Origin of the sequence: Devosia sp. Leaf420, from assembly GCF_001425445.1 — a bacterium.
In the GTDB taxonomy this organism is placed as follows: Bacteria; Pseudomonadota; Alphaproteobacteria; order Rhizobiales; family Devosiaceae; genus Devosia.
Window position 1 is genome coordinate 113,544 of sequence record NZ_LMQU01000001.1, and the last position, 111,492, is coordinate 225,035.

Annotated in this window: 114 protein-coding genes, 5 tRNA genes and 2 pseudogenes (1 of these 121 cut by a window edge); 40 read left to right on the forward strand and 81 right to left on the reverse strand. The window is 59.8% G+C overall.

Annotated elements, in window-relative coordinates; genetic code table 11:
- The 5 genes in view from ASG47_RS00590 to ASG47_RS00610 are tightly spaced (at most 49 nt apart) and all read right to left on the reverse strand, a layout consistent with a single transcriptional unit that may run on beyond the window.
- A protein-coding gene (locus ASG47_RS00590; protein WP_061906808.1) for an ATP12 family chaperone protein crosses the window boundary here: on the reverse strand, positions 1-394 show its 5' portion. It extends 386 nt beyond the left edge of the window; the window shows 394 of its 780 coding nt (coding positions 1-394); it begins with the start codon at positions 392-394; the stop codon falls past the left edge of the window.
- 2 nt (positions 395-396) lie between these two features.
- Positions 397-1,059: an HAD-IA family hydrolase gene (locus ASG47_RS00595; protein WP_061906809.1), complete on the reverse strand. Its 663-nt coding sequence runs from the start codon at positions 1,057-1,059 to the stop codon at positions 397-399.
- Complete coding sequence (locus tag ASG47_RS00600) at positions 1,056-2,045, reverse strand: RluA family pseudouridine synthase (RefSeq protein WP_061906810.1); 990 nt, start codon at positions 2,043-2,045, stop codon at positions 1,056-1,058. The genes ASG47_RS00595 and ASG47_RS00600 overlap by 4 nt, the downstream gene beginning before the upstream one ends.
- Complete coding sequence (gene crcB, locus ASG47_RS00605; protein WP_061906811.1) at positions 2,042-2,425, reverse strand: fluoride efflux transporter CrcB; 384 nt, start codon at positions 2,423-2,425, stop codon at positions 2,042-2,044. The genes ASG47_RS00600 and crcB overlap by 4 nt, the downstream gene beginning before the upstream one ends.
- Before the next feature lie 49 nt (positions 2,426-2,474).
- Positions 2,475-3,803, reverse strand: coding sequence for a replication-associated recombination protein A (locus ASG47_RS00610; RefSeq protein ID WP_061906812.1), 1,329 nt, complete (start codon positions 3,801-3,803; stop codon positions 2,475-2,477).
- A 184-nt stretch (positions 3,804-3,987) separates the two neighbouring features.
- On the opposite strand from ASG47_RS00610, the gene ASG47_RS00615 reads away from it, so the two are divergent.
- Positions 3,988-4,560 (forward strand): hypothetical protein, encoded by a 573-nt coding sequence (locus tag ASG47_RS00615; RefSeq protein ID WP_061906813.1) that lies wholly within the window; start codon positions 3,988-3,990, stop codon positions 4,558-4,560.
- 233 nt (positions 4,561-4,793) lie between these two features.
- On the opposite strand, the gene ASG47_RS00620 is transcribed toward ASG47_RS00615, so the two are convergent.
- Positions 4,794-6,293, reverse strand: coding sequence for a Do family serine endopeptidase (locus ASG47_RS00620; RefSeq protein ID WP_082511495.1), 1,500 nt, complete (start codon positions 6,291-6,293; stop codon positions 4,794-4,796).
- Between the two features lie 243 nt (positions 6,294-6,536).
- Between ASG47_RS00620 and ASG47_RS00625 the strand changes: the two genes are divergently transcribed.
- Positions 6,537-7,721 carry a hypothetical protein gene (locus tag ASG47_RS00625; RefSeq protein ID WP_061906814.1) on the forward strand — a complete coding sequence of 395 codons (1,185 nt, stop codon included), beginning with the start codon at positions 6,537-6,539 and terminating at the stop codon, positions 7,719-7,721.
- A 201-nt stretch (positions 7,722-7,922) separates the two neighbouring features.
- Here the strand turns inward: ASG47_RS00625 and ASG47_RS00630 are convergent, their stop codons facing one another.
- Complete coding sequence (locus ASG47_RS00630; protein ID WP_061906815.1) at positions 7,923-8,981, reverse strand: NAD-dependent epimerase/dehydratase family protein; 1,059 nt, start codon at positions 8,979-8,981, stop codon at positions 7,923-7,925.
- A 231-nt stretch (positions 8,982-9,212) separates the two neighbouring features.
- Here ASG47_RS00630 and ASG47_RS00635 point away from each other — a divergent pair, with 231 nt between their 5' ends.
- Both ASG47_RS00635 and ASG47_RS00640 read left to right on the forward strand, forming a co-directional pair.
- Positions 9,213-9,611, forward strand: a complete 399-nt coding sequence (locus ASG47_RS00635; RefSeq protein ID WP_061906816.1) for a YciI family protein — start codon at positions 9,213-9,215, stop codon at positions 9,609-9,611.
- A pseudogene (locus ASG47_RS00640) lies at positions 9,608-9,998 on the forward strand (GFA family protein). Before ASG47_RS00635 ends, ASG47_RS00640 begins: the two are co-directional and overlap by 4 nt.
- 55 nt (positions 9,999-10,053) lie before the next feature.
- Here the strand turns inward: ASG47_RS00640 and rplQ are convergent.
- The 31 genes from rplQ to rpsL form a co-directional block, all read right to left on the reverse strand.
- The gene (gene rplQ / locus ASG47_RS00645) at positions 10,054-10,476 is read right to left on the reverse strand and encodes a 50S ribosomal protein L17 (RefSeq protein ID WP_061906817.1); all 423 of its coding nucleotides are present in this window, start codon (positions 10,474-10,476) and stop codon (positions 10,054-10,056) included.
- A gap of 31 nt (positions 10,477-10,507) precedes the next feature.
- Positions 10,508-11,527 (reverse strand): DNA-directed RNA polymerase subunit alpha, encoded by a 1,020-nt coding sequence (locus ASG47_RS00650; protein WP_061906818.1) that lies wholly within the window; start codon positions 11,525-11,527, stop codon positions 10,508-10,510.
- A 99-nt stretch (positions 11,528-11,626) separates the two neighbouring features.
- Positions 11,627-12,019 (reverse strand): 30S ribosomal protein S11, encoded by a 393-nt coding sequence (gene rpsK / locus ASG47_RS00655; protein WP_061906819.1) that lies wholly within the window; start codon positions 12,017-12,019, stop codon positions 11,627-11,629.
- Positions 12,020-12,173: 154 nt separating this feature from the next.
- Positions 12,174-12,542, reverse strand: a complete 369-nt coding sequence (gene rpsM / locus ASG47_RS00660) for a 30S ribosomal protein S13 (protein WP_061906820.1) — start codon at positions 12,540-12,542, stop codon at positions 12,174-12,176.
- Between the two features lie 175 nt (positions 12,543-12,717).
- Positions 12,718-13,281, reverse strand: coding sequence for an adenylate kinase (locus ASG47_RS00665; protein WP_061906821.1), 564 nt, complete (start codon positions 13,279-13,281; stop codon positions 12,718-12,720).
- Complete coding sequence (secY, locus tag ASG47_RS00670; RefSeq protein ID WP_061906822.1) at positions 13,278-14,615, reverse strand: preprotein translocase subunit SecY; 1,338 nt, start codon at positions 14,613-14,615, stop codon at positions 13,278-13,280. Before secY ends, ASG47_RS00665 begins: the two co-directional genes overlap by 4 nt.
- A 228-nt stretch (positions 14,616-14,843) precedes the next feature.
- Positions 14,844-15,347, reverse strand: coding sequence for a 50S ribosomal protein L15 (gene rplO, locus ASG47_RS00675; RefSeq protein WP_061906823.1), 504 nt, complete (start codon positions 15,345-15,347; stop codon positions 14,844-14,846).
- A 17-nt stretch (positions 15,348-15,364) separates the two neighbouring features.
- The gene (rpmD, locus tag ASG47_RS00680) at positions 15,365-15,553 is read right to left on the reverse strand and encodes a 50S ribosomal protein L30 (RefSeq protein ID WP_061906824.1); all 189 of its coding nucleotides are present in this window, start codon (positions 15,551-15,553) and stop codon (positions 15,365-15,367) included.
- 24 nt (positions 15,554-15,577) lie between these two features.
- Positions 15,578-16,111 (reverse strand): 30S ribosomal protein S5, encoded by a 534-nt coding sequence (gene rpsE / locus ASG47_RS00685; protein ID WP_035080856.1) that lies wholly within the window; start codon positions 16,109-16,111, stop codon positions 15,578-15,580.
- A gap of 20 nt (positions 16,112-16,131) precedes the next feature.
- Complete coding sequence (gene rplR / locus ASG47_RS00690) at positions 16,132-16,494, reverse strand: 50S ribosomal protein L18 (RefSeq protein ID WP_061906825.1); 363 nt, start codon at positions 16,492-16,494, stop codon at positions 16,132-16,134.
- A gap of 12 nt (positions 16,495-16,506) precedes the next feature.
- Positions 16,507-17,040 (reverse strand): 50S ribosomal protein L6, encoded by a 534-nt coding sequence (gene rplF, locus ASG47_RS00695; RefSeq protein WP_061906826.1) that lies wholly within the window; start codon positions 17,038-17,040, stop codon positions 16,507-16,509.
- A gap of 184 nt (positions 17,041-17,224) precedes the next feature.
- Positions 17,225-17,623 (reverse strand): 30S ribosomal protein S8, encoded by a 399-nt coding sequence (rpsH, locus tag ASG47_RS00700; RefSeq protein ID WP_061906827.1) that lies wholly within the window; start codon positions 17,621-17,623, stop codon positions 17,225-17,227.
- 12 nt (positions 17,624-17,635) lie between these two features.
- On the reverse strand, positions 17,636-17,941 hold the full coding sequence (gene rpsN, locus ASG47_RS00705; RefSeq protein WP_061906828.1) for a 30S ribosomal protein S14: 306 nt from the start codon (positions 17,939-17,941) through the stop codon (positions 17,636-17,638).
- Positions 17,942-17,971: 30 nt separating this feature from the next.
- The gene (gene rplE, locus ASG47_RS00710; protein WP_061906829.1) at positions 17,972-18,529 is read right to left on the reverse strand and encodes a 50S ribosomal protein L5; all 558 of its coding nucleotides are present in this window, start codon (positions 18,527-18,529) and stop codon (positions 17,972-17,974) included.
- The gene (rplX, locus tag ASG47_RS00715) at positions 18,522-18,833 is read right to left on the reverse strand and encodes a 50S ribosomal protein L24 (protein WP_061906830.1); all 312 of its coding nucleotides are present in this window, start codon (positions 18,831-18,833) and stop codon (positions 18,522-18,524) included. Before rplX ends, rplE begins: the two co-directional genes overlap by 8 nt.
- Positions 18,833-19,201, reverse strand: coding sequence for a 50S ribosomal protein L14 (rplN, locus tag ASG47_RS00720; RefSeq protein WP_035080843.1), 369 nt, complete (start codon positions 19,199-19,201; stop codon positions 18,833-18,835). Before rplN ends, rplX begins: the two co-directional genes overlap by 1 nt.
- Before the next feature lie 66 nt (positions 19,202-19,267).
- Positions 19,268-19,501, reverse strand: a complete 234-nt coding sequence (gene rpsQ / locus ASG47_RS00725) for a 30S ribosomal protein S17 (protein WP_061906831.1) — start codon at positions 19,499-19,501, stop codon at positions 19,268-19,270.
- Between the two features lie 12 nt (positions 19,502-19,513).
- On the reverse strand, positions 19,514-19,708 hold the full coding sequence (gene rpmC, locus ASG47_RS00730) for a 50S ribosomal protein L29 (RefSeq protein ID WP_061906832.1): 195 nt from the start codon (positions 19,706-19,708) through the stop codon (positions 19,514-19,516).
- A gap of 10 nt (positions 19,709-19,718) precedes the next feature.
- Positions 19,719-20,132, reverse strand: a complete 414-nt coding sequence (rplP, locus tag ASG47_RS00735; protein WP_061906833.1) for a 50S ribosomal protein L16 — start codon at positions 20,130-20,132, stop codon at positions 19,719-19,721.
- Positions 20,133-20,147: 15 nt separating this feature from the next.
- The gene (gene rpsC / locus ASG47_RS00740; RefSeq protein ID WP_061906834.1) at positions 20,148-20,885 is read right to left on the reverse strand and encodes a 30S ribosomal protein S3; all 738 of its coding nucleotides are present in this window, start codon (positions 20,883-20,885) and stop codon (positions 20,148-20,150) included.
- Entirely contained in the window at positions 20,885-21,265 is a 381-nt protein-coding gene (gene rplV, locus ASG47_RS00745) for a 50S ribosomal protein L22 (protein ID WP_056308259.1), read from the reverse strand. The genes rpsC and rplV overlap by 1 nt, the downstream gene beginning before the upstream one ends.
- 1 nt (position 21,266) lies before the next feature.
- Positions 21,267-21,545: a 30S ribosomal protein S19 gene (gene rpsS, locus ASG47_RS00750; protein ID WP_061906835.1), complete on the reverse strand. Its 279-nt coding sequence runs from the start codon at positions 21,543-21,545 to the stop codon at positions 21,267-21,269.
- Between the two features lie 3 nt (positions 21,546-21,548).
- A complete protein-coding gene (rplB, locus tag ASG47_RS00755) occupies positions 21,549-22,388 on the reverse strand; it encodes a 50S ribosomal protein L2 (protein WP_061906836.1) in 840 nt (279 codons plus the stop codon).
- 18 nt (positions 22,389-22,406) lie between these two features.
- Positions 22,407-22,700 (reverse strand): 50S ribosomal protein L23, encoded by a 294-nt coding sequence (locus ASG47_RS00760; RefSeq protein ID WP_061906837.1) that lies wholly within the window; start codon positions 22,698-22,700, stop codon positions 22,407-22,409.
- Positions 22,697-23,317 (reverse strand): 50S ribosomal protein L4, encoded by a 621-nt coding sequence (gene rplD / locus ASG47_RS00765; RefSeq protein ID WP_061906838.1) that lies wholly within the window; start codon positions 23,315-23,317, stop codon positions 22,697-22,699. The genes ASG47_RS00760 and rplD overlap by 4 nt, the downstream gene beginning before the upstream one ends.
- Positions 23,318-24,013, reverse strand: coding sequence for a 50S ribosomal protein L3 (gene rplC, locus ASG47_RS00770; RefSeq protein ID WP_061906839.1), 696 nt, complete (start codon positions 24,011-24,013; stop codon positions 23,318-23,320). It abuts the gene before it with no gap.
- A gap of 87 nt (positions 24,014-24,100) precedes the next feature.
- The gene (gene rpsJ, locus ASG47_RS00775; RefSeq protein WP_035080820.1) at positions 24,101-24,409 is read right to left on the reverse strand and encodes a 30S ribosomal protein S10; all 309 of its coding nucleotides are present in this window, start codon (positions 24,407-24,409) and stop codon (positions 24,101-24,103) included.
- Between the two features lie 68 nt (positions 24,410-24,477).
- Positions 24,478-25,668 (reverse strand): elongation factor Tu, encoded by a 1,191-nt coding sequence (gene tuf, locus ASG47_RS00780; protein ID WP_061906840.1) that lies wholly within the window; start codon positions 25,666-25,668, stop codon positions 24,478-24,480.
- 70 nt (positions 25,669-25,738) lie between these two features.
- Positions 25,739-27,829, reverse strand: coding sequence for an elongation factor G (gene fusA, locus ASG47_RS00785; protein WP_061906841.1), 2,091 nt, complete (start codon positions 27,827-27,829; stop codon positions 25,739-25,741).
- A 12-nt stretch (positions 27,830-27,841) separates the two neighbouring features.
- Complete coding sequence (rpsG, locus tag ASG47_RS00790) at positions 27,842-28,312, reverse strand: 30S ribosomal protein S7 (RefSeq protein ID WP_061906842.1); 471 nt, start codon at positions 28,310-28,312, stop codon at positions 27,842-27,844.
- A 12-nt stretch (positions 28,313-28,324) separates the two neighbouring features.
- A complete protein-coding gene (gene rpsL / locus ASG47_RS00795; protein WP_035080811.1) occupies positions 28,325-28,696 on the reverse strand; it encodes a 30S ribosomal protein S12 in 372 nt (123 codons plus the stop codon).
- A gap of 473 nt (positions 28,697-29,169) precedes the next feature.
- Between rpsL and ASG47_RS00800 the strand changes: the two genes are divergently transcribed.
- A complete protein-coding gene (locus ASG47_RS00800) occupies positions 29,170-30,264 on the forward strand; it encodes an NAD(P)-binding domain-containing protein (RefSeq protein WP_061906843.1) in 1,095 nt (364 codons plus the stop codon).
- A gap of 65 nt (positions 30,265-30,329) precedes the next feature.
- The gene (locus ASG47_RS00805) at positions 30,330-31,172 is read left to right on the forward strand and encodes an aldo/keto reductase (RefSeq protein WP_061906844.1); all 843 of its coding nucleotides are present in this window, start codon (positions 30,330-30,332) and stop codon (positions 31,170-31,172) included.
- Positions 31,173-31,180: 8 nt separating this feature from the next.
- On the opposite strand, the gene ASG47_RS00810 is transcribed toward ASG47_RS00805, so the two are convergent.
- The 9 genes from ASG47_RS00810 to secE form a co-directional block, all read right to left on the reverse strand.
- A complete protein-coding gene (locus tag ASG47_RS00810) occupies positions 31,181-31,987 on the reverse strand; it encodes a GGDEF domain-containing protein (protein WP_061906845.1) in 807 nt (268 codons plus the stop codon).
- Positions 31,988-32,113: 126 nt separating this feature from the next.
- Entirely contained in the window at positions 32,114-36,298 is a 4,185-nt protein-coding gene (gene rpoC / locus ASG47_RS00815) for a DNA-directed RNA polymerase subunit beta' (protein ID WP_061906846.1), read from the reverse strand.
- Positions 36,299-36,377: 79 nt separating this feature from the next.
- A complete protein-coding gene (gene rpoB, locus ASG47_RS00820; protein ID WP_061906847.1) occupies positions 36,378-40,511 on the reverse strand; it encodes a DNA-directed RNA polymerase subunit beta in 4,134 nt (1,377 codons plus the stop codon).
- A gap of 455 nt (positions 40,512-40,966) precedes the next feature.
- Positions 40,967-41,341, reverse strand: coding sequence for a 50S ribosomal protein L7/L12 (rplL, locus tag ASG47_RS00825; protein WP_061906848.1), 375 nt, complete (start codon positions 41,339-41,341; stop codon positions 40,967-40,969).
- Between the two features lie 57 nt (positions 41,342-41,398).
- On the reverse strand, positions 41,399-41,917 hold the full coding sequence (rplJ, locus tag ASG47_RS00830; protein ID WP_061906849.1) for a 50S ribosomal protein L10: 519 nt from the start codon (positions 41,915-41,917) through the stop codon (positions 41,399-41,401).
- A 308-nt stretch (positions 41,918-42,225) separates the two neighbouring features.
- Entirely contained in the window at positions 42,226-42,918 is a 693-nt protein-coding gene (gene rplA, locus ASG47_RS00835) for a 50S ribosomal protein L1 (RefSeq protein WP_061906850.1), read from the reverse strand.
- A 5-nt stretch (positions 42,919-42,923) separates the two neighbouring features.
- The gene (gene rplK / locus ASG47_RS00840) at positions 42,924-43,352 is read right to left on the reverse strand and encodes a 50S ribosomal protein L11 (protein WP_061906851.1); all 429 of its coding nucleotides are present in this window, start codon (positions 43,350-43,352) and stop codon (positions 42,924-42,926) included.
- A 176-nt stretch (positions 43,353-43,528) separates the two neighbouring features.
- Positions 43,529-44,059 carry a transcription termination/antitermination protein NusG gene (gene nusG, locus ASG47_RS00845; protein ID WP_035080778.1) on the reverse strand — a complete coding sequence of 177 codons (531 nt, stop codon included), beginning with the start codon at positions 44,057-44,059 and terminating at the stop codon, positions 43,529-43,531.
- Positions 44,060-44,095: 36 nt separating this feature from the next.
- A complete protein-coding gene (gene secE / locus ASG47_RS00850; protein WP_061906852.1) occupies positions 44,096-44,290 on the reverse strand; it encodes a preprotein translocase subunit SecE in 195 nt (64 codons plus the stop codon).
- Between the two features lie 259 nt (positions 44,291-44,549).
- Here secE and ASG47_RS00855 point away from each other — a divergent pair, with 259 nt between their 5' ends.
- The 4 genes from ASG47_RS00855 (at position 44,550) to ASG47_RS00870 (ending at position 46,054) form a co-directional block, all read left to right on the forward strand.
- Positions 44,550-44,816, forward strand: a complete 267-nt coding sequence (locus tag ASG47_RS00855; RefSeq protein WP_061906853.1) for a hypothetical protein — start codon at positions 44,550-44,552, stop codon at positions 44,814-44,816.
- An 80-nt stretch (positions 44,817-44,896) separates the two neighbouring features.
- Positions 44,897-44,972: transfer RNA gene (locus ASG47_RS00860), tRNA-Trp, on the forward strand.
- 122 nt (positions 44,973-45,094) lie between these two features.
- Positions 45,095-45,730 (forward strand): hypothetical protein, encoded by a 636-nt coding sequence (locus ASG47_RS00865; protein WP_061906854.1) that lies wholly within the window; start codon positions 45,095-45,097, stop codon positions 45,728-45,730.
- A 120-nt stretch (positions 45,731-45,850) separates the two neighbouring features.
- Positions 45,851-46,054, forward strand: coding sequence for a hypothetical protein (locus ASG47_RS00870; protein ID WP_061906855.1), 204 nt, complete (start codon positions 45,851-45,853; stop codon positions 46,052-46,054).
- A 68-nt stretch (positions 46,055-46,122) separates the two neighbouring features.
- Here ASG47_RS00870 and ASG47_RS00875 read toward each other — a convergent pair.
- Positions 46,123-46,207: transfer RNA gene (locus ASG47_RS00875), tRNA-Tyr, on the reverse strand.
- Between the two features lie 198 nt (positions 46,208-46,405).
- Here ASG47_RS00875 and ASG47_RS00880 point away from each other — a divergent pair.
- The 3 genes from ASG47_RS00880 (at position 46,406) to ASG47_RS00890 (ending at position 47,759) form a co-directional block, all read left to right on the forward strand.
- A tRNA-Gly gene (locus ASG47_RS00880) sits at positions 46,406-46,479 on the forward strand.
- A gap of 138 nt (positions 46,480-46,617) precedes the next feature.
- Positions 46,618-47,373, forward strand: a complete 756-nt coding sequence (rlmB, locus tag ASG47_RS00885) for a 23S rRNA (guanosine(2251)-2'-O)-methyltransferase RlmB (RefSeq protein ID WP_061906856.1) — start codon at positions 46,618-46,620, stop codon at positions 47,371-47,373.
- The gene (locus ASG47_RS00890; protein ID WP_061906857.1) at positions 47,370-47,759 is read left to right on the forward strand and encodes a hypothetical protein; all 390 of its coding nucleotides are present in this window, start codon (positions 47,370-47,372) and stop codon (positions 47,757-47,759) included. Before rlmB ends, ASG47_RS00890 begins: the two co-directional genes overlap by 4 nt.
- A 182-nt stretch (positions 47,760-47,941) precedes the next feature.
- On the opposite strand, the gene ASG47_RS00895 is transcribed toward ASG47_RS00890, so the two are convergent.
- The 3 genes from ASG47_RS00895 to ASG47_RS00905 form a co-directional block, all read right to left on the reverse strand.
- Positions 47,942-48,838 (reverse strand): hypothetical protein, encoded by an 897-nt coding sequence (locus tag ASG47_RS00895; protein WP_156463936.1) that lies wholly within the window; start codon positions 48,836-48,838, stop codon positions 47,942-47,944.
- A gap of 194 nt (positions 48,839-49,032) precedes the next feature.
- Positions 49,033-50,001, reverse strand: coding sequence for a TerC family protein (locus ASG47_RS00900; protein ID WP_061906859.1), 969 nt, complete (start codon positions 49,999-50,001; stop codon positions 49,033-49,035).
- Positions 50,002-50,003: 2 nt separating this feature from the next.
- A complete protein-coding gene (locus ASG47_RS00905) occupies positions 50,004-50,507 on the reverse strand; it encodes a TerB family tellurite resistance protein (protein ID WP_061906860.1) in 504 nt (167 codons plus the stop codon).
- A gap of 357 nt (positions 50,508-50,864) precedes the next feature.
- Here ASG47_RS00905 and ASG47_RS00910 point away from each other — a divergent pair, with 357 nt between their 5' ends.
- From ASG47_RS00910 to ASG47_RS00920, 3 genes are all read left to right on the forward strand, one after another.
- Complete coding sequence (locus ASG47_RS00910) at positions 50,865-51,560, forward strand: superoxide dismutase (protein ID WP_061906861.1); 696 nt, start codon at positions 50,865-50,867, stop codon at positions 51,558-51,560.
- A 191-nt stretch (positions 51,561-51,751) separates the two neighbouring features.
- A complete protein-coding gene (locus tag ASG47_RS00915) occupies positions 51,752-52,981 on the forward strand; it encodes a PQQ-dependent sugar dehydrogenase (protein ID WP_061906862.1) in 1,230 nt (409 codons plus the stop codon).
- Between the two features lie 174 nt (positions 52,982-53,155).
- Positions 53,156-54,556 (forward strand): FAD-containing oxidoreductase, encoded by a 1,401-nt coding sequence (locus ASG47_RS00920; protein ID WP_244487014.1) that lies wholly within the window; start codon positions 53,156-53,158, stop codon positions 54,554-54,556.
- A 30-nt stretch (positions 54,557-54,586) separates the two neighbouring features.
- Here the strand turns inward: ASG47_RS00920 and ASG47_RS00925 are convergent, their stop codons facing one another.
- From ASG47_RS00925 to murQ, 9 genes are all read right to left on the reverse strand, one after another.
- Positions 54,587-55,705, reverse strand: a complete 1,119-nt coding sequence (locus tag ASG47_RS00925; RefSeq protein ID WP_061906863.1) for an anhydro-N-acetylmuramic acid kinase — start codon at positions 55,703-55,705, stop codon at positions 54,587-54,589.
- A gap of 10 nt (positions 55,706-55,715) precedes the next feature.
- Positions 55,716-56,708 (reverse strand): serine hydrolase domain-containing protein, encoded by a 993-nt coding sequence (locus tag ASG47_RS00930; RefSeq protein ID WP_061906864.1) that lies wholly within the window; start codon positions 56,706-56,708, stop codon positions 55,716-55,718.
- A 9-nt stretch (positions 56,709-56,717) separates the two neighbouring features.
- Entirely contained in the window at positions 56,718-57,626 is a 909-nt protein-coding gene (locus ASG47_RS00935; protein WP_061906865.1) for an ABC transporter ATP-binding protein, read from the reverse strand.
- Positions 57,623-58,441: an ABC transporter ATP-binding protein gene (locus tag ASG47_RS00940; protein ID WP_061906866.1), complete on the reverse strand. Its 819-nt coding sequence runs from the start codon at positions 58,439-58,441 to the stop codon at positions 57,623-57,625. Before ASG47_RS00940 ends, ASG47_RS00935 begins: the two co-directional genes overlap by 4 nt.
- Positions 58,438-59,316 carry an ABC transporter permease gene (locus tag ASG47_RS00945; protein ID WP_061907255.1) on the reverse strand — a complete coding sequence of 293 codons (879 nt, stop codon included), beginning with the start codon at positions 59,314-59,316 and terminating at the stop codon, positions 58,438-58,440. Before ASG47_RS00945 ends, ASG47_RS00940 begins: the two co-directional genes overlap by 4 nt.
- A 13-nt stretch (positions 59,317-59,329) precedes the next feature.
- On the reverse strand, positions 59,330-60,307 hold the full coding sequence (locus ASG47_RS00950; protein WP_061906867.1) for an ABC transporter permease: 978 nt from the start codon (positions 60,305-60,307) through the stop codon (positions 59,330-59,332).
- 135 nt (positions 60,308-60,442) lie between these two features.
- On the reverse strand, positions 60,443-62,110 hold the full coding sequence (locus tag ASG47_RS00955) for an ABC transporter substrate-binding protein (RefSeq protein WP_061906868.1): 1,668 nt from the start codon (positions 62,108-62,110) through the stop codon (positions 60,443-60,445).
- Between the two features lie 30 nt (positions 62,111-62,140).
- Positions 62,141-63,160 carry a glycoside hydrolase family 3 N-terminal domain-containing protein gene (locus ASG47_RS00960; RefSeq protein WP_061906869.1) on the reverse strand — a complete coding sequence of 340 codons (1,020 nt, stop codon included), beginning with the start codon at positions 63,158-63,160 and terminating at the stop codon, positions 62,141-62,143.
- Positions 63,161-63,171: 11 nt separating this feature from the next.
- A complete protein-coding gene (gene murQ, locus ASG47_RS00965; protein WP_061906870.1) occupies positions 63,172-64,107 on the reverse strand; it encodes an N-acetylmuramic acid 6-phosphate etherase in 936 nt (311 codons plus the stop codon).
- Positions 64,108-64,311: 204 nt separating this feature from the next.
- On the opposite strand from murQ, the gene ASG47_RS00970 reads away from it, so the two are divergent.
- The 7 genes from ASG47_RS00970 to ASG47_RS01000 all read left to right on the forward strand — a co-directional run bounded on the left by ASG47_RS00970 (position 64,312) and on the right by ASG47_RS01000 (position 71,085).
- The gene (locus ASG47_RS00970) at positions 64,312-65,163 is read left to right on the forward strand and encodes a MurR/RpiR family transcriptional regulator (protein WP_061906871.1); all 852 of its coding nucleotides are present in this window, start codon (positions 64,312-64,314) and stop codon (positions 65,161-65,163) included.
- A gap of 125 nt (positions 65,164-65,288) precedes the next feature.
- Positions 65,289-66,353 (forward strand): ABC transporter ATP-binding protein, encoded by a 1,065-nt coding sequence (locus ASG47_RS00975; protein WP_061906872.1) that lies wholly within the window; start codon positions 65,289-65,291, stop codon positions 66,351-66,353.
- A 51-nt stretch (positions 66,354-66,404) separates the two neighbouring features.
- Entirely contained in the window at positions 66,405-67,643 is a 1,239-nt protein-coding gene (locus ASG47_RS00980) for an extracellular solute-binding protein (protein WP_061906873.1), read from the forward strand.
- Positions 67,644-67,710: 67 nt separating this feature from the next.
- Entirely contained in the window at positions 67,711-68,631 is a 921-nt protein-coding gene (locus ASG47_RS00985) for a carbohydrate ABC transporter permease (protein WP_061906874.1), read from the forward strand.
- The gene (locus ASG47_RS00990) at positions 68,628-69,491 is read left to right on the forward strand and encodes a carbohydrate ABC transporter permease (protein ID WP_061906875.1); all 864 of its coding nucleotides are present in this window, start codon (positions 68,628-68,630) and stop codon (positions 69,489-69,491) included. Before ASG47_RS00985 ends, ASG47_RS00990 begins: the two co-directional genes overlap by 4 nt.
- Positions 69,488-70,153 carry an N-acetylmannosamine-6-phosphate 2-epimerase gene (locus ASG47_RS00995; protein WP_061906876.1) on the forward strand — a complete coding sequence of 222 codons (666 nt, stop codon included), beginning with the start codon at positions 69,488-69,490 and terminating at the stop codon, positions 70,151-70,153. The genes ASG47_RS00990 and ASG47_RS00995 overlap by 4 nt, the downstream gene beginning before the upstream one ends.
- On the forward strand, positions 70,150-71,085 hold the full coding sequence (locus ASG47_RS01000; RefSeq protein WP_061906877.1) for an N-acetylglucosamine kinase: 936 nt from the start codon (positions 70,150-70,152) through the stop codon (positions 71,083-71,085). Before ASG47_RS00995 ends, ASG47_RS01000 begins: the two co-directional genes overlap by 4 nt.
- A 78-nt stretch (positions 71,086-71,163) precedes the next feature.
- On the opposite strand, the gene ASG47_RS01005 is transcribed toward ASG47_RS01000, so the two are convergent.
- The 3 genes from ASG47_RS01005 to ASG47_RS01015 are packed head-to-tail and all read right to left on the reverse strand — an operon-like array spanning position 71,164 to position 73,663.
- On the reverse strand, positions 71,164-71,991 hold the full coding sequence (locus tag ASG47_RS01005) for an inositol monophosphatase family protein (protein ID WP_061906878.1): 828 nt from the start codon (positions 71,989-71,991) through the stop codon (positions 71,164-71,166).
- Positions 71,988-72,812: a glycerophosphodiester phosphodiesterase family protein gene (locus ASG47_RS01010; RefSeq protein ID WP_061906879.1), complete on the reverse strand. Its 825-nt coding sequence runs from the start codon at positions 72,810-72,812 to the stop codon at positions 71,988-71,990. The genes ASG47_RS01005 and ASG47_RS01010 overlap by 4 nt, the downstream gene beginning before the upstream one ends.
- A 23-nt stretch (positions 72,813-72,835) precedes the next feature.
- Complete coding sequence (locus ASG47_RS01015; protein ID WP_061906880.1) at positions 72,836-73,663, reverse strand: glycerophosphodiester phosphodiesterase family protein; 828 nt, start codon at positions 73,661-73,663, stop codon at positions 72,836-72,838.
- Positions 73,664-73,815: 152 nt separating this feature from the next.
- Here ASG47_RS01015 and ASG47_RS01020 point away from each other — a divergent pair, with 152 nt between their 5' ends.
- On the forward strand, positions 73,816-74,871 hold the full coding sequence (locus tag ASG47_RS01020) for a family 43 glycosylhydrolase (protein ID WP_082511496.1): 1,056 nt from the start codon (positions 73,816-73,818) through the stop codon (positions 74,869-74,871).
- Positions 74,872-74,878: 7 nt separating this feature from the next.
- Complete coding sequence (locus tag ASG47_RS01025; RefSeq protein WP_061906881.1) at positions 74,879-75,214, forward strand: hypothetical protein; 336 nt, start codon at positions 74,879-74,881, stop codon at positions 75,212-75,214.
- Positions 75,215-75,216: 2 nt separating this feature from the next.
- On the opposite strand, the gene ASG47_RS01030 is transcribed toward ASG47_RS01025, so the two are convergent.
- A complete protein-coding gene (locus ASG47_RS01030) occupies positions 75,217-77,280 on the reverse strand; it encodes an ATP-dependent helicase (RefSeq protein WP_061906882.1) in 2,064 nt (687 codons plus the stop codon).
- Positions 77,281-77,442: 162 nt separating this feature from the next.
- Between ASG47_RS01030 and ASG47_RS01035 the strand changes: the two genes are divergently transcribed.
- Positions 77,443-78,192: an exonuclease domain-containing protein gene (locus tag ASG47_RS01035; protein WP_061907257.1), complete on the forward strand. Its 750-nt coding sequence runs from the start codon at positions 77,443-77,445 to the stop codon at positions 78,190-78,192.
- A 30-nt stretch (positions 78,193-78,222) separates the two neighbouring features.
- Here the strand turns inward: ASG47_RS01035 and ASG47_RS01040 are convergent, their stop codons facing one another.
- From ASG47_RS01040 to ASG47_RS01060, 5 genes are all read right to left on the reverse strand, one after another.
- Positions 78,223-79,035: a carbohydrate ABC transporter permease gene (locus ASG47_RS01040; RefSeq protein ID WP_061907258.1), complete on the reverse strand. Its 813-nt coding sequence runs from the start codon at positions 79,033-79,035 to the stop codon at positions 78,223-78,225.
- Positions 79,036-79,103: 68 nt separating this feature from the next.
- On the reverse strand, positions 79,104-79,985 hold the full coding sequence (locus ASG47_RS01045; protein ID WP_061906883.1) for a carbohydrate ABC transporter permease: 882 nt from the start codon (positions 79,983-79,985) through the stop codon (positions 79,104-79,106).
- 151 nt (positions 79,986-80,136) lie between these two features.
- A complete protein-coding gene (locus ASG47_RS01050) occupies positions 80,137-81,411 on the reverse strand; it encodes an extracellular solute-binding protein (RefSeq protein ID WP_061906884.1) in 1,275 nt (424 codons plus the stop codon).
- 75 nt (positions 81,412-81,486) lie between these two features.
- The gene (locus tag ASG47_RS01055; protein WP_061906885.1) at positions 81,487-82,569 is read right to left on the reverse strand and encodes an ABC transporter ATP-binding protein; all 1,083 of its coding nucleotides are present in this window, start codon (positions 82,567-82,569) and stop codon (positions 81,487-81,489) included.
- 329 nt (positions 82,570-82,898) lie between these two features.
- Positions 82,899-85,679: a glycoside hydrolase family 2 protein gene (locus ASG47_RS01060; RefSeq protein WP_061906886.1), complete on the reverse strand. Its 2,781-nt coding sequence runs from the start codon at positions 85,677-85,679 to the stop codon at positions 82,899-82,901.
- Positions 85,680-85,887: 208 nt separating this feature from the next.
- On the opposite strand from ASG47_RS01060, the gene ASG47_RS01065 reads away from it, so the two are divergent.
- Entirely contained in the window at positions 85,888-86,913 is a 1,026-nt protein-coding gene (locus tag ASG47_RS01065; protein ID WP_061906887.1) for a LacI family DNA-binding transcriptional regulator, read from the forward strand.
- Here ASG47_RS01065 and ASG47_RS01070 read toward each other — a convergent pair.
- The 3 genes from ASG47_RS01070 to ASG47_RS01080 all read right to left on the reverse strand — a co-directional run bounded on the left by ASG47_RS01070 (position 86,910) and on the right by ASG47_RS01080 (position 90,181).
- The gene (locus ASG47_RS01070) at positions 86,910-87,998 is read right to left on the reverse strand and encodes a LacI family DNA-binding transcriptional regulator (RefSeq protein ID WP_061906888.1); all 1,089 of its coding nucleotides are present in this window, start codon (positions 87,996-87,998) and stop codon (positions 86,910-86,912) included. The two genes, ASG47_RS01065 and ASG47_RS01070, sit on opposite strands and share 4 nt — an antisense overlap.
- Before the next feature lie 138 nt (positions 87,999-88,136).
- Positions 88,137-89,138, reverse strand: a complete 1,002-nt coding sequence (locus ASG47_RS01075; RefSeq protein ID WP_061906889.1) for a Gfo/Idh/MocA family protein — start codon at positions 89,136-89,138, stop codon at positions 88,137-88,139.
- A 140-nt stretch (positions 89,139-89,278) separates the two neighbouring features.
- The gene (locus ASG47_RS01080; protein ID WP_200913667.1) at positions 89,279-90,181 is read right to left on the reverse strand and encodes a polysaccharide deacetylase family protein; all 903 of its coding nucleotides are present in this window, start codon (positions 90,179-90,181) and stop codon (positions 89,279-89,281) included.
- A 203-nt stretch (positions 90,182-90,384) separates the two neighbouring features.
- On the opposite strand from ASG47_RS01080, the gene ASG47_RS01085 reads away from it, so the two are divergent.
- From ASG47_RS01085 to ASG47_RS01115, 7 genes are all read left to right on the forward strand, one after another.
- Positions 90,385-91,575, forward strand: coding sequence for a benzoate/H(+) symporter BenE family transporter (locus ASG47_RS01085; RefSeq protein ID WP_200913665.1), 1,191 nt, complete (start codon positions 90,385-90,387; stop codon positions 91,573-91,575).
- Positions 91,572-92,201 carry a molybdenum cofactor guanylyltransferase gene (locus tag ASG47_RS01090; protein ID WP_061906891.1) on the forward strand — a complete coding sequence of 210 codons (630 nt, stop codon included), beginning with the start codon at positions 91,572-91,574 and terminating at the stop codon, positions 92,199-92,201. Before ASG47_RS01085 ends, ASG47_RS01090 begins: the two co-directional genes overlap by 4 nt.
- 96 nt (positions 92,202-92,297) lie before the next feature.
- Positions 92,298-92,373 (forward strand) — tRNA-Asn (locus ASG47_RS01095).
- Positions 92,374-92,514: 141 nt separating this feature from the next.
- Positions 92,515-93,744 carry an MFS transporter gene (locus tag ASG47_RS01100; RefSeq protein ID WP_200940847.1) on the forward strand — a complete coding sequence of 410 codons (1,230 nt, stop codon included), beginning with the start codon at positions 92,515-92,517 and terminating at the stop codon, positions 93,742-93,744.
- Entirely contained in the window at positions 93,741-94,202 is a 462-nt protein-coding gene (locus tag ASG47_RS01105) for an SRPBCC family protein (protein WP_061906892.1), read from the forward strand. Before ASG47_RS01100 ends, ASG47_RS01105 begins: the two co-directional genes overlap by 4 nt.
- Before the next feature lie 47 nt (positions 94,203-94,249).
- Positions 94,250-95,662: a cryptochrome/photolyase family protein gene (locus ASG47_RS01110; protein WP_061906893.1), complete on the forward strand. Its 1,413-nt coding sequence runs from the start codon at positions 94,250-94,252 to the stop codon at positions 95,660-95,662.
- A gap of 152 nt (positions 95,663-95,814) precedes the next feature.
- Positions 95,815-96,864, forward strand: coding sequence for a cysteine synthase A (locus ASG47_RS01115; protein ID WP_061906894.1), 1,050 nt, complete (start codon positions 95,815-95,817; stop codon positions 96,862-96,864).
- A gap of 570 nt (positions 96,865-97,434) precedes the next feature.
- Here ASG47_RS01115 and ASG47_RS21240 read toward each other — a convergent pair.
- Positions 97,435-97,602 (reverse strand): annotated as a pseudogene (locus ASG47_RS21240) (glyoxalase superfamily protein); the annotation flags it as partial.
- Positions 97,603-97,837: 235 nt separating this feature from the next.
- Between ASG47_RS21240 and cls the strand changes: the two are divergent.
- Positions 97,838-99,289: a cardiolipin synthase gene (gene cls / locus ASG47_RS01125; RefSeq protein WP_244487015.1), complete on the forward strand. Its 1,452-nt coding sequence runs from the start codon at positions 97,838-97,840 to the stop codon at positions 99,287-99,289.
- Between the two features lie 8 nt (positions 99,290-99,297).
- Entirely contained in the window at positions 99,298-100,011 is a 714-nt protein-coding gene (locus tag ASG47_RS01130; RefSeq protein WP_061906896.1) for an alanyl-tRNA editing protein, read from the forward strand.
- Positions 100,012-100,023: 12 nt separating this feature from the next.
- Here ASG47_RS01130 and ASG47_RS01135 read toward each other — a convergent pair whose 3' ends face one another.
- The 5 genes from ASG47_RS01135 to ASG47_RS01155 form a co-directional block, all read right to left on the reverse strand.
- Positions 100,024-101,076, reverse strand: coding sequence for an amino acid ABC transporter substrate-binding protein (locus ASG47_RS01135; RefSeq protein ID WP_061906897.1), 1,053 nt, complete (start codon positions 101,074-101,076; stop codon positions 100,024-100,026).
- A gap of 108 nt (positions 101,077-101,184) precedes the next feature.
- Entirely contained in the window at positions 101,185-101,985 is an 801-nt protein-coding gene (locus ASG47_RS01140; protein ID WP_061906898.1) for an amino acid ABC transporter ATP-binding protein, read from the reverse strand.
- Between the two features lie 4 nt (positions 101,986-101,989).
- Positions 101,990-103,117, reverse strand: coding sequence for an amino acid ABC transporter permease (locus ASG47_RS01145; RefSeq protein WP_061906899.1), 1,128 nt, complete (start codon positions 103,115-103,117; stop codon positions 101,990-101,992).
- Positions 103,118-103,126: 9 nt separating this feature from the next.
- Complete coding sequence (locus tag ASG47_RS01150) at positions 103,127-104,317, reverse strand: amino acid ABC transporter permease (RefSeq protein ID WP_061906900.1); 1,191 nt, start codon at positions 104,315-104,317, stop codon at positions 103,127-103,129.
- Between the two features lie 110 nt (positions 104,318-104,427).
- Positions 104,428-105,444 (reverse strand): amino acid ABC transporter substrate-binding protein, encoded by a 1,017-nt coding sequence (locus tag ASG47_RS01155; protein ID WP_061906901.1) that lies wholly within the window; start codon positions 105,442-105,444, stop codon positions 104,428-104,430.
- A 226-nt stretch (positions 105,445-105,670) separates the two neighbouring features.
- Here ASG47_RS01155 and metC point away from each other — a divergent pair, with 226 nt between their 5' ends.
- A complete protein-coding gene (metC, locus tag ASG47_RS01160; RefSeq protein ID WP_061906902.1) occupies positions 105,671-106,849 on the forward strand; it encodes a cystathionine beta-lyase in 1,179 nt (392 codons plus the stop codon).
- On the opposite strand, the gene ASG47_RS01165 is transcribed toward metC, so the two are convergent.
- Positions 106,831-107,574, reverse strand: a complete 744-nt coding sequence (locus ASG47_RS01165) for a phosphatase PAP2 family protein (protein WP_061906903.1) — start codon at positions 107,572-107,574, stop codon at positions 106,831-106,833. The genes metC and ASG47_RS01165 overlap by 19 nt on opposite strands.
- A gap of 102 nt (positions 107,575-107,676) precedes the next feature.
- Between ASG47_RS01165 and ASG47_RS01170 the strand changes: the two genes are divergently transcribed.
- The 3 genes from ASG47_RS01170 (at position 107,677) to ASG47_RS01180 (ending at position 109,065) form a co-directional block, all read left to right on the forward strand.
- A tRNA-Pro gene (locus ASG47_RS01170) sits at positions 107,677-107,753 on the forward strand.
- Positions 107,754-107,779: 26 nt separating this feature from the next.
- Positions 107,780-108,085 carry an ETC complex I subunit gene (locus ASG47_RS01175; protein WP_061906904.1) on the forward strand — a complete coding sequence of 102 codons (306 nt, stop codon included), beginning with the start codon at positions 107,780-107,782 and terminating at the stop codon, positions 108,083-108,085.
- A 113-nt stretch (positions 108,086-108,198) separates the two neighbouring features.
- Positions 108,199-109,065 (forward strand): TraB/GumN family protein, encoded by an 867-nt coding sequence (locus ASG47_RS01180; RefSeq protein ID WP_061906905.1) that lies wholly within the window; start codon positions 108,199-108,201, stop codon positions 109,063-109,065.
- Positions 109,066-109,098: 33 nt separating this feature from the next.
- Here ASG47_RS01180 and ASG47_RS01185 read toward each other — a convergent pair whose 3' ends face one another.
- A complete protein-coding gene (locus ASG47_RS01185; RefSeq protein WP_061906906.1) occupies positions 109,099-110,250 on the reverse strand; it encodes a Gfo/Idh/MocA family protein in 1,152 nt (383 codons plus the stop codon).
- A 79-nt stretch (positions 110,251-110,329) separates the two neighbouring features.
- The gene (locus tag ASG47_RS01190) at positions 110,330-111,388 is read right to left on the reverse strand and encodes a sugar phosphate isomerase/epimerase family protein (protein WP_061906907.1); all 1,059 of its coding nucleotides are present in this window, start codon (positions 111,386-111,388) and stop codon (positions 110,330-110,332) included.
- Between the last annotated feature and the right edge of the window lie 104 nt (positions 111,389-111,492).

Below are 111,492 nucleotides of genomic sequence, written 5' to 3' on the forward strand. Positions count from 1 at the left end.
GCTCTTCCGGCGCATCGGCGCGGTAGAGCAGCAGGTCATTGCCGGCGAACTTGCCGATCTCAGCGCGGAAGGCCGGCGCCTGTTCCTCGCCACTTTCGACGGCGGAATTGACGAGCCGCACCATGGGCATTGTGGTGGGGTCGACATATTTGGCCTGCGCCGCCCATTCGACCGCCATGGCTTGGGCAATGGATTGGGCGGGCACGACAACCAGCAGCTTGCGACCAGGCGTACGGGTCGGCTTGCAATCAAGCGTGACGACGAAGCCGGCGTCGGTGCGGGCAACATCGACGTCCTTATAGAAGCGCTTGGGCAACTCGATCTGGTTCATGTGCTGCGCCTGGCCATAGCCAAACTCCTGATTTTTCAGGGCATCTTCGAGCTGGTCGCGCATGTTCAGTCCAATACGTGTTTGATCGCCGCGGGCAGATCGGCGTAGCTATCGACGAGAATATCGGCGCCGGCGGCCAGCAACTCGTCGTTGTCGTGATGGCCCCAGGTGACGCCGATGGCCTTGGTGCCGGCGGCCTTGCCCATTTCGATATCGTAGGTCGTGTCGCCGATGATGACCGTGTCGGCTTTGTCGGCGCCGGTTTCGGCCATGGCGCGCAGCATCATGCCGGGATGTGGCTTGGATGGGTTGTGATCGGGCGTCTGCAAGGTCACGAAATGATCGGCGATGCCGTGTAGTTGGGTCAGCCGGTGAACGCCATTGAGGCCCTTGCCGGTGGCGATACCGAGGAGAGCCTCGGGCCAATCCTTAAGGAGATCAAGCGCTTCGCGGGCGCCGGGGAAGAGACCCTCACGGCCTTCGGCTTGGACGAGCGAGGCGCGATAGTGCTTGCGATAATCCTCGGCCATCTGCTCGGCCTGGGGAGTCACATCGGTGCCGAGGAGACGCGCGATGGCGACCGGCAGCGATAGGCCGATGACGCGGCGCGACTGGGCCGGGCTTGGTGGGGGAAGCCCGGCAGTCTCGAAGGTGGTCGTCATATGTTCGACGATCAGGGCTTCGGTGTCGATCAGCGTCCCGTCCATGTCGAACATAATCAGCTTCATGCATTGTCCTCAGGATCGGTATCCTGCACGTCGAAGCGTTCGGCATCAAAGCCAAGGGCATCCCAGCTTTCACGCATATGCCGCGGCAAAGGCGCTGAAATATCTAGCCTTTTGCCATTGCGGAGCGGGAGAGCGATGCGGCGGGCGTGAAGATGCAGCCCCTCGCCGAGGCCGGGCGCCGGCATCCAGTTTTCGATGTTGAAGTAGCGCGGATCGCCGATGATCGGCGTGCCAAGCTGGGCCATGTGAACGCGGAGCTGGTGGGTGCGGCCGGTGACGGGCTTGAGTGTAACCCAGGCAAAGCGGCGGCTGGCGGTGTCGGTGGTCGAATAGTAGCTCGAGGAGTGGACGGCGCCGGGCGCGCCATTCTTGACTACGACCATCTGCTCACCGTCTTCGGTGACGCGCTTGGCGATGAAGCAGGAGATTTCGCCTTGGCGCGGCGTCGGGTTGCCGGCGACCAGGGCCCAATAAATCTTGCGGGCCGAACGCGACATGAAGACCTTGCCGAAATGCGTGGCTGCAGCGGCGGTCTTGGCGACGACGAGGCAGCCGGAGGTGTCGCGGTCGAGGCGATGAACGAGGCGCGGTGGTTCGCCGAGCTTGTTGGGCAGGCTTTTCAGGAGGCCATCGAGGTGGCGCGTGGTGCCGCTGCCGCCCTGCACGGCCAGGCCATGGGGCTTGTTGAAGACGTAGAGGTCATCATCCTCATAGAGGATTATGTCTTTGACATATCTCGCATCTTCCTGGTTGACCTTAACCGGACGGACCGTACCGGGATCATCAACCGGTGGAATGCGGACGACCTGGCCCTCGGCGAGGCGCGTGCTGGTTTCGGCCTTGGCCTTATCGACCTTGACCTCGCCGTTGCGGATCAGCTTTTGCAGGCGGCCAAAACCAACCTGGGGGAAATGCCGGGCAAACCAGCGGTCGAGACGCATGCCGTCTTCGTCTGCCGTGACTTCCCGATGTTGAACGCCACTCATGCGGGGCCGCCTCTCGTTATCAGAAGGCCGAGATATAGGCCTATGAGGCAAACTACAACCGACAAGGCGACATAGAGCCCAGCTTGCAGCCATGCGCCGCGCTCGAAGAGGGTTATGGTATCGAGAGAGAAGGAGGAAAAGGTGGTGAAACCACCGAGAATGCCGACGGCGACGAAGAGCCGGGCTTCCTCCTGATTGGGCGGCAGAAAACGGGCCATAAGGCCAACAAAGACGCCCATGGCGATCGAGCCGATGATGTTGATCAAGAGCGTCGCCAGCGGAAAGCCCATTGGCCAAAGGCGGCCGATCAACCCGGCTAGACCGTATCGGGCCATGGCGCCGAGGGCGCCGCCAGCGCCGACGAGGAGGAAGCCGTTCATGGCTGGTCCGATCTGGCGCAAGAATAGCACTGGAACTGTCGCACGGGGATTACTCGTCTAGCGCGTTGCGATTGCGGGACTTTTCGGCACGGAGGCGCGAGAAATAGTCCATGCGTTTTTTAAGATCACGCTCGAAGCCGCGCTCGACCGGCTGATAAAACTGTTGTCGGCCAAGGGCTTCGGGGAAATATTCCTGGCCCGAGAAGGCGTCGGGGACATCGTGATCGTATTGGTAGCCCTCGCCATAGCCTTCGCCCTTCATCAGCTTGGTTGGGGCATTGAGAATGACCATGGGCGGCATGGGCGAACCGCTTGATTTCGCGAGAGAAATTGCCGCCTTGAAGGCAGTGTAGACCGCGTTGGATTTGGGCGCGAGGGCGAGATAGACGACAACTTGCGCCAGCGCGAGTTCGCCTTCGGGGGAGCCGAGCATCTGGTAGGAATCGCGGGCGGCAATGGCCAGTGGCAGCGCCTGGGGATCGGCATTGCCGATGTCCTCAGAAGCCATACGAATCAAGCGTCTAGCCAAGAAAAGCGGATCCTCGCCCGCAACAACCATGCGGGCGAAATAATAGAGCGCGGCATCGGGATCGGAGCCGCGAATGGTCTTGTGGAGCGCGGAAATGAGGTTGTAGTGGCCGTCCTGCGCTTTGTCGTAAATGGGTGCGCGACGCTGCACTACTGTTAGCATTCCGTTAACATCGAGCGTCTCATTGGCGCGAGATGACGCCAAGATCTCTTCGACGAGACCCAGAAGCGCACGACCATCGCCATCGGCGAGACCGAGGAGGGTGTGACGCGCTTCGTCGGTCAGCGGCAGGGTGGAGCCGAGGAGCGTTTCGGCGCGCTGGAGGAGCAGCTCGAGATCGGACGCAGCCAGCGACTCGAAACGGAGGACCTGGCTGCGGGACAAAAGCGCGGCGTTAAGCTCGAAGGATGGGTTCTCGGTCGTCGCGCCGACAAGCACGACGGTGCCGTCTTCCATGACCGGCAGGAAGCTATCCTGCTGGGCGCGATTGAAGCGATGAATCTCGTCGACGAACAGCAGCGTGCGATGGCCTGAGAGGCGCTCGAAGCGGGCCTTCTCGAAAACCTTCTTGAGATCGGCGACGCCGGAGAAGATGGCGGAGATTTGCTCGAAGCGGAAACCGATCTGATCGGCGAGGAGACGCGCAACCGTCGTCTTGCCCGTGCCGGGCGGGCCCCAGAGGATCAGGGAGACGAGGCGGCCGGAAGCGAGCATGCGCGTCAGCGTGCCGTCGGGCCCGAGTAGGTGTGTTTGGCCGATAACTTCATCAAGCGCGCGCGGGCGCAACTGGTCGGCGAGCGGACGGGCCTTATCGGTTTCGGTGGGGTCGGCGGCGAAGAGGTCGGACATGGAATTTATCTAGCAGATTGTCTCGTGCTGCGCACCAGTCCGAGGGGCGGCGCAGACTGACAAAATGATTCACAAATGCTGGCCAGCTCCTTGTGCGGCATGACTTTCTGGCGCTGGGAGCGAGGGAGATGCGGTGTTGTGCCGGTGTTTGATTTCAGCGACAGTTCAGGCTCATGAGGAGGAAATGAGCATGGTTCGCGGATTGCTGGCTCTGATGGTGATTGTGGGTGCAGGCTGCATGCCGACGTGGGCGCAGGAGGATGCGGTCGGGGTGCCGGGGCCGGTGGTCTATGATGGCACGAGCTTTGAACTGGCGTGGACGAGCCACCCGACCGAGACATTCTACAAGCAGGAATATGTGCCCGCGGGCCAGACGGTCGAGCGCTATGATAAAATGTTCATGGTGGATGTGCTGACCGAGGGGCCGACGCCGGATGCTGCGGCGCAGTCGATCGTGGAATCGCTCGGTGAGCGGAAGGGCACCGATCCGGTGGTCAATTTCCAGGTCATGAAGAATGAAGCGACGGGCGAGGTTTTGCTCGACTTCCTGCTGAGCAGCGACGAGGGCGGGACGCTGATCGTCGAATGGAATGCCTATCGCTATGTGCCGGTGGGTGATGGCGTCGCGATGTTTGGGATTAGCCGTCGGGGATATGATGACGGGGCGGCGGATTTGCTGATGGCGCTGAAGGATTGGCGCATGGGGGCGATTGAGGAATTGGCGGGGATGGAGTTGCCGGAGATCGTGGTGGAGTGAAAGTGGGCTCGTGGGTGTGGCTCCACCCCCTCCCGGCCTCCCCCATCTAGGGGGAGGTGAGGATCGAGTTTGGGACAGTGGCGGTGCATGCCCGAGGGCGGTTGAATAGCTTTCAATGTCGTCACCACCCGGCTTGTCCGGGTGGTCCATGCGGAGGAGAGATGGATTGCCCGGACGAGCCGGGCAATGACGATAGGCGTGGCTGAGGGGGGCTAGCTCAGCCTAATATTGACCTATCCACTGACAATAGCCCTGCTCACTCTTCCGTCGCGTTGGAGGATAATCTGCCAGGTCCTCACGCGCTGCGAGGCTAGGGTGCTGAAGGACTGGGCGTCGGTGATGACGGTGTCGTTGAGCTGGAGGATGATGTCGTCGACCTTGAGGCCCATGGCTTCGGCGGGTGAGCCGGAGGCGACGGCGGTGACGATGACGCCTTTGACGTCATAGGGGAGATTTTTGGACTCGGCCAAGGCTGGGTCGAGCTGGCGGACCGTGACGCCCGAGAAGCGCGAGGTGGCCGAGATGGTGGCGGTTGCGTTGTCTGCGGGCGCTGGGGCGGCTTCGACGGGGAAATCGACGGTGTCGGTGGCCGTGCCGCGGAGGCGTTCGAGCTTGGTGGTCTGGCCGATCGGCTTGGTGGCCAGGCGGAAGTTGAAGGCGCTGGGGTCATCGACCTTTTGGCCATCGACGGAGAGGATCACGTCGCCAGACTTGAAGCCGGCGCGGGCGGCGGGGCCATCGGGGGCAACTTCGGTGATGAGGGCGCCGTGGGGGGCATCCATGCCGAGACTTGTGGCGATGTCGGAATCGACGGCCTGCATCTTGGCGCCGAACCAGGGGCGGACGATGGCGCCACCGGTGACGCCGGCATCGGCGACGAGCTTGGCCATATTGGCGGGAATGGCAAAGCCAATGCCAACCGAACCGCCGGACTGGGAATAGATGGCGGTGTTGATGCCGACCAAGTGCCCCTGCATGTCGACGAGGGCGCCGCCGGAATTGCCGGGATTGATGGCGGCGTCGGTCTGGATGAAGAACTCGTAGTTTGAGCTTTCAACGCCCGTGCGCGCGAGCGCCGAGACGATGCCCGAGGTCACGGTCTGGCCGACGCCGAAGGGATTGCCGATGGCAAGAACCAGATCGCCGACGAGAAGCTTGTCGCTATCGGCAAAGGTGATGGCCGGGAAGGTGACGCCTCGTGGATCGCGGACGCGGAGGACGGCGAGATCGGTCTGCTGATCTTCGACGACCACATCGACTGCGAATTCGCGGCCATCGCTGAGGGAGATGCGGACATCTGTGGCGCCGTTGATGACATGGGAATTAGTGAGGATCACCCCGCCGCCATCGACGATGACGCCGGACCCTAAGGCGCGGGATTCACGCGGGCGGGACTGGAACTGATCGCCGAAGAAGCGGGAAAAGAACGGGTCATTGGCGAAGGGCGACGCGGATTGGGCTTCGATGCGCGTCGCGTAAACATTGACGACCGAGGGGGAAACAGCCTGAACGATGGGCGCGAAGCTGAGCTGCACCTGGGGCTGGCTTGTGGGCACGGCGCGCGGCGCGGTGTCTGGGATGGCGTCAGTTGAGGGGGGCGGCGTGGCAGCTTGTGCCTGAACCTGTTGAACCTGCGCCTGCCCCGGAGCGTTCCAGGGGGAGAAGGCCAGTGTGCCGCCGATGGCGATGACCGCCACGGCGAGACCCGAAAAGACGAGCGATCGCAAAGACATGGGTAAACCTTCAGCTGCGGATTTCTGGCCCGCTGGCCTTCCGCTTGCACAGCGACGAAAGCGCCCGGATTCTGTCATCAAAATGACGCGGCAACATTGTTGTTTCGCAAGGCAAATAAACGTTTGCGCGAGGGGTCACACGGCCCTATATGCAGCGCTCGATTTCGCGATGTTTACGAAACGGAAACACTTAAGCACCGCGAATTTCCCTGACCTCTCCAGCCCCGAAAGGCCTGTTGTCCAATGACTGACGAGCCGAAGACCGTTTACGCCAATACGTCCGCCCTGATCGCGGCCGAGGCGCCGGACTTTCCTTCTTTCCTTTTCTCAGAAAAGGAATTCCACCGGGCTGTTAAGGTCTTCAGGAAGGGTTTTGACGGGCTTCTTACATATGCCGTGAAGTGCAACCCCTCGCCGCACATCATTGCCCAGCTGCACCGCGAAGGCCTCAAGGCGTTTGACGTCGCATCGAACACCGAAATGGAACTGGTGCGCGACCATGCGCCGGGCGCGGTGATGCACTACAACAACCCGATCAAGAACAAGCGCGAAATCGAGCGCGCTTATGAAGAGTTCGGCGTTCGCTCCTTCACCATCGACCACCCCCAGCAGCTCGACCAGCTTGCCGCTGTCGTTTCCCCATCGCGCGACGTGGAAGTCACTACGCGCTTCAAGGCCGGCAAGGCACTGAAGAGCTACGACTTCGGAATCAAGTTCGGCGTCATGGAACAGGGTGCGGCCGAAATCGTGCAGGCCGTCGAGAAGATGGGCTACACCCCCAGCCTTTGCTTCCACGTCGGTTCGCAGTGCGAAGACGCCTATGCCTATGAGCGGCATATCGCGGCTGCAGCGCGTATCGTCGAAGAGGCCGGCATCGATCTCAAGCGCCTCAATATCGGTGGTGGCTATCCCGCCCCCTACCCGACCAGCGAAGCGCCGCCGATGGACTATTATTTCGAGACCATCTCGCAGGCCGTTTCCGACCATTTTGGCGACAAGAACAAGCCCGAACTGATCATCGAGCCGGGCCGTGCGCTCGTGACCTCCTCGACGTCACTGCTGTTGCGCGTAAAGCATCAGCGCGGCGGACAATCGGTCTATGTGAACGATGGCGCCTACGGTTCGCTGATGGAAGTGAAGTTCATGCACTTCACCCCGCCGCTCCGCGTCTGGCGCGGGCCGCGTGTGCACGACAACGATCAGGAATTCTCGGAATTCACCATCTGGGGCCCGACTTGCGACAGCTATGACGTGCTGCCGCAGGTGTTCACCCTGCCGGCCGATATCGATGAAGACGACTGGATCGAATTCGGCCTGATGGGTGCTTATACCCAGGCTTCGCTGACCCCGTTCAACGGCTTTGACCATCGCGACCAGTATTGGGTCGAGGACGTGTATACGGGCAAGGATATGGCGCCGGCTGAGTAAGAATTTTGCGCGTTTGATTGTGGACCCGCTCGAGCTGATGGCTCGGGCGGTTTTTGTTTTGTTGGAACGTTGACCACTCACCGACTGTCATCCCCGCGGAAGCGGGGATCCATCTTGAGATCTCGGGATGGGCCCCGGCCTTCGCTGGGGTGACAATCGAGCTGGGGTTGGAATCAGGAAACACTGAGTCTCCGCAGTGGGTTAGCCAGCAGCCTTCACGGACTGATTCAGCGTCTTTTTGGGCTGGATCAGCCCGAGGCGGAGGAGGCTTTCGGCGGCGGAGAGGATGGCGTCTTCGGGTGCGTGGTAGGGGCGGCCGAGGAGGCGTTCGCCTTTTCGGCCATCGAAGTGTTTTTCGTTGCCGATGTCGTTGATGATCTGGCGGACGGGGCCGCCGAAATTGGCTAGGAGCCGCATGATCCAGTCGGGGACGGTTCTGAGCGTCACCGGATAATCGGGATAGGCGGCGCGGAGGATGGCGGCGACTTGCTCAAAACTTTGATAGGGGCCGGTGCAGAGATAGCGCTGGCCGATGGATTCGCGGCTGCGGAGCGCGGCGAGGTGCAAGGCGGCAACGTCGCGGACGTCGCTGATGGCAAAGCCGATGCGCGGCATGGCGGGGGTCGAGCCATCGAGGAGGCCACTGACGAGGCCAAGGGAGATGCTGGTTTCCTTGTCCGTCGCGGGGCCGAGGATGGCGCCGGGGTGGATGGTGGTCAATTCCAGTCCCTTGCCGCTGGCGAAGGCCCAAGCGGCCTGCTCGGCGCGCGTCTTGCCGATGCAATAGGCCCAGGGGTGACGGAGTTTGGTTAGGTCGGTGAAATCGGCCTCGGTATAGGTGCGCTGGCCGGAATGATGATCGTGGCCATAGCCGACGGTGACGATCGAAGAGGTCATGATGACGCGGCGCACGTGTTCCTGGGCCGCGAAGCGGAGGACGCGCTCGGTGCCTTCGACGGCGGGGCGAATGACCGTCGACGGGTCCTTGGGCTCGGCGGCGGTGATAACAGTCGCCACGTGCATAACGGCCTGAACGTCCTCCATAGCTCGGGCCCAACCAGCATCATCGAGGAGATCGGCCTCGACGATTTCGAGGCGATCGGAGAGGCCGGGCGCAAGGGTGTCGAGGGCGGCATTGATGCTGAGGAGCTTGGTGCGGCTGCGGACGGTCCCGCGCACGCGATATCCAGCGCGCAGAAGCTCGCCGATGAGGTGCTTGGCTACAAAACCGGAGGCGCCGGTGACGAGGATGCGGTCCATGATTTGCCCCCAAATTTCTCTCCCCTGCCCTACACTCAACGGCTTAGAGCCGGAAGCGGCAAAATCAGTTGGCGGGCATGAAATTTTTGCGTGGCAATGGGTTAGCCGTCATACGCGTGTCGCTTTGTGGTCATGGCGGAGAAATCTGCGGGAGATTAGTCTGAAAGCATTTCGGCCAATCGTCTAGCATGCATGGCGGGAGACACCTGCCGCTGCCACAAGGAGGCAAGAATGCAGTTTCTCGTCGCGATCCATCTGCCTGACGACTACGACCCGACCAGTGAAGACGCGTCGCTGCGGCAGGAAATTTCCGACCTCAATGAAGAGATGATCGCTCAAGGCGTGCGCGTCTTTGTCGGCGGGCTTGAGCCGGCGACCCGGGCGCGGACCATTCGCGCGGCCAGCAATGGCGGGATCATGGTCACCGATGGGCCATTCGTCGAAACCAAGGAGCATGTCGGCGGCTTTTGGGTGCTGGACTGTGCCAGCGTCGAGGAAGCTGTCGAATGGGGGCGTAAGGCCACGGTGGCCTGCCGGGCACCGGTCGAGGTGCGGCAGTTTCTGGGTGCGCCGCCGGAGAGGTTGAAGGCAAGGGCGGAAGCCGAGACGAAGGGGTCATCCACACCATGAAAATGGATGGCGCGTGCCACTGCGGCAATATCGCTTTTGAAGCAGATATCGATCCGGACCGCGTGCGGATATGTCATTGCACCGATTGCCAGCAGCTGTCGGGTACCGCTTTCCGTGTTGTGGCGCCCTGCCCCGAAGTGCACTTTCATCTTCTCCGCGGCCAGCCAAAAATCTACGTCAAAACCGGGGACAGTGGCAGCAGGCGGCAACAAGCATTCTGCGGGGACTGTGGATCAGCGCTCTATGCCACGTCTGACGAGCCCGCTGGGCACCGGCAGTATGGGCTGCGAATTGGGGCTTTGACCCAAAGGCGGCAATTAATTCTGGGTAAGATCAGCGTTGCCGTGGCTACCCATGCTGCCTAGGGAGCCGCACGATGACCAATGAACAAACAAAAAGGGCGGCCACTGGGGCCGCCCTTTGAATTTGGAAGAAGCGAGGCTTATGCGGCTTCGGCTTCGTTTTCGTCGTACTGGACCGGACCGGAATCCTGGCCCTTGGCATCGACGTCGCGATCGACGAATTCGATGACGGCCATCGGGGCGTTGTCGCCATAGCGGAAGCCGGCCTTCAGGATGCGGATATAGCCGCCCTGACGTTCAGCATAACGGGGCCCAAGAACGGCGAAGAGCTTTGCAACCATGGCTTCGTCGCGGATCTGCGCGATGGCCTGGCGGCGAGCGTGCAGGTCGCCGCGCTTGCCGAGGGTGATGAGCTTCTCGACGATCGGACGGAGGTCCTTGGCCTTGGGAAGGGTCGTGACGATCTGTTCGTGCTTGATCAGGGCAGCGGACATGTTGGCAAACATGGCCTTGCGGTGAGAAGCGGTACGGCTGAGTTTGCGGCCGCGATTACCGTGTCGCATGGGTATCTCCTAAAATCTTGGCAGCGCCGGATCAATAATGATCTTCGTAGCGCTTGGCGAGGTCATCGATATTCTCAGGGGGCCAATTGGCCACGTCCATCCCGAGATGAAGCCCCATCTGTGCCAGGACTTCCTTGATTTCATTAAGCGACTTGCGGCCGAAGTTCGGGGTCCGCAGCATCTCGGCTTCCGTCTTCTGGATGAGGTCGCCGATGTAGACGATGTTGTCGTTCTTGAGGCAGTTGGCCGAACGGACAGACAGTTCGAGCTCGTCGACCTTCTTGAGCAGCGCCGGGTTGAAGGCGAGTTCCGGGACAGAGTCCTGGGCCTTTTCCTTGGTGGGCTCTTCGAAGTTGACGAAAACCGACAGCTGGTCCTGGAGAATGCGCGCAGCGTAAGCCACGGCATCTTCAGGCGACACGCCGCCATTGGTTTCGACTGACAGCGTCAGCTTGTCCTTGTCGAGGCTTTCACCGGCACGGGTCGCATCAACCTTGTAGCTGACACGGCGCACAGGCGAGAACAACGCATCGACGGGAATGTACCCGATCGGGGCATCTTCCGGACGGTTCTTGTCGGCCGGGACATAGCCCTTGCCGGAATTGACGGTGAACTCGATGTTGATCTCGGCGCCATCGTCGAGGTGGCAGATCACGAGTTCGGGGTTCAGGACTTCGATATCGCCGGAGACCTTGATGTCACCAGCGGTCACGGCACCCGGACCCTGCTTGGAGAGAGTAAGACGCTTCGGGCCCTCGCCACCCATCTTGATGGCGATTTCCTTGACGTTGAGCACAAGGTCAGTGATGTCCTCACGCACGCCGGGAAGCGACGAAAATTCGTGCAGAATGCCATCGATCTGGATAGCGGTTACTGCTGCGCCCTGAAGCGAAGACAGCAAGACGCGACGCAGGGCGTTGCCCAGGGTAAGGCCGTAGCCGCGCTCAAGCGGTTCGGCAATAACCGAAGCCTGACGCGCATCGGCACTATCCGAAACAATCTCCAGCTTGGTCGGCTTGATGAGTTCCTGCCAGTTCCTCTGGATCGTCACGGTATTGTCCTTTCAAAATCGCGGCCCGGAAGGCCGCACCGCCGCAAACACAATAGGACTCCCGGCCAAAAGCCGGGAGTTTACCAAGTGGTCTATTCGTTAGACGCGGCGCCGCTTGCGCGGACGGCAACCATTGTGCGGGATGGTGGTGACATCGCGGATCGAGGTGACGTTGAAGCCGGCTGCCTGCAGCGCGCGGAGCGCCGATTCACGGCCTGAACCTGGACCACGAACTTCGACCTCAAGGGTCTTCATGCCGTGTTCCTGAGCCTTCTTTGCAGCATCTTCAGCGGCAACCTGGGCAGCATATGGGGTCGACTTGCGCGAGCCCTTGAAACCCATAACGCCCGAGGAGGACCACGAAATCGTGTTGCCCTGCATGTCGGCGATGGTGATCATGGTGTTGTTGAAGGAGGCGTTTACGTGTGCAACGCCCGAAGTGATATTCTTGCGCTCCTTGCGGCGGACGCGCGTCGTGTCAGTCTTTGCCATTCAATTCCTCTGGGGTATCGGCGCTGCCGTAGTACCAGCAGCTCCACCACGGAAGAAGCGGATCAGGATTTCAGCGATCTCCTTGCCGGAGACCAACCTACCCTGCATCCGCCCTTCCAATTCACATTACCAACCCGCTTGTGCGGGCCAGCTCTTACTTCTTCTTGCCGGCGATCGGCTTGGCCGGACCCTTGCGGGTACGAGCATTGGTATGCGTACGCTGACCGCGGACCGGCAGGCCACGGCGGTGACGCAGACCGCGATAGTTGCCGAGGTCCATCAAACGCTTGATGTTCATTGCAACGTTACGGCGAAGATCGCCTTCCACGACGTAGTCGCGGTCGATCGCTTCACGGATCTGGATAACTTCGGCGTCGGTCAGTTCATTGACGCGGCGCTCGGCCGGTATACCGACCTTGGTCGTGATATCATTGGCGAACTTTTCGCCGATCCCGTGAATATACTGCAGCGCGATAACCACGCGCTTGTTCGTCGGGATATTGACGCCAGCAATACGAGCCACGTCTGCTCTCCTTCATTCAACACGCGCCATCGCGGCGGGTGTCTTTAAACAACAAGGGACCGGATTTCGACCCCCAACCAATGTGAGGAACCGAACCCAGCCCAAAAATCCATGAGACTGGTGCGGTTCTTTAAGGATTCGAAAAGGCGAAGTCAACAGTCCCCGCCCTACGAACTTACTTGTCTAGAGCCTTCTTGATGGCTCCAGTGACATTCTCGACCGGCTCCATGCCGTCCACCGTCTTCACCAGACCCTGTTGACCGTAGTAATCGACCAATGGGGCGGTGCTGGTGGTGTAGACATCCAGGCGCTTGCGGATGACGTCCGGATTGTCATCCGGACGATTGCTATCCTTGGAGCGCTGAATCACCCGGCGCACGAGCTCGTCGGCATCTGCCGTGAGCTCGATGACGGCGTCAAGCTTGAGACCTTTGTTCGCGAGCATGGAATCGAGGGCCTGAGCCTGCGCAATGGTGCGCGGGAAACCATCGAGGATGAAACCAGGCTTGCAGTCTTCAGCATCGATTCGTTCGGAGACGATGCCGTTGACAATAGTATCCGAGACGAGATCGCCCCGATCCATGATCGCCTTGGCTTCGAGCCCAAGCGGCGTTTGATCGGCAATAGCGGCCCGCAGGATGTCACCAGTGGACAATTGCGGGATGCCGTAGGCTTCAACCAGAATCTTGGCCTGCGTGCCCTTGCCCGCCCCTGGCGGTCCCAACAGGATCAGTCTCATCGACGCTTGCCTCCTCCAAGGCGGGATTTCTTCAGCAGCCCCTCATATTGCTGGGCCACGAGATGGCTCTGGATCTGGCTGACCGTATCGAGGGTCACCGTCACCATGATCAGCAGCGATGTGCCGCCGATGAACTGAGCAACCGCAAGCTGGCTGAACATCAGCTCCGGAATCAGCGCGATCACCGTGAGGTAAAGGGCACCGACAACGGTGATGCGCGTCAACACATAATCGATGTGCTGCGCGGTGCGCTCACCCGGACGAATGCCCGGAATGAAGCCGCCAGAACGCTTGAGGTTGTCTGCCGTCTCGGTCGGATTGAAGACAATGGCCGTGTAGAAGAAGGCAAAAAAGATGATGAAGAAGGCAAAGAGCGCCAGGTGCAGCGGCTGACCGCGGCCGAGGAGCGCCGTGACCGTCGTCAGCCAGCTCGGGGCATTGCCCTGGGCTGCGAAGGACGCGATCGTTGCCGGCAAAAGCAGCAGCGAGGAGCCGAAGATCACCGGGATAACACCCGAAGTGTTCAGCTTGAGCGGCAGATGCGAGGTATCGCCCTGGAAGAGCTTATTGCCCACCTGACGCTTCGGATACTGGATCAGAAGCCGGCGCTGCGCACGCTCGAAGAAGACGATGATGGCGATGACGATCAGCGCCAACACAATCATGCCGACCGCAGCAAAAGCAGGAATTGCGCCAGTGCGGCTCAATTCGAGCGTCTGGGCGACGGTCGAGGGAAGATTGGCGACGATACCGGCGAAAATGATCAGCGAGATGCCGTTGCCGACGCCACGCGAGGTGATCTGCTCGCCGAGCCACATCAGGAACATGGTGCCGCCCACAAGGGTGACCACGGTCGAGAGGCGGAAGAACCAGCCTGGATTGAGCACAACGCCCTGGCTGCCCTCGAGACCGACCGCAATGCCATAGGCCTGCACGGCGCAGAACACGACCGCCAGATAGCGGGTGTACTGGTTCATCTTGCGGCGCCCGGCTTCACCCTCTTTCTTGAGAGCTTCGAGCTTTGGCGAAGCGGTCGCGATCACCTGCACGACGATCGAGGCCGTGATGTAGGGAATCAGGTTGAGCGCAAAGATGGCCATACGCTCAACGGCACCGCCGGAGAACATATTGAACATGCCGATGATGCCCTGCTGGCTCTGCTCGAAAGTCGCGCGGAACGCATCGGGATCAATGCCCGGAACAGGAATGAAGGTGCCCAAACGATAGACAAGCAGCGCGCCCAGTGTGAACCAGATGCGCTGCTGAAGGGCTTTCGCCTTGGAAAAGGTCGAGAAACTGAGATTGCGAGCAAGTTGCTCGGCTGCGGACGCCATACTTCGCTCCCTAGAGCCGTGTGCGATTCGACGGGATCAAATCGGATGCCCTAAAACTTTGTTGTCGCAAGGCTCGTACGGAAAACCGCTGCGCATATTTCCCGCGCCCTGCCCTATGGCCGAAAGCCAGAGGCGCTTGGAGCGCCCAAGGAGCATATAGGACAGCAACCCCGGCGCAACAAACCAAAAAACGCACCCGACCGCGAGGCCGGGTGCGCAATCACCAAATTACTTGGCGGCGTATGGGGTCTTCTTCCAGGTTTCCTTGACCGGGATCAAGTCAACCTTGCCGCCGGCGCCTTCGATGGCAGCGGTAGCACCCTTGGTCGCATAGTCCACCTTGAAGGTGACCTTGGAGGCGGTGAAGCCTTCCGAACCAATGAGACGGACACCGTCCTTGGCGCGACGGATCACGCCGGCAGCCAAGAGCGCAGCCGCGTCGATGACGCCCTTTGCATCGAGCTTGCCCGAGTCGATATAGGCCTGGATGCGGTCAACGCGAACCTGGTTCCAATCCTTGGGATTCCAAGCATTGAAGCCACGCTTCGGCATACGCATGTGAAGGGGCATCTGGCCGCCTTCGAAGCCGTTGATCGCGACACCGGCGCGGGCCGTCTGGCCCTTGCCACCACGACCACCGGTCTTGCCAACGCCGGAGCCGATACCACGGCCGACGCGAACGCGGACCTTGTTAGCGCCGTCGTTGTCGCGAAGTTCGTTCAAACGAGTCATTTGTCGAGCCTTCCCTTTTACTCGCCGATTACACGGACGAGGTGCGGGACCTTGTTGATCATGCCACGGACTTCGGGCGTATCAATCAGCTCGCGCTCTTTGTTCATCTTGTTCAGCCCGAGACCGATCAGGGTCGCGCGCTGGCTCTTTTCGCGGCGGATCGGCGAACCGACCTGCTTCACGGTGATCATCTTCTTGTCAGCCATTGTGCTTCTCCGTTCCTACGGGGCTCAGGCTTCGACAGCAGTCTCGCCGCGGCGAGCTTGCAGTTCGGAGACCTTGAGGCCGCGGCGGGCAGCCACGGCGCGGGGGCTATCAACGCGCTTGAGAGCGTCGAAAGTCGCGCGGACCATGTTGTAAGGGTTCGAGGTACCCGTGGACTTGGCGACGATGTCGTTGATCCCGAGGGTTTCGAAGACGGCGCGCATCGGACCACCGGCGATGATGCCGGTACCCGGAACGGCTGCACGCAGCACGACCTTGCCGGCGCCATGGCGGCCGGTGATGTCGTGGTGAAGCGTACGGGCATCACGCAGCGGCACGCGGATCATCTGGCGCTTGGCCTGTTCCGTCGCCTTGCGGATTGCTTCGGGAACTTCACGGGCCTTACCGTGACCGAAACCGACGCGACCCTTCTGGTCACCAACAACGACGAGGGCTGCAAAACCGAAGCGCTTGCCGCCCTTCACAACCTTGGCCACACGGTTGATGTGGACCAGGCGATCGACGAACTCGCTTTCGCGCTCTTGAACGTCTCTGCTCATAATGTTTTTCCTCGCCGCTGTTAGAACTGCAGACCGCCCTCACGGGCAGCATCTGCAAGGGCCTTAACGCGGCCGTGATAAATGTAAGCGCCGCGATCAAAGATCACTTCGGCAACGCCAGCCTTCACACCGCGCTCGGCGATCAGCTTGCCAACGACGGCAGCTGCCTCGGAGGTGCCGCCGCTCTTGAGCGAGCCGCGCAGATCCTTTTCGAGGGTGGAAGCCGCTGCCAGCGTACGACCATTCGCGTCGTCGATGATCTGGGCGTAGATGTTCTTGTCCGAGCGGAAAACGCTGAGACGGGCGCGACCAAAGGCACGAGCCTTGAGCGCCTTGCGGACACGAGCCTTGCGACGTGCCGCACCTTTTGCAGAAATTGCCATAGGTGGCGCTCCTTACTTCTTCTTGCCTTCTTTGCGGAAGACCTGCTCGCCGGCGTAGCGCACGCCCTTGCCCTTGTAGGGCTCGGGGGGACGCCAGCCGCGGATCTCTGCCGCAACCTGACCAACCTGCTGCTTGTCGATGCCAGTGATGACGATCTCGGTCGGCGCAGGAACCGCCAGGGTAATACCCTGCGGGGCCTTGTAGATCACTTCGTGGCTGAAACCGAGCGAGAGCTTGACGTCCTTGCCCTGCATGGCGGCGCGGTAACCAACGCCCTGGATTGCCAGCTTCTTTTCGAAACCGGCGCTCACACCAGTGACCATGTTCTGGATCAGCGCGCGCGTAGTGCCCCAGGCAGCACGTGCTTCGCGGGTGTCGTTAGCCGGGGTGATGACGACGCCATCGGAACCCTGCTCGACATTGACGATATCCATGAGCGGGAGGCTCAGCTCGCCCTTCGGGCCCTTGGCGGAGACGGTGCGATCATTGACCGTAACCGTAACGCCATTAACCGGGGCCACCGGTTTCTTGCCAGTACGTGACATTCTATATCCTTGAGTAATCGTCTTGTCGCGCATCCAATGCGCGTGAAGGTGCCCGAAAACAGAGCCGATCAGCGTTTCCGAGAAACGTTGATCGCGCTCGTATCAGTTTTTGCCGCACTTACAACAGGAAAAGTGGAATCCACTTCTCCTCAAAGTGCATCAATGGACTTCGGGCCCACACGCATTAGAAGACGCGGCAGAGTACCTCGCCACCAACGTTGGCAGCCTTGGCTTCGTGGTCGGCCATCACACCCTTGGGGGTGGAGAGGATCGACACGCCGAGGCCGTTCGCCACCTGCGGAATATTCTTGACCGACGCGTACACGCGGCGGCCGGGACGGGAAACGCGCTCGATGGTGCGGATCACGCCTTCATTGTCCGAATACTTGAGTTCGATTTCGTATTCGGCAGCGCCGTTTTCGAACTTGGTCTCGGAGTAGCCGCGGATGAAACCCTCGGACTGGAGAACGTCCAGCACGCGACCACGAAGGGTCGAGGCTGGGGTCGAAACGGTGTTCCGGCGACGCTCTTGAGCGTTGCGGATACGGGTCAGCATGTCGCCGATTGGGTCAGAAAAGCTCATTTATGTCTCTCCTTACCAGCTCGACTTCACGAGACCCGGGATCTGACCCAGGTTGCCCAGCTGACGCAGGGCGATACGGCTCATCTTGAGCTTACGGTAATAAGCGCGTGGACGGCCCGAAACTTCGCAACGGTTGCGAACGCGAACCTTTGCCGAGTTGCGCGGCAATTCAGCCAGCTTGAGGGTGGCCTTGAAACGCTCTTCGATCGACAAGGTCTGATCCTTGACGGTCGCCTTAAGGGCAGAACGCTTCTCAGCATACTGCTTGGCGAGCTTGGCGCGCTTGTTGTTCTTTTCGATGGAACTGGTCTTTGCCATGTTCTGATCCTTTATCCCTTCCCTGCCCGCTTACTGGCGGAACGGGAAGTTGAAAGCGCGCAGCAGAGCCCGAGCTTCATCATCCGTCTTGGCCGTCGTGGCAATCACGATATCCATACCCCAGACCTGGTCGATCTGATCATAGTTGATCTCGGGGAAAATGATGTGTTCCTTGATGCCCATGGCATAGTTGCCACGGCCGTCGAAGGAGTTCGGATTGAGACCGCGGAAGTCGCGGACGCGCGGGAGTGCGATGTTCACCAGACGATCCAGGAACTCGTACATGCGGGTCTTGCGCAGCGTCACCTTGACACCGAGCGGCATCTCTTCGCGGACCTTGAAGCCTGCGATCGACTTGCGGGCATGGGTGATGACCGGCTTCTGACCAGCAATCTTTTCCAGTTCCGCAGCAGCCGACTTCACCTTCTTGGTGTCGTTGACAGCTTCACCGACGCCCATGTTCAGAACGATCTTGTCGAGCTTTGGCAGCTCCATGACGTTCTTGTACTCGAACTGCTTGGTCAGCTCGGCCTTGATGGTTTCGTCGTAGTAGGTCCGCAGGCGCGGAACGTAAACGGTCTCAGCCATCGATCTGGCCTCCGGTCGTCTTGGCGACGCGAGTCTTCACGCCGTCCTTGATCTGGAACCCGACGCGGGTGGGCTTGCCATTGGCGTCGGCGACGGCCAGGTTCGACAGGTGGATCGGCGCTTCCTTGGTGAAGATACCGGCGTCCTGCGAGGCAGTCTGCTTCTGGTGCTTGCGAACAAGGTTGATACCCTGGACAAGCGCTTTGGTTTCGGTGGGAATGACCGACAAGACCTGACCGGTCTTGCCCTTGTCCTTGCCAGCCAGGACGACGACTTTATCGCCCTTTTTGATCTTGGAGGCCATTACAGCACCTCTGGAGCGAGCGAGATGATCTTCATGTGGTTCCGGGCGCGGAGTTCGCGCGGAACAGGTCCGAAGATACGGGTGCCGATCGGCTCTTTCTGATTGTTGATCAGAACCGCGGCGTTCTTGTCAAAACGGATGACGGTGCCATCGGGGCGACGGATGTCGGTTGCGGTGCGAACGACCACAGCCTTCATAACCTGGCCCTTCTTTACACGGCCGCGCGGAATAGCGTCCTTGACCGAAACGACAATAATGTCGCCGACCGAGGCGTATTTACGATGCGAACCGCCCAGCACCTTGATGCACATGACACGACGAGCGCCGGAATTGTCCGCGACGTCGAGATTTGATTGCATCTGGATCATAACTGGATGCCTTCTAGTTGAATCGGCAGCACCGTCACCCGGCGCGCCGACCTAATTGAAATTCTCTTACGCCGCAGGGACAAGCGTCCAGCGCTTGTTCTTGCTGATCGGTGCGGTTTCTTCGATCCACACGATATCACCGACTTTTGCCACATTAGCTTCATCGTGAGCGTGATACTTCTTGGAACGACGCACTGTCTTCTTCAGAAGGGGGTGCGTAAAACGGCGCTCGACCCGGACCACAATGGTCTTCTCGTTAGCGTCGGAGACAACAGTCCCCTGCAAAACGCGCTTTGGCATGGGTTTTATTCCTTACTTAGCTGCGTTCTTTTCGCCGAGGATCGTCTTGATCCGCGCGATATCGCGACGGACCAACTTGACCTGGGCGGGCTTTTCCAGCTGCTGGGTAGCGCGCTGGAAACGCAGGTTGAACTGTTCTTTCTTAAGGTCGACGAGCTGATCTTTCAGTTCGTCTGCGGTTTTGCTCCGCACATCACTGGCTTTCATGCTCGTGTCCTTAGTCGACAATGCGCGTAACAATGCGCGTGGTGATCGGCAACTTCATTGCTCCGAGGCGAAGCGCCTCCTTTGCAACGTCTTCGGGTACGCCGTCAATCTCAAAAACGATGCGGCCCGGCTTTACGCGTGCTGCCCAGTATTCAACGGAGCCCTTACCCTTACCCATACGGACTTCGGTAGGCTTCTTGGAAACCGGCAGATCCGGGAAAATACGGATCCACACGCGGCCCTGGCGCTTCATCTCACGAGTGATAGCGCGACGGGCTGCTTCGATCTGACGCGCGGTAACGCGTTCGGGTTCGGTCGCCTTGAGGGCATAGGAGCCGAAAGCCAGCTCGGTGCCACCCTTGGCAAGACCATGGATGCGGCCCTTGTGGGCCTTGCGGAACTTAGTACGCTTCGGTTGCAGCATAATTGTTCAACCTTCTTATGCGCGTTCGCGGTCGCGATCGCCACGCTCACGGCGCGGTTCGCGCTCAGAACGTTGGCCACCTTCGCTACCTTCGGTAGCGCGACGCTCGTGGGCGGAAGGATCGTGCTCAAGGACTTCGCCCTTGAAGATCCAAACCTTGATGCCGATGATGCCGTACGTGGTTTCGGCTTCAGCCGTACCGTAGTCGATATCGGCGCGCAGGGTGTGCAGCGGCACGCGGCCTTCGCGGTACCATTCGGTACGAGCGATGTCGGCGCCACCAAGACGACCACCAACGTTGACGCGGATACCACCGGCGCCCATGCGGATTGCAGTCTGCACTGCACGCTTCATGGCACGACGGAAGGCAACGCGGCGTTCGAGCTGCTGGGCAATGCCCTGAGCAACAAGGGTCGCATCGGTTTCCGGCTTGCGCACTTCAACGATGTTGATGTGCACTTCGCTGTCGGTGAACTTCTTCACCTTGGCGCGGATCTTGTCGATGTCAGCGCCCTTCTTGCCGATCACGATGCCCGGACGAGCAGTGTGGATCGACACGCGGCACTTGCGGTGCGGACGCTCGATGACGATCTTGGAGACCGCAGCGGCCTTGAGATCCTTCATCAGGGTGGTGCGGATCTTCAGGTCTTCCTGAAGAAGCGTGCCATATTCGCCCTTGTTGGCGTACCAGCGGCTATCCCAGGTGCGATTGATGCCCAGACGGAAGCCGATTGGATTGATTTTCTGACCCATTATGCGGCCTCCTCAACTTGCCGGACGATGATCGTCAGATGCGAGAAAGGCTTCTGGATCTGCGACGACTTGCCGCGGCCACGAGCCATGAAACGCTTCATGACGAGCGAGTTGCCCACAAAGGCTTCGGCAACGACGAGCGCGTCGGTATCGAGGCCATGGTTGTTTTCGGCATTGGCGATGGCGCTCTCGAGCACCTTCTTCACCTGGCCGGAGATGCGCTTGTGGCTGAATTCGAGATCGGCCAGGGCCTTCTCAACCTTCTTGCCACGGATCAACTGCGCGACGAGGTTCAGCTTCTGAGGGCTGATGCGCAGCATGCGCAGGACAGCCTTAGCCTCGTTGTCTTTGAGAGCGCGCTCAGTCTTTGGCTTGCTCATCTTACTTCCTCTTGGCCTTCTTGTCGGCCGCGTGACCGTAATAGGTACGGGTCGGGGCGAACTCGCCAAACTTGTGACCGATCATGTCTTCGGTGACATTCACCGGAACATGCTTCTGGCCGTTGTGCACACCGAACGTGATGCCGACGAACTGCGGCAGGATGGTCGAGCGACGCGACCAGATCTTGACCACATCGTTGCGGCCAGAGCTCTGGGCCTTCTCGGCCTTCTTGAGCATATAGCCGTCGACGAACGGCCCCTTCCAAACTGAACGGGTCATGACTTACCTGCCCTTCTTCACGTGGCGGCTGCGGACGATAAACTGATCCGTGGCCTTATTTGAACGTGTGCGCTTGCCCTTGGTCGGCTTGCCCCACGGAGAAACCGGGTGACGGCCACCAGACGTACGGCCTTCACCACCACCATGGGGGTGGTCGACCGGGTTCATGGTCACGCCGCGGTTGACCGGCTTCTTGCCGAGCCAGCGGTTACGACCAGCCTTGCCGAGCGAGGTGTTGGCGTGATCCTGGTTGGACACGGCACCGACGGTGGCGAGGCACGTACCGTGTACGCGGCGCTGTTCGCCCGAGTTGAGGCGAAGGATCGCCCAACCGGAGTCACGGCCGACATACTGAGCATAGGCACCGGCGGAACGAGCGACCTGGCCGCCCTTGCGGGGCTTGAGTTCGACGTTGTGCACGATGGTGCCGACCGGCATGCGCTCGAGCGGCATTGCATTGCCTGGCTTCACGTCGACAGTGTTCATCGAGGAGATGACCTTGTCGCCGGCAGTCAGGCGCTGGGGAGCAACGATGTAGGCCTGTTCGCCATCTTCGTACTTCACCAGAGCGATCCAGGCGGTGCGGTTCGGATCGTATTCGAGACGTTCGATCGTCCCGACTGCGTCGAACTTCACGCGCTTGAAGTCGATCATGCGGTAAGAGCGCTTGTGACCGCCACCACGATGGTAGGCAGTGATGCGGCCGGTATTGTTACGGCCGCCGCTCTTGGAGAGGCCTTCGGTCAGAGCCTTGACCGGCTTGCCCTTCCACAGTTCCGAACGGTCGGTCGTAACGAGAGTACGACGGCCTTCGGAGGTCGGATTATAAGTCTTTAGAGCCATTTTGCTGTCTCTTGTCCCTTAGAGGCCGGTCGAAATATCGATCGACTGGCCGTCGACGAGGGTCACGATGGCCTTCTTGACGTCATTGCGAACGCCAGTCTTGCCGCGGAAGCGCTTTACCTTGCCCTTGCGGACCAGGGTGTTCACTGCCTTGACCTTGACCGAAAAAAGCTGCTCGACGGCGGCCTTGATCTCGGTCTTGCTGGCATCAATCGCCACGTCGAAAACGACCTGGTTGTATTCCGAAGCCATCGTCGACTTTTCAGTCACGACGGGGTTACGGACGATGTCGTAAGCGGCAAGCTTGTTCATGCGAACCTCGCTTCGAGCGCTTCGAGCGCTGCCTTGGTCAGGACGAGCTTGTCGCGCTTGAGGATCGAAACAACGTTGATCCCCTGGATCGGCAGCACGTCGATGTTCGGGATATTGCGGGCGGCCAGAGCAAAGTTCTGGTCGACGCTTGCGCCGTCGATGATCAGCGCGCTTGCCCATTCGAGCTTGCCGAAGGTGGTGCGCAGCGCTGCCGTCTTGGCTTCCTGCTGAGCGACGCTGTCGATGACGATCAGCGAGCCAGCCTTGGCCTTGGACGAAAGAGCATGCTTGAGCGCGAGAACGCGGACCTTCTTGGGAAGATCGATCGCGTGGCTACGCGGGGTCGGACCGAATGCACGGCCACCACCACGGAACTGGGGAGCCTTGCGATCGCCGTGACGGGCGCCGCCCGAACCCTTCTGCTTCACGAACTTCTTGCCCGTGCGCACGCCTTCAGAGCGGTTCTTCACGTCATGCGTGCCGGACATCGCCTTGAGCTGCTGGTAGCGAACCATGCGGTGCAGGATGTCGGCGCGCACTTCAAGACCAAAGACATCGTCCTTGAGCTCGATCGTACCGGCGGACTTACCGTCGAGTGTGGTTACCTTGAGTTCCATTTACTTCGCTTCTCCCGCAGCAGCGGCCTCGAAAGAGCCCGGCAGGACTACATTCGCGGGAGCCGGCTTCTTGACGGCATCCTTGACCATGATCCAAGCGCCCTTGGCGCCCGGAACCGAACCCTGGATCAGGAGCAGGCCACGTTCCACGTCGGTCTTGACGACCTTGACGTTCTGCGTGGTGATGCGACGATCGCCCATGTGGCCCGGCATCTTCTTGTTCTTGAAGGTCTTACCCGGGTCCTGACGGCCACCGGTCGAACCGATGGAACGGTGGGAAACGGAAACACCGTGGGAGGCGCGCAGACCACCGAAGTTCCAGCGCTTCATACCACCGGCAAAACCCTTACCGATCGACGTACCAGTGACGTCGACAAGCTGGCCCTCGGCGAAGTGGTCCGCCTTGAGGGTTGCGCCAACCTCGATGAGGTTTTCAGCATCAACGCGGAATTCCGCGACGTGACGCTTCGGCTCCACCTTGGCAACGGCATAGTGGCCGCGTTCTGCCTTGGAGGTGTTCTTGGCCTTAGCCTGGCCTGCGCCGAGCTGGAGAGCCACGTAGCCGTCTTTCTCGACGGTACGCTGCGCCACCACCTGGCAGTTCTGCAGGGCCAGCACCGTGACCGGAACGTGCGAGCCGTCCTCGGCGAAGATGCGGGTCATCCCCAGCTTCTGTGCGATCAATCCAGAACGCATCGGTTATACCTTCTTGTTGGCGCTCTGCCGGGTCATGATTTCAGAGGACCCTTTCGCGGCAGGCGCGGAATTTTTGTTCTTATAGTCTTAGAGCTTGATTTCGACGTCGACGCCGGCGGCGAGATCGAGCTTCATCAGTGCATCGACCGTCTGAGGGGTCGGGTCCACAATGTCAAGCAGACGCTTGTGGGTCCGGATCTCGAACTGCTCACGCGCCTTCTTATCGATGTGGGGCGAGCGGTTGACGGTGAACTTGTCGATGCGGGTCGGCAGCGGAATCGGACCGCGAACCTGGGCACCCGTGCGCTTGGCAGTGTTGACGATCTCACGGGTCGACGTATCGAGCACGCGATGGTCAAACGCCTTGAGGCGGATGCGGATATTCTGACCGTTCATCTTCTCAAATCCTGACGGAAAAAGATCACGGCGCGCTTAATCGCGCGCCGCGAATGTCTCAATGAGGCTTACTTCAGGATCGTGGCGACGACGCCCGAACCAACCGTACGGCCACCTTCGCGGATAGCGAAGCGGAGCTTTTCTTCCATGGCGATCGGAACGATGAGCTGAACGTTGATGTTCAGGTTGTCGCCCGGCATCACCATTTCGGTGCCTTCGGGAAGGGTCACGATACCCGTCACGTCCGTGGTACGGAAGTAGAACTGGGGACGGTAGTTGCCGAAGAACGGAGTGTGACGACCGCCTTCTTCCTTGGTGAGGATGTAAACCTCAGCCGTGAAGTCGGTGTGCGGGGTCACGGAACCGGGCTTGCAGAGAACCTGGCCGCGCTCAACCTGAGTGCGGTCGATACCACGGATCAGCGCGCCGACGTTGTCGCCAGCCTGACCGGAGTCGAGCAGCTTGCGGAACATTTCGACACCGGTGACGGTGGTCTTCTGGGTTGCCTTGATGCCGACGATTTCGACTTCTTCACCAACCTTGACGATGCCGCGTTCGACGCGACCGGTGACCACGGTACCACGACCCGAGATCGAGAACACGTCTTCGATCGGGAGGAGGAACGGCTGGTCGACGGGACGTTCCGGCTGCGGAATGTACGAGTCAACAGCGGCCATCAGCTCGAGAACGGCGTCGTGGCCGAGCTTCTTGTCGGAATCTTCAAGAGCGGCGAGAGCCGAACCCTTGATGATCGGGATATCGTCGCCCGGGAATTCGTACGAGGACAGAAGTTCACGAACTTCGAGCTCGACGAGCTCGAGGAGCTCGGCATCGTCGACCATGTCGCACTTGTTGAGGAAGACGACGAGAGCAGGAACGCCAACCTGACGAGCGAGCAGGATGTGCTCACGGGTCTGGGGCATCGGGCCGTCAGCAGCCGACACGACGAGGATCGCGCCGTCCATCTGGGCAGCACCGGTGATCATGTTCTTCACATAGTCAGCGTGGCCTGGGCAGTCGACGTGAGCGTAGTGACGATTGGTCGTCTCATACTCGACGTGGGCGGTGTTGATGGTGATGCCGCGGGCCTTTTCTTCTGGGGCCGCGTCGATCTGATCGTACGCCTTGAAGGTCGCGCCGCCGGTCTCAGCCAGGATCTTGGTGATCGCTGCGGTCAGCGAGGTCTTGCCATGGTCAACGTGACCGATGGTGCCGATGTTGCAGTGCGGCTTGGAGCGGGAAAACTTTTCCTTCGCCATAGCTTTTCTCCAAATTTGTCAGCGCAATCGCCGACATACAGTTGAGTTTCTTGACTAGCTTGCGCTGGTTTTAGGCGTACTTGGCCTGGACTTCGTCAGCGACAGCCTGCGGAACCTGTTCGTAGTGATCGAACACCATGGAATACTGTGCACGACCCTGGCTCATGGAGCGCAGCGAGTTCACATACCCGAACATGTTAGCAAGCGGCACGAACGCATTCACGACCTGGACAACACCACGGCTTTCAGTGCCCTGGATCTGCCCACGACGGGAGTTGAGATCGCCGATGACGTCGCCCATGTAGTCTTCTGGCGTGACAACTTCAACCTTCATGATCGGTTCGAGAATTTTCGGACCGGCTTCACGAAGAGCCTCACGGAAGCCTGCACGGCCGGCGATTTCGAAGGCGAGCACCGAAGAGTCGACATCGTGGTAGGCGCCGTCGGTCAGAGTGACCTTAACGTCGACGACCGGGAAGCCGATCAGCGGGCCTGCGCCCATGACCGATTCGACACCCTTCGACACGCCTGGGACGTATTCACGAGGAACGGCGCCGCCAACGATGGCATTGACAAATTCGAGACCCTTGCCGACTTCACCCGGCTCAACAGTGATCTTGATGCGCGCGAACTGACCCGAACCACCCGACTGCTTCTTGTGGGTGTAGTCCTTTTCAGTCTTACGCGTGATCGTCTCACGGTAAGCAACCTGCGGCTGGCCGATATTGGCTTCGACCTTGAACTCGCGACGCATACGGTCGACGAGAATATCGAGGTGAAGTTCGCCCATGCCGGAGATGATGGTCTGGCCGGATTCTTCGTCGGTCTTGACGCGGAACGACGGATCTTCAGCAGCCAGGCGGTTGAGGGCGAGGCCCATCTTTTCCTGGTCGGCCTTGGACTTCGGCTCGACGGAGATGTCGATAACCGGATCCGGGAAGATCATGCGCTCGAGGATAACCTGCGAGTTGGTCGGAGCCAGCGTGTCACCCGTGGTGGTGTCCTTGAGGCCAACGATGGCGACGATGTCACCAGCAAAGGCTTCAGTGATCTGCTCACGGCTGTTGGCGTGCATCTGGAACATGCGGCCAACGCGTTCGCGCTTGCCCTTCACGGTGTTTTCCAGGCTGATGCCAGCTTCGAGGTGACCCGAATAGATGCGGCAGAAGGTCAGCGTACCCATGTGCGGGTCGTTGGCGATCTTGAATGCCAGCATCGAGAGCGGTTCGGAGTCGTCAGCATGACGTTCGATCGGTGCTTCGGTCTTGGCGTCGATGCCCTGAATAGCAGGAACGTCGAGCGGGGACGGCAGGAAGTCGATAACGCCATCGAGCAGGGGCTGCACGCCCTTGTTCTTGAACGCCGAGCCAGCGAAGACGAGGAAGAACTTGGCACCGATGGCGCCCTGACGAAGCAGACGACGGATGGTGTCGTTGTTCGGCACTTCACCATTGAGGTAAGCTTCCATCGCAGCGTCGTCCATTTCGACGGCGGCTTCGACCATAGCTTCGCGGTACTTGACGGCCTTGTCCTTGAGATCGGCTGGGATCTCGACGACGTCCCACTGAGCACCGAGCTCTTCGTTACGCCAGACCAGAGCGTTCATCTCGATGAGATCGACAACGCCCTTGAATTCGGTTTCAGCGCCGATCGGCAGCTGAACCGGAACGGCACGGGCGCCGAGACGCGAACCGATCATTTCTACGCAGCGGTAGAAATCGGCGCCGGTCTTGTCCATCTTGTTGACGAAGATGAGACGCGGAACGTGGTACTTGTCAGCCTGACGCCACACGGTTTCGGTCTGCGGTTCAACGCCAGCATTGGCGTCGAGCAGAGCGACGGCACCGTCGAGCACGCGCAGCGAACGTTCGACTTCGATGGTGAAGTCCACGTGGCCGGGGGTGTCGATGATGTTGAAGCGGTGCTGGGTACCGTTGCGGTCCTTCCAGAACGTGGTCGTAGCGGCCGACGTAATGGTGATGCCGCGTTCCTGTTCCTGCTCCATCCAGTCCATGGTCGCGGCGCCGTCATGGACTTCGCCGATCTTGTGGGACTTGCCGGTGTAGTAAAGGATACGTTCGGTCGTGGTCGTCTTGCCAGCATCGATGTGAGCCATGATGCCGAAGTTACGATAGAGATTAATAGGATATTCGCGTGCCATTTGGCGCTCCTACTACCAGCGGTAGTGCGAGAAGGCACGGTTGGCATCAGCCATACGGTGCGTATCTTCGCGCTTCTTGACGGCCTGACCGCGGCCATTCATGGCATCCATGAGTTCGCCCGAGAGGCGTTCACGCATGGTGTTCTCACCGCGCTTGCGAGCGGATTCGATCAGCCAACGGATGGCCAGGGCCTGCTGACGGTCGGTACGGACTTCAACGGGAACCTGGTACGTCGCACCACCAACGCGGCGCGAACGAACTTCGACGGCCGGACGAATATTGTCCAGGGCGCCATGGAACACCGTGATCGGGTCCTGCTTGGTCTTGCTCTCGACGATTTCGAAAGCACCGTAGACGATGGATTCGGCAGCAGACTTCTTGCCGTCCTTCATCAGGGAATTCATGAACTTGGTCAGAACGAGATCGCCGAACTTAGCGTCCGGGATAACGTCGCGTTTTTCTGCGCGGTGACGACGGGACATATCTCGATCTCCTTACTTCGGACGCTTCGCGCCGTACTTCGAACGGCGTTGCTTGCGGTCCTTCACGCTCTGTGTATCGAGGACACCACGGAGCACGTGATAGCGAACGCCCGGCAAATCGCGAACGCGACCGCCGCGGATGAGCACAACGGAGTGCTCCTGCAGATTGTGACCTTCACCGGGGATGTAGGAGATCACTTCGCGCTGGTTGGTCAAGCGAACCTTGGCCACCTTACGCAGAGCCGAGTTCGGCTTCTTTGGGGTCGTCGTGTACACACGGGAGCAAACGCCACGCTTCTGCGGGTTTGCTTCCATGGCGGGAACCTTGTTCCGCTTTGGCTTGCTGGCGCGTGGTTTGCGGATCAGCTGATTAATGGTGGGCATTGCGCTCTTTCCATCGTCCAAAAAATTTTAGTTCGGTCTACACAAGCAAACCAAATTGGCGCTCATCCGAACCCTTCCGGGAATCGGCGGCGCCTTAGTTGCAGCGGACCACCCCACAAAAATGGGATAGTCATGCGCACAAGGATTTGCTTCGTCTAGTTACCCGACAGTGTGTTTGAGTGTCCTGGATTCCCGCGCTAGGTGGCAGGGACCCGGTGTGACATTCACGACCGACCGCTAAGGTAGGCGCTGTTTAGAACTGTTGACTCGCCCCGTCAAGGATTCTTTCGCGGAAAACTTCGCGCAAGAGCCATGCATTCCGGCCACTTCAGCCCATCGGACGGGTCATCGCAGGGTGGACGGATTGGCCAAACTCCGTTCGGCAATCGTTAACAGGGACTTATCACGGAAGCGGTCAACTTGCCGACAGGATAGTGGGCACCTAAATGTGAGCGCGACCTCCGGAGCCCATCATGACCACCCCTGCCCTACGCGCTGCACTCAAGATGGATATCGTCGTGATCGGTGCGGGACAGGCCGGTTTGAGCGCGGCTTATCATTTGAAGGCACTCGGTTTAAAGCCGGAGAAGGACTTTCTGGTCCTTGACCACGCGGCACAAGCAGGCGGCGCCTGGCAGTATCGATGGCCTTCTCTAACCTTGAGCACTGTCAATCGCCTGCATGATCTGCCCGGTCTCGGGTTTGCCGAATTTGCCGGTGGCGACGAGAGTGTCAGGGCATCCGTCGCCGTTCCGCACTACTTTGCGGCCTATGAGGAGCGGTTTGACCTCCGCGTCGTGCGACCGGCTAATGTCACAGTGGTCTGCGACCGCGTAGACCGGCTGCGCGTTGAAAGCGATCGCGGACTGTTCTCGGCGAGAGGAATCATCAATGCCACGGGGACTTGGGAGAAACCTTATATTCCCGACTATCCGGGGGCGGCGCTCTTCAAGGGAGCGCAATTGCATACGCGCGACTACACGGTCGCTGAGGCTTTCAAAGGCAAGCATGTCCTGATTGTCGGAGGTGGTATTTCGGCGATCCAGTTGCTCGACGAAATATCCAAGGTGACGGAAACGACCTGGGTTACGCGGACGCCGCCGCGTTGGCGCGAGGGGCCGTTCGACGAGGAGGCTGGGCGTGCCGCGGTTGCAATGGTCGAGGAGCGGGTCCGAGCCGGCTTGCCGCCCAAAGCGGTCGTTTCGGTGACGGGGTTGCCGGTGACGCCGGCCATTACCAGCATGCGGGAGCGCGGCGCTCTTGAGCGTCGGCCGATGTTTTCCGAGATCACGTCGACGGGGGTGCGCTGGGAGGATGGCGCCACGCTCGATGTCGACGTCATTCTCTGGTGCACGGGTTTTCGCAGCGCGCTCGATCATCTGGCGCCGCTGCAATTGCGGGAGGAGAGCGGCGGGATAACCATGACCGGACGGTTGGCAACGCAGGTTGCGCGCGATCCGCGGGTGCATCTGGTCGGGTATGGTCCGTCGGCCTCGACGATCGGCGCAAATCGAGCGGGATCGGCGGCGGCGCGGGAGCTCACCACGTACCTTGGAATGGTGACTTAAACTGATCGAGGGAGCTTCGGCGCGCTTTGAACCGTTAGGCAAGCGTTTGCAAGGAGCTACTCAGAATGACAGACACCCCTGCCCTGCCACTCAATGATGGCAACAGCATTCCTCAACTTGGCTTCGGCGTTTGGCGCCTCGAAGAGGAAGATGCACCAAAGGTTGTCGGCGCCGCAATCGACGCGGGCTACCGGCATATCGACACTGCACAAGGCTATGAAAATGAGGCAGGCGTGGGCGAGGCTATTGCCCAAGCCTCGGTTGCGCGCGACCAGCTTTTCGTAACCTCAAAGCTACGTAACGGCCATCAGGGTTATGACAGCGCGCTGCGCTCGCTCGACGAGTCGCTCGGGCGGCTGAAGCTCGATCATCTCGATCTCTTCCTGATCCATTGGCCGGCGCCGGAGCATGATCGTTATGCCGACACCTGGCGCGCGCTCGTCGAAGCAAAGAAGCAGGGCAAGGTGCGTTCGATCGGCGTCTCCAACTTCCTGCCCGAGCATATCCAGCGCATCATCGACGAAACCGGCGTTGTGCCGGCGGTCAATCAGTTGGAACTGCATCCGGCCTATCAGCAGCGCGACATTCGCGAATGGCATCGCGACAAGGATATCCAGATCGAGTGCTACAGCCCGCTTGGTGGCCAAGAGAGTAAGCTGCTCGAAGACGAGACGATCAAGGGAATAGCCGATGCGCATGGGAAATCGACAGCGCAGGTGATCATCCGCTGGCATTTGCAGCAGAACCTGATCGTCCTGCCAAAGAGCAGCAAGCCGGAGCGCGCCAAGGACAATTTCGATGTTTGGGATTTCGTGTTGTCTGGCGATGACATCGCCAAGATCGATGCGCTTGATCGGCCTGATGGGAAAACCCTGCCGCAGCCGGACGAGAATAACCAGCTATTCTAGGCTTGAGTTCAGGACAGTTGAGAGGCCGCGAGGAGACGATTGCGGCCTTCTCTTTTGGCGCGATATAGCGCGTGGTCGGCGTCGCGCAGCATCATTTCGGCGGTTCCCTGCGTCGGGAGCGCTGCAGCTCCGCCACTGGCGGTGACGGAAAGCGTCTCGCCATCGGGTAGCGAGACGGGCGCCATCGCGATCTCCTCAATAAGGCGCATGCCGAGAGCGGCCGCTTCGGCCTCGGAGGAATTGGGGGCGATGATGACGAATTCTTCGCCGCCATAACGGATTACCGTATCAGAGAGGCGCGCCTTCTGGACCAGCAACGACGAGATGTGGCGCAGGACGAGATCGCCGATCGCGTGGCCATAGACGTCGTTGACGTGCTTGAAGTGATCGACATCGAACATAAGCGTTGCGAGCGGATTACCCTCACGCCGGGCGCGGGAGACTTCCTCGTCAAGCTTCATGGTGAGGTAGCGCCGGTTGAAGACCCCAGTCAGAGGATCAACCAGGGCATCTCGTTCGAGCGAGGCGATACGAACGACATCGGTGGTGGTGGTCAGAGACAGCCGTGTGACGATGAAGACGAAGATGCTGCCGCCGAAGAGAATGGTTTCAACAATCAGCGTGATGAGCGTTGGACCGCCTGACGGCCGCACGGCAAGAAACGCGGCATAGCCGACGATGAAGCCGACGATCAGAACGCCGAGCGCAATCCATTGGCGGCGGAGCGAACCGCCGCGCACCAGTTGAATGATCCGCCTGATCGGCCACAGCGAGAGGGCCAAAAAGACGATTCCGATAGCGACGAGAATCTCCATGGGCCGATCATCCCTGCCAAGCCTGAACAGAACCCTGACAGAATAGATAAACCTTTACGGATGTCCCTGTCATCCAACAAAAAAAGGGGCCCGGAGGGCCCCTTACGTATTGGTCTTAGGCTCAGCTTATTCGGCGGCAGGCGCCGAGAGCTTGACGCTCTCTGCCTGACGGCGGCGTTCCTCGAGAATGAGGTCGTCGCGCTTGGCGGCGATAAGCTTTGCCTTGGTCTGGCCCGCGCCGGTACCGGCCGGGATGAGACGGCCGACGATGACGTTTTCCTTGAGGCCTTCGAGAAGGTCGGCCTTGCCGGAAACGGCAGCTTCGGTGAGGACGCGCGTGGTTTCCTGGAAGGAAGCCGCGGACACGAAGGAGCGAGTCTGCAGCGACGCCTTGGTGATGCCGAGCAGAACCGGATTAGCGGTTGCCGGCTTCTTGCCTTCGGCGATGAGCGCATCGTTGAGTTCGTCGAAGTCGAGCTTGTCGAGCTGCTCGTCCTTGAGCAGACCCGAGTCACCCGGCAATACGATCTCGACCTTCTGCAGCATCTGGCGAACGATCACCTCGATGTGCTTGTCGTTAATCAACACGCCCTGCAGACGATAGACTTCCTGAATCTCGTTGACGAGATAGCGTGCCAGTTCCTCGACGCCCTTGATGGCAAGGATGTCGTGCGGAGCGGGATTGCCGTCCAGGATGTATTCGCCCTTTTCGATGGTGTCGCCTTCCTGGAGGTGGAACGGCTTGCCCTTCGGGATCAGGTATTCAACCGGATCGCCACCGGCCTCGGTCGGCTCGATGATGACGCGACGCTTGTTCTTGTAGTCGCGGCCGAAGCGGATGGTACCATCGATCTCAGCGATGATGGCGTGATCCTTCGGACGACGCGCTTCGAAGAGTTCAGCAACGCGCGGCAGACCGCCGGTGATGTCCTTGGTCTTGGCCGATTCGAGAGGAATACGGGCCAGGACGTCACCCGGAGCAACCTTTTCACCCGGCTCGACGGCGATAACCGCGTCAACGGAGAGCAGGTAACGGGCATCGCCACCACGGTCGACCTTGGCAACCGAACCGCCGCGGGCAATGGCGAGTGCGGGCTTGAGGCCCTCACCACGCTGATTGCCGCGCCAGTCGATGACCACGCGCTTGGTGAAGCCGGTGGCTTCGTCGGTGTTTTCCGCAACGGAAGCACCGTCGACCAGATCCTCAAACAGGACCTCGCCTTCGACTTCGGCCAGGATCGGACGGGTGTACGGATCCCATTCAGCCAGACGCTGGCCACGGCGAACCGTGTCGCCTGCCTTGACGAGGAGCTTGGAGCCGTAGGTCACCTTGTGGGTCGCACGTTCCTTGCCTTCGCCATCGAGGATGGCGAGGGAGACGTTACGGGCCATGACGACCTGCTTGCCGCCTTCGACATTGGCGAGGTTCGGGTTGCGAACTTCGATCGTGCCTTCGGCACCGGCTTCGAGGAACGAAGAGTCGACCACCTGAGCCGTACCACCGATGTGGAAGGTACGCATGGTAAGCTGGGTGCCGGGTTCACCGATTGACTGCGCGGCGATAACGCCGACAGCTTCACCGATATTGACCGGGGTACCGCGAGCAAGGTCACGACCATAGCACGCAGCGCAGCAGCCCTGGCGGAGATCGCAGGTCAGCGGCGAACGAATGCGGATCGACTGGATGCGAGCCTCTTCGATGACGTCGACATGCTTTTCTTCGAGCAGAGTGCCCTTCGGCGCGATCAGGTCACCCGTCAATGGGTGGAACACGTCGTCGGCCGTGGTACGGCCAAGCACGCGCTGACCGAGCGAAGCCACGATCTGGCCTGCGTCAACGATCGGCTCCATGGTGAGGCCGCGTTCGGTACCGCAATCCACCTCGATGATGATGGCATCCTGTGCCACGTCAACGAGACGACGGGTCAGGTAACCCGAGTTTGCGGTCTTCAGAGCGGTATCAGCCAGACCCTTACGGGCACCGTGGGTCGAGTTGAAGTACTCGAGAACGTTGAGGCCTTCCTTGAAGTTCGCGGTGATCGGCGTTTCGATGATGGAGCCGTCGGGCTTGGCCATGAGGCCACGCATGCCGGCGAGCTGCTTCATCTGTGCCGGTGAACCACGAGCACCGGAGTGGCTCATCATGTAAACCGAGTTGATCGGCTTCTGACGACCCGTTTCCTTATCGAACTGAACGGCAGCGATGCCCTTCATCATTTCTTCGGCGATCTTGTCACCGCACTTGGCCCAGGCGTCGACAACCTTATTGTACTTTTCGCCCTGGGTGATCAGGCCGTCATTGTACTGCTGTTCGAATTCCTCGACCAGCTTACGGGTCTCTTCGACGATAGTGTACTTGGACTGCGGGATGACCATGTCATCCTTGCCGAACGAGATGCCGGCGTCGCAAGCGTTCTTGAAGCCAAGCTGCATGACGCGGTCACAGAAAATGACCGTCTCCTTCTGACCGCAACCGCGATAGACGGTGTCGATCATCTTGGAGATCATCTTCTTGGTCATGAGCTGGTTTGCCGTCGCAAACGGCACAGCCGGGTGCTTTGGCAGGATCTGACCGATGAGCATGCGGCCCGGGGTCGTTTCCACGATCTCGGTGATCTGGTTGCCATTCTCGTCCCAAGACGGCACGCGGGCCTTAATCTTGGTGTGAAGCGTGACGACCTTGTTGTCGAGCGCGTGTTCGAGTTCGGCATAGGAGCCGAACGCCATGCCTTCGCCAGGTTCACCATCTGCAATGATCGACAGATAGTAGAGACCGAGAACAATGTCCTGGCTCGGCACGATGATCGGCTGACCATTCGCGGGATGCAGGATGTTGTTGGTCGACATCATGAGAACGCGCGCTTCGAGCTGGGCTTCCAGCGAAAGCGGAACGTGCACAGCCATCTGGTCGCCGTCGAAGTCTGCGTTGAAAGCCGAGCAGACGAGCGGGTGCAGACGGATAGCCTTGCCTTCGATCAGGATCGGTTCGAAGGCCTGGATGCCAAGACGGTGGAGCGTCGGCGCACGGTTCAGGAGAACCGGGTGCTCGCGGATGACCTCGTCGAGGATATCCCAGACTTCGGGCTTTTCCTTCTCAACCAGCTTCTTGGCTTGCTTGACGGTCGAGGACAGACCCTTGGCTTCAAGACGCGAGTAGATGAACGGCTTGAAGAGCTCGAGCGCCATCTTCTTGGGAAGACCGCACTGGTGGAGCTTCAGGTATGGACCAACGGTGATGACCGAACGGCCGGAATAGTCGACGCGCTTGCCGAGAAGGTTCTGGCGGAAGCGGCCCTGCTTGCCCTTGAGCATATCGGACAGCGACTTGAGCGGACGCTTGTTCGCACCGGTGATGGTGCGGCCACGACGGCCGTTGTCGAACAGCGCGTCAACAGCTTCCTGCAGCATGCGCTTTTCGTTGCGGATGATGATGTCCGGGGCACGGAGCTCGATCAGTCGCTTCAGGCGGTTGTTGCGGTTGATCACACGACGATAGAGGTCGTTGAGATCGGACGTGGCGAAGCGGCCGCCGTCCAGCGGGACGAGCGGGCGGAGTTCGGGCGGAATGACCGGAACGATGGTCATGATCATCCACTCGGGCTTGTTGCCCGAAACGATGAACTGCTCGACGATCTTGAGGCGCTTGGCCAGCTTCTTTGGCTTCAGCTCGGTGGTCGATTCAGCGATTTCGACGCGCAGATCAGCCGCGATCTTTTCGAGATCGAGGTTGAGGAGGATATCGCGGATCGCTTCGGCGCCGATCTTGGCGGTGAAGCTATCGGCACCGTATTCGTCCTGCGCATCCAGATACTGTTCTTCGGTCAGAAGTTCGTTCTGGGTGAACGGGGTGAGGCCGGCATCGAGAACGACATAGTTCTCGAAGTAAAGGATGCGTTCGATATCCTTGAGCGTCATGTCGAGCAGCAGCGCGATGCGGCTCGGCAGGGACTTCAGGAACCAGATGTGGGCAACGGGAGCGGCCAGTTCGATGTGGCCCATGCGCTCGCGACGAACGCGGCTCAGGGTGACTTCAACACCGCACTTTTCGCAGATGACGCCCTTGAACTTCATGCGCTTGTACTTGCCGCAAAGACATTCGTAGTCCTTCACGGGGCCAAAGATACGCGCGCAGAAGAGACCGTCACGCTCAGGCTTGAACGTACGGTAGTTGATGGTCTCGGGCTTCTTGATCTCGCCATAGGACCAGGAAAGGATCTTTTCCGGGGAGGCGATGGAGATCTTCATCTGATCGAAGGTCTGCACCGGGACGGCCGGGTTGAACGGGTCCATGACGTGGGAATGATGGTTCATCAATTCTCTCCTCTATCCGCCCCGACCGCAGCCAAGCTGACGGTCGGTTTGGAAGGTGAATGGGGGTGGAAGTGCCGGATTATTCCGCCGCTTCCTGAGGAGGTGCGAGCTCCGCCTGATCGGGGTCTACCACTTCGCGCATGTCGAGTTCGACATTGAGACCGAGCGAACGGATTTCCTTGACCAGAACGTTGAAGCTCTCGGGGATGCCCGCTTCGAAGGTGTCGTCGCCACGGACGATCGCTTCGTAGACCTTGGTACGACCAGCAACGTCGTCCGACTTGATGGTGAGCATTTCTTGGAGCGTGTAGGCGGCGCCATACGCTTCGAGGGCCCATACTTCCATCTCGCCGAAACGCTGACCGCCGAACTGCGCCTTACCACCAAGCGGCTGCTGGGTGACGAGCGAGTAAGGACCAATCGAACGCGCGTGGATCTTGTTGTCCACGAGGTGGTCGAGCTTGAGCATGTAGATGTAGCCAACCGTCACCTGACGATCGAACTGTTCACCCGAACGGCCGTCATAGACAGTTGACTGACCCGAAGCCTTGAGGCCTGCCTTTTCGAGCAGAACCACGATGTCGGCTTCCTTGGCACCGTCGAAAACCGGCGTCGCGATCGGAACACCCTTGGAGAGGTGCTCGCCGAGACGGACCATGCCATCGTCATCGAGATCGGTGATGGCGGTATCGCCAGCAAAGAGCTCCTGAACTTCAGTCCGCAGCGGCTTCAAGTCGCCATTGCGCTGATAGGCGCGGACCATCTGGTCGATCTTCTTGCCCATGCCGGCACAGGCCCAACCCAGATGGGTTTCAAGGATCTGGCCGACGTTCATGCGCGACGGCACGCCGAGTGGGTTCAGCACGATATCAACCGAGGTACCGTCTTCGAGGTACGGCATGTCTTCGACAGGAACGATGCGGGAAACCACACCCTTATTGCCGTGACGGCCAGCCATCTTGTCGCCTGGCTGGATCTTGCGCTTGGTCGCGATGAAGACTTTCACCATCTTCATGACGCCCGGCGGAAGTTCATCACCACGCTGGAGCTTGTCGACCTTGTCGATGAAGCGCTGTTCGAGCAGACGACGGCTTTCTTCATACTGAGCATGGAGAGCTTCCATTTCAGTCATGACCTTGTCGTCTTCGATGGCGAACTGCCACCACTTCGAACGTGGCTGCGCTTCAAAGATCGAGTCATTGAGCTTGGTGCCGACGACATAGCCCTTCGGACCTGCGGTTGCGGCCTTGCCGAACAGCATTTCCTTGAGACGGGCATAGACGTTGCGGTCGAGGATCGACTGTTCGTCGTCACGGTCCTTGGCGAGACGCTCGATTTCTTCGCGCTCGATGGCCATGGCGCGCTCGTCCTTGTCGATGCCGTGGCGATTGAACACGCGCACTTCAACGACAGTACCAGCATCGCCCGGCGGAACGCGGAGCGAGGTATCACGAACGTCCGAAGCCTTTTCACCGAAGATGGCGCGCAGGAGCTTTTCTTCCGGCGTCATCGGGCTTTCGCCCTTGGGGGTGATCTTGCCGACGAGGATGTCGCCCGGCTGAACTTCAGCACCGATGTGAACGATACCGGCTTCGTCGAGGTTCTTCAGCGCCTCTTCCGACACGTTCGGAATGTCGCGCGTGATTTCTTCAGGACCAAGCTTGGTGTCGCGGGCCATGACTTCATATTCCTCGATGTGGATCGAGGTGAAGACGTCCTGCATCGCGATTTTTTCGCTCAGCAGAATGGAGTCTTCGAAGTTGTAGCCATTCCAGGGCATGAAGGCGACGAGCACGTTGCGGCCGAGAGCGAGATCGCCCAGTTCGGTCGAGGGACCATCGGCGATGATGTCGCCCTGGTTGACGTGATCGCCGACGACGACCAGCGGACGCTGATTGATACAGGTCGACTGGTTCGAACGCTGGAACTTCATCAGGTTGTAGATGTCGACGCCCGACTTCGACGCATCGGTTTCTTCCGTTGCGCGAATAACGATACGGGTTGCGTCCACCTGATCGACGACACCCTTGCGCTTGGCAACGATGGCGGCGCCGGAGTCACGGGCAACCACTGGCTCCATGCCGGTGCCCACGAATGGGGCTTCGGCGCGCAGCAGCGGCACAGCCTGACGCTGCATGTTCGAGCCCATGAGAGCCCGGTTAGCGTCGTCGTTCTCAAGGAACGGGATCAGCGAGGCAGCAACCGATACCATCTGCTTGGGGGAAACGTCCATAAGGTCGACGTTTTCCTTGGGCGTCAGGCCGTTGTCACCGGCGTGGCGAGCCACGACCAGGTCGTCGGACAGCGTGCCGTCGGCATTCACCTTGACGTTGGCCTGAGCGACGTAGTGCTTGGCCTCTTCCATGGCGGAGAGGTAGACGACGTCGTCGGTGACTTTGCCATCGACGATCTTGCGGTACGGGGTTTCGATGAAACCGTACTTGTTGACGCGCGCAAAGGTCGAGAGCGAGTTGATCAGACCGATGTTCGGGCCTTCCGGCGTTTCGATCGGGCAGATACGGCCATAGTGCGTCGGGTGCACGTCGCGGACTTCGAAGCCAGCGCGCTCACGGGTGAGACCACCAGGTCCAAGAGCCGACAGACGGCGCTTGTGGGTGATTTCGGAGAGCGGGTTGGTCTGGTCCATAAACTGGGACAGCTGGGACGAGCCAAAGAACTCGCGCACAGCGGCGGCAGCCGGCTTGGCGTTGATCAGATCCTGCGGCATGACCGTGTCGATTTCGACCGAGCTCATGCGCTCCTTGATGGCGCGTTCCATGCGGAGCAGGCCAAGACGATAGGAGTTTTCCATGAGTTCGCCGACGGAGCGAACGCGGCGGTTGCCGAGGTTGTCGATGTCGTCGATTTCACCACGGCCATCGCGCAGATTGACGAGGGTGCGAACGACTTCGACGATGTCTTCCTTGCGCAGGATGCGCATGGTGTCCGGAGCATCGAGCTCGAGACGCATGTTCATCTTGACGCGGCCAACGGCCGAAAGGTCGTAGCGTTCGGGATCAAAGAACAGCGACTGGAACATCGCTTCGGCAGTGTCGACAGTCGGCGGTTCACCCGGACGCATGACGCGGTAGATATCGAAGAGCGCGTCTTCACGGCTCTCGTTTTTGTCCACGGCCAGAGTGTTGCGCAGGTATGGCCCAATGGTGATGTGGTCGATGTCGAGGATGGGCAGCTCGTCAAAGCCGAGGTCGACCAGCTTGGTCAGCAGCTTTTCGTCGAGCTCGTCGCCGGCTTCGGCGTAGATTTCACCGGTCTTGAGGTTGACGATGTCCTGGGCGATGTAGGCGCCAAAGAGATCGGCATCGGTCGCGAGTAGGTGGGTCAGGCCGTTTTCAGCCAGCTTCTTGGCCTGACGGGCCGAGAGCTTCTTGCCACCTTCATGAACGACGTCGCCAGTCTTGGCGTCGATGAGATCGTGGCTTGGCTTCGCGCCCTTCCACTTTTCGGCGTCGTAAGGCACGCGCCAGCCGTTGTCGGTCTTTTCGTAGTTCAGCGTGGTGTAATAGGTGTCGAGGATTTCCTCGGCATCCATGCCCAACGCCTTGAGCAGCGAGGTGACCGGGATCTTGCGGCGACGATCGATACGCGCATAAACGATATCCTTGGCGTCGTATTCGATATCGAGCCAGGAACCGCGGTACGGGATGATACGGCCAGCAAACAGGAGCTTGCCCGAGGAGTGGGTCTTTCCCTTGTCGTGATCGAAGAACACGCCAGGCGAACGGTGCATCTGCGAAACGATGACGCGCTCGGTGCCGTTGACGATAAAAGTGCCGTTCGACGTCATGAAGGGCATGTCGCCCATATAGACGTCCTGCTCCTTGATGTCCTTGACCGAGCGAGCGCCGGTTTCTTCGTCCACTTCGAACACGATCAGGCGCAGCGTGACCTTGAGCGGGGCAGCGAAGGTGATATCGCGCGCACGGCACTCGTCGATGTCATACTTGGGCTGTTCGAATTCGTAGCGCACGAATTCGAGCGATGCGGTGTTCGAAAAGTCGGTGATCGGGAAGACCGAACGGAAGACGGACTGAAGCCCTTCATCACCGCGACCGCCCTTGGGCTCGTCGACCATGAGGAACTGATCATAGGAAGCCTTTTGGACTTCGATCAGGTTGGGCATCTCCGTGACTTCGTGGATGGAACCGAAGGACTTGCGTACCTTGCGGCGGCCGTTGAACGTGGTAGCCATGAAAGCTCCTGTTTCTGGTTTCGCGCCCTGCCCTTTCGGGCCCAGCGCTCCACTTTTTTGCTTTGTCTCGGAGGCAGATATCCAAAGACCCGACTATCAGCCGTCGGCGCTCGGGATATATGCCTGGTAGTCATTTTGCAGCGACGTCATCGCGGGAACCAGTTTCCCACCAAGACGCTTTAGTCAGGCCCGGTCGATATCGCATTCGAGCAACCCGGCAGACCCAGCCAGATCGATCACAGCTTCGTGAGAAACAGCTATAGACCCGATTTGGGAACGGCCCAAAGCGAGGTCAACAGAGGCTCCACGAGGCCCGCGACATCAAAAATCGTCATATATTTCCGCAAATTGGCGCCAGACCCATCCAATCGGCCCGGCGAATCGTCCCGTAGAAAACGGGAAAGCGAGATGGCACATATAGCGCCACCTCGCTCAAATCAAGTGCTAAAGCGAACTTACTTGAGTTCGACCTTGGCGCCAGCGTCTTCCAGCTTCTTCTTGATGTCTTCGGCTTCGGCCTTGGTGGCGCCTTCCTTGACAGCCTTCGGAGCGCCTTCAACCAGAGCCTTGGCTTCGCCGAGACCCAGGCCGGTGATGGCACGGACTTCCTTGATGACGTTGATCTTGTTGTCGCCGAACGAGGCGAGGATCACGTCGAATTCAGTCTTTTCTTCAGCGGCCGGAGCAGCAGCGCCACCGCCAGCAGCGGCAACAGCAACTGGAGCGGCGGCGGAAACGCCCCACTTTTCTTCCAGCATCTTGGACAGTTCGGAAGCTTCCAGAACGGTCAGGGCAGAGAGATCATCAACGAGCTTGGCGAGATCGGCCATTTTTTACTCTTTCCAGAATGTGTTTCAGTTCGAACAGATAGTGTTTGTCGGAACGGCTTATGCCGCTTCGCTCTTTTCGGCGTGAGCCTTGAGCACACGGGCGATGCCGGCACCTGGCTGCACGAGAATGGAAGCAATGTTGGTCGCCGGCTGCTTGACGAGACCTGCGAGCTTGGCGCGCAGTTCGTCGAGAGACGGAAGAGTTGCCAGGGTCTTGACGCCATCGACATCAAGAGCGGTCGCACCCATTGCACCACCGAGAATGACGAACTTTTGGTTCTTCTCGGCGAAAGCTGCTGCGATTTTCGGCGCAACGATGGGGTCTTCCGCATAGGCAATCACGGTCGGGCCTGTGAACAGACCCGAGATGTCCGCGACATCGACTTCCTTAAGAGCGAGCTTGGCAAGGCGGTTCTTGGCGACCTTGACCTTGCCGCCTGCCTTCTTGACCTGCACGCGCAGATCAGTGAACGCAGCAACGGAAAGACCAACGTTCTGCGCGACGACGATCGATCCAGCGCCCGCGAGGGCTTCCTGGAGCGAAGAGACGACTTCGCGCTTTTCCGCTTTTTCCATGCTAGTCTCCACTAGACTAGGCCCAGTATGCCCGAGGGCATGCAGGGACCATTGCCAATTGCTGCCCCCTCCCCTTTTCAGGTTCGGAGAGCAACGGTTAGTGCCTGCCAACCAGGAGTCACGGTGGACTATGGTCTAGGTTCGAACCGAAACCGAAATTTCGGTGTCTCACCCCGTCTATTGCTGGCTCCGGATGGAATTATCGACCCGAGGGTCGACCGGCAGTCTCGGACAGGACTTCTGCCACTCTATTCGAGAGGCGACACCGGGCGGCCTAGACCGCCCGGAATTCTTGAATGCTCTAAAGCTTAGAGCGCGGTACCGGGCTCGACATGGACGCCAGCACCCATGGTCGACGAAACGGCGACCTTCTTGACGTAGGTGCCCTTGGCGCCAGCAGGCTTGGACTTCACGACAGCGTCGGTGAAGGCCTTGATGTTCTGGAGAAGTGCTTCTTCCGAGAACGAAACCTTACCGATACCAGCGTGGATGATGCCGGCCTTTTCGACGCGGTATTCAACAGCGCCGCCCTTGGCTGCACCGATCGCACCCTTGACGTCCATGGTCACGGTGCCGACCTTGGGGTTCGGCATCAGGTTGCGTGGCCCGAGGATCTTACCGAGACGGCCGACGAGCGGCATCATGTCCGGGGTGGCAATGCAGCGATCGAAATCGAGCTTGCCGGACTGGATGGTCTCGAGCAGGTCTTCTGCACCGACGATGTCGGCGCCAGCGGCCTTGGCTTCGTCAGCCTTGGCGCCACGGGCGAACACGGCGACGCGAACGGTCTTACCCGTGCCGTTTGGCAGGGAAACAACGCCGCGAACCATCTGATCGGCGTGACGCGGGTCGACGCCCAGGTTCATCGCGATCTCGACGGTTTCGTCGAACTTGGCCGAAGCCTTCGACTTGACGAACTTTACCGCTTCTTCGAGCGAGTAGAGCTTGGTGCGGTCCAGGCCTTCACGACCAGCGGCGACCTTCTTTGCGATCTTTGCCATAACTATTAGCCCTCGACCTGGATGCCCATGGAACGGGCGGAGCCGGCGATCATCGAGATTGCGGCCTCGACGTTGTCGGCGTTGAGATCAACCATCTTCTTCTCGGCGATTTCACGCAGCTGAGCCGTCGTGATCGTGCCAGCAGAATCCTTGCCCGGAAGCTTGGAGCCTGACTTGAGGTTTACGGCCTTCTTGATGAAGTAGGTTACCGGCGGCTGCTTCATCACGAAGGTGAAGCTCTTGTCGGCATAAGCGGTGATCACGACCGGAATCGGAGCACCCTTTTCGATCTCCTGCGTGGCCGCATTGAAGGCCTTGCAGAATTCCATGATGTTCAGGCCGCGCTGACCGAGCGCAGGGCCGATCGGCGGAGATGGGGTTGCCGAACCAGCGGCAACCTGCAGCTTTACGTAGCCAACGACTTTCTTTGCCATTTTCTATCCTCTTAATGCCGAAACCGGCAGTTGAGCCGTGGTGCGGTTTCCTGACGCCGGCAAAGCGCCATCCCCTTCCACGGGTTTCAGCACTCAGCTTGCGCTGAACACTGGTGCGATTTCGGCTTGAGCCGAAACGCTGACGCGATTTTTGGCTGACGCCAAAAACGCTGAGATCAGACTTTTTCAACCTGACCGTATTCGAGCTCCACCGGAGTGGGGCGCCCGAAAATCGAAACTTCCACCTTGAGGCGGGAGCGCTCTTCGTCGACTTCTTCCACGATGCCATTGAAGCTGGCAAAGGGACCATCGGATACGCGAACGCTTTCGCCAACCTCGAAGCTGACGGAAGGCTTTGGATGCTCGACGCCTTCCTGCACCTGCTGCAGGATCGACATGGCTTCCTTTTCGGAGATCGGCATGGGCTTGTTATCAGCACCAAGGAAGCCGGTCACCTTTGGAGTATTCTTGATCAGATGGAAGGTCTGATCGGTCAGGTCCATCTTCACCAGCACATAGCCGGGGAAGAACTTGCGCTCCGTATCGACCTTGCGGCCGCGACGGATCTCAACGACCTTTTCGGTCGGCACGATGACGTCGTCGAACAGATGCTCGAGCTTGGTCTGGGCGACCTTTTCCTTGATCGCGTCCGCAACCTTGCGCTCGAAGTTCGAGTACGCCTGAACAATGTACCAGCGCTTGGCCATACCGCCTCGCCGCTCCTCGTTAGTCGCCTGATCCGCTTAGCGGATCGAAAGCATCAAAGACACCAGCCACGAAATGATCTGATCGGCGGCCAGGAAGAAGAGGCTCGCGAAGATCACCAGTACCAGGACCATGATGGTCGAGATGACAACCTCGTTGCGGCTCGGCCAAGTGACCTTCGATACTTCCGTGCGAACCTGCTGGAAGAAGGTGATCGGATTGGTGCGGGCCATAGGCAGTCGATTCCGGTTGTCTTGGTGCAAAACCAAAGGCCGCGCAGGACTCCCGCACGGCCGGATCGGGGCTATCTAGTCAATCTTGGCGGCAAATGCAACCGTCATTAACGGAGCTTCCACCTTTGCCGGACCCAGCCGGCTCATCAATTGTGTAAAGCATATCAGCAGAAAACTGTGGAATCTTCTTGCTTCCCCAAGCTGGTTGGATTTGGATCGAATTGCGGCCAAAACGTGACGCCTGAGGAGAGGCGGATCAATGTCGTTCGAGATCAAAAACTGCCAGCTCATGCACTTTGGCCCTCACAGAACCATTGCTGGCCGCATTGTGGGCGTTGTCCGCGTCAAGATCGCCGAAGAGTTTCTGGGCACGTTCACCAATTATACGCTCGATCTCAAGGTCAAGGCGGATGTGGGTATCGTCAGCTCAGAAGCCGTGCGCCACGCCCTCCTCGCCCATGCGGCGCGACAACTCAACAAGCTCAAAGTCCGGCACCAACAGCGGCTGCCCGCAGCGGCTGAATAGAAGACCTATTCAAGCCTGTGCAAGTTGGTCCGACCCACTTGCACAACACACCGTTTGCCGTTAGACACACCCTCGCCTGAAGGGGTTTAGCTCAGTTGGTAGAGCATCGGTCTCCAAAACCGAGGGTCGTGGGTTCGAGTCCCCCAGCCCCTGCCAGGCACTCAGTTCGCACATTGCCGAACTCGATACTTCCAACACATCGCTGAAATTCTTGCGAAAACGAATGTCGTTTTCGTGCGTTGCGTTGAACTGCGCATCCAAAACCTTATCTCAAGCCCATGCCCGCGAAGAAAAAGCCCTACGACGGTCCCGTCCTGACAGCGGAATGGCCCCTGCCCGCTGCGGCGACGCTCGGTTCGTCCGTGCGCGCCAAAGGCGTCCTGCTCGAGGTGCGCGCTAAACTGCCATCGGCGGCAAAGAAATCGATCGATGTGCGCGGCAATGTCCTGGTGCTGACAGTGCCGGAAAACGAGCCGCAGCAATTCAAGGCGACGTCAGCCATCGTGACGCGCACGCTCGATGGCATCGAGAACCTTCAGGTCATCCCGCGCGAAATCGAGGATATCCTCACCATCAAGACCAGCGAGCGGCATCGGTGGCTCAAGGATGGACGGCTGCAAAGCGCCGGCACGCGGACGGTAAAGCTGCGCGGGCGAGCTCGAAAAATCACGTTTCATGTCTTCGACCCGCGCTTTGTCGAGACAGTACTCAACGATGACCTCGTGACCACCTGGCGCGAGGATGACATCGAAACCAAAGCAGAGAATCGGCGGCGGGCGAGCGAAATGCGGGCGCTGATGCGACGCCCCAAGACATCTTCGGCCAAGCCCGCGCCGGCAGATAGCCCGGAGGATGCGGCTGCTGGTGAGCTACGCGGTCTCGCAGAATTTCTGCGTGAAGGCTTTCTGCGCTGACCGGACCGCACCACTTCGGGACGATCTTAACCTTATTGCTTAAGCGCGATTTAAGGGATCGATAGACGAGCGCAACCGTGCGGCTATCATTGCATCTCCTCCAACGGAGTTGGCAGCACCATGGAAACGGCATTGCCTGTCATCATGCTGGTTTTGGGCGCGTCGGGTTTGGCCTGCCTCGTCTGGGTGCTGCTGCGCAGCCTTGGGCACAAAAGCGAGCCCTTTGTGACCCCGCCCAAGCGCAAATATGAGCCACCGCCGAATGACGAGGACGTCAATCGCATGGTCGCTGCCCTGCAGGCAAAGGCGCATCAAAAAGATTGATGGTGGTGTTGTTCCACCCAGGACGGCTACAGCCCTAAGGCCGTGCAGTGGCTGAACTTTTCAGCCGGTGGTGGAGGGGACTGGATTCGAACCAGTGTACGCTAAGCGAGCAGATTTACAGTCTGCCGGATTTAACCACTCTCCCACCCCTCCACATTCTCGGGTGAGAACCGAAGCGCCTTGGCGTTTCGTCGGGGCGGTTTATGGTTGGCTGTCGCAAAGGTGTCAACACCCTTCCGAACGCGATGTGCAGAAATCTTGTGATAGATGAAAAAACTGGCCCTATCTTCATGCCCAGCCTTGCCTTGTTCGCCGGGTTCGCGCTAATCCATTTTCCGCCTCAGGGCCCAAGCGGGTATAGCTCAATGGTAGAGCAGCAGCCTTCCAAGCTGAATACGCGGGTTCGATTCCCGCTACCCGCTCCAGAAGCCGCCATTCGGCTTCGCACTCGAGCGCGTGGCGATTTGCGCCAGGGCCGCTTGAGTTCTTGTTTTTCGCATGTCTTTTTCCTCAAACCGATCTCCGCGTTTAGGGGACATGCCCGGAGGCGTTAGGCGCTTGCTATGAGCCGCAACAAATTCCCGCCAAAACCCAAATATGATCCCGATACCGGCCCAGTTTATCTCTATGGCCTGCATACGGTACGCGCGGCGCTCGACAATCCGCTGCGGCTGAAGAAAGAGCTGTTGGCAACGCCGAATGCGCTTAACCGTCTCAAGGAGACTGGCGAAATCGGCAAGGTTTCCGTCAAGGAAACGACGCCGAAGGATCTCGATCGGCTGCTCGGCGGCGAAGCGGTGCACCAGGGCGTGGCGCTCGAAGTCGATCCGGTGAGCCGGTTCGGCCTTTCCGATATCAAGCAGTTGCGGCTCGTCGTGGTGCTCGATCAGTTGACCGATCCGCACAATGTCGGGGCGATCCTCCGCACCGCCTGCGCATTCGGCGCCGACGCCGTCATCACCACCGCGCGCCATTCGCCGCGCGAAACGGGCGTCATGGCAAAGGCCGCGTCAGGCGCGCTGGATCTCGTGCCGATGATCGAAGTGCGCAACCTCGCGGACGCCCTCGAAACCCTCAAGGAACGTGGCCTGACCGTCTTGGGCTTTGATTCCGAAGCCCCTGCCCCGATCAAGGCGCGCACGGACGACGCGCCGATGGCCGTCGTGCTCGGCGCGGAAGGCAAGGGTCTCCGCCAGCGGACGCGCGAACTCTGCGACGAGATGGTGCGGCTCGATATGCCTGGCCCGATCAAATCGCTTAACGTGTCGAATGCGGCCGCTATCGCCCTTTTCGCCGCAACCGCGGGGCGTCAGGCATGAGCGCGTTCGAACCCTTCGCCATTGCGCTGCGCCTGTCGGGTCTTACCGTCAGCCAGCTCGACGCAGAAACCTCGCTCAAGCAGCTTCTCGTTCGCTATGAACCCGAGGATGTTGAAGGCAGCTTTTACGGCCAGGTGGAAGTGCCAACGGACAACGCCGTCCGCGCGATTCTCGAGCTCGCAGAGCGGTCTGGCTTGGCGATCGAAACCATGCTCGGCGACCGTCGCCTCGGCCGCGCCGTGCTCGACATTGCCTTCGATTACCCAGCCGAAGGCGAAGCCATGTCCGCCCGCCTGCCGGCCCATGCCGCTGCAGCCATCGCGCAGCACGGGGTCGATCTGGAATTTTCGGTCTACCTGACCGATGTCGAGGACGACGAAGAGTAGGTGCTAGTTTAGCGAGCGGGTCGGATTTCCCGATTGTTTTTTAAACCAGCTCGCTAACCACTTCCTTGCCTGATTATTTTTGGCGTTAGCTCGGTAGTCGCGTGCATGGTCAAACCATGCATGCGAATCGTCTTTCGCAACGCTGAGCGCGGCGATTCTGCCTTCTGTCCTGGACGGATATATCAAGCCTCGTAGAACTGATCGATTTCAGCCGGGAGGAGCTCATTCAACTCACCGATCGATCCTTCACGGATAGCAACGTAAAGCAGCGTCTGATCGCCAGGGTCGGCGCAGACCAGTTGACGGGGATCGTCGTTTCTCGAAAAGCGCTTCAAATTGGCGCAAAGATCGTCGGGCGGGTATTTCCAGAGGTAGGAGCACTCGATGGTCTCAATTCGACCTGCAATCGGGAACGCAATATTCGCTGTCCCCTGTCCTCCGTCTGCCGGTAGCGTCACGACGATATCTTCAGATCGCATGGGATGACCGAGTGAGGTCAGCACCGAGGCCGTGATTTCTGCCAGAAGTGATGCATCGTATTCGGTGTGCGCCGGGACAAAGGTCATGCGGCCGATGCGAGTGCGACCAAGATCGTGCAGCATCGAAAAAGAGCCAATGGCTTCATAAAGGCCGATGGCCTGTCCTGGGTCTATCTCCTGCATGGCGTTCCAGAGAGACATGGCATCGACTTCGCCCGGACTGAGACCGTCGACGGCCTCGAGCGCGGCGATCGTAGCGGCAAGCACTTGCAGTTCCGATGTCGTCGGCTCGACGGGCGGCTCGCGCGAGGTCCCGGAAGGCATTCCCATCGCTAACGATGCCGTCGGATCCCCTGCGGGCGCCATATCGTCCCGTCTACCGATCTCAAATTCAGTGGTGGGTCTGCCTGGGGTCCTCGAAGGCATCCCCCTCGCGAACCCGGCTGGCTTGACCATTCCAAAAACTGCAAGCGCGACGAATGCTACGCACGCCACGAGGACGACCCACCCGACGGCATCAAGCGGTTGCCTGAGCATGACCGTCGTGGCACCCGCGAGGGCAAAGAACAGGGCGCCAGCGATAAGCTCAACTTTCGGCAAATGCGCCTCCTCAGACTGATCGAATTTATCGCGAGGAAACGATCGGAGCGACCAAGCCGGACCCCACCTCATCGAGCACCTCGTCATCAAAAACAGCGGTGTGTCATTACCAAGGTCGTGACTTTCCCATCAGCGACCTAAAACGGCCGGTCTCAAGAGCCGACGAAAGGCGCGCCTTAGCGCGCCTTCAATGTTCAGTTTTTCTCGACGGTTCGCCACAGAGAGTAGCCGATACCAGCGGCAAGAATGGCAAACGTCACACCAAGCGACCATTCGGCTGGGAATTTGTCCCATCCCATTAGGTCGGCGACGAATATCTTCGAGCCGATGAACACCAGCAGCACAGCAAGAGCATGCTTGAGGTAGGCGAAGCGGTGGATGACGGCGGCCAAGGCGAAATAGAGGGCGCGAAGACCCAGGATCGCAAAGATGTTCGAGGTGTAGACGATGTATGGATCAGTGGTAATGGCAAAGACCGCCGGCACAGAGTCTACGGCAAAGATCACGTCCGCAATCTCGATCATGACGAGCGCCAGAAACAGCGGCGTCATGTAGCGATGGATACGGCCGGTCTTGGGGTCGGCCTGCTGCACGAAGAACCGATCACCATGCAGCTGCTCGCTTACGCGAAAGCGCTTCTTCATGAAATTGAGCACGGGATTCTTGCTCAAGTCCGTTTCGCCGTGACCGCCCATCAGCATGCGAACACCGGTGAAGATGAGAAACGCGGCAAAAACGTAAAGCAGCCAGCTGAATTCGGACACAAGCGTGGCGCCGAAGCCGATCATGACGGCACGCAGGACGATCACGCCAAGAATGCCCCAGAACAGCACGCGGTGCTGTAGATGACGGGGAATAGCGAGATAGCCAAAAATCATGGCGATAACGAAAACATTGTCCATCGCGAGACTCTTCTCGACGACAAACGCGGTCAGGTATTCGACGCCGGGTTGCGCGCCCAATTGCCACCAGACAAAGCCACCAAACGCTAAACCGAGGGTGATGTAGAAGCCGGACAGCAGAAGACTTTCGCGCACTTCGATCTCATGGCCATCGCGATGAAGGACGCCAAGATCGAAGGCGAGAAGAAGTGCGACAAGGCCGATAAAGCCGAGCCACATCCACATGGGCTGGCCGAGGAAGACTAGGGTAAAAAGCTCCATGATTAGCGCTCCTCGCCCTCTACACCACCGCTAAGGCGGTCAAATCCGAACGCCAGCTCGATACGGTGCAAAGCGCCAAGCTCGACCGGATGAACCAAGCCATCCGCGATGATCACCTTGTGGCAAATGTTGCGGATGGACTGTTTTTCGGCCGCTGTCAGCTCGAGAGCTTTCAGCGTTTCAAGCGCCCGATCTTGCGCCAGATGGGGGTCGTAACTGTAGGCTCTCGCATGGTCCGCCAGCTCTTCTGCCAGCTCGGCCACGGAGAAACCTTCAAACGCCGGACTGGCGAGAAAAGCCTCTACAAGCTTTCGACGCTCCCGAAGGTCAATACTGCCATCGGCGTGCGCGATGATCGCTGACGCAGCCACCAACGCTTCGAGATAAGCGCCAGAACGAGCACGGTCGGCCTCATACTTTATCAGACGATTGGATTGCTCATGGCGTGCGCGCAACTGCTGGCCACGCGGAAACAGGTCGTCGTCGCGAAATTTTACTTTAGACATCAAAAACTCCTCTCAAAGTGCCACTCGGGGACTGAGGGGAGTGCGTCGGAACCCCGGCTTGAACGATCGGGCACCTGACGCGGTACCCTCAGGTGCCGCCAAGGTGATCCGACATCGCGGGGCAGCATCGCTGCCAGCGCCAGAGGGGCCCGGTCACGGCAAAAAAGATCGGAACGCTATTTCAAAAGTTCAAGTGCCACTTAGCGGTGTCTGAGCATCCACGCGGTCTACAACGTCAGTCGGCGATAGATTCTTAGCGTGGATCTTGTCTGACACGATTGTGCGCTGAGACGTCCACGCCGCCCGGAACATCGTTCCGCTCCTCCCGTTGCCCAAGGGTTCAAGAGGAGTAAAATAATGCAGGTTTTGACCCGTTCGCTGACCGTCGCGGCTATTGCTTTTGCGCCATTACCGGCTTTGGCACAGACGACTTCGCCGTTTACCTTGCCTGATCTGCCCTATGAATATGGCGCGCTGGAGCCGGCAATCAGCGCTGAAACCATGGAGCTGCACCATGGAAAGCACCATCAGACCTATGTGGATAGGCTCAACGAAGCCATCGAAGGCGGAGATGCGCCGGCAACGGCAACGCTTGAGGAATTGGTGAGTGCGGCAGGTACTTATCCCCCCGCTATTCGCAACAATGCCGGCGGGCACTGGAACCACACTTTCTTCTGGGAGACCATGGCACCAGCGGATGGTGTCGGCGAGGCCAGTGCCGATCTGACCGCAGCTATCGAAACCGTCTATGGCTCGATGGACGATTTCAAAACCGAATTCGAAGCCAAGGGCGCGGCCCAGTTTGGTTCAGGCTGGGTCTGGCTGATCGTCAACGAGGCAGGCCAACTCGAGATTACTTCGACGCCCAACCAGGATAATCCTTTGATGGATGTTGCCGAGGTCAAGGGCACCCCGATCCTGGGCAACGATGTTTGGGAGCACGCCTATTACCTCACATACAACAACCGCCGGGCCGAATATCTCAGCGCGTGGTGGGATGTAGTGAACTGGTCAGAGGTGTCCGAGCGCTACCAGGACGCCCTCGCGCAATAACGTCGCCCCACCAGGCGAGGGCGTTAACGCGCCCTCGCGTGCGGCGTCGCGTGCCGACTACACCGGCATGTGATCCCCTACACTGCAACGCAGGCCGTGGTGAATCCGTCTAGTCACAGGCGACTTTGCCCAATTCTATTCGAGCGTCGCTGTTCCTGATGCTCGATCACCAGCCGTCATAGGAGATACCGATGCGCCCGATACCCCTATTGCTCGCGAGTACCGCGCTTTGTGCGTCATTGATGCCAGCCTTGGCCATTGGCCAGGACAGCGGCTCGGTCGAGACCCAGGCGCCCAATGCCGCAAATCAGCAGCCGGCCTTTGACGGCCAGACCCGCGCGCCGCAGCCGGCAGAAAGTCCCGAAGTCGAGAGGACGGTCATCGCAGAGAACTTGCCGCAACTCTGGGCCATGGAATTCCTTCCCGATGGCCGAATGCTGGTGACCACCAAGGCGGGCGACATGCATATCGTGACCGCCGAAGGCGAAGTTGGCGAGCCCATTTCCGGCGTGCCTGAGGTCGATGCGCGCGGCCAGGGCGGACTGCTCGATGTAGCGCTGGCGCCGGACTATGAAACATCAGGCCGGATCTACTTCTCGTTCTCCGAGCCGCGCGAAGGGGGCAATGGCACGAGTGTTGCGCATGCCGTCTTGACGCCCGATGACGCCAATGGCGGCGCACTCGAGGATCTGAAAGTCATCTTCCAGCAGATGCCGACTTATGATGGCGACAAGCATTTCGGTTCGCGTCTGGTCTTTGCGCCGGATGGCGCCTTGTTCGTTACTGTTGGCGAGCGCTCCGACGTAGAAACGCGCAACCAGGCGCAGGATATTGGCAGCGGTCTCGGCAAGGTCTTCCGCATCGATGCTGAAGGCGCGGCTCTTCCGGACAATCCCTTCATCGAGACGGAAGGCGCGCTGCCCGAAATCTGGAGTCTGGGCCACCGCAACATGCAGTCAGCGGCCCTTGATGGCGAGGGACGTCTCTGGACCGTCGAACATGGCCCCAAGGGCGGCGATGAGCTCAATCGGCCGGAAGCCGGCGTCAATTATGGCTGGCCTGAAGTGACCTATGGCATCGACTATAGCGGTGCGCCAATCGGCGAGGGTATTACTGCAACCGAGGATACGACACAGCCGGTCTATTATTGGGACCCGGTTATCGCCCCGTCCGGCATGGCCTATTATGACGGCGCTGAATTTCCGGAATGGAATGGCGCCTTCCTGATCGGTGGCCTCGTGACCAAGGGCGTCGTCATCGTGCATCTCGACGGCGATCAAGTTGCCTCGGAGGAACGGGTGCCGCTTGAAGCCCGCGTGCGCGACGTCAGAGTTGGCCCAGATGGCGCCGTCTATGCGGTGACCGAGAACCCTGACGCCGGGACGTCCTCAATCCTACGCCTAAGCAAAGCTACTTCCTAAATGAGACACTCTGGCGAGGCGTCCGCGCCTCGCCACTTTCTTCTCGCCATTACCGCCGATTAGCTCGCGATTCCGGCCCGTTCCTTCGGTTAGACACGACCGATGCCAAGCCAACTTTCGACCGAAGCAGATTTGGCTTAGGCTCAAAACATACGAGCGATCAGGGAACGCGTCATGTCGAGCACCGAACACCAGCCTGAAAATATGCGAAGCTTCGACGCGATTATCGTCGGCGCTGGTCAGGCTGGGCCCTCTCTCGCTGGACGCCTCAATGATTCAGGGATGAAGGTCGCGATCATCGAACGCGACCTCGTTGGCGGCACCTGCGTCAACACAGGCTGCAAACCGACCAAGACCCTAGTCGCCAGCGCCTATGCTGCCCATCAGGCACGTCGTGGCGGGGATTACGGTTTTTCTCGAAGCGACGTTACGATCGACATGCCCGCGGTCGCCGCCCGGGCGCGAAAAGTCATTATGGACTCGCGTCAAAGCAACGAAGACTGGCTCTCGAGCATGCCGAATGTCGAACTGATCAGGGGGCATGCGCGGTTTGACGGACCCAAAACCATCACCGTTGGCGGCACGCGCATGACTGCGCCAAAAATCTTCCTCAATGTTGGAGCCCGGGCCTTTATTCCGGATATGCCCGGCATTGAGAACGTTCCGTATCTCACCAATTCGGAGATCATCGCGCTCGACGAACTGCCCAGGCATCTCGTCGTCGTGGGCGGCAGCTATATCGGGCTTGAATTTGCGCAGATGTATCGTCGCTTTGGCGCGGAGGTAACGATCATCGAGCGCTCCGACCGGTTGATTTCTCGGGAAGACAAGGACGTCTCCGAAGCCGTTCAAGAGATCCTCGAAGCCGAGGGTATAACGGTGCGCACTGGCGTGAATTGCATCGCCTTTAGCAAGCACGATGCGGATGTCGCTGTATCCATCGAATGCCAAGTCAATTCGTCACCAATCGTCGGCAGCCACGTATTGGTGGCGGTCGGCCGCATGCCGAACACGGATGATCTCGGTCTCGACAAGGCCGGCGTCACGGTTAACGAGCGTGGCTACATCACTGTCGACGATCGGCTCGAAACCAATGTTCCGGGGATCTGGGCCTTGGGGGACTGCAACGGCAAGGGCGCCTTTACGCACACAGCCTACAACGACTTCGAGATCGTCGCCGCCAATCTGCTCGACGGGGAGGATCGCCGTGTGAGCGACCGTCTCCTTGGCTATGCCCTCTATATCGACCCTCCGCTGGGCAGAGTGGGCATGACCGATGTGGAGGCGGAAAAGACCGGCCGCCGGCTGCTCTATTCCAAGCGTCCGATGACCCGCGTTGGCCGAGCTGTCGAGAAAGGCGAAACACAGGGATTCATGAAGGTTGTTTCCGACGCTGAAACGAACCGGATCCTCGGCGCAGCTATTCTCGGCACGGGGGGCGATGAAGCCATTCACGGCATTCTCGACATGATGAATGCAGATCAACCCGTGGATGTGCTTCGGTGGGCAGTGCCTATCCATCCGACTGTTTCGGAACTAGTGCCAACCTTGCTGCTGGAACTTGCTCCGAAGTGATGGGCTGCCCCCCCTAGAGCGGCTCAGCCGTTAGCTGGCCAGCACGCCGCCGGTCAGTGGCCGGGGCGCGCCCGTCGTCGTGGGAAAGCTGATGGGCAGGCCGCGCAGGACACGAACGGCCAGGAGGGCGAAACATTCTGCTTCGATAGCATCGCCGCGCCAGCCTACCGCTTCTGCAGGGACTGCGTCGACATGGGCGCGTGATTTGAGCATTGACATGATTGCGGGGTTATGACGCCCGCCGCCCGCAACGATCAGGCGGTCGGGGCGCTGTGGCAGGAGGTCGAGTGCCTTGCCGACGGCGCCGGTGGTGAAGGCCGTCAGGGTCGCGGCGCCGTCTTCGGCGCTGAGGCCTTCGGCCATCGAGGCCAGAAAATCGAAGCGGTCGAGCGACTTTGGGTAGGGCGCCGAGAGGTAGGGATGGGTCAGGAGCTGCGCGAGCCGCTCTTCATCGACTTTGCCCCCCAAAGCCATGGCACCATCGACGTCCATCTCGCCCAGCCCAAGACTTTTGATGAAATCGTTGATCGGCGCATTGGCTGGGCCGGTATCAAAAGCGATGAGCGTATCGGCGCCATCCCAATAAGTCACATTGGCGACGCCACCGAGATTGAGCACGGCGGTCTTGCCGTCCGTGGCGCCGATCTTGCGTAAAAGGGCTTGATGATAGAGCGCCGCCAGCGGGGCGCCCTGCCCGCCTGCGCGCACATCAGCGGAGCGGAAATCATAAGCGACCTTGATCCCCGTCAGCTCATGCATGAGCGCGCCATTGCCGAGCTGTCGGGTTGCGCCGATCCGGCCCGGTTGCGGCGCGCGATGAAGGACCGACTGACCGTGAAAACCGATGATCCCGACGTCGGAAGGGCTAAGGCCGGTTTGAGCCAAAAGGTCCAGCACTGCTGCCGATTGTGCCCGGGTCAGCGCCTCTTCGGCTTCAGCAAAGATGGCCGGGTCAGCGCCGGAAAAATTCCACTGCCGCGCCTGTGCCAGAGTTTCGGCAAGCAGGTCGCAGATCCATCGGGGATAAGGCGCCAGCGTATAGGCGCCAAATTCCGCGATGGTTTCGCCATCGGTGCGCAGGATCGCAACGTCGATATTGCCATCGAGCACAGTGCCGGTCATCAGACCCACGGCCCAGATCGGTTCCATTCGCGTCTCTCTAAAAGGCGTTGATCGCGTCGCCCACGGCACGCCGCAGCGTCAGGATGCCGCTATCGAAATGGCGCGTCGGATGCACGCGGTTGGTCAGCAGCGTCCAGGCGTGGCCGCGCTCGAAATCGATCCAGATGCCCGTGCCGGTAAAGCCGGTGTGCCCGATGGTCTCTCTGGAATTGAGTTCGCCACCGGACCATCCCTCATAGGGCAGCTCCCAGCCATGGGTGCGTCTACTCGAAAGCGGCGTCCGGATCAAAGCATCGGGCCCTGCCGCCACCAGCTTGCCAATGGCGAAATCGAGCACGCTCGACACGGTGCCGAAAAGGCCGGCATTGCCCGCGCCCTGAAGCGCCGAGCAATTGTCGTCATGCACTTCGCCCACAAGCACCCGGTGACGCCAATAACAGTCTTCCGTCGCGGCGGCCGTCATCTGGTCGGCAGACCAGGCGAATCCCGGCCCTGGATCCATGTCGCGGATCCATTTTCCAGCGATGCGTTCGAGCGCGATGCCAAGGAGGATGAAGTTGATATCGGAATAGACCGCCGGACCCGCCGGAAATTCATGCTGCAGCAAAAAGGTGCGAAGGAGATCGGGGTCGCGCCCAAAGGTATAGAGCGGGAAGACCGCGGGGTAAGGCGTCTGGTGACCGAGGCACTGACGGAAGGTGATTTTCCGCTCCCAATTGTCGAGATTGTAGTGCCGATAGTCGGGAATGATGCTGATGAGCGGTGCGTCGAGATCGATGCGCCCCGCTTCTGCGAGCGCCAGGATGCGCTCGGTGGTGAAGATGACCTTGGTCAGCGAGGCGAGGTCGAACCAGATCTCTTCGGTCATCGGGCGAGCGGTCGGCACGGTCTGCGCCTGACCGATGGCGCGCACGGCGCGATTGCCGCTACTATCGACGACGCCCAGCACGCCGCCGGGAATGCGGCCGCTTTGCATGGAGGCTTCGAGATGCACGAAAGCGCTGTCGAGTTTTGTCGCCACTGACGTCATGCGTACCGTCTAAACCGCTGGAAAAGGACGATAGAAGTGGTTGTCGCCGGCCTGCGCGGTTTCCGGCTGCGGCCGAGCGGAGAGCGTCCGGATTTCCTCAACCCGCCCGAGCTCGTCGGCAAACCGGACATCGTCGAAGCGTCGATCGGGGTCGGGAACGGCGGAGAGCAGCAGGCGCGTATAGGGGTGCCGGGGATCGTCCAGAACCCTATCGACCGCACCCCATTCGACGATCTGGCCGGCATACATGACCATGATATCATCGGCGACATAGCGCGCCGTAGCGATGTCGTGGGTGATATAAAGAAGAGCGAGCTTGAGCTCTGCCTTCATGTCGTTGAGGAGATTGAGAATGCCCTGGCGCACTGAGACGTCGAGCATCGAGGTCGGCTCATCGGCAACGATGACCTGAGGGTTCACGGCGAGCGCCCGGGCGATGGAGATGCGCTGGCGCTGGCCGCCAGAAAGCTCGTGCGGAAATTTCGGCATAATGAGCTGCGGGTCGAGTTTTACGCGCTCAAGCAGTTCGACGATCGCTGCCTGCCGCTGTGCCGCAGTCAGCCCCTTTTGATGCAGCTTGAGCGGGCGCTCAAGATGATAGCGGATCGTATGCGTCGGATTGAGCGAGGCAAATGGATCCTGAAACACCATCTGCACCGAGGATCGATAGTCGCGCAGCGCCTTGGCGTCGCTCTTACCGAGGGGCACGCCGCGGAAAAGCAGGCGCCCTTCGTCTGGGGCATATTCGCGCATGATCAGGCGAGCGGCCGTGGTCTTGCCGGAACCCGATTCTCCGACCAGCGCCAGGGTGCGGCCGGGATGGAGCGCGAAGCTGACGGCGCGCGCGGCATAGACGGGCTTGTCGGCGCGGCCGAAAACCTTGGTGACATTATCGAGCGTCAGGATGGCGTCGCTCATAGCACTGGCTCCCGGCGCGTCTGCTCGCCATGGAGTTTGGGCATCGAAGCCCAGAGCTGCTGCGTATAGGGATGTTGCGGGTGGCGATAGATGGTCTGGGCGTCGTTGACCTCGACCAGTTCGCCCTCGAGCATGATGCCGATGCGATCGCTCACCTGCACCATCAGGCCGAGATCATGGGTGATGAACAGCACCGAAAAGCCGAGCTTTTTGCGCAGCACGTCAATGCGCTGCAGGATTTCGCGCTGCACCACAACGTCGAGTGCGGTTGTCGGCTCGTCCATGATCAGAAGCTTGGGGTTGAGCGCCAGGCAAATGGCGATGACGATGCGCTGGCGCATGCCGCCCGAACACTGGTGCGGATAATTGTCGAGCCGCTCGGGCGCGATATCGACGAGCTTCAAGAGTTCGGTCGCGCGAGCGTGGGCTTCGGCGCGGCTAATCGGGCCATGGGCGCGCAGCACATCGTAAAACTGCGCTTCGATGGTCAGGACCGGATTGAGCGAGTTCATGGCGCTCTGGAACACCATGGCGACTTCCCGCCAGCGGAATTTTCTTAAGTCCGCGTCGTTGAGGCTGAGGACGTCGCGCCCGGACACCAGGATTTCGCTGCCCGTGCGGATCAGGGCCGGTGGCCGATGGAGACGGCTGACGGCGAAGGCGATCGTCGATTTGCCGCAGCCGGATTCTCCGGCAAGCCCAAAAAACTCGCCGGGCGCGATGTCGAAGCTGACATTCTTGACAGCGTGAAAATTGGTTTCGGCGCCGACATAGTCGATGTTGAGATTGCGGACGGAGAGGACCGGATCGCTCATAGCTTGCCCTCGCCGATGCGGACCATGCGGGTCCAGCGATTGAGCATGCCGCCTGTCCGCAGCCGCGGATTGGCGATTTCGTCGATCGCGAAGTTGAGGAGTGCCAGGCCAAGTCCGAGGAAGGCGAGAGCAAAGCATGGCGCGAGAATATCCCACCAGGCGCCGACCGAAAGCGCGGCCGAGTTCTGCGCATTGTAGAGCATGATGCCCCAGGAGACGGTGTTGGGATCGCCGAGGCCAAGGAATTCGAGCGTCGCCTCGGTGATGACGGCGAAAATGACCGAGCCGATGAAATTGATGCCGACGATGGAAATCAGGTTCGGGAAAATCTCGAACAGCATGATGCGCCAGCTTGGCTCACCCAGCATTTCGGCCGATTTGACGAAGTCGCGCTGCCGGATCGAGAGGGTTTCGGACCGCGTGACGCGCACGCCCCAGGCCCAGGAGGTGAAGCCGAGGATGATGGCGATCACCATTGGGCTTGCTTGACCGATGAAGGCGGCGAGGACGAGCAGCAGCGGCAGGTTGGGGATGACCAGCACCATATTGGTGAAGAAGTTGATGACCTCGTCGACCACGCCACCCTTATAGCCCGCGATGATGCCGAGCACGGTGCCGATGACGGTGATGAGGAGCCCTGCCCCGAACCCGACGGCGAGCGAAACGCGTGCGCCATGGACAAGACGCGAGAAGACGTCGTGCCCAAGGCGCGTCGTGCCCATCCAGTGATCCCAGCTCGGTGCCTGATGCGGCCGCCCGACGCGGCGGGTGGGGCTATATTCGGTCAGGAGCGGCGCGAAGATCGCTACCAGCACGATGATCGTGAGGATGATGAGGCCGACCAAGGCCTTCTTGTTATTGAGCAACTGCCTCAGGAGCTTCATGGCGTCAGGCCTTCTTGAGGCGCGGATCGAGCAGCACATAGCTGAGATCGACCACGAAATTTGATATGAGCATCGCGGCGGTCATGATCAGGAGCTGGCCCTGGATGACCGGATAATCGCGCGCGATGATCGCCTGGTAGAGCGTGTTGCCGAGGCCGGGATAGTTGAACACCACCTCGGTGACGAGCGAACCGCCCAGGATCGTGCCGATGGCGATGGCAAGGCTCGATACCGTGGGCAGCAGCGCGTTGCGCGCCGCATACCAGAGCATGACATTGTTGTCGGAGAGCCCCTTGGCGCGGGCCATGACGATATAGTCTTCGCCAAGCAAGTTGATCATGTTGTTGCGCATGGTCACGCCGAAGCCGCCGGTGAGCACGAAGACCAGCGTCAGCATGGGCAGTGTGCCGTGATAGAGCACGCTCGAAATATAGGTCCAGTTCCAGGCGGGATCGATCAGCGGGTTTGCGGCATAGCCGTTGGGAAACCAGCGCAGCGTATAGCCAAAGATGAAGAGCATGATCAGCGAAACGACCACGGCCGGCACCGAGCTCGAAAAGATCGCGCCGAGCGAAATGACGGAGTCGACGAGCCGTCCGCGGCGCCAGGCGGCAAAAATGCCGAGGAAACTGCCAAGGGTGAAGCTGATGATGGTGGCAATGCCCATGAGCCCGAGCGTCCAGAGCAGCGCGCGACCCAAAAGCTCGGTGACAGGCAGCGGGAAATACTTGATCGAACGGCCGAGATCGCCGGTGAACACACTCTGCAGATAGGCAAAATACTGCTCGTGGAGCGGCGCGTCGATAAAACCAAAGGTCAGCTTCAGCGCATTGAGATTTTCGAGCGATAGCTCGGCGCCAGCGCTTGCGAACATGATCTCGATGGGATCACCGGGCATCAGGCGCGGCAGAAAGAAATTGATGGTCGCAGCAACCAGAAATGCTGCGAGATAGAACGCCAATCGCCGCAACAAGAAGGCCATGCTGTGGTGTTCCTTTCTGGCCGCTGTGTCGACCGGGCACTGACGAAGTTCCTCCCCGATCGCGGGAAGGATTGGGGTGGGTCAGCGCCTCAACGCCGCCCCGCCCCAAAAGATGAGATGAGAAAGCCGAAAACCTTACTGGGCGACCGGTTCGAGATCGAGCAGTTGCAACAGACGCGCAGGGTTCGTCACCGAGACGGCCGGCGCATATTTCGGATCTTCAGCACTGGCCCAACCGGTCCAACGGGTCGTGTTGTACTGGAAGAAGGACGGGCTGTTGTAGAGCGGGATGATCGGCAGGGCCTCGGCGATGAGAAGCTGGACCTGATCCATGATCGCCTTCTGCTCAGCCGGATCCTTGATTGTCGTATATTTCTTGAGAAGCTCGACCACTTCGGCATTTTCCCAATGCGGCGCGGTAAAGCGGCTCTTGCCGAAATCAGCAGGGTTAAACGAGCGGATATAGGGCAGATAGGGGTTCGATGCCGCCGCCAGCGAGTTGAGCGTCAACTCGAAATTGCCCGCGATCAGGTCGGACGTCCAAACAGCTGCTTCCGGGGTCGAGAGCGACACGTTGATGCCCGCTTCCTGGAACGTTTCCAAGGCGATCTGCACCGCGTCGATCCAGTCGGTCCAGCCATTGGGCACCTTGAAATCGAGTTCGAGCGGCGTGCCATCGGGATTGTCGCGGAAACCGTCGCCATCGGCATCGACATAACCGGCTTCATCAAGCACCGCCATGCCGGCTTCGAGGTCGAACTTGCCATATTGGCCGAACTGCGTTTCGACTTCCGGATTGGCGAAGGCAGCATAGAGCTCGCCGAGACCCGAGGGGTCTTCGTTGAGGAGCGGATAGCCATAGCCTGCAATGTCGACGATCGCTTGGCGATCGACCAGCATACTGAGGGCGCGGCGGAAGCTCACATCGTTGAAGGCCTTGCGCGCGTTTTCGTCCGGCGAAACCTGCGACATCTGCATCGACACGAGGCTCGAGGGCGTGAACCAGTATTTGTGGTGCTCGGGATCCTTCGCGACGAAGGTGTTATCGATGTCGGGAATGAAGCTCGTACCCCAATCGAGACTGCCGTCGGCCAAAGCGGCGAGCACCTGCGGATTATCCGCAAGCTGCGGCATGCGGAGGCAATCGACGGCCAGATTGTCGGCGTCCCAATAGTTTGGATTGCGGCACTGCTCGTAGACCTGCGGGGTGAAGCGGGTGATCTCCGTCATCGGGCCCGAGCCAACCGGGTTTTCATTGGCGAAGGTGACCGGATCAGCCACTTCGGACCAGATGTGCTCAGGCACGATCGGCATGCCCACAATGGTATTGGCAATGAGCGAATTGGCTTCGGTCAGATTGAAGCGCACGGTGCGATCGTCGACCTTTTCGACCGATGCGATCTGCGGCGTGATCGAGATGAAGTCGAGCGCCGGGAATTTCTTGATGTAGTCGTAGGTAAAGAGCACGTCGTCGGCGGTGAAATCCTCGCCGTCGGACCATTTCAGGCCATCGCGCAGCGTGAACGTGATCGACATCAGATCGTCGGCCAGCTCAAAACTTTCGGCAAGCCGGTAGTTCGGTTCGTTGCCCTGCAGGCGGTTGAAAACGACCAGCGGCTCGTACAGGAAATCCTGGGTCGTGTAGCGCGCCGACGTCTGGCTGAACGGGTTGAAATTGCGAACGAAGGTCGTGACCTGTTCGGACGCCAGGGTAAGCACCTTGCCGCTATCCTGCGCATAGACCGGTGTTGCCAGGGCAAGCACGGCCAATGATGTCGTCGCAATAAAACTCAATTTACGCATCGGGGTCTCTCCTTGCTCAGCAACGCCGCCTCAGGCGAAGCCGTTCTCCTCGAAAATTTTCTCCACCTCGGCGTGGAGGGCTTTGGTGTCGGCGCGCCGGTTGCCGAGCCGCTGTTCCGCACGGGCGACACGCGCCGAGGTGGCATGCGACATGACACGGGCGGCTTTGGCGGCAGCTTCGCTCGCCGCAAGATCGCCTTGGCTGTGGAGGGCGATATCGTAACCGGCATCGAGCGCCGCGCGGACGCGATCGGACCAACTGCCCGAAAGAGCATCCATGGTCAGGCAATCGGTGATCAGCACGCCGTCATAGTTGAGCACTGTGCGAATGAGGTTGCACACGCGCGGCGAGATCGAGGCCGGCAAATCTGGATCGATCTTTGAAAAGATCAGATGCGCGACCATGGCCCAGGGGCTGTCCTTGAGCCGGATGAAGGGCAGGAAATCGCTGTCCATCATTTCGTCGACGCTCGCGTGGACCACGGGCAGATCGTGGTGCGGGTCGACATCGACGCGGCCATAACCGGGTATGTGCTTGATGATGGGCATGGAGCCCACTTCGAGCAAAGCGTCGACCACAACGCGGCCGAGTTCGGCAACCAGCTTGGGATCGGCGCTGAAAGAGCGGGACGAAATGATGTCATGCGTGCCGGCGCGCGCGAGATCGACAACCGGCGTCGCGCCGCTGCCGATCCCGAGTTCGGTCATCATCGACCCCATCGCGAGAGTGGACTGCCTTAGCGCATGTTTGGCAAGGTCCAGATCCTTCTTGGCCAGAGCGCCGAAGTGACCGATGGGGCGGAAGAGCGGCCAATTGCCGTTGTCGAGCCGCTGCACGCGGCCACCTTCCTGATCGATATAAACAGGCGCATCTTCCCGGCCGACGGCGTCCCGGAACTGACCGACGAGGCGCCGGATTTGCTCGGGATTATCGAGATTGCGCTTGAAGAGAAAAAGGCCAAAGGGATTGGCGTCACGAAAGAACCCGACTTCCGAAGCCGAGAGCTCAAGCCCGGGCATACCAACGAAAAGGGCGAGTGGTGTCGACATTTTCAGCAACCTCACCCAGCCGCGCGCGGCAATTGCTGCGCGGCGGCCCGGCGCAGGAAGCCGTCGGCATGAACGAGCGCTGCCTCACCCTCTGCCGCGTTCATTCCCGTGAGCGCCATGAGGATGGCAAGCTTGACGTTGTTCTTGGCGGATTTGAGGAATTGTTCGGCTGCCTCGCTTGAACAATCGGTGGCATCGATGAGGATGCGGCTGGCGCGGGCGAGCAGCTTTTCATTGCTGACCGACAGGTCGACCATCAGGTTTTCGTAGGATTTGCCGATGCGGATCATGCTAGCCGTGGTCAGCATGTTGAGCACCAGCTTTTGCGCCGTGCCTGACTTTAGCCGGGTCGAGCCAGTCAGGGCCTCAGGACCGACGACGGGCGAGATCGCGATATCGGCCATCGCCGCGATCACTGAATCCGGATTGCACGATAGCGCCACCGTGACCGCGCCGACCCGCTTGGCATAGTCGAGACCGCCGATGACATAGGGTGTGCGACCGCTGACGGCGATGCCGACGACCACGTCCCGTTTGGTCACACCGATTTTTTCAAGATCGCGCCGCCCCTCGTCGCGCGAGTCTTCTGCGCCTTCGATCGGGTAACGGAGGGCTCGATCGCCGCCGGCGATCAGTCCGATAACCATGCCTTCGGGCACGCCAAAGGTTGGGGGACATTCGGAGGCATCGAGAACGCCGAGGCGCCCGCTGGTGCCGGCGCCCATATAGATGAGACGCCCGCCATGGCGGAATGCCTCGACCACATGATCGACGGTGGCGGCAACCTGCGGCAGCACCTTTTGCACGGCGTCGGCTACATGATGGTCCTCGCGATTCATCGCGCCGACGATCTCGATCGAGCTCATCAGATCGATCTGCATCGTCTCGGGATTGCGCGCCTCGGAAACGAGCTGTTCCAGCTCAGCCATCAGCGTGGTTCTTGCCATGTGCACAATGCTCTCGTTCACCGGCAAGGCTAGAAGCGATTATTCCGACTGTCAATTCCATGTGGAATATTGTATTCCATCAATGGATTGTTCCACAGGCTGGCAGCGCGATAAGCCGCTGCAATGCCAGTTGCATTTTGAAACGTCTCGGCTTTAGTCCTCCCCGGCGGGGACCAGGGTCGGCGCCGGTTCGAGGGAAGTCGCATGTCTGTTCTCAAAGTGTTGAGCGCCCAACTCGACAGCATGACCCAGGCCGATCGGCAGATCGCGCAGTTCATCATCGAAAACCCCGAAAAGATGCTGACGCTCTCCTCCGCAGCGCTGGCGGAAGCGACGGGGCGCAGTCAATCGAGCGTCGTCAAGTTTAGCCAGAAACTTGGCTATGGCGGCTATCAGCAGCTCAAGCTTGCTGTGAACAAAGCCAAGGCCATGGAGTGGCACACGCCGGGTGGCGTCATCCACGGCACGATCGAGGCGGCCGACAGCTACGTCACCATTTTGCAGAAGCTGATCGGCTCGAAACTGCTTTCGATGCGCGAAACGCTGGCGGCCAACAACGAGAAAACCATCGATTCCGCACATGAAGCCCTGGTCAGCGCCCGAAAGATCCAGCTTGCCGGGGTCGGCGCATCCTCTCTGGTTGCCAAGGATTTTTCCTATAAACTGCTGAAATTAGGCCGGATCGCGCTGATCGACAGCGATAGCCATATTCAGATTTCCAATGCTTCGGCGCTGAATGAAGCGGATGTCTTGCTGGCGCTCTCTTATTCCGGCCGCAGCATGGAAACCCTGCGCATTGCCGAGATTGCCAAGCAACGCGGCGCGAAAGTCATTTCCATGACAGGGCTGCAGCCCAATCCCCTGCTCGACCTTGCCGACATTCATCTCTTCACCGTCGCCGACGAAGAACGCGTCCGCTCTTCCGCCATCACCTCGCGTGACGCGCAGCTCATGCTGATGGACATGCTGTTCATCCTGATGGTGCGGCAGCAGACCGACGCTCACGACTTCATCCATAATTCCGAAAACGCGGTCACCGTGCTCAAGGTCCGCTGACGGTTACGCTTCTGTAATCGGATATTCTTGACACGATCGATTTTAGGAATTTAGTATTCCTCCCGACAGATCAGCAATGATCCTGTCAAGGATCTGCGTGGGGCGGATCGGGATGGAGAGAATACGTGGCCCAGCTGTCGCTTCGTGGCATCAAGAAGCGTTTTCGCGATACCGAAGTGCTGCATGGCATCGATCTCGAGATCGGCGACCGCGAATTCGTCGTTTTTGTCGGCCCCTCGGGATGCGGCAAGTCCACGCTGCTGCGCCTGATCGCCGGCCTCGATCCCATCAGCGACGGCGAGTTCGTTCTCAACGGCCACCGCATGAACGATGTCGCCCCGTCCCGGCGCGGTATCGCCATGGTGTTCCAGTCCTACGCGCTCTATCCGCATATGGACGTTTACGAAAACATGGCTTTTGGCGCCCGCCTCATGGGCCTCGACAAGCCCGAGGTCGAGCGCCGCATCGCCGAAGCGGCGCAGATGCTGCGGCTCGAGGCGCTCCTCAAGCGCAAGCCGCGCGAACTTTCCGGCGGCCAGCGCCAGCGCGTCGCCATCGGCCGCGCCTTGGTGCGCAAGCCCGACGTGTTTCTCCTCGATGAGCCGCTGTCCAATCTCGATGCGGCGCTCCGCTCCGAAGTGCGGCTCGAAATCGCCAAGCTCCATCGCGAGATCGGCGGCACCATGATCTATGTGACGCATGATCAGGTGGAGGCCATGACCCTCGCCGACAAGATCGTCGTCATGAACAATGGCCGGATCGAACAGGTCGGCTCTCCCCGCGAACTCTACGAGACGCCCGCCAACACTTTTGTCGCGACCTTTATCGGCTCGCCGCGCATGGCCCTGGTGGATGTGACGCGCGATGGCGACCGGCTGGTCCTTGCAAATGGCGGCTCGATTTTGGTCGGCAACATGTCTGGCCCTGAAACCCTGAAGCTAGGGCTGCGGCCCGACACGGTCCAACTTGTTCGAGGCGCCAGCGCCGAAGGCTTTGCCGGTCGCGTCGAATATACCGAATATCTCGGCGACAACGCCTATGTCTATGTGCGGCTCGCCGATGGCAAACTGCTGTCGGCCCGCACCGCCCCCAATGATCTTTATGCGCCCGACGAGGCCGTGACTGTCACGGTCGCGCCTGGGCCCGCGCATTATTTTTCTGCCGAGGATGGCCGACGGCTGACACCCTGATCCGGTTCGCCTGAGACATCTGCAAGACGTTTTCAAGGGAAGGGAATACAGATGAAAACCATAGTGCGTGCCGGAACTCTACTCAGCGCCTTGCTCATTGCCGCCCCCGCCTTCGCCCAGGACCTGACATTCTGGAGCTGGCGCCAGGAAGACCGCGCTGCTTACGAGCAGTTCATCGACACATTCGAAGCGGCCAATCCGGGCATCACGGTCAAGTTCGAAACGTTCGAGGCGACCAATTACAACACGATCCTTTCGACCGCCCTTGCGGGTGGAACGGGTCCGGACGTGATGATGGTGCGCGCCTATGGCGGGCTCGAAAACGTCGCCGTCGCTGGCTATCTCGAAGAGCTGACGACTGAAAGCGTCCCGGCCCTTGCCAATTTCGCCGAACCGGCACTTGCCGCCGAAAGCGTGCGGGCCGACGGCAAGATCTACGCTGTCCCATTCGCCAGCCAGACCCAGCTCGTCATCTACAATTCCAAGATCTTCGCTGATAACGGCATCGAAGAGCCCCAGACCTGGGACGACCTGATGGCTGCGAGCCAGAAGCTCAAGGACGCCGGCATCATCCCCTTTGCCAATGGGACCGCCACCGCCTGGCAGAATGAAACCGTGACCTTCGGGCTCGGTTCCTCGCTCATGGGCAAGGCCTTTTACGACGAGCTGATGGCCGGCACCGCGGACTTCACCGATGCCCGCTTCACTTCAGCTCTCGCCTCGGTCAACGAACTGGCGCAGGACTATTTCCCCGATGGCTTCATCGGCCTCGACTACCCCTCGGCCCAGCAACTCTTTTCGTCTGGCATGGCCGCCATGTTCGTTGGCGGCTCCTATGAGCTGGCAACCTTCAAGACACAGAACCGGGATATCGAAATGGGCGTCTTCGCCGCCCCCGGCAAGACTGCGGAGGACGCCAAGCTCGTCGGCCTCTATTTCGATGGTGGCTATGCAGTCAACGCCGCCTCGCCCAACAAGGAAGCGGCGATCACCTTCGTCAATTATCTGGCAAGCCCGGAATTCGGCCAGGCCTTTGCCAATACGCTCAACAACATCTCGACCATTCCGGGCGTCACCTTCGACAACCCGCTGCTGGCCGAAGTCAACGACCTCAACAAGTCCTCGATCCCCTACCTGATGCTCGCCCATTTCCGTTATGGCGAACCATCGGGCTCGGTGCTGATACAAGGTGAGATGCAGAAGCTGTTCTCGGGTGAAACCACGCCCGAAGCCATCGGCGAAGCGCTGACCACCGGACTTGCTGCCTGGTACGAGCCCTTCAAGAAATAAGGCGGCCCTCCCTCCGCCTCGGGGGTGGCCATAAGGTCACCCCCAATCCTACCTCAGCGAGCCTTTGATGCCCCAATTTCGGATGACCGGCCGCGGACTTTGGATCACGGCACTGATCGTGCCGCCGCTGTGCTTCGTGGCGCTTTTCATCGTTTATCCGATCATCTCGGCCTTTGCTTATGCCTTCTTCGACTGGCAGGGATTGAAGCGCCTCGACTTCGTCGGCCTCGAGAATTTTCATACGGTGCTGTTCGTCGAGCCCTATCGCAGCTGGACGCTCAACGCCTTCAAGAACAATATCATCGTCTTCTTCGCGCTCATGGTGCTGCAGAACGGGCTCGGCTTCATCCTCGCCTATGCGCTCTGGCGCGAACTGCCCGGCGCGCGCTTCCACCGCATCGCCGTATTTCTGCCGGTGGTGCTCTCGACGATCATCGTCGCCTATCTCTTCAAGCTCTTTTATCACCCGCTCTTTGGCCTGGTGAATATCAGCCTCAAAAGCATTGGCCTCAGCGAATGGGCCCAGCCCTGGCTCGGCCAATCCGGCACCGCCCTCTGGAGCATCATCGCAGCGCAGGCCTGGCACATGGTCGGCTTCCCGACCCTGGTGTTCCTCGCCGGCATGCAGCGGATTCCCAGCGAAATTCTCGATGCCGTGCGCATGGAAACCGAGAGCGAATGGGTCAAGATCACCAAGATCGTCTGGCCGCTGGTCGCCCCGAGCGCCACGATCGTGTTCACGCTGCTCTTCGTCGGCGCCTTCAACTGGTTTGAGCTGCCCTATATCATGGGCGGCCTCGATGGCTCGCCGTTCGGTTCGACCGACGTGCTGGGGCTCTATTTTTACCGCACTGCCTTTGGCAATGTCTCTTCCGGCCAACAAGACTTCGGCCTGGGTTCTGCGCTGGCCGTCCTCATCTTCATCTTCATCGCGGCCATTGCCGCTGTCATCACCACCCGCCTGCGCGCCCGGGAAATTCAGCTATGAGCGTGACGACGACCAACTACTATGATCGCAAGGGCATTCTCGGCACGCTTGGCCGCGATGGCCTTTTGCAGATCATCCTTATCGCCAACACCATCCTGATGCTGGCGCCGATCGTCATCATGGTGTTCTCGGCCTTCAAGACCACACCGCAGATTTTTCAGTCGCCGTTTGGCATTCCCGATTTCACCCAGGTCCAGAACTTCATCAAGATCTGGTCGGAAACCAACTTCCTGCGCTACCTGCTCAATTCCTTCGTGGTTACCGGCGCATCGATGGTGCTGATCCTGACGCTAGGCACCATGGCCGCCTATGCCATCGGCCGCTATGCCTTTACCGGCGCCAACTTCATCCTGATGTTTTTCCTGGCCGGGCTAACCCTGCCGTTAAAACTCGCCATCATCCCGCTCTTCATGCTGATGCGAGACCTGTCGATCCTCAATAATCAACTGAGCCTCATCTTCGTCTATACCGCCATGGGCCTGCCCTCGACGGTCTTCATCATGACCGGCTTCATCCGCACCCTGCCCAATGAACTTGAGGACGCCGCTCGCATGGACGGCGCTTCGGAAGCGCGCATCATGTGGTCGATCATGCTGCCGCTGGTGCGCCCGGCTATGGTCATCGCCGGTATCCAGAATATCGTGCCGATCTGGAACGACTTCTTTTTCCCCTTGGTCTTTATCCAGAACGACAGTTTGAAAACCCTGCCCCAAGGCCTCACCACGTTCATGGGCGAATACACGACCGACTGGGGCGTGCTGTTCTCGGGCCTAACGCTTTCGGCCGCGCCGATCATCATCATCTACATCGTCCTGTCCCGCCAGTTCATTGCGGGCATGACATCGGGCGCCATCAAATGATGCTGCAGAAGGGACTGGTCGTCTCCTGCCAGGCGCGTGCGGACAATCCCCTGCATGGGGCTCAATTCATGGGCGCTATGGCGCTTGCCGCACGCGATGGTGGCGCTGTCGCCATCCGTGCCAATGGTCCGGACGACATTGCGGTGGTCACCAAAGCCGGCCTGCCTGTGATCGGGATACACAAGGTCTTCTCGGAACATCACCCGGTCTACATCACGCCCGATTTTCAAACCGCAGCCGCTATTGTCGAAGCCGGAGCCAATATTGTTGCACTCGATTGCACTGAGCGGCCACGCGATGGCGAGCATCCGAGCGTCATGATCCGTCGCATCAAGGCGGAGCTGGGCGCTGAGGTCTTTGCCGATATTTCGACGGTGGAAGAAGGACTGAAAGCCGCTGACTGGGGCGCCGATTACGTCGCCACCACGCTTTCCGGCTATACCGAGGCCACCATGCCCAAACCAAGCGAACCGGACCTAAGATTGCTGGAAAATCTTGCTGCGCGCCTCACGGTGCCAGTTGTGGCCGAGGGTCGCTACAATACGCCCGATCTCGTGCGCCAGGCCTTTTCGGCGGGCGCGCATGCGGTGGTTGTTGGCACCATGATCACAAATCCCCGGGAAATCACGCGCAGTTTCGTGCAGCAGGGCGTGCCACGGTGAGAGAGACCTATCTCGGCCTTGATGTCGGCGGCACGGCAAGCCGATGGGTGGCCTGCGATAAGGCTGGGCAGGTGGTTGCGCGCGGCAGCGTCAATGGCGCCACCGCCCATGTTTTCAATCCGGCCGAGCGAGAGCGCCTCGGCACAGCCTTGGCGGAGGTCGGAAACGCGCTCGCCGCTGAAAACCTTCAGCCGATCGGGCTCGTGGGGGGCCTAACCGGCTTTGGAGCGGTCGCCACAGGGGAAGTCCAAGGCCTCATCAATCACGCGCTTGGGCTGAGGCCGGAGCAAATCCTCCTGACCGACGACATCGTCCTTGCCTTTGCGGCGCATTTCCAGCCGGGGCAAGGGCATCTGGTGTCCGCCGGAACCGGGTCTATCGGCGTTCACGTCGCGGCCGATGGCAGCATGACGCGGGTCGGCGGCAGAGGCATCCTCATCGATGATGCCGGCTCTGGCAGTTGGATTGCCCTGCATGCCCTCGACATCATCTACCGGACCCTTGATCGCACCGGTTCGTTTGCCGAGGTTCAAGCCTTGGCAGACGCGCTCTTTGCTCTGGTCGAGGGCATCGAATGGCATCATGTCCGCAAATATGTCTATGGCGGCGATCGTGGCCGCGTTGGCGCGCTGGCTGTCGGCGTGGCCCAGGCAGCGGAAGCTGGCGACGCGACGGCCCTCGCTATCCTCACGCAGGCTGGCGCCCATCTGGCGGAACTGGCTCAGGCCCTGCAAACCAGGGTTGGAGAACGGCCCGTCGCCTTCATCGGCGGTGTCTTAAAGCTTCACCCAGCGATCGGCGCTGAAATCAGAAAGCAGTTGGCCGGCATCACGGTCTCGGAACCAGCCACGGACACCGCTCTCGCTGCCGCACAACTCCAAAGTAACGAGACCGGGCGTCTTTGGCGGCCCATCCTCTCGCACAACGCCTGAGCATTGCGCGAGAGAGATTTGGACGGCTACTGGCAGCGATGAGTTTTGTCTCGCTGCCTCACCGGGAAGCCATTATTATCAGGCGAACAGAATATCCCGGATATGCGTCCAGCTTTCCGCATCGGTCGCGGTGAGCAAGAAGCCCTTGTTCTGAGCCGCGCTGTACGGTTCGCCACTTACGAACGCAGCATGGCCGCCCGCTTCGGCGTGGATCAGCACGCCGGCCGCGTGATCCCAGGGCATGACGCTCGCATTGAGGCAGAAGCTCATCGCCCCGGTCGCGAGCATGCGATATTCCCAGGCCGAGCAGCCCCATGTCGTGGTGCGTGAGAAGCGCAGGACGCGCTGCGCAAGCTCTAGCTGTAGTTCAGGCGCGAACATATGGAGCGGCACGAAACCGTTTAGGTCCGAAACGGGTCGGGGCTTGGCCACCGAAAGGCGGCTCGCCGCACCATCGGCGGCAACATGCCAGGCGCCCTGCCCCGGCCGGGCGACGATGAAATCGCCCAGCACCGGATAGTGGATGATGCCGGCAATGGTTTTACCTTCCTCGACAATGGCAAGGATCGACCCGAATGTTGGCGCGCCATGGGCAAAGTTCCAAGTACCATCGACAGGGTCGATAATGGCGACCAGCCCCGAGGCACCAATACCTTCAAGGACGGACCTATCCTCGGACACCGCCTCTTCACCCACGACCACGACGCCCGGGAGCCGCTCCACGAGCAGCCGGTTCAGGGCATGTTCTGCGGAAATATCGGCATCGGTCACCAAGTCATCGGGCGCTGTTTTGGCGCGCATGCTATCTGAGGTAATCGCCTGAAATCGGGGCAAAATCTCTTGTTCCGCCACCGTCCGCATGTCGGCCATCAGGGTTTTGAGCAGATCATCGCTGATTTCGGTCATGCACGTTTCTCGATGTAAGCTTTCAATGCCGCCGGCTGGTCGGTCTGGATGGCGCTGATACCAGCATCGATCAACCGTCCCCAAATTTTATCAGGGTCAGCCAGTGCGACGGTATCGGTCCACTCCCCGCTACTCGTCATATCGAGCGTGTTCTTCCAAAGCGCCATGCCCGCTGCCTCGAACGCCGCACGATTGCTCTCGATAGTCTCGATGTGATCGAAGCTGATTTCGCTCATGAAGGGTTTGATGCCGGACAGGAGCGCCAGCGTGTCACCGGTTCCGGTCTCGGTAAAGCGCGTCATGGCCAGAAACGGCACGCCGGAAATATCCTGCGCGTTGACCCAGTCGACGTGTTCTTGTGTGGTGACCGTGGTCTTGAGGTCCACATAGTCCGCAGCATTCATATCGCGCGCGCAGGCAGCCACTTCGGAAAATAGGCCTCGATCCTTCAAATCGAGATCGGCAAAGATATGCCCGCGGATGATTTCGAGCGCCTGCTTGAGGGTCGGCACGCGCTGGTCCGTCAGCGCCCGGCCGTCGCCACCATCATCGGCACGAAGCGCGATAGCCTGCAGCTCGGCGATCGTAAAAGTCTCGGCATCGCGATCAATCCCCGCCATGCGCAGCAATGTATCGTCGTGCATGAGGAACAATTCGCCATCAGCGCTCTTGCGCACATCGAGTTCGACGATGTCGACGCCGATCGCGATGGCATTCTCGATCGCCGCGAGGCTGTTTTCCGGCGCACCATGCCAGGCACCGCGATGGGCAACGATGGCGCAACGGCGCGTGGGATCGGCAATATAGTCTATGTAGGCCATTGGTCGTGCTTTCTTGGGAAATATCAGCGGCGCGTGGCGAGATAGGCTTTGAGAGCCGCCGCTTCGTCGGTCTGGATGGCGGAAACGCCTGCATCGAGGAGGCGTCCCCAAACCGCGTCGGGATCCTCGAGTGCCGCGCTGTCGGTCAGCCCGGCGCAGGAAACATCATCGAGCGTATTGACCCAGAGGCTGATCCCCGCCGCCGCAAAGCGATCCCGATGCGCGGCGAGTTGCTCGATGGAATCGAAGTAAATTTCGCAGATCAGCGGCTTGATCCGAAACACCAATTCGGTCTGAAGTTCCGCACCCGGCACATTCAGCCGCGTCTTGGCGATGAACGGGACGCCGTGGGCCATGATGTTGCTATTGATCCAAGCGAAGTCGTCTTCGTCTCGAAGGGCGCTCCAAAAGTCGACCTGCTGATCGACGCCGGCGGCCTGGGCGGCGGCGATGACCTCGGGAATAAGAAGCCGGTCCTTGACGTCGAGATGGATGAAGATGCGATCCCGGGTGAGATCGAAAACATCGCTCAGACGCGCGAGTTTCTGATCGGTCAGCGCATTCCCCGCGCCACCATCGCGATTGCGCAGGTGCAGCGCAGCCAGCTCCGAGGCCGCAAGCTCTTCCACCGCGGCGTCGTGCCCCGTCATCCGCTCTAGACTATCGTCGTGGCAGAGGAACAGCGCGCCGTCGGCGCTACGGCGCACATCGATCTCGACGACGTCATAGCCGCCGGCAATGGCCGCTTCGATCGCCTGGAGACTGTTCTCCGGCGCATCCCGCCAGATGCCGCGATGCGCGATAATGGCGCAATCCCGGCCCGGTCTCGCCATGAAATCCTTGTAGTTCATGCCTGAGCTTTCGTTGGAGACGCGTTGACGATGGCCGACGACGCGGTGAAAAATGGTCGCGTTGCGATCATGACGAGCGCAAATATCGAAACGACGACAGCGCGGCGATAATCAGTGGAAATCGGACGCCGCGACATTTTTGGGAGGGGACGATGCCCAATTGGATCGGCAGCCTGGCGGTAACCTGGCTTCTTGCCGGCACGATCTCCGCCTCGGCGCAAGATGCCACTGCGCCTCTCGGCGACACGGGCATTTACTCAGCGGACCCCAGCGTCATTCACACCGACGACGGCTTTGTGGCCGTCGAATCGCGGCGCGGCGATAGCCTTGTGGTGCGTGTCGCACCGAGCCTTGATACCCTTGCCCAAGCGCGCGGATTGCGGATCTGGTTCGATCGGGACCGGCTCGGCGAAGTCTGGGCGCCGGAGATCGTCTATAAAGACGGGCTCTATCGCGTCTATTTCGCCGCCGGCGTCGGCGAAGCGCATCGGATGTATCGCATCACCTCGACAGAGCCGACATCCGGTTATGGCCCCGCGGAGAAAATCGATCTGCCCGAAGACAAGTGGGCCATCGACGGCATGCCCTTTAGTTTCGACGGAGATGATTTCTTCGTCTGGTCCGGCTGGCAGGGCGATAGCGATGTGCAGCAGGATATCTTCATCGTGAAGCTGCAGGGTGATGACGCGCCTGACGCGTCACGGGCGATCATCTCGTCTCCCGATCAGCCCTGGGAAAATGTTGCGAACGAGACGCCATCGATCAACGAAGGTCCCCAGCCGATCGTGGATCCAGCGGGACAGTTGCACGTGGTCTATTCGGCCAACGGCTCATGGGGTGCGAACTATTGCCTCGCCGATCTGCGATTGCGCGCTGGCGGCGATCCTGTTGTGGCCGAGGATTGGTCGAAGTCGGACGGGTGCCTCTTTGGTGCCAATGCCGAAACGCTGTCCGATACAGGCACCTTAGCCAACGCGGCAAAAGGCGTCGGCCACCATAGCTTCATCACGGATGAGGACGGGACGGGTGGCGAGGGCGTGAAAGAGCCCGTGCCCTTTCTCTATCATGGTGTGCCTGAGGACGAAGAACCGAGCAATTTCTGGTCGGCCCGAAAGTGGTTCTTTGGGCGGTATCAATGGGTCCCTAATGTCGATTACCGTTCCCCCTCGGGTGCCGATCGCGGGTGGAGTCTCCGCTTTTCCGAGTGACGAGGCCATGGCCACCAAAGAGGTAAAGCACTATCCGACCACACCAGACGGGCGATATTTCGTCGTGCGCGGCCGGCTCTGGCGCAAGAGCAATCCCTCACTCAGCGAGACTGACCGCACGCATTGGGTCCAAGAGTTGATGGCCGCACGACGCGCCGTCGGTCTCGCAAAAAATGATGATGCGGCGCGAAAAGCTGCGCGCACTGCGGTCGATGAAGCCAAGGTCGCGCTTGGCGAACGTGGCCCTGTCTGGTGGGACGACGGCGCGCCGGATTACAACCGACACTTCGCACGAAACACGCCCTATGCCGAATGGTACGCTGCGCTCGGAAACTATACCTGACGCTACCACATGCCGCGCATCTTGGCGGCGATGTCGACGACCGCTGGCCGCGCCGGGCCGACGCCTTCGCGGATTGGCGTCACCGGCGGCCATAAGATGTCATCGAAAAATGCGGTCATCGACCTTGGGATGAAGCGGGTGCGTTGCGCATAGAGGTGGCGATCGCCATTCCTCGTCTGCTGGGTCACATAGAAGCGCTGCGGCACGAGCAGATGCAATTCGTCCTTGGCGCGGGTCATGGCGACATAGAGAAGCCGGCGCTCTTCTTCGATCTCATGCGTGGATCCCGTGCCGAGATCGGACGGAATGCAGCCATCGACGACATTGAGAACATGCACCGATTTCCACTCCTGCCCCTTTGCCGAGTGGATGGTCGAGAGAATGAGATAATCCTCGTCGCGCAAGGGCACGCCGGGCTGGTCGCTGGTGGCGTCGGGAGGATCAAGGGTCAGTTCAGTGAGAAACCGGTCGCGGCTCGGATAGCCAGAGGCGATCTGTTCGAGCTGGACGATGTCAGCCGACCGGATAGCTGCATCTTCGTAATTGGCCTCCAGCAGCGGCTCGTACCATTGGCGGATATAAGCCATATCAAGCGGCCAAGAGATTTCGCGCGCCGAAAGCCTCCCGACCACGCTGATGAGATCAAGCCAATGCTGGCCGGCCTTGATAGGCGGCGGAACCTCGGAAAAAGCCCATGCGGGATCGGCATGGGCGGCGATGGCATCAAGGGCTCGGCCAGCCGTTCCCGGCCCGACGCCCGGCATGAGTTGCAGCACACGAAAACCGGCAACCCGATCGCGCGGGTTTTCAACCCATCGCAAAAGCGCCAGCACATCCTTGACGTGGGCCGCATCGAGAAATTTCAACCCGCCGAATTTGACGAACGGAATGTTGCGGCGGGTCAGCTCGATTTCAAGCGGCCCGGAATGGCTCGATGTGCGGAACAGCACGGCCTGTTCCTTGAGTGCAGTGCCTGCCTCGCGCGCCTCCAGAATAGACTTGGCGATATAGCCCACCTGATCGGCCTCATCCTTGACGGTGACGAGGAAAGGCTTGGCCTCGGAGTGCTTCTCGGACCAGAGATTTTTGGTAAAGCGCTCGCTCGCCTGCTCGATCACGGCATTGGCCGCGGCGAGGATCGGTTGGGTGGAGCGGTAGTTGCGATCGAGCGTGACGATCTCGGCGGCCTGCGAAAAGGCGCTCGGAAAGTCGAGGATATTGCGGACGGTCGCGGCGCGGAAAGAATAGATCGATTGTGCATCATCGCCGACCACCGTCATGCCGCGCCCGTCGGGGCGCAAAGCGAGCAGGATCGAGGACTGTAGCCGGTTGGTGTCCTGATATTCATCGACGAGGATATGGTCGAAAAGGCTCGACATCTGCTCGGCAATCATCGGCTCAGCCATGATCCCGGCCCAGTAGAGCAGCAGGTCGTCGTAATCGAGAACGTTCTGCTGCTGCTTGGCTTCGACATAGGCGCTGAAAAGCTGACGCAATTCGGCAGACCACATGGCGCACCAAGGAAAGGCCGATTTCAGAACCTCATCGAGGTCCGCCTGCGCATTGACCACACGCGAATAGATAGCAAGGCAGGTGCCCTTGGTCGGAAACCGCGTTTTGGTCTCGCTGAACTGCAGTTCGTGACGGACGAGGTTCATGAGATCGGCGGAGTCTTCGCGATCATGGATCGTGAAGGCGGGATCGAGACCGATCTGGTGGGCATATTCACGCAGCAGGCGCGCGCCGATCCCGTGAAAAGTCCCGGCCCAGGTCAGGGCATCAGCGACAGCGCCTTCACCAATGCCGAGAACACGACCCGCAATGCGCTCGACACGCCGGGCCATTTCGCTGGCGGCGCGGCGCGAAAAGGTCAGCAACAGAATGCGCCTGGGGTCTGCGCCATTGGCGATGAGATGCGCCACGCGGTGCGCCAGCGTATTGGTCTTGCCCGAGCCAGCGCCGGCAATGACCAGCAGCGGGCCGGGCTTTGCTTCCCCAACCCCATGCACGACAGCCGCCCGCTGATTGGTGTTGAGCGCATCAAGATAGGTGGTGTCGGCAAGCACGAATCGATCCCCGCAATAAGCTGACAGGGGATGATATTCTCTTTTTGTTCGCAAGCTTTCCTTGGGCTCACGCCATCACGATATCGACGTGATCGCAGCAACCGGGCTTGTGCATCCTAGTGGGCAATGGTCCGTTATGGCTTCATGCAACAAGGATCGGTCATGTCCATCAGGAGGATACGCGTCATCGACCTCGAGACATCGGGCGATGCGGCAACGGATGTCTGCGAGATCGGTTGGCAGGATGTGGTCTCGATCGAGGGCGGTCCGTGGCAGGTCAATGACGAGCGTGGCGCGCTTTTCGTCAATCCGGGCCGTCCCATCACCCCTGAGACAATGGCGATACACCATATTCTAGATGCCTTCGTCGCCGATGCGCCTTTCTGGCGCGACATAGCCCCGACGGTTTTGCAGCCCCAGGATGGCGTCATCGCTTTGGCGGCGCATCGCGCGGCTTTCGAGCAGCGCTATTGCACGCCGCGCCTGACGGGTGGCGCGCCGTGGATCTGCACCTGGAAAAGCGCCTTGCGCGTTTGGCCCAAGCTTGAAGGCTTTTCCAACCAGATGCTGCGGTATCAGCGCATGCCCGAGGGCCTCGTGCACGAGATCGGCCTCCCAGCCCACCGCGCCATGCCGGACGCGTATGTGACGGCGCATCACCTGCGCGATATGCTCAATGAAACTTCAGCCGAACAGTTGATTGCCTGGAGCAAGCTGCCGGGCCTTCTGCCACGAGTGCGCTCCGGTCCGGAGCGTGGCAAAGCGTGGGAACAGATTTCGCTCGAAGCACTCGACGAGTTAGCGCGCGACCGCGACATCGACACGCGCTTCAGCGCCGAGCAGGAACTTAAGCGCCGCGGCGAAGCGACGCCGCAAGTGCCAAAGCCCAAAGCACAGCAAAGTCTTTTTTAGGCGGCCACCGTCTTTATCGCGCCCAGTGGTTCAACCCTTGACCCCTGCCGAAAGCATGATGGCTTGCGTCACGCGCTTTTGGAAGATGAGGTAGAGAACAGCCACAGGCAGACCGGCAACGACGGCCGAGGCCATCAACTTCCCATAGACAATGCCATAGGCGTCCTTCACCTGCGTGATGCCCACGGGCACGGTCATCGTCGCCTCGCCGGTCGCGGCAAGGAAAGGCCAGAGGAAGGAATTCCAGGCGCCGATAAAGGTGATGATCGCCAATGCGGCCGTTACGCCCCAGTTCATCGGCAGATAGATCCGGAACAGGATCTTGAGGTGCCCCGCACTATCCATCTGCGCCGCCTCGCGAAATTCCTTCGGCACGCTATCGAAGAACTGCTTATAGACGATGATCACCACCGGCACGATCAGCTGCGGCAGGATGATACCGGCCCAGGTGTTCAACAGCTTGAACTGCGCCATCAGCACGAAGTGGTTCACGATCAGCGCCTGCATGGGCACCATGAAACAGGCCAGGATCAGCACATAGATCACCCGCCGCCCGGGGAAATCCAACTGGCTCAGCGCATAGGCGCAACCGGCCGAGGAGACGATCACCAGCGCGGTGATGATCAGCGAAGTCACCATCGAGTTGATGTACCAGATGCCGATATTGGTGTTGTTCCAGATGTGGATATAGCTGTCGAACACCACCCGATTGGGGATCAGCGAATTGCTCCCCGAAATCACCTCGCCATCGGGTTTGATCGACGTGATCACTGCCCAATAAATTGGGAAGAACGAGGCGAGCGCGACGAGTAGTGTGATGACAGTCAGGGCCAGCCCGATCATGTCGATGGGGCCATCGCCCCGGCTCCGCGCTGAAACCATGGTGTCGCGGTTGGGAATTGCTTCGGCGCTCATTTCTCACCTCGTGCACGCAAGACCTGGTATTGCAGCACCGAGAGGATGATGATCATCCCAAAGAGCAGCATGGCGGCCGTCGCCGCCTCGCCGCCCTTGTTCTGCTGGAAAGCCAGTTTGTAGACATATTGAACCAGCGTGATCGTCGCGTCCTGCCGCCCGCCGATCGAGAACAGGTAGACCTGATCGAAAATCTTGAGCTGCGCGATGAGCTGAATGGTCAGCACCAGCGCCGTCACCGGCCAGATCAGCGGCCATGTAATACGCTGGAACTGCCGCCACCGCCCCGCGCTATCCAGCGCCGCGGCCTCATAGATTTCCGGCGAGATATTTCTCAAGCCGGCGATAAAGAGCAGGATATTGAACCCCATCGTCCACCAGACCGTGACGAAGGCAACGGTGGGCATGAAGAGCGGAATGGTGCGCGTCAGCGAGATCGGCTTGCCGCCATTGAACAGCGCCACCAGCCCCTGCACGAGCCCATATTGCACGTCGATGATCCAGTTCCAGGTGAGGAACACCACCGAAACCGGCAGGATATAGGGCAGGAAAAAGCAGGCGAGCACAAAGCCCTGCACCGGTCCCTTGAGCCGGTTCACCGCCATGGCGATGACGAGGGAAACCAGCGTGCTCGGAATAACCGTCAACACGACGAAATAGGCCGTGTTCCAAAAGGCCGAGTGAAACAGCTTGTGGCTGAGGATTTTCACATAGTTATCCCAGCCCACCCAGTCCCCCGACCCGATCAGCGGCGCCTTGGTAAAACTGAGCATGGCCATCTGGATCGTCGGCCACACAAACAGCCCGCCATAGATGAGCACAAATGGCCCCACCAGTAGCAGCGCCACGAGATATTCCTGCCGTTTATCCCTGAGCATCGCATAGAACTCCCTGCATCCACAACCACCGGCGGACACCTCCCCCTTGACGGGGGAGGACGGGAGGGGGTGTCGGGAGCCACGATATCTTGGCCCAAGTCCCCCTCCCCAACCCTCCCCGCAAGGGGGAGGGTGCCCATCGGGTCTAGTCCTAAAGCTGCCCGTTCAAATCGTCCCGCATCTGCACGGCAGCATCTGCAGGCTCGATTTCACCCGTGGTGGCTGGATTGATGTAGTTGCTCCAAGCATCGCCGAGCGGCGCGGCGGGACCAGCAAGCACGGTGCGCGGATCGAACACGGCCGTATCGGCAAAGCCGGCATAGTCCGACTGCGGCTTCAGCGCCTGGAATTCAGCGCTGTCACGCACGGCATTGAAGGCCGGGATGTGGCCAGCGCCAGCCCAGTCGAGCGAGTGCTGGTCCATCCAGGCAATGACCTTCATCACCGCCGCGCGCTTGTCCGCATCAGCTTCCTTGCCGGCATTGGCGGGAATAACGAAGGCATGCGAGTCAGACCATGCGGCCTTGTTTTCGAACAGCGTCGGCAATTCTACCGCGCCCCATTCGAACAGTTCGCCCTTGGCATGGAGATCGACCATGGTCGGGATTTCCCAATTGCCCATGATGAAGAACGGCGACTGGCCCGAGGTAAAGAGCGCCAGCGCCGCCGGGCTTTCGACCTGCACCGGCGTGTAGCCGCTATCGACCCAACCCTTCACCACATCGATGGCGTTGGTCAGCTTGGTGACGTCCTCGTCGGTCGGGAAGAAACCGCCTGCGGCTTCGTCGAACATCGTGCCACCCTGCTGGCCGAACAGGGAGTAGATCGTGCGGTAGCGATCGCCCGTTGGGGTCGAGATGCCGTATTTCCCGTCCTTGGTGAAATCAGCCAGGATCTTGTTGAAATTCTCGAGCCCATCGAGGCCCTTGGGCAGCCCATCCTCACCGATCAAGCCAGCCTCGGCGAGCATATCCTTGTTATAATAAAGAATGAGCCCGTGCTGATCGAACGGCACCGCATAACGCGTGCCATCGACCTTACCGGCATCCGACGCAGCCGTCGTAAAGTCCCCGTCCGAAATCCCGGCGCCGGACATATCCTCGTCGGTGATCTCGCTCAGCGTACCACTATCGACGGCGAGCGGAATGCGGCTGAGGTGATAGGTCGCGATATCGGGCCCTTCCCCGATCGCCGCCGACGTTTGCAGCTTGGTATAGAACGGCGTGCCCCATTCGAGCGTCGTGTTCTCGATCGAAATCTCGCCCTGGTGCTCGGTGTTGAATTGATCGATCAGCGCCTTCATGCGCACGCCGTCGCCGCCGGCGAGAAAATCCCACCAGACCACATTCTGCTGAGCCGCAGCGGCATGGGTCAGCGCCATCAGCGCAGTCGACACCAAAGCCAGTCGCTTCAAAGTCTGTTTCATACTTTCCTCCCAAACATGCCCAATGCATGCATTCATCCAGCCGGGCGCTTGTTATTTTCCCGGCGGAAACTCTCCTCAGTCGGCGTGATAGGCCTTCCCTTCGGCATCGAAGAGATGGACTGCCGAACCATCGACCTTGAGCCGCACAGACTGCCCGGCTTCGAGGGTCGACTTGCCGATATCGTCGCCGACGACCACCGTGCCGTCTTCCAGCCGCGCATGGATGAGCGTCCGGTCCCCCAGCCGCTCGACCAGCGCAATGGTCCCGGCCACCTCGCCGTCCGCCGCCACGCGCAACGCATCGGGCCGCACGCCAAAGGTCAGCCCCTGCCCCACGGTCGGCGCAAGCGCGGTCGGAATAGTCGTCGCAATCCGCGTTCCACCCGCCGTCACCGCGACGCGCCCGCCTTCATCGGCCAGCGCCGTCACCGGCAAAAAATTCATCGAGGGCGAACCGACAAAGGCCGCCACGAACCGGCTCGCGGGCTTCGAATACACCTCCATCGGCGTGCCGATCTGCTCCACCTTGCGGTTGTTCATGACGACAATCCGGCTCGCCAGCGTCATCGCCTCGGTCTGGTCGTGGGTCACGAAAATCATCGTCGTGCCGATGCGCTGATGCAGCTGCGCCAGCTCCACCCGCGTCCGCACCCGCAGCCCCGCATCGAGATTGGAAAGCGGCTCGTCGAGCAAAAACGCCTTGGGCTCGCGCACAATCGCCCGCCCGATGGCAACGCGCTGCCGCTGTCCACCCGAAAGCTGCGCCGGCCGCCGATCGAGCAGCGCCGTGATCTCGAGCATCCGCGCTGCCTCGTCGACCCGGCGCGCAATCTCGGCCTTGTCGGTGCCGATATTTTCGAGCCCAAAGCTCATGTTCTGGCGCACCGTCATATGCGGATAAAGCGCATAATTCTGGAAAACCATCGCCACTTCGCGCTGGTTCGGCGGCAGGGTATCAACGCGCTTGTCGCCGATGTGGATTTCCCCGCCATTGACCGCCTCAAGCCCGGCAATCATCCGCAGCAGCGTCGATTTCCCGCAGCCCGAAGGCCCGAGGAAAACGATGAACTCGCCCGAGCGAATATGCATGCTGACACTGTCCAGCACCTGCACAGCGCCATAGGACTTGCTGACATCCCGAAGGACGATATCGGCCATCTCTTTCCTCCTTATGAGACCAGCGCAGCTTTGCTGTCTTCTGATCACTTGCCGCTCATTTAGCGGCCTGCATCCTCGCCCCACCCACGGAACCTCCCCTCGCCCCTTGCGGGAGAGGGACAGGATTTTCGCGTTCAGCGAAAATCCAGGGTGATGGGTTCTCTCCTCCGCAGAGGAGCGAGTTGTGGGCTCGCCCCCTCATCCGGCGCTTCGCGCCACCTTCTCCCCGAGAGGGAGAAGAATGGTTCGGCGCTCACCTCTTATTCCTCTCCCTCTCGGGGAGAGGGTGGATCGGCCGCAGGCCGAGACGGGTGAGGGTATTCCTCAGGTCACATCGAACCCTTATCCACCGGCAGCTCCCCAGCCGTCGCCACCAACCCATCAAACAGCGCCGCCGCCACCGGATCAGCCCCCGGCGCCTCGCGCGTCAGCCTGAACGTCGTCGCGACAACGCCACCCCGGCCAACGCGCTTTTCACCAATGATCGCCGCCGGCTTGTGCACCCAGCCGCAGACCATCCCCGCGATGACATTGTTGCCAAATTCCCAGGGCCTGAACCCCGTAAGCAGGTGATGCGGCACAACATCGGAAAAGCTCAGATCAAAGATCGGCCCACCCGGAATGTTCGCAAACGCCCCCTCGCGGCGCACCCACGAGAACCCGGCAATCCAGTCGCCCCGCCAGATCGTCCCGTCACGCTCGACCAGGCTGATGCCCGGCAAATGCTGATCGAGGCTTGGCCTGAACGTCTTGCCATCCGCCACGATCGAGCGATGCGGCAGTTCCCCGTCAGGCATGTCCGTCCGCAGGTTCTTGTTCGTCTCCACCGTCCCATCGGCGAGGATCAGATAGCGCGCGCCCGCCTTGATGGCCTCGACATCGTCGCCATCCACCGCATGCACCAGCACCACATCGGCCTCGGCAGCCGGTACCACACGGTAGCCGAGGCCGCTGGCATAACTTGCGAGGGAGGAATCGGCCGCGGCGATGGAGGGGCGCCCGGCCGTATCGCGCTTTTGGTAAAGCGCGATCTCGCAAGTGTTGCGCGAGAGAACCGATCCACCGGCCTCCAGCACAAATTCTATGGATAGAACACGGTTGTCGCCGCCCTGCGGCAGAACAAAGCCGATTTTGCCGAGATCGGCCGTCGACACTTTGCCGGTCGCCGGCACATCGACCGAACCTGAAACTTCGCCGCTCCAGCGCAGCACAGCTCCAGCGGGAATAGTCTCGCCACCGGTCCCGATTTTCAGCTCAATATCGAGCGTTTCGCCAAGATAGGCCGAGTAGCGCGCCGGACGCGGCACGATCACCACATCGGCGTTGATCGACCCAAAGACGTCATGGAAGACGCGCGGATTGCGCTCGATGTCGAGGAGACCATTGGCCTCCCAATGTACATCCGTTAGTTCCGTGATCACATAGCCCATGATCGAGGAATAGCGGCGCATTTCCTCGATTTCGTAGCGCAGGTTCATGAACTGATACCACTGCACGTTTTCGATGAAGGCATCGAACGAGCCGAAGGTTTTCGCCAGATCCAGCGCACCAAAGCGGTCCTCGATGCCATGCGGCAGCGCCACGCCATCGCCCCAGAGCGAGCCAGTCTCGAACCAATCCGGCTCGGACCCATCTTCACGGCGCAGCTTCTTCGGATCAGGCAGACCCCAGACGCCGAATTCGGAAACGATCAGCGGTTCATCACCCTTCCGCTCGGCATCGCCTAGGCTTGAAAACGTCCAGTCAGCACCTGCTGCGAACTGCGCGGTTATATCGTCCCACTCCTGCCGGCGCTCCGGCACCGAGCGGTAATAGTGGTAGTCGTTGAGGTCGGTCTTGACGTGGAAGTTCGGGAAGCAAGCGGAGTTGTCGACCACAAGACGGGTCGCATCCTCAGCCTTCAGCCAGTCATAGGTGTCCTTCACCCACTGCCGGTGCTCGGCATTTTCGAGCATGCGGGTGCCCCAGTCCTCGTTGATGATCGTCCAGGCGATGATCGAAGGATGGTTGCGATCGCGCTTCAGAATACCCGTCATCGTGTCGCGCATGCGCTGCGCCGACTTCGATGTGAAATTCGCGACGTTCGGAATTTCGGTCCAGACGAGCAGGCCAAATCGGTCAGCCACGTCATAATAGCGCAGATCCGGCACCTTGATGTGGCACCGGAGCGTATTGAGACCCAGCTCCTTGGCCTTCTTCGCCTGGTCTTCCAGGAACTCCAGCGAAGGCGGCGTATAGATGCCGTCTGGATAATAGTCCTGGTCGAGCGCGCCGCGCATATAGATCGGCTCGCCATTGAGCAGGATCTTGCCATCGCGCGTTTCGACCGAGCGGAAGCCAAAACGCTCTTCAACCACGTCGACATCATCGCCCAGCGACACGGTCAGCGTATAGAGATTGGGCTGATCGATGCCCCAAAGTTTTGGCGAAGTCACCGCAAGCTCGACCGCAACCGAAGCCGCTGCAGTCACCAAGCTTTCGGCCACCACATTCCTACCGGCATCGCGCACGGCGAGCTTGACCGGCAGGCCCGCGGCCGCAGCCGAAAAGTCTAGCTCGGCCTTCACAAGGCCATCGGTGCCAGCCGTGATGACAACCGCTTCAAGCCGCCGCGCATCGCGCGCCAGCAGAGAAACCGACTGCCAGAGACCGCCAATCCGGCCATACCAGGAAATCTTACCGTGCGGCACTTCACCAAACGGGAAGTCTGGGAAGGCGCGATGATCGGCCGACGGCATGGTCACGCGCACCTCAACCTCATTGCTCGGGCGCAGCAGCTTGCTATCGAGCACGAACTCAAACGGCAGGAAGGCGCCTTCATGGCTGCCCAGCTTCTGCCCATTCAGGAACACTTCGCAAAAATAGCTCACCGCGCCAAAGTGCAGCACCAGCTCCTGCCGATCCCAGCCGGCCGGCACAGCAAAACTGCGCTTGTAGACGGCATGGCCAAAGGTATCGACGAGGTCGGAGAATTCAGCCTGCCAAGGCTGGGGCACATGCGCCTCGCGCCATGCGCCATCCTCGTGCTTGAACTGCCAGACACCGTCCAGCGACAAGCTCTTGCGTGGTGCGCCGACTTCCTCCGCGGCGACTGCACGACCAAGGTTCATATTCCCCACCCTTAAGCGTATTAGTTATATTATTATCAGAGTAGGGCGAAAAGCCCGCGCTTGGCAAGTGGGCGAAATCAAGGGCGCCGCGATCCACACATCCGTAACCAACTCGCAGAAAACCAACTCTCGAAGCTAACGGACTGCTAACGGAATGGGCACGCTTTCGAATCCGGGTTAGAGAATTATCCCGCACTTCGGAGAGACGATGGAAAAGCGCGCAACAATGCACGACGTGGCCGAGCGTGCCGGGGTCTCGCAGGCCACCGTGTCGCTTGTTCTCAATGGCGTTCCCAATGCGCGCGTATCGAAAACCACCCGCCGCCGCGTGCAGGAAGCCGCCGAGCAATTGGGCTATCGCCGCGGCAAAACCCATCCGGTGCCCGCCGGGCGCCAGCGCGTCATCGGCCTGTTCATCGATGAAGTCTCGACCACGCCCTTCGCCGCGCAATTCCTCGAAGGCGCCCGCGACGAGGCCGCGCTGCAGGATGTTACTGTCGCCACTTTTTGCACCGGCAACAGCCCTGCCCTTGAACAAGCCGGCCTCGACATGCTTGTCGCCCAAAAGGCCATCGGCGCTATCTATACGACACTTATGACTCGCGAAGTCATTGTTCCTTCAAGTTTTTCGGCGCTGCCCCTAGTGCTTCTCAACTGCTACGAAAAGCGCCTCCACCACCCGTCCGCCGTGCCCGGCGACATCGTTGGCGGCTACTCGGCAACTGACGCCCTTATCAAAGCGGGCCACACCCGAATCGCTCACCTCGCGGGCGAGCACCAGACCGCCGAAGCCGCCTGCGACCGCGAGAAAGGCTTCCGCCAGGCCATGGCCAAGGCGGGCATTGCGGTTGACGAATCCCTCGTCACCCTCGGTGGCTACTCCATCCGCGCCGGCCGCGAACGCGCCCTAGAACTGCTCTCTCGCCCCGATCGCCCCACGGCAATCTTCTGCTTCAACGACCGCATGGCCATCGGCTGCTATGAAGCCGCCCGTATCCTGGGCCTCAGCATCCCAGGCGATCTCTCCATTGTCGGCTTCGACAACGAAGACATCTCGGCCAATATGGACCCGCCGCTTTCGACCATGGTGCTTCCCCACGACGAAATGGCACGCTGGGCCGTCGGCCAATTGCTCGATGGCTTTACGGACCTGGACGCCGATGAAGGCATGCAAAAGCTCAAGATCGAATGCGAATTCATGGAGAGGAATTCGATAGCATCACCAAAGTCTTAAGGGCGAGGCTTACCTACCGACGCACGCTCTACGAGAGGGCATTCGAGCTTGGTCAGCGGATACCTTGCCTCGACCTGGCCATCAGCCAATTGCTCGGCAATCCACTGCCCCATAGCCCGATGCGGCAGCACCGATGTCGTCAATTGTGGATGGAGATGGCGCGCGATCTCTTCGTCGTCATAACCCACCACCGACATATCGCGCGGGATCTGATATCCCGCCTCTTTCAGCGCCTCATAACAGCCGATCGCCATACGGTCGTTCTGGCAAAAGATCGCGGTCGGAACCTCAGGCAAATCAAGGATTTTCCGCGTCGCTTCATAGCCAGCACTGGCCGACCAGTCCCCGGCAAAAACCAGATCGTCGTCAAACGGAATATCCGCCGTCGCCAGCGCACGACGATACCCCTTCAGACGATCCTGCGCGGCCTCCATCCACGCCTCGCCGGTGATCGTCGCAATGCGCTGATGGCCCTTGGAAATCAGATGATGCGTCGCCCTTTGCCCTCCGGCGATCTCACTCGGCACCACCGCGGGAACGGCCTGCCCCACAGCATAGCAGTTGAGCAAAAGCACAGGGATATCAAGATCTTGTAGTATCTTCGGCAGCTTCACCTCGCGCGTGAAGATAGTCATATAGACAAGTGCCGTGGCACCCTGCCGGACAAAGGCCTCGACCAGATCGCGCTCCGTCTCCTCGTCCCCGCGGCTCTGCGCCACAAAGACCAGCCCCCCAGCCGCCTGCGCCGCCTGGCTTAACCCCTCGATCGCCTGCACAGCCTCCGGGCTCGTCGCCAACTGATCGACCAAGAATGCAATATGCTGCCCCCGCCCCGGCCGCCCACTCTCAACCGTCCGCGCCGCCGATGGCACGTCATACCCAATCCGCCGTGCCGTCTCAAATACCCGCCGCCGCGTTTCATCCGAGAGCCGAATGCCAGGCGCATTGTTCAACACAAACGACACAGTCGCCTGCGAACATCCAACTTCCCGAGCAATATCCGTCATTGTCGCGCGTCGCTCGACGCCTTCTTTCAGACGGCGATTTGCGGGGGCGTTGCTCCGCTTCTTGTCGATTGAGTCCATGCAATCCGCCCAAACCAAGGTGCTAATATTCTTTAGCACCTATTAGTCAGAGTGTCTCCGGGTGAAAATGATGGCCGGACCAGTCGGTCAGGGTGTGGCGAAAAACTCCAGCGCAGGCCTCTGAATTTGTCTGAAAGTCTACGGGGCTTGAATGGTGACGGGCGTGCCATCGCCGGTCACCGATTCCTTGATCGCATCCCAAAGGCGCGCAAACCGCAGGCCGTTGGCGACTGTAGAGGGATTTTCCAACCGCCCGTCGCGAACGGCCTGGAAAGTCTGCATAGGCGTATCGCGGATCTCGTTTTCTTCCCGTGGCTCAGCGACGCCATTGATCGTTACCTCACGCCACGCGCCCCAGGCGTCGATGCGAATAATTGCCTTGGTGTAAAAGAGCGTAATGGCGGAGGCGCAGCCTGGGGGACCATCGCCGGCAGCATTGAAGGTGACAAGGGCGCCATTGCTGAGGCGCGCAGCGACAGCGGTGGCGAGATCGACGGCGAGGCCGCGATTATTGGCATAAGCGGAAAGGCGCTCGAACTCGGCATCAGCGAGCACGCAGACGGTATTCATCATGTGGGCGCCAGTATCGAACATGAAGCCGCCACCCGAGATGGCGGGGTTTTGTTTCCACTGGCCGGCATAGTTGGTCGCCCACCCCTCCCAGATCGATGCATTGACGCTGACGAGGTCGCCAAAATCGCCTCGGCGAGCGCGGTTCTTGGTATCGTGGACGAGAGGCGACAGGCCGCCTTGGAAAGCGATGACCACCGTGCGCCCAGTGCGCTTTTCGGCTTCTACCAATGCAAGGGCCTCCTCGACCGTTGTCACCATCGGCTTTTCGAGGAGAAGGTCAAAACCGGCTTCGATGACGGCCAGCGCATTGGCGCCGTGGAAAACGTGCGGGGTCGACACATAGACCGCATCCATCTTGCCCTGCATCGCGGCGAGCATGGTTTCTGCATTGGCGTACTCGGCCGGACGCAACGCGCCAGCAACTTCGCAGGTATCGGCAAACCGCTTGCGCGATAGCTCGCTGACTTCTGCGCTGGCGACAATTTTTACGTCGGGCATTGCGGCCCAACCCTTGGCATAGTCAGCCGCCTTCAGGCCCGCACCAATCACTCCCAAACGCAGAACCATGTCGCCAATCTCCCCTTTTGCACACGTCTATATGTGATAGACGTGTCACTCGCACGCCGAATGACGGGCTAATCCACCAATCGGCGAAATGGAGCGCGATTTTGGCTTCTGGGCTATGGTCTTAGTCGCGAACTGAACCGCTAATTGACGACCGAAGTTTTGCAATCGCCACACGCGTCTTCGACGACACCCGCAGTGATGAGATCACGGCCAAAGATGGAGGTGTCGCGAGGGACAAGGCGGACGACCGTATAGCCGCGGCGGGCCAGCTGATCGAGGAAGACAGGCAGCATATCCACGGTGCGCTGGTGGATATCGTGAAAGAGCACGATGCCACTGCCGCGCTGCTCGAGCCGGGAGAGAGTGCGCGCGGCGACGGTCGCGGGCGTATCCTTGTAATAGTCCTTGCTGTCGATATCGACGTCGAGAACGACGGCGCCGCTCTGAAGAAGGCCGGTGCGCAGAAAGCCTGTCTGGGACAGGTATGGGAAGCGGAAGAAGGGCGAGAGCTTTTGGCCGGCGCCAGCCAGCGCAGCCGAAACGGCGTCCTCGCCTTTGACGATTTCGACGATCGCTTCCTGCCGCGTGAGATCGGCAAGATTAACGTGCGCATAGGTGTGGCTGCCAACCGTATGACCTGCAATGGCGACCCGCTGCGCCAGGGTTGGATTGGCAGCGGCCGAAGAGCCGAGCATGAGGAAAGTTGCCTTGACGCCATAATCGGCCAAGGAGGCAAGGATGGCTTCGGTCTTGCCAGCGCGCGGGCCATCGTCAAAGGTCAGGACAACTTCGCCGGGCCTCAGAACGATGTCGGCGGTTGTGGCAACGGCAAGGGTCCTGCCCCCAATGTTGCGGGGTGAAAGGATCTCGGCGGGCATGGGCTGTTCCATCTTGAGGACAGCAGGCACGGCGATGGCGGAAGTCTTCACCTCGTCCACTTTCGGCGTCGCCGCAAACTGCATTTGCGAGCTCACCGGCTTGGCACAACCGCCCAGCATAAGGCCGGAAACCACAAGGCAAAGCAGAAGGCGGGAGGGCGACACGATAAACACTCGGCATCACATGGAACTAACGCCGACAATTTGCGATTATAGTTAATTTTTCGCTCGTGAGGCCTTAAGAAGAGCTTACCTTTCAATAAGTTAACTGCTTTTAAGACTTGCGGCGCGAGGGTTCCAAGGGCGCGAAAGGCTGGATCGCTCGCGAAAAATCGCTAGCGTGACGCGGACTTTTTCGGGGAATCGCCATGGATGCGGGATCGCCAACCCTCGCGCCGACACGCAAAGATTTTTTGCAGCCGATCATGGCTGGCGCTCTTGCCGCAGTGGTCGGTTATGCAAGCACATTCACCGTCGTTTTGGCTGCTTTGACAGCCGGAGGAGCAACACCGCAACAAGCGGGGTCGGGATTGTTCTCGGTTTGCTTGGCGCTTGGCGTCCTCAACATGGTCGTCGCTTGGCGCGTGCGCGTTCCCGTCAGCTTTGCATGGACCACACCGGGAATGGCATTTTTGCTTACCGTTGGCGAACCTGTCGGTGGTTTTTCCGCAGTGGCGGGCGCGTTTCTCGTTGCGGCAGGCCTCATCGTTCTCACCGGCCTGGTCAAACCTTTGGCGCGATTGATCGCAGCTATCCCGGCGGCAATAGCCAATGCGATGCTGGCAGGCATGCTTCTTACGCTTTGCCTAGCGCCTGTCACTGCGCTTGCCGAGGCGCCGATACTGGCGGCGCCGATCCTCCTCGCCTGGATGTTGGGATTGCGCTTTGCGCGCCGCTATGCCGTGCCCATTGCCGTGTTGGTGACGGGGATCGTCTTGGCACTCACGACGCATCTTCCGCCCGGAGCGCTTGATGGCACTTGGCCAGCGCTCGTTTTTGTCATGCCCGAATTTAGCTGGGACGCGGTCGTGCGGATCGCTTTGCCGATTTATGTGGTGACGATGGCCTCGCAGAACCTGCCAGGAATCGCGGTGATGAAAGCCAACGGGTACACAATCGCGCCGGCACCGGTGTTCGTGATGACGGGCCTAGCGAGTGCCGGAACGGCTCTCTTCGGCGGGCATACGACCAATCTGGCCGCCATCACCGCGGCCATCTGCGCGGGACCAGAGGCGCATCCTGATCCGGAAAAACGCTGGCCGGCCCCAGTTGCGGCGGGGGCCACCTATATTCTCCTTGGGATGGCGGCGAGCTTGGCAGCAGCATTTATTGCGGCCTCACCGCCGCTGCTCATCCAGGCTGTTGCTGGATTGGCCTTGCTCTCTAGCCTTGCCTCGGCTTTGGCGGGCGCTCTCGATCTTGAGGAAGCGCGGCTGCCGGCCATCCTGACTTTTGTCGCTACCGCATCGGGAATCACCATCCTCGGGATCGGTGCGCCATTCTGGGGGCTCGTGGGCGGCATTGCCTTGCTGATCCTGCTGCGAAAGCGCGCGGCGTGACCAAGGTCTTCGGTATTATCCTTGCCGGCGGCAGCGGAACGCGGCTTGGTGGGGTGCGCAAGGCCGACATCCGGATCGGCGGCAAAAGGCTTATCGATCGCGCTACGGGGGTTTTCCGGGGCCGGGTGTCAGAGATCGCCGTTTCAGCGCCGGCAGACTTTGCGGGCGACGAACTAGGCGATGCGGTGCTTATTCGTGATGGGGAGCGGGAAAGACGTGGGCCGCTGGCGGGACTCACGGCGGCTGCACGTCATTTCGCAGATCGCGCAAGCCCAGCCGATATCCTGGTCTTTCTGGCGGTCGATACACCTTTTGCGCCAGATGACTACGTTGATCGTCTAACTCAGGAAGCAGAGGCAAGAGGATCAGCCTTGGCCATCTGGGGCAACGCGCTCTATCCGACAAACAGTGCCTTCCGGCTTTCACACCTGCTGAGCGGTCTCGAATCCGTTGCACCAACGGCGGGACCAAAGGCGATTCTGAATCTGCTGGACGCTCAGACGGTGGATTGGTCTGATCGGTGTTCGGAGGATCCTTTTGCCAATCTCAACACCCTTGCCGACCTCATTGCCCTGCAACGCCGGGCTCTACGGGACTTGAACGTGCTGGTACGGCAGCCTTCGTGACATATTTATGCACAGGCTCCGCAATAAGGACTTGGCAAACCAGATCGGTTTGGGTACACGGACCTCGCCTTCAACGCGAAGGCAACACCGAAGTGTTCCGCGATAGCTCAGTTGGTAGAGCGTTCGACTGTTAATCGAATGGTCGCTGGTTCGAGTCCAGCTCGCGGAGCCATTTCGGGTCTTTCCAAGATCCCCACAAATTCTCGATATTGTCTGGCTCACGCCTTCTGAGCTATGGCGTGCAATATCGTGCGCGAGAGTTGCCCTTGCCGCGCTAGCGCGCTAGGAGACCACCTCTCCTGGATTTTCCGACATGACCACCGCATCCAACACGCCCGCGTCCATGACCGGGCAGCAAACCACGCTGGCAATCATTCTTGCCGTCAGTGGCGCGCATCTGCTCAACGATCTTCTGCAGTTCCTTCTGCCAGCGCTCTATCCGCTGCTGAAGGAAAACTATCAGCTGAACTATCTGCAGATCGGGCTGTTGACGCTCGGCCAGCAAATCACGGCTTGCCTGCTGCAACCGCTGTTTGGCCTCCGCGGCGACCTCAAGCCCAAGCCTTATAGTCTGGCTGTATCGCTGGTGATTGTTTCGGTCGGAATCGTTGGTCTAGCTTTTGCCAATCAGTTTATGTGGCTTTTCCTCGCAGCGGTCGTGATGGGCACTGGCTCGGCCATTTTCCATCCTGAAGCGTCGCGCGTGGCTCGCATGGCCTCGGGCGGCAAGCTCGGCTTTGCGCAATCGCTGTTTCAGGTTGGCGGCAATCTGGGTACGGCACTCGGACCGCTGGCCGCGGCCATGATTCTCATTCCCATGGGGCAGACGACGACTGCGTGGTTCCTGATTTTAGGGTGTGCCGGGGTGGCGCTGTTGACCTATGTCGGGCGCTGGTTTGTCGAGCATCAGCGGCAAGCGGCATCGCGTCCGGCCGTCGCGATCAAGAGGCCGGCTTTGTCGCGCAACCGCCTCATCGTCGCCTTTGCCGTCATCGGCGCGTTACTGCTCAGCAAATTCATTTATATCGAAGGTCTAAAAACCTATTACGCCTTTTTCCTCATGGAAAAGTTTGGTCTTTCGGCACCGGACGCGCAGATCTACCTTTTCCTGTTTTTGGGCTCTGTGGCGGCAGGCACGTTTATCGGCGGACCGATCGGGGACCGCTATGGGCGGCTTTCGGTGATCTGGGTTTCCATCCTGGGCGCCCTGCCCTTCACGCTTCTGATGCCTTATCTTGATCTCACCGGCACGGCAGTAATGAGCATCCTGACAGGGCTCGTTCTGTCCTCGGCATTCTCGGCCATGGTCGTCTATGCGCAGGAACTGGTCCCGGGCAAAGTTGGCATGATTGCGGGCTTTGTCTTCGGCTTTGCGTTCGGGATTGGCGCACTGGGAGCCGCGGCCATGGGCGCTATCGCAGACTGGATCGGGATCATTCCGGTATTCCAGATTTGCGCCTTCCTACCCGCATTGGGTATCCTCACCATTCTTCTGCCCAAAACGGCGGAACTGCATCCCGAACCAAAGGAGAAGCTGGCATGAGCGACAAAATCGACCTCGACAACGAGAGCCAGATCACCCTCACTCGCAAGATCGGCGCGCATGTCAGCGACGTCTTTTCGGCTTGGACCGACCCGGCGCTGATCGAACAATGGCAGGTCGATGAGGCCGAATTCGACGCCTTCGAAGGCGGCCAGTATCGCTTCGTCACGTTTGGGGATGAGGACGAGACCGACCATGAAGTGACGGGAGAAATCCTCCAATTCGTGGAGGACGAAAAGCTGGTCATGTCCTGGGTGCATCGTGATGCGGAAACAGAGGAAGAGCTGATCTTCGTCCTCGACATCACATTCCGCGCCATCGGCGACGACAATATGGAGCTGACGCTGGTCGAGCGGGGCCTTCCCCATGCCGATCCACAGACTCGGATTTTCTCGATGGAAGCATGGAGCGCGACGCTCGAGCAGCTTGCAGAGGTCATGGAAGAAGTTTTGGACTGAACTGCAGGGGCCGGCGCGTAGTTCGGTAAACGAGCGGGAGCGGCATTTTGGATCGATCGACTGGACTGGTCTGGCTGCGCAACGATCTCCGCATCAGCGACAATCCGGCACTTGCCGCAGCGTGCAAGGAGAGCGATGCAGTCATCGCTCTCTATATCCACGAAACCGACAAAGGCATCAGAGCGCCGGGTGGCGCGGCACGCTGGTGGCTGCATCATAGCCTCACGGTTCTCGCCAAGGATTTGGCAGAGCTCGGTATTTCGCTCATGGTGGAGAGCGGCAAGGCGGGCGATGTGCTGGCTGACGTTATCAAGAATCAGAGCGTCGGCAACGTCCACTGGAACCGGCGCTATGCGCCTGCCGAAGTAGCGATCGACAAAGAGATCAAGGAAAATCTCCGCAAAGACGAGCTGTCGGTCACCTCGCATCCCGGCAATGTGCTCATCGAGCCGTGGATGATCGAGACAGGGCAAGGCAAACCCTATTCGGTGTTTTCGCCGTTCTGGAAAACACTCCGCGACAAGCACATAGAGCAACCGCTGCAAAAGCCCCGCAAGTTGGGCGACGCGATCAAGGCTGGGAATGTTGATCGCGAGTATAAGGCGCCAAAATGGTCGAAGAAATTCGATGGGGTGTGGGCGACTGGTGAAAAGGCGGCGCATGATGCGCTCGACCATTTTCTCGATCAGAACCTCGAGGACTATCCAGAGGGCCGCAATTTTCCGGCGCGCGATGTAACCTCTCGCCTCTCGCCGCATCTTCGCTTTGGCGAGATCAGTCCGCGCCAGGTTTGGCATACCGCTCTCGCCCGAACGCAGTCGCATCACGAGCTTCGTGCGCCGACAGACAAATTTCTCTCCGAACTTGCATGGCGTGATTTCAGCTATCACCAGCTTTTTCACCGTCCAGATATTTCGTCTGCGCCGATGCAGCCGAAATATAGCCGGATGGAATGGCGCACTGATGCTAAGGCCCTACACGCCTGGGAAAAGGGCATGACGGGGATTCCCATCGTCGATGCAGGCATGCGCGAGCTGTGGCAGACCGGCTATATGCACAATCGCGTCCGCATGTTGGTCGCGTCGCTGCTCTCGAAAAACTTGCTGATCGACTGGCGCGAGGGCGAGCGCTGGTTTTGGGATTGCCTGGTCGATAGCGACATGGCGAACAACCCGGCGAGCTGGCAATGGGTCGCTGGCAGCGGGCTCGATGCGGCGCCCTATTTCCGCATTTTCAACCCGGCGACGCAGGGCGAACGGTTCGATGCTGACGGAAAGTATGTCCGCGAATGGGTGCCCGAGATCAAGGCGATGCCAGACAAATGGATCCACAATCCGAGCGGCGCACCCAAGGACGTTTTAAAGGCGGCAGGCGTTGAATTGGGAACCACCTACCCCCGGGCAATCGTTGACCTCAAGGAATCGCGCGAGCGGGCTCTTGAGGCGCAAAAGAACCTCTAGAAAAACAAACCTCTGTGCGCGTGAGCGCAAGCCATGACGTTCGTCAGATGGCAGGACATCGAAAAGTCCTGCCACTTCTGATGTTTATGGCTTGTTGGACCAATTTTGGGCTTCTACCATCGGAGCCATAGCAAGAGGACTTTCGCAAGATCATGGCCAAGCACGACGATCTCATCTCTGCCATCGGCAACACGCCCCTTATCCGTCTCAACCGGGTATCGGCGCTGACGGGATGCGACATCTGGGGCAAGGCGGAGTTCTTGAACCCTGGTCAATCGGTCAAGGATCGTGCGGCTCTCTTCATCATCCATGATCTCGTGAAATCAGGCGCCTTGAAGCCGGGTGGCACGATCGTTGAAGGCACTGCAGGCAATACGGGCATCGGCTTGACGCTGGTCGCCAATTCGCTGGGCTTCAAGTCGGTCATCGTCATTCCCGAGACGCAGAGCCAGGAAAAGAAGGACGCACTTCGGCTCTATGGCGCTCAGCTCATCGAAGTGCCGGCCAAACCCTACAAAGACCCCAACAACTACATCAAGATTTCCGGGCGCCTTGCCGAAAAGCTCAATCGCGAATTGCCGGAAGGCGCGGTCTGGGCCAATCAGTTCGACAATGTGTCCAACAAGCGGGCGCATATCGAAACGACGGGGCCCGAAATCTGGCAGCAGACCAATGGCCGAATTGATGGCTTTATCTGCGCCGTTGGGTCGGGCGGCACGCTCGCTGGCGTTGCCGAGGCGCTGCGGTCCCGTAGTGCGGACGTGAAAATTGGTCTCGCTGATCCCGAGGGGGCGGCGCTTTATGAATATTATGCCCATGGCGAACTAAAGTCGGCCGGCAATTCCATCACCGAAGGCATCGGTCAGGGGCGCATTACCGCCAATCTCGAAGGGCTCAAGATCGACCATCCGTATCAGATCTCGGATGCGGAGGCCCTGCCTTATATTTTCGACTTGATGCAACACGAGGGGCTTTGCCTCGGCGGGTCCAGCGCCATCAACATCGCCGGCGCCGTCCGCATGGCTCGAGACCTTGGGCCGGGCAAGACGATCGTCACAATCCTTTGCGACTATGGCAATCGCTATGCGAGCAAGATTTTCAATCCCGAATTCCTGGCATCGAAAAGCCTGCCAGTGCCGCCATGGCTGGTCGATCAGTCGCCGATCGACATTTCAGATGTGGTGGTGACGGAGCCGGTATGAGCAGAACGAGCGGGGCCACATGCAGTGGCCCCGGTATATTTAGTTCGCCAGACGAAAATCGAGATTGATCGGACCGGGTAGGAATTTGGTCTGCCTTTCGGTCATCGGCACGGTGTCGTCCACGACCTCGAGCGAGAATTTACGCGCCCAACACCTTCCGGTGCCCCTGAGGAAAAAACCGAAATGTATACTGGCGGCCTCTTCGGGCACATCGAAGACGATATCTCGCATTGTCCAATCGCTTGTCCCGCGAATTGCGCCTTCGGCGTCAGGCCGCATCTGTAGATTGTCAAACTGTAGATTGCGCGCATTGTTGCCATCGATCCGCATCCAAATGCTACCGCCATCGACAGCGTCTTCGGTACGCAGTTCACCCGTAAAGCGGATGCGTTGCCCGATATAGGGCTTGGCACTGGCGCTCTGCATCATGGTGGCGCAGTCGTCAGCAGTCAGCCGACCATATTCGGGGAGATTTTCGATGAGCGCAGCGCCTGTTTTCCGGTCTAGACCAAGGCGATAAAACCGCGGCGAGCCACCAGCGCGCATCCACCCCTCAGGCATGAAGAGTTCGCTTTCGGCAATGGAATCGATCTTGGCGCTTAGAATGTTCCAATTCGCCAAATTGTATTGTTTTGCGACCAGCTCAAGACAGTCGCTATGGGTTAGATACACTTCGCGCTCTGCCAAGGCTTGCCGCAGCAATTTGGCCATGAGTTTTGCATCCATGAACGTGTGCATGGTCTGATCCTCTCGGCGGGCGTCTACATAGTCAGTGCTCGCATTGCTGACGGTCTGCCCGCAAAAATGGGTCAAACCAAAAGCGTCTTCGTGCATTCACCTTCCCTCAGCGGGGCGAGCGGCTGGCTGCACGAGCCGAAGATCATGGTAGCGCTTAGGCTCCCAGTGTCAACTTGGGATTGTCGGCCGGGCGCCTGCTGATAGATTGCGCTATCTCCTGTCGGAAAGGACGGCCGTGTTCGGCATCGACGATATTCTCAAAGCGATCATTGCGGACCTGCATATCCTGGCCGCCATCATGGGCGCGATCTACCTCCTCGCTTTCATCTGCGCTGTACGGGAAATTCTCAATTCCCGCACATCCCAAGGCTCTATCGCCTGGCTTCTCTCTCTGGCGCTGCTGCCCTTCCCCACCGCCTTCCTCTACATGATCTTCGGGTGGAAGTTTTTTGACGACTATGCCACCGACAGGATCAAGAATGGCCGCGCCGACCGTCCGCTGCGCGCCAAGGATCTGGCGCTAATCGACCGGGAAACGGACGCCAAATGGCCCGTTCAGGTGCAAGTTTCCGAGCTGCCATTCTTGAGAGGCAACGATGTCGAGCTGCTGATCGACGGCAAGGCCACCTTCGATTCCATCTTTGCCGGGATCGATGCCGCCGAGCATTATCTGCTGGTGCAATTTTATATCATTCGCGACGACAAGCTTGGTCAGCAGCTTGCCGAGCGGCTGATTGCCAAAGCGAAAGCGGGTGTCGAAGTCCGGCTTCTTTATGATGATATCGGCAGCACCGGCATGCCCAAGCGGTTTCGGACGCAGATGCGCGATGCCGGCGTCAAGGTTGCCGGCTTCAACCAGCGGCACAAGTTCCTGCGCTTCTATGGTCCAACGCGGATCAACTACCGCAACCATCGCAAGATCGTCGTGGCCGATGGCAAGCATGCCTGGGTCGGGGGGCACAATGTCGGCGTCGAATATCTTGGCGAGGACCCGAAATTTGGCCGTTGGCGCGATACCCATGTGCGTGTCTCGGGCCCCGCGGCGCTGGGGTGCGCCCTGCTGTTCCGCGAAGATTGGGAATGGGCGACCGGCGAGCGTCTGCCTGCCGCGCCGCCGAAGGAAGTCGAGACCCCCGGCGATCAATCCGTGTTGGTCATGGGCAGCGGCCCGGCTGACCAACTGGAAGAATGCGCCATCGCTTATGTGGACCTGATCGGGCGCGCGCGGGAGCGGCTGTGGATCGTCAGCCCCTATTTCGTGCCCGATACCGATATCCGGACGGCGCTATTTGCAGCTCGGTTGCGCGGTGTAGATGTTCGGATCATGCTGCCGGACAATCCCGACCACATCATGGTTTGGCTTGCCAGCATTGCGCATGCCGACGCCATGGTGGAGCACGATATCTCGGTCTATCGCTATACCGACGGGTTCCTACACCAGAAGGTGGTGGTGATGGACAATGAAATCACCACCGTTGGCAGCGTGAATTTCGACAACCGGTCCTTTGCCATCAATTTCGAGATTACTCTCTGGTTCACCGATCCGCAGGCTCTGGCAGCGGTCGACGCCATGCTGGCTGAAGATTTCAAATTGTGCAGGCAGGTCAGCCTTGCCGAAGTTTCCAGCCGATCGAAGCCCCTCTACTTTGCGACCCAGGCCGCAAAACTCCTCTCGCCGCTGCTTTAGGACCACCCATGACCACTCTGCTTTTTCGCGATGATGCCTATTTGCGCTCCACTTCGGCGAAGGTCATCGACGTCTTGCCGGATGGCGCCATTTTGCTCGACCAAACCGTCTTCTATGCGACATCAGGCGGGCAGCCCGGCGACAGTGGCGCGCTAATCGCTGGTGATGGCAATCGCATTGTCATTGCCACGGCAATACATCCTGACGGCGACAAAACCCGGATCGTGCATGTGCCGGCGGAGGGACAACCGACGCTGAGCGTTGGCGATGCGGTGACGGCCGAAATCGACTGGGATCGGCGCTATCGGTTGATGCGCATGCATACGGCGCTGCATCTACTCTCAGTGGCCATTCCCCTGCCGGTGACCAGCGGGTCGATCGGCGAGGACAAGGGACGGCTTGATTTCGACATGCCGGAATCGCCCGAGGATGTCGCAGCAATAGAGGCAGCGGTCAATGCGATGGTCGATGCAGACTATCCGGTGACGTCGGAGTGGATTTCCGATGACGAAATGCTGGCGCGTCCAGACCTGATCAAGACCATGAAGGTGAAGCCACCAATGGGCCAGGGCCGCGTTCGGCTGGTGCGGATCGGGGATATCGACCTGCAGCCCTGTGGCGGGACGCATGTGGCGCGGACCAGCGAAATTGGACGTCTGACGATCGGCAAGATCGAAAAGAAGGGCAAGCAGAACCGGCGGATCAACCTGCACTTCGCCTAAGACGGTCGAGCGCTAACGGATCGGCGGCGCGTAGAGCAAGCCGCCGTTGCTCCAGAGGGCATTTTGGCCACGCAGCATCGCGGCGCCCGTCTGTGGACCGAAATTCTTGTCGTATATTTCGGCGTAATTGCCTTCTGCGCGGATCGCATCGCTCATGAAACTGGATTTGAGACCAAGCGCAGAACCGTAATCGCCTTCGACACCCAATAGGCGCCGGACATCGGCCGACCGTGACGCGAGGAGGGAGTCGACATTCAAGCGCGTTACGCCGACTTCTTCGGCCGTGATCAACGCGAAAATGGTCCAGCGGACGATTTCGAACCATTGATCGTCGCCGCCAGGCACGACGGGACCGAGAACTTCCTTAGAAATTCGTTCGGGTAGAATGCGATGCTGTGATGGATCGGTGAGTTCGCGGCGGATGGCCTGCAACTGACGGCCCGATGCGGAGATGACGTCGCACATATTGGCGCGATAGGCGACGATCAGATCGGCGATATCTTCGTAGATAACGTCTGTGTAGCTGGTCTGATTGGTGAAGAAAAATTCTTCGAGCGCCTGGACCGCGCTGCCATTGTCGACGACGCAGACCGTGACATTGTTGAGCTCATAGGCAGAAACAATGCTCATCGACTGGGGGACGAGAAACCCTTGGCCATCGAAGAAGCTCGGCGTGACGTAACGGGCGCCGTAGCGAAGGTCCCTGCCCGCGCTCCAGGCGCCATTACGCATCAGCACATCGACTGCGCCAGTCTGCAGCGGAGCGAAACGCGCTTCGCCGCGGAAGGCACGGAATTCAATGAGATCGGGATTGTTGAAGACCGCCGCAGCGAGCGCACGGCAGAGATCGACGTCGAAGCCCGACCATCGCCCATCAGCGTCCTGCTGGGCAAAGCCGGCTAATGGATTGCTGGAGCCACAGACAAGAAAGCCACGCTCACGAATGGTTTCGAGCGTGTTGGCTTGCGCAGAAACCACGCTGCCAAAAAGGGCACCGGCCAGCGCGAGCACCAATGGCTTTATGCAGCGATTGAACATGCCGACCTTCTCTTGGAACTGCGGCATTGTGGCATTGCATATCCACGGGTCAAGTCACCGAGAGGGAGTGACCCGTGGATATCGCATGTGAAAGCTCATTGCGATCCGCGATAGCCAAGCGCGCAGCCGCCGTTCCTAGTGCAAGATCTGGCTCAGGAAGAGCTTGGTGCGCTCATGCTGCGGGTTCGAGAAGAACGCTTCTGGCTCGTTCTGCTCTATGATCTGTCCCTGATCCATAAAAATGACGCGATTGGCCACCTGACGAGCAAAGCCCATTTCGTGGGTCACGCAGATCATGGTCATGCCGTCTTCGGCCAGGCTGATCATGACTTCGAGCACTTCCTTGACCATTTCCGGATCGAGCGCCGACGTTGGTTCGTCGAACAGCATGATCTTGGGCTGCATGCAGAGCGAGCGGGCAATCGCGACGCGCTGCTGCTGGCCGCCGGAGAGCTGGCCCGGAAACTTATTGGCTTGCTCGGGAATCTTGACGCGCTCAAGGTAATGCATGGCCGTCGCCTCGGCTTCCGCCTTGGGCGTCCCGCGCACCCAGATGGGGGCGAGGGTCAGGTTCTGCAGAATGGTCAGGTGCGGGAAGAGATTGAAGTGCTGGAACACCATGCCCACTTCGCGGCGCACTTCGTCAATGCGCTTGAGGTCGGCCGTCAGCTCCGTGCCATTGACGATGATCTGCCCTTCCTGGTGCTCTTCGAGCCGGTTGATGCAGCGAATGAGCGTCGACTTGCCGGAGCCAGAAGGCCCGGCGATGACGATGCGTTCGCCCTTCATCACCCGCAGGTTGATGTCACGCAGGACGTGGAAGTCGCCATACCATTTGTGCATGTTGATCACGTCGATGGCGACGTCGGTCTTGGAGACCTGCATGTGGCTGGTGTCGATCTGACGATCAACGGTCGTTTCGGAAACCTGAGACATGAAGCTACCTCTTGTAGCCAGTGTTGAGACGTCGCTCCATGTAGATGGAGTAGCGAGACATGCCGAAGCAGAACACCCAGAAGACCATGGCGGCAAAGATATAGCCGGTCGTCGCGGTATTGCCCGATTGCCATTCGAGAGCGGTGTCGTTCTTGGTCTTCACCGCTTCAAGAAGGTCCTTCATGCCCACGATGTAGACGAGGGACGTGTCCTTGAAGAGCGCGATGAAGTTGTTCACGATGCCAGGAATGACGTGCTTGAGCGCCTGGGGCAGGATGATGAACCACATCCGTTTCCAGTAGCCGAGCCCGAGGGCGGAAGCGGCTTCATACTGACCACGCGGAATGGCCTGCAGACCGCCGCGGACCACTTCGGCCACATAGGCCGAGGTGAAGAGCGTCACCCCCACGATAGCCCGCAGGAATTTGTCGACAGTCATACCCTGGGGCATGAAGAGCGGCAGCATGATCGACGCCATGAACAGGATGGTGATCAGCGGAACGGCCCGGATGAGCTCGATAAAGCCCACGCACACCGTCTTAATAATCGGCATGGATGACTGCCGGCCAAGGGCAAGGATAACGCCCAGCGGGAACGACAAGGTAATACCGATCACGGAGAGGATCAGCGTCACCAAAAGCCCGCCCCACTTCTCCGTCGGGATTTCCCGCAGACCAAAGACACCGCCTGCGAGGAGGAAGTAGCTCACGATTGGGTAGACCGCGAGGAAGAGCACCGCATTCGTCTTCTTGAAGGGCGCCTTGGGGATCAGGAGCGGCACGAGAAGCAGCGCGCCCAGAGCAAAGACGATGTTCGGACGCCATTGCTCGGGGATGTCATAGAAGCCGTAGATGAAGAACTCCATCTCGGAGGAGATGTAAGCCCAGCATGCGCCGGCGTTTTCCATACGACATTGCTCGACGGTGCCGTTTGGACCGACGGCATTGCCGAAAAAGAAGCCGTAGAGTGGCGGTACGATCCAGGCGAGGAAAAGCAAGCCGAGAATGGTGAGAACTGTATCGAGCGGGGTCGAAAACAGGTTTTTTTGCGCCCAGGCGATGGCACCTGTGGTGCGCACCGGAGCCGGGCGGGCCTCTACAAGGTCAGAGCGGACGAATCCAATATCTGTCATCAGATCCTCCTACCGCTCGACCAGCTTCACGCGGGCGTTGTACCAATTCATCAGCGCCGAGGTGAGGAGGGAGAACGTGAGATAAACGAGCATAACCATGGCGATACATTCGATCGCCCGGCCAGTTTGGTTGAGGGAGGTGCCACCAAATACGTTGAACAGCTCCTGGTAGCCGATGGCGGCACCCAAGGAGGAGTTCTTGGTGAGATTGAGATATTGGCTCGTCAGCGGCGGGACGATAACCCGCATGGCCTGCGGGATCACGATGAGCCGCAGCCGATCATTATCCTTGAGCCCTAGCGATTGGGCAGCTTCGGTCTGGCCATGGTTGACTGCCTGGATGCCACCACGGACCGTTTCGGCAATGAAGGCCGCGGTGTAGATCGTCAGGCCCAGGAGTAGCGCGGCGAATTCCGGTGGAATTTGCAATCCGCCCTTGAAGTTGAACCGCTCGAGGACCGGCAGTTCGAACGCGACGCTGGCGCCTGAGACCACAAAGACGATCGTCGGGATGACGATCAGAATAGCCAGCCCGACGAGAAAAACCGGGAAGCGCTGTCCCGTGGCTTCCAGGCGACGCTTGGCCCAAATGCGGAGGGCGATGACCGCCGCTATCGCGAGGGCAATACCGATCCAGGTAAAGCCGAACTGCTCATCCGGGATAGGTCGCGGCACCATGATGCCGCGCTGATTGATGAACGCATCAAACGGCAGGGCGATCGAATTGCGCACCGCCGGCATCGCCTTCAGCACGGCGAAATACCAGAAAAACAGCTGCAGCAGCAGCGGGATGTTCCGGATCACCTCGATATAGATCGTGGCGAGGCTTGAAATGATGAAGTTGCTGCTGAGCCTCGCGATGCCGAGCGTGAAGCCCAGCATGGTGGCGAGGATGATGCCGATGAAGGCAACGAGCAGCGTATTGAGAATGCCGACGAGGAAGGCTTCCCAATAGAAGGATGCTCGGGACCAGGGCAGCAGAGAGAAACTGATGTCGAAACCGGCTGTCTTCCAGAGGAAGTCGAAGCCTGTCGTCTTGTTTTGAGCCGCGAGATTGGCGGCCGTGTTTTTCACGATCCAGAAAATGAAGCCGACCAAAACGGCGGCCACGATGAACTGGTAGATATACCCTCTGATCTTCGGGTCATTGTAAAAGCTGACGCGGGGGGCAGCGTCGTGCCCCAAGTCGCGAGTGGTCATAGATGCTGTCCCTTGGCCGCAGAAAGCCGCAAGGCGTCCATGGAGACGCCATAAGCGACAGAACAAACGATGCCGGCGCCCCAGAAGGGCGCCGGAACCAAAAGTTCAGATTAGCGGATCGGCGGAGCGTACTGGATGCCGCCGTCTTTCCAGAGGGCATTCAGGCCGCGCTCAAGACCAATCGGGGTGCTTGGGCCGACGTTGCGATCATAGGTTTCAGCATAGTTACCGACCAGCTTGACGATCTGGTAGGCCCAATCCTTGGTGATGCCGAGCGGGGTACCGAAATCGCCTTCAACACCGAGGAGACGCTTGATCGCCGGATTGTCGGAACCGAGCATTTCGTCGACATTGGCGGAGGTTACGCCAAGTTCTTCAGCTTCGAGCAGAGCGAAATAGGTCCAGCGAGCGAGATTGAACCACTGGGAATCGCCGGAGCGAACCACGGGGCCAAGCGGCTCCTTCGAGATGATTTCGGGCAGGATGATGTGGTCATCCGGATTGGCGAATTTGGACCGCTCGGCGGCAAGAGCCGAAGAGTCCGTGGTGTAGACGTCGCAACGGCCGTCTTCGTAGGCCTTCACCACTTCGTCCTGATCAACGAACACGACGGTGTTGAATTCCATTTTGTTGGCAGCGAAGTAGTCGGCAGCGTTGAGTTCGGTGGTGGTGCCGGACTCGATGCAGATAGCAGCGCCGCTCAGGTCGAGAGCGGATGCGATGCCGTCTTCCTTGCGGACCATGAAGCCCTGGCCGTCATAGAACATGGTGCCGACAAAGCTGATGCCCAACTGGGTATCGCGGCTCATGGTCCAGGTCGTGGTGCGCGACAGCACATCGACTTCGCCGGAGGAGAGCGCAGTGAAGCGTTCCTGGCTGGTCAGCGAGGTGTAGCGAACGGCATCGGCATCGTTGAAGATCGCAGCGGCCATGGCGCGGCAGAAATCAACTTCGATACCGGTCCAGACATTGTTGGAATCGGGAGCGGAAAAGCCCGGCACACCGCCGGTTACGCCGCACTGGACATAGCCCTTGGCCTTCACGTCATCCAAAATAGCGGCCTGTGCGGAGACCGCCGTGAGACTCAGCATCGCTGATGCTGCAAGCGTTACGAGCTGCTTTTGCATATTATTGCCCTTTGTTTCCTGACCCTCGTGTCCCGGAGTTTCATTACCCAATTTGCCTTGGGCGCCCCCGGCTGCACCACCGCCTTTGTGTCGCGGTTACGATGCTGTTAAGCATGCAAGCCTCTCTGGGCGATAACGTCAAGGGTAGAAGCTGTTTTGGGACAGCAATTCTGTCTCTAATTTAGCCAGACGACGAATTTGATCCGATTTTGAGCACAGTGCCCGCATGAGCGACAGCAGACCTTCAAACAGTTCCTTCGAAACGATCCTGACGCATACGGGGCGCGACCCCGATAGCCAGTTTGGCTTCGTCAACACGCCGGTCTATCGCGGGTCGACGGTACTTTTCAAAACTCTGGCGGATCTCGACGCCCAGCAACAGCGCTATCTCTACGGCCGCGCCGGCAATCCCACGACCGAGGGTGTCGAGGCAGTGGTAACCGCGCTCGAAGGCGCCTATCGCACCAAACTTGTGCCATCGGGCCTTGCGGCAATCACCATCGCGATGCTTGCTTGCTTGAAAACCGGTGATGAAATTCTCATCACCGACAGCGCCTATGAGCCGGGCCGAAAATTTGCCGATGGGTTCCTTGAGCACATGGGAATCACGGCGCGATATTATGATCCGCGTATTGGCGCTGGCATTGCAGAGCTGATGGGGCCGAACACTAAAGCGGTTCTGGCTGAAAGCCCTGGGTCTCTGACCTTTGAAGTCCAGGACATTCCAGCGATCGCGCAGGCGGCGCACGCGCATGGCGCACGGCTGATTGTTGACAATAGCTGGGCAAGCCCGCTGTACCATCAACCTCTCGCGCTCGGCGCCGACATCGTCATTCATGCCGGGACAAAGATGTTTGTCGGGCATTCGGACGCGTTCGCTGGCACGATATCCACCACAGAAGCCGCCTGGTCCGATGTGGAGCGGGTCAGAACGCTCCTTGGCTTCTTCACCTCGGGCGATGATGCTTATCTGGTGTCGCGCGGCTTGAAGACGCTGGCGATCCGTATGGCGGAGCATCAGAAGCGCGCGATCGAGATTGCCGCTTGGCTGGAGGAACAGCCCGAAGTCAGCGCTGTGATTCACCCTGCCCTGCCAAGCCATCCCGATCACGCGCTCTGGAAGCGGGATTTTACGGGGTCAGGCAGCCTTTTCGCCATGGTCCTGAAGCCGGCGCCGCGAGCTGCGATCGCAGCCTTTGTCGACCATCTCGAAATCTTTTCCATGGGCTATTCATGGGGCGGCTATGAAAGCCTCTGCCTGCCTTCGAAAATCGACAAGGCACGATCGGCAAAGCCATGGTCGGACCCGGGCAACCTCTTCCGCGTCCACATTGGCTTTGAGGCCATCGATGACCTCAAGGCAGACCTGGCGGCAGCGCTCGATCGCTACGCCAAGGCGCGCTGAACAAGCCGCCTGAGGGCCGGAACGCCCTGGAAACGAATGCGCCCTTCGTGAGTGGCTCGGAACAGCCACTTCCGATGGGCAAAATAATTGCGGACCGCATACGTGCCGATGCAGCCGACCGCAAAGCCGGCGAGGACGTCGGTTGGGTAATGATCGCCCACGACGACGCGGGAAACACCCGTGACCACGGCAATGATCAGAACCAGCCGGAAAAAGCGCGGGGCGAGAAAGCCGACCAGGATGGCGGTGGCCATGGCTGTCGTCGAGTGGCCAGAGGGAAAGCTCTGGAAGGTCCAGTCGTTCAAAATGTGCTGGAAATCGAAGGCGCCGAATTCATCGTAAACCGTAGGTCGGCCGCGGCCGAAAAGGCGCTTGAGAAGATTCGTCAGGAGGCCTGTGCCGCCGACAGCGGCGAAGATGAAGCCGGAGAGCAGCGCGAGCTCGACCGTGGCGAGGCGCCAGGGCGACATGCGGCGCACGAAGCGGTAGCCGATGAAACTTATAAGGAAAATCAAGCCGCTGGGAATCAGCACCCAATCGGACAATCCGAAATGGGTGACGAACTGGAACGGCGCGCGCCATTCTCCATCCCAGGCAATAGCGCTGCGCGAGAGCGAAACGTCGAAAAACAGCAGCACAAAAAGCATCAGAATGAAGACCCCCAGATAGTCGGGCCAGGTCTTGCGATTGAGGCCCAAGGGCCAGCGTTTGCTCAGGTCACTCATGGCGCCCTTTTTGTTCGGAGGATTTCCCCACGTCAATAGCGTGGATAACGCATCCATCGCTTGCCCTTTGTCGGCGAACGCGCTAACGGAATGGCGCGACGTCGGAGTGTAGCTCAGCCTGGTAGAGCACCGGTTTTGGGAACCGGGGGTCCAAAGTTCGAATCTTTGTACTCCGACCATTCGCGCATCGTGTTGAGGATACTGCATGACAGCCCGTATCTACCGCCCTTCCCGCAATGCCATGCAGTCGGGCAAGGGTAAGTCGAAGCAGTGGATCCTGGTGCACGAGCCGGCCCAGGCGCGCAAGATCGAGCCGCTGATGGGCTATACCAGCAGCTCCGATATGCAGCAGCAGATCAAGCTTTCCTTCTCGACCCTCGAAGAAGCTGAAGCCTATGCGCAGCGCAACGGCATCGAATATTCGGTGCAGCCCGCGCATGACGCAACGCCGAAGCGCGTAAGCTACCCGGACAATTTCCGCGCGGACCGGAAAACGCCCTGGACGCACTGAGCCAAGCTCTCCAATAGATTCCGTGAAGCGCTGCAATCCATTGCGGCGCTTTTGTTTTTAGCAAAGTTCGGCCAAACTGCTCGTGTCGAAATGTCACGAGGAGAACCATGCCCATGACCTTGCTACGCCCCTTCGCCCTTCTCGTTTCGCTCTGCGGATTAAGCAGCCCCGCCCTGGCTGCACCAGCGATCTGGAAGGTCAGCGACGCGGATAGTTCGGTCTGGCTTTTTGGTTCAATCCATCTCTTGCCGCCAGATACGGACTGGCGAACAGAGGAATTCGACAAGCTGGTCGACGCTGCAGACCGGGTTTATTTCGAGACGGATCTCGGACCGGCGGCGCAGGCCGAAATCATTGTCCTGACGGCGCAACGTGGGTTTTCAACCGACGCCAAGCTGTTGAGTGAAAAGATAGATTCCAAGCTGATGGGGAAAGTGCGCTCCATGGCGGACGCGGTGAATGTGCCGGTGGCGAGCTTGCTTGCCATGGAGCCTTGGATGGCGGCAACCATGCTCTCGACAGCGGTAATGACCGAAGCTGGATATGACCCGACTGTCGGTGTCGACTCAGTTATGTCTAGGGAAATTCCTATTGAGCGCCAAGGGTTTCTGGAAACTGCGGTGGAGCAAATGGATGCTATTTCGGGCGGAACGCGAGACGAACATATCCAATTGCTGACGGCAACGATGACCGAGGGACTGGACGCCGTCTCGACGATCGACGCGATGAAAGATGCCTGGGTGGACGGCACACCGGAACTGGTTGGGGATATCTTTTTGGCGCAGCTCGGCTCGTACGGCGATGGCTTTACCAAGCGGCTGATTACGGACCGTAACACGAACTGGACCGGGCAGATTTCCGACATGCTGGCGCGGAACGAGCACGCGTTCCTCATCGTCGGCACGGGGCATCTCGTTGGTGAGGACAGCGTCATCACCATGCTCGAGAACGCCGGCTTTAGCAGCGAACGCGTGCAATAGGGCCGCCCGGTTTGAGCGGACAGCCCGAGAGCTTTAAACGTCGGAGAGACGGGTCCAGCGACTGTCGTTCTGGCTGGATTTCACCGAAGCAGTGATGAACTGCATGCCTTCGACGCCATCGGCGAGCGAGGGCAAGAGATCTTCGTAAGCTGCGCCATCGCCACGGATAACGGCCGCGAACTGGCTATAGAGCGTGGCGAAGGCTTCCAGATACCCTTCAGGATGACCCGAGGGGATGCGGACATTCATCGAGGCTGCAGGTGGCAGCGAGATGGAACCGCCGCGAGTGAGCAACTGCTTGGGTTTGCCGAATTCGGTGAACCACATGTAGTTCGGATTATCCTGGCGCCATTCAATGCCGGCCTTATCGCCATAGACCCGGAGCTGAAGGCCGTTTTCACAGCCGACGGCGACCTGGCTGGCCCAGAGCATGCCTTTCGCCCCTCCCTCAAAGCGCAGCATGATGTGCACATTATCATCAAGCTGACGACCGGGGACAAATGCAGTCAAGTCCGCTGAAACAGCTTCGGTTTTGAGGCCAGTGACAAAGCGGGTGAGGTTATAGGCGTGTGTGCCGATATCGCCGATGGCGCCGCCTGCGCCGGAGCGGGCGGGGTCGGTGCGCCAGGAGGCCTGCTTGTTGTCGTCGGTCGTGGCTTCGGTCAACCAATCTTGCGGGTACTCGGCCTGCACAACGCGGATCTTGCCCAGGGCGCCAGATGCGATGAGTTCGCGGGCCTGACGGATCAGCGGATAGCCGGTGTAGTTATGGGTCAGCAGGAACTTCGCGCCGTTTTTCGGCTTAATTTCCAACAGCTTACGGGCGTCTTCGATTGTGGCCGTGATCGGCTTGTCGCAAATGACGTGAATGCCAGCTTCGAGGAAGGCCTTGGCGGGGCCGAAGTGCATGTGGTTGGGTGTGACGATCGAAACCGCCTCGATACCGTCCGGGCGGGCGGCTTCGGCGCGGGCCATTTCTTCGTAAGAGGTGTAGATGCGATCTTCGGCGAGGCCGAGGTTTTTGCCGGATTCCTTAGCGACTTCGGGGCGCGAGGAGAGTGCGCCGGCGACCAGATCATAGTCGCCATCGAGGCGGGCGGCGATGCGGTGGACGTAGCCGATGAAGGCTCCGGTGCCGCCGCCGACCATGCCGAGGCGGATGCGTTTTGCGCCGTTTTCAGCCATTTTTCGTGTCTCTTCTGTTAGCAACAGGTTAACATTGAGGCGCCGCTAACGCGAATAGGTTAGCGGCGCGGTGTTTGGCTTAGCTCAGGCCCAGCATCTTGCGGTTTGCAGCCTTATCGGTGCCGCCCGAAGCGAAATCATCGAAGGCGTGTTCGGTGACGCGGATGATGTAGCTCTTGATGAGCTCGGCGCCTTCGCGCGCACCATCTTCGGGGTGCTTGATGGCGCATTCCCATTCGAGGACGGCCCAACCCTGGAAATCGTTGGCGGCCATCTTGGCGAAGATCGCGGGGAAATCAACCTGGCCATCGCCGATCGAACGGAAGCGCCCTGCCCGGTCGATCCACGACTGGAAGCCGCCATAAACGCCCTGACGCCCCGTCGGATTGAACTCGGCATCCTTCACGTGGAAGGCCTTGATGCGATCCTTGTAGATGTCGATGTAGTCGAGATAATCGAGCTGCTGCAGCACGAAGTGGCTCGGATCATAGAGCAGATTGGCGCGCGGGTGGTTCTTCACGCGGTCGAGGAACATCTCGTACGAAATGCCGTCGTGCAGATCTTCGCCGGGGTGGATTTCGTAGCAGACGTCAACGCCGGCATCGTCGAAGGCGTTGAGGATCGGAGTCCAGCGGCGGGCGAGTTCGTCGAAGGCTTCTTCGACGAGACCGGCGGGACGCTGCGGCCAGGGATAGATATAGGGCCAAGCGAGCGAGCCGGAGAACGTCGCGTGCGCGTTAAGCCCGAGGTTCTTCGAGGCCTTGGCGGCGTTGAGCATGGTCTTGACGGCCCAATCCTGACGGGCCTTCGGGTTGCCATGGACCGAGGCCGGCGCGAAGCCGTCGAAGGCTGCGTCATAGGCGGGGTGAACGGCGACGAGCTGGCCCTGGAGGTGGGTCGAGAGTTCGGTGATCTCGAGGCCGTGGCTGTTTACGGTGCCCTTGATCTCGTCGGCATAGGTCTTGGATTCAGCGGCCTTTTCGAGATCGATGAAGCTTGAGACCCAGGTCGGGATCTGGACGCCCTTGTAGCCGAGGTCGGCGGCCCATTTGCAGATATTGTCGAGCGTATCGAAAGGGGCCTTATCGCCAGCGAACTGGGCGAGAAAGATTGCCGGGCCCTTGATGGTGGTGGCCATGAAGTCTCTCCTCTTGTGGCCCCTTATTGTGCATCAACGGGGCTCGTTAGACGCTGCGGCAGCGGTTGCCGCATGAAATGCGGGCGGCGATTGCTCGCCGCCCT

Bases quoted from the DNA above. Each gene is read 5' to 3' on its own strand.
- ASG47_RS00595 (WP_061906809.1), bottom strand. From the start codon at position 1,059: ATGAAGCTGATTATGTTCGACATGGACGGGACGCTGATCGACACCGAA.
- ASG47_RS00600 (WP_061906810.1), bottom strand. From the start codon at position 2,045: ATGAGTGGCGTTCAACATCGGGAAGTCACGGCAGACGAAGACGGCATG.
- crcB (WP_061906811.1), bottom strand. From the start codon at position 2,425: ATGAACGGCTTCCTCCTCGTCGGCGCTGGCGGCGCCCTCGGCGCCATG.
- ASG47_RS00610 (WP_061906812.1), bottom strand. From the start codon at position 3,803: ATGTCCGACCTCTTCGCCGCCGACCCCACCGAAACCGATAAGGCCCGT.
- ASG47_RS00615 (WP_061906813.1), top strand. From the start codon at position 3,988: ATGAGCATGGTTCGCGGATTGCTGGCTCTGATGGTGATTGTGGGTGCA.
- ASG47_RS00620 (WP_082511495.1), bottom strand. From the start codon at position 6,293: ATGTCTTTGCGATCGCTCGTCTTTTCGGGTCTCGCCGTGGCGGTCATC.
- ASG47_RS00625 (WP_061906814.1), top strand. From the start codon at position 6,537: ATGACTGACGAGCCGAAGACCGTTTACGCCAATACGTCCGCCCTGATC.
- ASG47_RS00630 (WP_061906815.1), bottom strand. From the start codon at position 8,981: ATGGACCGCATCCTCGTCACCGGCGCCTCCGGTTTTGTAGCCAAGCAC.
- ASG47_RS00635 (WP_061906816.1), top strand. From the start codon at position 9,213: ATGCAGTTTCTCGTCGCGATCCATCTGCCTGACGACTACGACCCGACC.
- rplQ (WP_061906817.1), bottom strand. From the start codon at position 10,476: ATGCGACACGGTAATCGCGGCCGCAAACTCAGCCGTACCGCTTCTCAC.
- rpsK (WP_061906819.1), bottom strand. From the start codon at position 12,019: ATGGCAAAGACTGACACGACGCGCGTCCGCCGCAAGGAGCGCAAGAAT.
- ASG47_RS00665 (WP_061906821.1), bottom strand. From the start codon at position 13,281: ATGAGACTGATCCTGTTGGGACCGCCAGGGGCGGGCAAGGGCACGCAG.
- secY (WP_061906822.1), bottom strand. From the start codon at position 14,615: ATGGCGTCCGCAGCCGAGCAACTTGCTCGCAATCTCAGTTTCTCGACC.
- rplO (WP_061906823.1), bottom strand. From the start codon at position 15,347: ATGACTCGTTTGAACGAACTTCGCGACAACGACGGCGCTAACAAGGTC.
- rpmD (WP_061906824.1), bottom strand. From the start codon at position 15,553: ATGGCTGACAAGAAGATGATCACCGTGAAGCAGGTCGGTTCGCCGATC.
- rpsE (WP_035080856.1), bottom strand. From the start codon at position 16,111: ATGAGCAGAGACGTTCAAGAGCGCGAAAGCGAGTTCGTCGATCGCCTG.
- rplR (WP_061906825.1), bottom strand. From the start codon at position 16,494: ATGGCAATTTCTGCAAAAGGTGCGGCACGTCGCAAGGCTCGTGTCCGC.
- rplF (WP_061906826.1), bottom strand. From the start codon at position 17,040: ATGTCACGTACTGGCAAGAAACCGGTGGCCCCGGTTAATGGCGTTACG.
- rpsH (WP_061906827.1), bottom strand. From the start codon at position 17,623: ATGAGCTTTTCTGACCCAATCGGCGACATGCTGACCCGTATCCGCAAC.
- rpsN (WP_061906828.1), bottom strand. From the start codon at position 17,941: ATGGCAAAGACCAGTTCCATCGAAAAGAACAACAAGCGCGCCAAGCTC.
- rplE (WP_061906829.1), bottom strand. From the start codon at position 18,529: ATGGCTGAGACCGTTTACGTTCCGCGCCTGCGGACCTACTACGACGAA.
- rplX (WP_061906830.1), bottom strand. From the start codon at position 18,833: ATGGCCTCCAAGATCAAAAAGGGCGATAAAGTCGTCGTCCTGGCTGGC.
- rplN (WP_035080843.1), bottom strand. From the start codon at position 19,201: ATGATCCAGATGCAATCAAATCTCGACGTCGCGGACAATTCCGGCGCT.
- rpsQ (WP_061906831.1), bottom strand. From the start codon at position 19,501: ATGCCAAAGCGCGTTTTGCAGGGGACTGTTGTCTCCGACGCTAACGAG.
- rpmC (WP_061906832.1), bottom strand. From the start codon at position 19,708: ATGAAAGCCAGTGATGTGCGGAGCAAAACCGCAGACGAACTGAAAGAT.
- rplP (WP_061906833.1), bottom strand. From the start codon at position 20,132: ATGCTGCAACCGAAGCGTACTAAGTTCCGCAAGGCCCACAAGGGCCGC.
- rpsC (WP_061906834.1), bottom strand. From the start codon at position 20,885: ATGGGTCAGAAAATCAATCCAATCGGCTTCCGTCTGGGCATCAATCGC.
- rplV (WP_056308259.1), bottom strand. From the start codon at position 21,265: ATGAGCAAGCCAAAGACTGAGCGCGCTCTCAAAGACAACGAGGCTAAG.
- rpsS (WP_061906835.1), bottom strand. From the start codon at position 21,545: ATGACCCGTTCAGTTTGGAAGGGGCCGTTCGTCGACGGCTATATGCTC.
- rplB (WP_061906836.1), bottom strand. From the start codon at position 22,388: ATGGCTCTAAAGACTTATAATCCGACCTCCGAAGGCCGTCGTACTCTC.
- ASG47_RS00760 (WP_061906837.1), bottom strand. From the start codon at position 22,700: ATGAACAAGCTTGCCGCTTACGACATCGTCCGTAACCCCGTCGTGACT.
- rplD (WP_061906838.1), bottom strand. From the start codon at position 23,317: ATGGAACTCAAGGTAACCACACTCGACGGTAAGTCCGCCGGTACGATC.
- rplC (WP_061906839.1), bottom strand. From the start codon at position 24,013: ATGCGTTCTGGATTGATCGCACAGAAGCTGGGGATGACCCGCATCTTC.
- rpsJ (WP_035080820.1), bottom strand. From the start codon at position 24,409: ATGAACGGTCAGAATATCCGCATCCGCCTCAAGGCGTTTGACCATCGC.
- tuf (WP_061906840.1), bottom strand. From the start codon at position 25,668: ATGGCGAAGGAAAAGTTTTCCCGCTCCAAGCCGCACTGCAACATCGGC.
- fusA (WP_061906841.1), bottom strand. From the start codon at position 27,829: ATGGCACGCGAATATCCTATTAATCTCTATCGTAACTTCGGCATCATG.
- rpsG (WP_061906842.1), bottom strand. From the start codon at position 28,312: ATGTCCCGTCGTCACCGCGCAGAAAAACGCGACGTTATCCCGGACGCT.
- rpsL (WP_035080811.1), bottom strand. From the start codon at position 28,696: ATGCCCACCATTAATCAGCTGATCCGCAAACCACGCGCCAGCAAGCCA.
- ASG47_RS00800 (WP_061906843.1), top strand. From the start codon at position 29,170: ATGACCACCCCTGCCCTACGCGCTGCACTCAAGATGGATATCGTCGTG.
- ASG47_RS00805 (WP_061906844.1), top strand. From the start codon at position 30,330: ATGACAGACACCCCTGCCCTGCCACTCAATGATGGCAACAGCATTCCT.
- ASG47_RS00810 (WP_061906845.1), bottom strand. From the start codon at position 31,987: ATGGAGATTCTCGTCGCTATCGGAATCGTCTTTTTGGCCCTCTCGCTG.
- rpoC (WP_061906846.1), bottom strand. From the start codon at position 36,298: ATGAACCATCATTCCCACGTCATGGACCCGTTCAACCCGGCCGTCCCG.
- rpoB (WP_061906847.1), bottom strand. From the start codon at position 40,511: ATGGCTACCACGTTCAACGGCCGCCGCAAGGTACGCAAGTCCTTCGGT.
- rplL (WP_061906848.1), bottom strand. From the start codon at position 41,341: ATGGCCGATCTCGCCAAGCTCGTTGATGATCTCTCTGCCCTGACCGTT.
- rplJ (WP_061906849.1), bottom strand. From the start codon at position 41,917: ATGGAAAAAGCGGAAAAGCGCGAAGTCGTCTCTTCGCTCCAGGAAGCC.
- rplA (WP_061906850.1), bottom strand. From the start codon at position 42,918: ATGGCAAAGATCGCAAAGAAGGTCGCCGCTGGTCGTGAAGGCCTGGAC.
- rplK (WP_061906851.1), bottom strand. From the start codon at position 43,352: ATGGCAAAGAAAGTCGTTGGCTACGTAAAGCTGCAGGTTGCCGCTGGT.
- nusG (WP_035080778.1), bottom strand. From the start codon at position 44,059: ATGGCCAAGCGCTGGTACATTGTTCAGGCGTACTCGAACTTCGAGCGC.
- secE (WP_061906852.1), bottom strand. From the start codon at position 44,290: ATGGCCCGCACCAATCCGATCACCTTCTTCCAGCAGGTTCGCACGGAA.
- ASG47_RS00855 (WP_061906853.1), top strand. From the start codon at position 44,550: ATGTCGTTCGAGATCAAAAACTGCCAGCTCATGCACTTTGGCCCTCAC.
- ASG47_RS00865 (WP_061906854.1), top strand. From the start codon at position 45,095: ATGCCCGCGAAGAAAAAGCCCTACGACGGTCCCGTCCTGACAGCGGAA.
- ASG47_RS00870 (WP_061906855.1), top strand. From the start codon at position 45,851: ATGGAAACGGCATTGCCTGTCATCATGCTGGTTTTGGGCGCGTCGGGT.
- rlmB (WP_061906856.1), top strand. From the start codon at position 46,618: ATGAGCCGCAACAAATTCCCGCCAAAACCCAAATATGATCCCGATACC.
- ASG47_RS00890 (WP_061906857.1), top strand. From the start codon at position 47,370: ATGAGCGCGTTCGAACCCTTCGCCATTGCGCTGCGCCTGTCGGGTCTT.
- ASG47_RS00900 (WP_061906859.1), bottom strand. From the start codon at position 50,001: ATGGAGCTTTTTACCCTAGTCTTCCTCGGCCAGCCCATGTGGATGTGG.
- ASG47_RS00905 (WP_061906860.1), bottom strand. From the start codon at position 50,507: ATGTCTAAAGTAAAATTTCGCGACGACGACCTGTTTCCGCGTGGCCAG.
- ASG47_RS00910 (WP_061906861.1), top strand. From the start codon at position 50,865: ATGCAGGTTTTGACCCGTTCGCTGACCGTCGCGGCTATTGCTTTTGCG.
- ASG47_RS00915 (WP_061906862.1), top strand. From the start codon at position 51,752: ATGCGCCCGATACCCCTATTGCTCGCGAGTACCGCGCTTTGTGCGTCA.
- ASG47_RS00920 (WP_244487014.1), top strand. From the start codon at position 53,156: ATGTCGAGCACCGAACACCAGCCTGAAAATATGCGAAGCTTCGACGCG.
- ASG47_RS00925 (WP_061906863.1), bottom strand. From the start codon at position 55,705: ATGGAACCGATCTGGGCCGTGGGTCTGATGACCGGCACTGTGCTCGAT.
- ASG47_RS00930 (WP_061906864.1), bottom strand. From the start codon at position 56,708: ATGACGTCAGTGGCGACAAAACTCGACAGCGCTTTCGTGCATCTCGAA.
- ASG47_RS00935 (WP_061906865.1), bottom strand. From the start codon at position 57,626: ATGAGCGACGCCATCCTGACGCTCGATAATGTCACCAAGGTTTTCGGC.
- ASG47_RS00940 (WP_061906866.1), bottom strand. From the start codon at position 58,441: ATGAGCGATCCGGTCCTCTCCGTCCGCAATCTCAACATCGACTATGTC.
- ASG47_RS00950 (WP_061906867.1), bottom strand. From the start codon at position 60,307: ATGGCCTTCTTGTTGCGGCGATTGGCGTTCTATCTCGCAGCATTTCTG.
- ASG47_RS00955 (WP_061906868.1), bottom strand. From the start codon at position 62,110: ATGCGTAAATTGAGTTTTATTGCGACGACATCATTGGCCGTGCTTGCC.
- ASG47_RS00960 (WP_061906869.1), bottom strand. From the start codon at position 63,160: ATGTCGACACCACTCGCCCTTTTCGTTGGTATGCCCGGGCTTGAGCTC.
- murQ (WP_061906870.1), bottom strand. From the start codon at position 64,107: ATGGCAAGAACCACGCTGATGGCTGAGCTGGAACAGCTCGTTTCCGAG.
- ASG47_RS00970 (WP_061906871.1), top strand. From the start codon at position 64,312: ATGTCTGTTCTCAAAGTGTTGAGCGCCCAACTCGACAGCATGACCCAG.
- ASG47_RS00980 (WP_061906873.1), top strand. From the start codon at position 66,405: ATGAAAACCATAGTGCGTGCCGGAACTCTACTCAGCGCCTTGCTCATT.
- ASG47_RS00985 (WP_061906874.1), top strand. From the start codon at position 67,711: ATGCCCCAATTTCGGATGACCGGCCGCGGACTTTGGATCACGGCACTG.
- ASG47_RS00990 (WP_061906875.1), top strand. From the start codon at position 68,628: ATGAGCGTGACGACGACCAACTACTATGATCGCAAGGGCATTCTCGGC.
- ASG47_RS00995 (WP_061906876.1), top strand. From the start codon at position 69,488: ATGATGCTGCAGAAGGGACTGGTCGTCTCCTGCCAGGCGCGTGCGGAC.
- ASG47_RS01005 (WP_061906878.1), bottom strand. From the start codon at position 71,991: ATGACCGAAATCAGCGATGATCTGCTCAAAACCCTGATGGCCGACATG.
- ASG47_RS01010 (WP_061906879.1), bottom strand. From the start codon at position 72,812: ATGGCCTACATAGACTATATTGCCGATCCCACGCGCCGTTGCGCCATC.
- ASG47_RS01015 (WP_061906880.1), bottom strand. From the start codon at position 73,663: ATGAACTACAAGGATTTCATGGCGAGACCGGGCCGGGATTGCGCCATT.
- ASG47_RS01020 (WP_082511496.1), top strand. From the start codon at position 73,816: ATGCCCAATTGGATCGGCAGCCTGGCGGTAACCTGGCTTCTTGCCGGC.
- ASG47_RS01025 (WP_061906881.1), top strand. From the start codon at position 74,879: ATGGCCACCAAAGAGGTAAAGCACTATCCGACCACACCAGACGGGCGA.
- ASG47_RS01035 (WP_061907257.1), top strand. From the start codon at position 77,443: ATGTCCATCAGGAGGATACGCGTCATCGACCTCGAGACATCGGGCGAT.
- ASG47_RS01040 (WP_061907258.1), bottom strand. From the start codon at position 79,035: ATGATCGGGCTGGCCCTGACTGTCATCACACTACTCGTCGCGCTCGCC.
- ASG47_RS01045 (WP_061906883.1), bottom strand. From the start codon at position 79,985: ATGCTCAGGGATAAACGGCAGGAATATCTCGTGGCGCTGCTACTGGTG.
- ASG47_RS01050 (WP_061906884.1), bottom strand. From the start codon at position 81,411: ATGAAACAGACTTTGAAGCGACTGGCTTTGGTGTCGACTGCGCTGATG.
- ASG47_RS01055 (WP_061906885.1), bottom strand. From the start codon at position 82,569: ATGGCCGATATCGTCCTTCGGGATGTCAGCAAGTCCTATGGCGCTGTG.
- ASG47_RS01060 (WP_061906886.1), bottom strand. From the start codon at position 85,679: ATGAACCTTGGTCGTGCAGTCGCCGCGGAGGAAGTCGGCGCACCACGC.
- ASG47_RS01065 (WP_061906887.1), top strand. From the start codon at position 85,888: ATGGAAAAGCGCGCAACAATGCACGACGTGGCCGAGCGTGCCGGGGTC.
- ASG47_RS01070 (WP_061906888.1), bottom strand. From the start codon at position 87,998: ATGGACTCAATCGACAAGAAGCGGAGCAACGCCCCCGCAAATCGCCGT.
- ASG47_RS01075 (WP_061906889.1), bottom strand. From the start codon at position 89,138: ATGGTTCTGCGTTTGGGAGTGATTGGTGCGGGCCTGAAGGCGGCTGAC.
- ASG47_RS01085 (WP_200913665.1), top strand. From the start codon at position 90,385: ATGGATGCGGGATCGCCAACCCTCGCGCCGACACGCAAAGATTTTTTG.
- ASG47_RS01100 (WP_200940847.1), top strand. From the start codon at position 92,515: ATGACCACCGCATCCAACACGCCCGCGTCCATGACCGGGCAGCAAACC.
- ASG47_RS01105 (WP_061906892.1), top strand. From the start codon at position 93,741: ATGAGCGACAAAATCGACCTCGACAACGAGAGCCAGATCACCCTCACT.
- ASG47_RS01115 (WP_061906894.1), top strand. From the start codon at position 95,815: ATGGCCAAGCACGACGATCTCATCTCTGCCATCGGCAACACGCCCCTT.
- ASG47_RS01130 (WP_061906896.1), top strand. From the start codon at position 99,298: ATGACCACTCTGCTTTTTCGCGATGATGCCTATTTGCGCTCCACTTCG.
- ASG47_RS01135 (WP_061906897.1), bottom strand. From the start codon at position 101,076: ATGCCGCAGTTCCAAGAGAAGGTCGGCATGTTCAATCGCTGCATAAAG.
- ASG47_RS01140 (WP_061906898.1), bottom strand. From the start codon at position 101,985: ATGTCTCAGGTTTCCGAAACGACCGTTGATCGTCAGATCGACACCAGC.
- ASG47_RS01145 (WP_061906899.1), bottom strand. From the start codon at position 103,117: ATGACAGATATTGGATTCGTCCGCTCTGACCTTGTAGAGGCCCGCCCG.
- ASG47_RS01150 (WP_061906900.1), bottom strand. From the start codon at position 104,317: ATGACCACTCGCGACTTGGGGCACGACGCTGCCCCCCGCGTCAGCTTT.
- ASG47_RS01155 (WP_061906901.1), bottom strand. From the start codon at position 105,444: ATGCAAAAGCAGCTCGTAACGCTTGCAGCATCAGCGATGCTGAGTCTC.
- metC (WP_061906902.1), top strand. From the start codon at position 105,671: ATGAGCGACAGCAGACCTTCAAACAGTTCCTTCGAAACGATCCTGACG.
- ASG47_RS01165 (WP_061906903.1), bottom strand. From the start codon at position 107,574: ATGAGTGACCTGAGCAAACGCTGGCCCTTGGGCCTCAATCGCAAGACC.
- ASG47_RS01175 (WP_061906904.1), top strand. From the start codon at position 107,780: ATGACAGCCCGTATCTACCGCCCTTCCCGCAATGCCATGCAGTCGGGC.
- ASG47_RS01180 (WP_061906905.1), top strand. From the start codon at position 108,199: ATGACCTTGCTACGCCCCTTCGCCCTTCTCGTTTCGCTCTGCGGATTA.
- ASG47_RS01185 (WP_061906906.1), bottom strand. From the start codon at position 110,250: ATGGCTGAAAACGGCGCAAAACGCATCCGCCTCGGCATGGTCGGCGGC.
- ASG47_RS01190 (WP_061906907.1), bottom strand. From the start codon at position 111,388: ATGGCCACCACCATCAAGGGCCCGGCAATCTTTCTCGCCCAGTTCGCT.